We start from the raw sequence: 115343 nt of genomic DNA on the forward strand, positions 1-115343 counted from the left end.
GAAGATGCGTTGCATGATTGCACGTATGCAGCTGCGCAATGCCAATTGCTTGATTCTGGATACACCTACCAATCACCTCGACTTGGAGTCTATCCAGGCATTCAACAATAATCTAAAGACCTATAAGGGCAATATCCTTTTCTCATCCCACGACCACGAGTTCATTCAGACGGTTGCCAACCGTATCATCGAATTGACTCCGAACGGTATTATCGACAAGATGATGGAGTATGACGAATACATCACTTCAGACCACATCAAGGAGTTGCGTGCACGTATGTACGCAACAAAGTGATAACGGAAGCTAAGGACTAAATAAGCATATTTTAAATCGTTCCATCATGAGGAAAAAATCGTTCCACCATGGTGGAACGATTTTTTCACCACGGTGGAACAATATTTCTGCCATGATGGAACGATTCTTCTTTCATATCTTTTTTGTTTAATAAAGGCTTGTGCGATATTGAAAAAAAGAAGAAGGTGTGTTAGAATGATTTTTAGCTATCATTCTGACACACCTTCTTTTGCTATTAAAAGAGTCTCTTTGTTCTTATTAAGGCGGGGAATAGTCTGGGTTATTGTTTCTCCTTATATATAATTTTGCCTTGGCTTTCGCCGAAAAGGTTGTCGCCCAGCGTGGTAATCTTATTCCCCGTGGCAAGCACATAGCGCAGGTTGTCGCATCCCATAAATGCTCCGTACTCAATGGCGGTTACACTAGCAGGAAGCACCAGCGTGCCGCACAAACGACCGCAGCCACTGAATGCACGCTGTCCGATGCTTCTAAGCTCTTGCGGGAGCCGTACGTTCAGCAGATACTTCTTTTGGGTGAAAGTATAGTCGGGAATTGCAGTGGCATTACTGTTGGTCATGTCGATGGAAACCAGATTGGGCATATAGTCGCGTATCAATGTGAAGTCGGCTTCGTCCATTTTACCTTCAACGGTCAGAAAGTTAACGTCTTTGGGCTGAAATCCGGCTCTTAGCAGTTCGCTGGCAAGGCTGCCCATTTTACCAATCTGCACATTTACTGTCAGTGGTTCTCCTTCAATGAATGCAAAGGTCTCCCATTTCTTTTTGGTACGGTAGGAGTCACTGCATCCCAATGGAACAAATATGGCTGTAACGCTATCAGCCAATGCTTCGGACAACAGATTGGGAGCCGTTTTCTTCCGTATCTGGCATATCTTGAGATTTTTGCATCCCTTAAAGGCAGCATCTTCGATGTTCTTGGTCTTGTCGGAAAGGATAACCCTAGTCAGTGTCTCCTTGCCAATGAAGGTACTGTCGTCCATTTGCTTGCAGAAGGCATATGCCGGAATGCAATTGGCAGGATATACGTAAAAACGGTTTGGATAAGTTCCGTTCTTGCCTGCATACGTGCTGATAGATGCGTTCGAGATGTCCAACTGCTGCAGATTCTTGAATTCATCTCTTAGATGCCTGAAGTCTATGGCATTCAGTTTGCCCTGCAGGGTTAGTTGGGTAATTTCATTAGCTTCCGCTTCAGTCATCAGCTCCACCAAGGTACCGGGTTTGGCTACGTAGTATCTTTTGGATTTTTGTGCCGAGGCATTCAGCATTAACGCCAGTCCGGCAATGGCTAAAAGTATTTTTCTTAGTTTCATGTTTATTGATTCTAGATTGATTTTTCAAATATAGGAAGAAAACGGCAGGAATACATGAGGTTTTTTCTTTTTATTATTATTTTTGTCGGATATTAATCAATATTGAGATACAAATGGAGACAGAAGAGACGGTAAAGGAAGGGCTTGTTACAGCAAGTAAAGCAAAAAGTATTTGGTTGGCATTCGTTGATATAGTACTGTTTGCTGTACTTTCAATGATTTTTCTGTTTTTGTTTGCCATACCTTTTGCATTAGTTTTTCCGGAGTTGAAGACGGAAGTTGGTGAAACAAACATTTACTTTCAGATGCTGAATGAAGTCTTGATGCTGGTCAGTGGGCTGATTGCCGCTTGTATGGTGTTGGGCTTTAGGAAGCTTCCTTTTTCGGGTTTGGGCTTGTCTTTGAAGGGATGGGGCAGGAGCCTGCTGAGAGGAGCTTTGTTTGTCGTGTTCTTGTATGTAGTCGGTTTTGGCTTGTCTTTGCTGTTAGGGGCAGTGGAGGTGGTAGGGTTCTTGTTTTCTCCCATATCTCTGCTGGTCAGTCTTTTGCTTTATTTTTTTGTGGCGGTTACGGAAGAAGTTATCGGACGCGGTTTTATTTTAGGGCGTATGCTGGATGGAGGCATCAATAAGTTTGTGGCATTGTTTATCTCTGCGGTGTTATTTTCGTTGATGCACCTTTTCAATCCTAACTTTGCCTTTGTCCCGTTTCTGAATATCATGCTGGCAGGTTGTTTCTTGGGGGCTTCCTATATATATACGCGTAACCTCTGTTTCCCCATTGCCTTGCATTGGTTCTGGAACTGGATTCAAGGTTCCGTTTTGGGATATAAAGTCAGTGGAAATGAATTCAGCAATGAGAATCTGCTGATTCTTCACTTTCCGGAAGAAAATTTGATAAATGGAGGAACCTTCGGGTTCGAAGGCTCCATTCTGTGTTCACTACTTTTAGTGCTTGGTACAGTAATTATCTTAAGACACTATTATAAGGGATTAGAGATTAAGGATTAATACGGAAACCATTAACCATTAATCCCTAATCCTTAATCCCTAATTCTGTTCCACTCCTTTCATTGTCAGCTGTATGCGTTTCCGGTCCATATCTATGCTGAGTACCTTTACGCGTATATGCTGGTGAATGGACACTACTTCATTAGGGTCTGATATGAATCTGTCGGCGAGTTGGGAGAGGTGTACCAGTCCGTTTTCCTTGATGCCTATATCGACAAATGCGCCGAAGTTGGTGATGTTTCCTACGATGCCGGGCAGTTCCATGCCTTCGCGCAGGTCGTTGATGGTGCGCACGTTCTTATCAAATTCAAATATCTTTATCGGTCCGCGCGGGTCACGTCCGGGCTTGTCCAGCTCTTGCAGGATGTCTTTCAGTGTCGGCATGCCCACGGTGGGGGAGAGGTAGCGTTCCGGATTAATCTTCAGACGCAGCTCCCGGCTGGCTATCAGTTCGGCTACGCTGCAATCCAAGTCCTTTGCCATCTGTTCTACGATGCAATAGCTTTCCGGGTGCACGGCAGTGTTGTCCAGCGGGTTCTTTGCCTGCGGAATGCGTAGGAAGCCGGCACATTGCTCAAATGCCTTGGCGCCCATGCGCGGCACTTTCATCAATTCTTTACGGGAGGTGAAGGCACCGTTTTCGGCGCGATAGTTCACAATGTTCTGTGCCAGTTGAGGACCCAATCCCGAGATATAGGTCAGCAGGTGGCTGCTTGCGGTGTTTAGGTTGACACCTACCAGGTTTACGCAGTTCTCTACAGTTTGGTCCAGCGACTTTTTCAGTTTTGTCTGGTCCACGTCATGCTGGTATTGCCCCACACCAATAGATTTCGGGTCAATCTTTACCAACTCTGCCAGTGGGTCCATCAGTCGTCTGCCTATGGACACGGCACCACGCACGGTGACGTCGTAGTCGGGAAACTCGTCCCGTGCAATTTTAGAGGCCGAATAGATGGAAGCTCCCTGCTCGCTGACGATAAATATCTGCACATCGCGGTTGAAGCGCTGATGCTTCAAGAACTCTTCCGTCTCGCGGCTGGCAGTTCCGTTACCTATGGCTACGGCATCTATTTTATAGGACTCCATCATCATTTGCAGTTTGGCGAATGCCTCCTTCTGCTTGCTGACTGGAGGGTGGGGGTAGATGTTCTCATTATGGAGTAGATTTCCTTGTGCATCGAGGCACACAACTTTACAACCAGTACGAAATCCGGGGTCTATACCCATCACACGCTTTTGCCCCAATGGTGAGGCCAGTAGCAATTGACGAAGATTTTCCGCAAACACTTTGATGGCTTCCTCGTCGGCGCGCTCCTTGCTTTGGGTCGCGAATTCCGTTTCTATGGACGGTTTTAACAGGCGTTTGTAAGCATCCTGCACAGCTTCTGCTACTTGCTGTCCACAGGCGTTGTTGCTCCGTACGAACTGCCGTTCTAGGCGCTCCGCACACTCTTCGTCATTGGGGCTGATGCTGACTTTCAGCAAACCTTCCGCTTCAGCGCGCCGGATGGCGAGCAGACGGTGGGAACTGCATCGCCGCAAGGATTCGGAGTAGTCGAAATAGTCGCGATATTTGGCCGCTTCTTCTTCTTTGCCTTTCACCACCTTGGCGGTCAGTGTGCCTTGGCGGACAAAGGAACTCCGGACGCTGTTTCTAGCCCGTTCATCTTCACTTACATGCTCGGCTATGATGTCACGGGCACCTTTCAGTGCATCTTCCACGTTCTTCACGTCTCCTTTCACATAACCGGCGGCGCGTTCCTCCGGATGGGGCTCACGTTGCAGCATCAGCAGGGTGGCGAGGGGTTCCAGTCCTTTTTGGCGGGCTGCTTCGGCACGTGTTTTCCGTTTGGGTTTGTAGGGAAGGTAGATATCCTCCAGTAGGGTGTTCTCCCAGGTCTCCTCGATACGCTTCTGAAGTTCGGCGGTCAGTTTGCCTTGTTCTTGAATGGTGCTGAGGATGGTTTCTTTACGTTTGGCGGTTTCGCTCAGCTTTTCGTAGTGGGTCTTTATGGATTCAATCTGCACTTCGTCCAGTCCTCCCGTCACTTCCTTTCGGTAGCGGCTGATGAAAGGGATTGTCGCTCCGTTTTCCAGCAAGCCGAGGGTCTGGCTTATTTGTTTTTCTGATATGCCGAGAACGGCAGATATCATTCGATGAAAATCTTGTATCATTTTGTATCTCATTTTATAAATAGGGGGTAAAAGTACAAAAAAACAATTGTTGTTTTTTCTTTAGGTTCCAACTTTTATCTATATTTGTCAAAGCTATGGAGCAATTAAACGAATCAATCAATTGAAACACATATATCGTACAATATTACCATGCGTGGTAGCGCTTTTCTGCTGCCTTTTGCCTGTTTTCTCAATTACGGGAGAGCATCCGGTATTGATTATCAGCTCCTATAATCCGGATGCCGGTCGGACTTCCAGCAATATCTCTGACTTTATGGAGGAATTCCAACGTTTAGGAGGGACAAATACCGTTGCATTGGAAAACATGAATTGCAAAAGTTTTTCCGAAGCTCCTTTTTGGGAAAAGAGAATGGCAGGGCTATTATCCAAATACCAGAATGATAAAAGTCCGGCATTGATTGTTCTTATTGGGCAGGAAGCTTGGGCTGCCTACCTTTCTTTGGAAGACTCTGTACGCGGCAATACTCCAGTAGTGAGTGCGCTATCCAGCCGGAACGCCATATTGTTGCCGGGAGATACCATCGATTTGAAAACTTGGATGCCTGAATCCGTAGATTTTTTCACGGATTTTCCGGATTCGCCTATCAAGGCCGGTTTCGTTTATGAGTATGATGTGGAGGCGAATATTAACATGGTAAAGCAGATGTATCCTGACACCGAGAATATCGCTTTTATATCAGACAACAGTTATGGTGGTGTTGCTATGCAAGCCTATGTAGTGAAGGAAATGAAGAAATTTCCCGAATTGGATCTGATACTGCTTGACGGACGTGTCAATACAATATATACTATTTGTGATAGGTTACATGAACTGCCGGAACATACGGCAGTATTAATGGGGACGTGGCGCGTGGATATGAATGATGGTTATTTTATGCGTAATGCTACTTATGCCATGATGGAAGCTGCTCCAGCCTTGCCCACATTCTCTTTGAGTTCTGCAGGTTTGGGATACTGGGCTGTGGCAGGCATCGTTCCTGCCTACCGTGCTTTGGGCAAGGAGATGGCAAGGCAATCTTATCGTCTGCTGACTGACCCGCAGGATGGGAATACTCATATGGAAGTCATTCCGAATGAGACCATACTGGACGGCAAGCTCGTGAAGGAAAAGGAACTGAATATTGCCAACCTTCCGGAACCGGTAAAGATGCTGAATGTAACCCCTTCTTTCTATGAACAGTACAAGTATCATATCTGGTCTGTCTGTGCTGTGCTATTGGTGCTGTTGGGCGGTTTGTTCGTTTCCCTTTATTTTTATTATCATACAAAGAAGTTGAAGGATGAACTGGAGGTATCCGAAGGTGCTTTGCGAGAGGCAAAGGACCGTGCTGAAGAATCCAGCCGCCTGAAGAGTGCTTTCCTTGCCAATATGAGCCACGAAATCCGTACGCCATTGAATGCGATTGTGGGCTTCTCGGACGTGCTGTCTGCCGGAGGAGCCTCGGAAGAAGAACAGCGTGGCTATTTTGAAATTATCAGGACCAACTCTGATTTGCTGCTTCGGCTGATTAATGACATATTGGATGTGTCCCGTTTGGAGGCCGACCGCGTCATCCTTTCTTTGGAGAGCTGCAATGTAGTGCAGATATGCCAGCAGGTAGTAGCTTCCGTGGCCCAGGCACGTAGGTCGACCAATCAATTCCTATTTGAGTGTGAACGTGAGGTGGTGGAGATGCGGACGGACGTGCAGCGTTTACAGCAGGTTGTGATAAATCTGCTTTCCAATGCGGACAAGTTTACAAAGGAAGGTACGATAACCTTGAAGCTGGAACTGGATACAGCAGGGAATGTAGCAGTATTTTCGGTGACTGACACCGGTTGCGGCATTCCTTTGGACAAACAGAAACGGGTGTTCGAACGTTTCGAGAAGCTGAACGAATATGTGCAGGGAACCGGCTTGGGCTTGTCCATCTGTAAGCTGACCGTTGAGAAGTGGGGCGGTGAAATTTGGATAGATCCTGCCTATACGGATGGAGCGCGGTTTGTATTTACCCATCCCATGAATTTATAAGGACTGACAAGAAATAAGGAAATATAATGAAAAGATTTAGTTGTTTTTTTATCTGGATTTTTGTCCTGACAAGCATACTGCCTGCGCAGGAAAGAGAGGTGAAACTGAAAGTCGTACAGACCAGTGATATACACGGAAACTACTATCCCTACGACTTTATACGCCGCCGGGAGGCAACCGGCAGTCTGGCACGCGTGCATGCTTTGGTGCAAAAAGAGCGTGAGACTTATGGCGAAAACCTGATTCTCTTGGACAATGGCGACATTCTGCAGGGACAGCCCACTGCCTACTACTATAATTACATAGATACTGTTGCTCCCCATCTGACTGCAGAGATGATGAATTTCATGGGGTATGATGCCGGTAATATGGGTAACCATGATGTAGAGACCGGTCGTGCCGTTTTCGACCGTTGGGCAGGTGATTGCCGTTTTCCGATATTGGGTGCCAATATTGTGGATATTGCTACCGGAGAAACCCATTTCAAACCCTATGAGGTGCTGGAACGTGACGGAGTGAAAATTGTGGTTCTCGGTATGATAACTCCTGCCATTCCCGTATGGCTTTCAGAGAATCTGTGGAAAGGGTTGCGTTTCGACGATATGGAGGAGACTGCCCGCAAATGGATGAAGATTATCCGTGAGCAGGAAAAGCCGGATTTGGTTATCGGTATGTTCCATGCCGGTCAGGATGCCCAGTTGATGGGAGGCAAGTATCGCGAAAACGCTTCGGTGGAAGTGGCATGCAATGTGCCGGGATTCGATATTGTCCTGATGGGCCATGACCATGCTCGCGAATGCAAGAGGGTGTGCAACATAGTTGGTGACTCGGTACTGGTGATGGACCCTGCCAGCAACGGTGTCGTTGTTAGTAATGTGGATATAACCTTGAAATTGCGTGACGGTAAGGTTGTTGGCAAGAAGATAGACGGCATACTGTCCGATACGAAAGACTACGGTGTCAGCGAAGAGTTCATGCAGCGCTTTGCCCCCGAATATGCAGCTGTGCAGAATTTTGTTTCCAAGAAAATAGGTTCTTTTACCGAGACCATCTCCACACGTCCTGCCTATTTCGGCTCTTCCGCTTTTATAGACCTTATTCATGAGTTGCAGTTGGCAATCAGCGGAGCGGATATTTCTTTTGCAGCTCCTTTGTCCTATGATACGGAAATCCGTAAAGGAGACATTTTTGTGAACGATATGTTCAATCTGTATAAGTATGAAAATATGCTTTACACCATGCGTCTGACGGGAAAGGAGATACGCGATGCCTTGGAGATGTCGTATGATTTGTGGACCAATCGGATGAAGTCTCCGGACGACCATATCCTTCTCTTCCGTGAGAAGCGCCGCGAAGGTGCTACGGATAGGGCTTCATTCAAGAATTTCAGCTTCAACTTCGATTCTGCGGCGGGTATTATCTACACGGTGGATGTGACCAAGCCGGATGGCGAGAAGGTAGCCATTCTCAGTATGGCAGACGGTACTCCGTTCGATATGGATAAAATGTATAAGGTAGCGGTGAATTCTTATCGCGGAAACGGTGGCGGCGAATTGCTGACAAAGGGGGCCGGCATCTCGCAGGATGAATTGAAGGAGCGCATCATCCACTCTACGGATAAGGACTTACGCTATTATCTGATGCAGTACATTGAGCAGAAGAAGGTGATTGAACCGCGTGCGCTGAATCAGTGGAAGTTTATTCCCGAAGAGTGGGCGGCTCCGGCTTCCAAGCGTGATTATGAGTTCTTGTTTGGCAAAGTTAAAGAATAATTCACTATCTTTGCGGCTCAAAATCTATAGTATAAGTTTTTGGACGTGAAGCAGAAGAAAAAAATTATAGGTGCATTGAGCTTGCTGGTACTGTTTATCATGTACCAGGCAAGTATCACTGCGTTCACTCACGTCCATTATGTGAATGGGGTGATGATAACGCACTCGCACCCTTTTCATGGCACACACTCTCACTCTCAGACTTCCCTTCTGGTTATCGGGCATCTGTCGGTATTCCACTCTTCCGGGGTGGATGTGTATGAGGTTCAGCACCCGATGCGTCCTTTGCTGTCCATGCTCAGAGCCAAACCGGCAACGCCTACTGTAAAGGGGGAAGTTATACGTACTCTTTCCCTTCGCGCTCCTCCCGCTCTTTTTTCATAGTCATTAGGTTTAAAAACGCCTGGATTTTTTGCATGTAGATACCAGGTGTTTTAGTCTCGAATGTCCGGTATTTCAGTGAAAGAAGTGCGGTATGTCGGATTATTATCTTTTTTCAGACTTGAATTATTTTTTTATTTAGAGCGCTAATTTGATGAAACAATACATTTTGGCGTTGGTACTTGCAGTGGTAAGTGCCAGCGTAGCTTTTGCCGTAAATCCTATAAAGGAAGGCAATATGATTTCCGGCCATGTGATAGTGAAAGGTACGGAGGAAAATATACCGTATGCCACGGTTTTGATTATCGGCAGCGGTCAGGGAACGGTTTCCAATGAAGAAGGACAATTTGAGTTCCGCAAGCTTCCGGCGGGAAAATACAAGCTCCGTGTGTCTGCCGTGGGCTATAAGACCCAAGAGAAGGAAGTGACGGTGAGCAAGGACTTTACTGCCGTCATACATTTCCCGATGGAAGAGGAGAGTTTTATGACCGATGAAGTGGTGGTATCTGCCAACCGCAACGAGGTAAGCCGCAAGGCAGCTCCGGTAGTCGTGAATGTGATGAGTACCAAATTGTTCGAGATGGTCAACTCCACCGACCTTGCCAAGACACTGAACTACCAGTCGGGCTTGCGTGTGGAGAACAACTGCCAGAACTGTGGTTTCCCCCAGGTGCGCATCAATGGCTTGGAAGGTCCGTATTCGCAGATATTGATAAACAGCCGTCCCATCATCAGTGCATTGAGCGGTGTGTACGGATTGGAGCAAATCCCCGTGAACATGATTGAACGGGTAGAAGTGGTGCGTGGCGGAGGCTCTGCCTTGTTTGGAGCTAATGCTGTGGGAGGCACCATCAACATCATAACCAAAGATCCCATCAACAATTCCTTCCAGGTATCGAGTATGTTCTCCAATATGGACGGCAAGTCCTGGGAGCAATATATGGGTGGCAATGTATCGCTGGTTGCCAAAGATAACTCCTACGGCATTGCCCTTTATGAGAGTTACCGCAACCGTAACCCCTACGACCGCGATGGCGATGGCTTTTCCGAGCTGGGCAAGCTGAACATGAATACCTTCGGTTTCCGTGCCTATTACCGTCCTACGCATTTCAGCCGCATCAATCTGGAATACCATACTACTAACGAACTTCGTCGCGGAGGTAATAAATTTGATTTGCAGCCGCATGAGACGGACATTACCGAGCAGACCAAGCATATCATCAATAGCGGAGGCGTGAGCTACGATTTATTCTGGAAAGAGTACAAGCATAAGATTTCAGCTTACACCTCCATCCAGCACACCGATCGCAACAGTTACTATGGTGCCCAAAAGGACATGAATGCCTACGGCAAGACGAAAGACTTGACTTGGGTTGCCGGTGGCATGTATGTAGGCAATATGGACAACTGTTTCTTTGCTCCCGCTACCTTCACCGGCGGACTGGAATATCAGAACAACTCCCTGCATGACATTATGACCGGCTATCATCGTGACATGGAGCAGGATGTCCGCATTGCCAGTGCTTTCGTGCAGAATGAGTGGAAAATGAATGTACTGACCATGTTGGTCGGCGCCCGTCTGGACAAGCACAACCTGATTGACAAGCTTATTTTCAGTCCTCGCGTCAACCTGCTCTACAAGCCGACAGATGATTTTCAGGCACGCTTGACTTATTCTACCGGTTTCCGTGCTCCGCAGGCATACGATGAGGACTTGCACGTAACGGCAGTAGGCGGTAAGGGTGTCCAAATCAAACTGTCCGACAATCTGCGTGAAGAGCGTTCCAACAGTTACAGCGGTTCGGTAGACTGGACTGCCCATTTGGGGCACTGGCAGGCAAACATTCTGGTGGAAGGTTTCTATACAGACCTGCGCCATGTCTTTGTGCTCGAAGATATCGGCAAGAACGAAGTAGGGGATGTTATTAAGGAGCGCCGCAACGGAAACGGTGCACGTGTATATGGTGCCAATCTGGATGCGAGGATTGCCCATGGTAAGGAGGCGCAGTTCCAACTCGGATTTACGGCACAGCGCAGCCGCTATACCCATGAGGAAGCTTGGACAAAGGTGGACGGAAAAGACCTTACCACTAAGCGCATGCCCCGTACACCGGATTATTACGGGTACTTCACTTTCTCTTCCGCACCGGTAAAGAATTTTGATTTCTCTCTTTCCGGCACTTATACGGGAAAGATGATTGTTCCGCACTACGCACCGGAAGATGCTCCCGAGGGTGCCTTCTGTAATATCACTTCAGACCGCATGGAGCATACTCCCCAATTTCTGGATCTGAATGTGAAGTTGAACTATACGTTTGTGCTTCACGACCATATCAAGCTTCAGTTGAATACGGGTGTACAGAATATCTTTAACAGTTTCCAGAAAGACCTGGATAAAGGGGAATTCCGCGATGCGGGTTATTTCTACGGACCGACGCAGCCGAGAACCTTTTTTATCGGTTTCAAGATAATGAACTAAAAGTTTCCATTTAAGAATTTTTAGAGCTAAATTCCGCAAAATAGTCCTACATTTGTCGCCAAAGCACAAAAACCATGGATACTAAGAGAATACGGAATGTAGACATTTCCCAGATACATCATTTGCCGATGATTGATTTCATCGGCAATGATTTTGCTATTTTTAATGACATCAAGGATATGCCTTTGAGCTCTTATCCCACCCGTTTGAATGCTGCTTGCCTGACTGTCTGTTTGAAAGGGTGGTGCAAACTGGAACTCAACCTGCAGCAATGTGAAATGCGGGAAGGTATGTTGGGCATTATTCTTCCCGACCAGATTGTTCTGCAACGGGAACGCTCCGAAGATTTTTCCGGACTTTTCATTGCTGTTTCAAAGGACTTTATGGATATGGTGATACCTACCATGCAGCAGCTTTTCCCTATGTTCTTTATGATTAAGGAACGGCCTTTTGTCCACATCACTCCGGAGGAATCCCAATCATTTCAGGAGTATCACTCTTTTCTTTGGAGCAAGGTGAAGCTGAAAGACAACCCTTTTCGTAAGGAAATCACTCAGGGGCTGCTGTTGGCCCTTTTTTATGAGATATATAACATTTATCAAGGACATGTCGTTCAGGAACGCATTCCCAAAAGCAGGAAGGAAGACTTGTTCGAGCGCTTTATCCGTGCCGTTTCAGAGTCTTATAAAGAAGAGCGAAGTGTGTCCTATTATGCCGATAAGATGTTTCTCACCGCCAAGCACCTCTCCACCGTAGTGAAAGAAATCAGTGGAAAGACGGCAGGCGAATGGATTGATAGTCTTGTAGTTTTGGAAGCCAAAGCCTTGTTGAAGTCTTCCGAAATGAGCATTCAGGAAATTGCGGACGAGCTGCATTTTGCCAACCAGTCCTTCTTTGGTAAGTATTTCAAGCATCACACTGGCATGTCACCTAAAGAATATCGCCGGCAATAGGTTCAATGTGACGGAATAATGTTTATTTTTGCGGTAAAGATTTACCCCCAAAATAAACTATCATGGAAAAAAGAGAAATTGACCTTACTGTTTCCTGCTATGGAAAGGTGAAAGGAGTGAAGTATGACGTTGTCATCTTGCCGTGGGGAGCTACGGAGCCCCATAATCTGCATCTGCCTTATCTCACTGATTGTATTTTGCCGCATGACATTGCTGTAGACGCGGCTGCGCTGGCTTTGCAGAATTCCGGTGTACGCTGCATGGTGATGCCTCCCGTACCTTTCGGTGCACACAATCCGGGGCAGCGCGAACTTCCGTTCTGCATTCATACGCGCTACTCCACCCAGCAGGCCATTTTGGAAGACATAGTTGCCTCCCTCTATGCACAAGGCATGCGCAAGCTGATTATTCTCAGCGGTCATGGCGGCAACAACTTCAAGGGAATGATTCGTGACCTGGCGTTTGTATATCCCGATTTTCTGATTATCGCTGCCGACTGGTTCAGCATCGTCTCTCCCAAAGACTACTTTGAGGCTGCTGTCGACGACCATGCCGGCGAGTCTGAGACTTCCGTCATGATGCATTACCATCCCGAGCTGGTGAATCTGGCTGAGGCCGGTGACGGAGAATCCCACCCGTTTGCCATTCCTTCCTTGAATGAAAAGGTTGGCTGGGCTCCCCGCCATTGGGATAAGGCTACAGTCGACAGCGGGGTAGGGAACCCCAAAAAAGCTTCTGCCGAGAAAGGAGAACGTTATATGAAGCCGGTGGTGGAGAAGTTGGCGAAGCTCTTTAAGGAAGTCGGTCAGGGAAGTTTGTATTGATATACTTGGCTTCCGGCTATATATAAAAATAGGCAATAACCGTTGTGGATATTGCCTATTTTTTAAGTGCACCCTAAAAACTAATCTCTTTACTCTTACAAAAACTAATCTTTCTCTATTTCGAGTACAAAATTAGAAGGTTTTTACGGGTTATGAATTGACATAAGTCAAAAATCTCCTTTGGATATTATTTTTTCAAACGTGCCCAAAAGCCTTTCTTTTTCTGCCGGACCGGTTCACTGTTTTCGCGAAACAGTTCTTCGTAGGTCAGTCGGTCATGTATCATGCGGTAAATGCTTCCCCAGTCAGGCAGTCCGCCCAGGTTGCGGTCATCGATAAAGAGATCGGCTTTTACTTTGCGTGAAAAACCGGTGTGTGCGATGTCTTCTTCCGGATAGTCCCGGTTGACGGCATAGAATTCCACACCCCGTTCCCTGCACCATTCCACAGCTTCCTCCAGGAGCTTCCCTTCACGTACCGACCATAAAATCAGCCGGTGACGCTCGTTTATCAGCATCTTCAGCGTAGCGGTGGCAAAGGGAATTTCTTCTCCTATCCGGGGGTAGCGGTGTTCTACAATGGTACCGTCAAAATCAACGGCTATGGTCATAAATGAATAGCTTTTATTGGTTTCAGACTGTGGAGAAAATTATCCTTGACCGCCTGTGGCGCCGCCCTTCGCCGAGCAACCGGTCTTCGTATTGCTTGATGAGGTTGGGGGTAAGTTCTTCAAAGGTGATGGAACGGTTGCCGGTGAAGCGGAGAAAACTGTTCAGTGTACTGGTGTATATGCCGGAGGTGCTATAGCGTCCGGTTTGCCTTATGCTTCGTATCAGTGAACTTGTAAATGTATATATAGAAGTCATAATCTGAATTTTAAGTTTTAGAATTGCATATAAACGCTTCCGGGACTGAAAAGATTTCGTCCCGGTGGAACTTTTCTTCAGGAAGAAAAGAGGGGTTTCCGTATAAAACTCAGATATGTGGCCTTCGGGCAGACAGGAGGAGGGTTACAGTATGCCCGAACGTACCCGGCTCAGTGTTTCGGGGGTCATCAGCAGATAGGACGCAATATGCGACAAAGGAGCCCGCTTGATGACCTCGGGCTGTTGTTCCATGAGTTGGGTGTAGCGTTCGCGTGCAGTCTCAAATCGCCAGGAATCAGCCTTTATTTGTGAGACAATCAGGGAATATTCCAGAATCTTTCGGTAGAACATGTTTATTTCCCATGAAATTTCGGTGAGCGTCAACAGCTTGTTGTACGGCAACAGATATACGACGCTCGGCTCAAGCGCCTCAATCATGAGATGGGTGGGTTCCTGCTTCAGAGTACTTTCGATGCAGATGATGATGCAGCCTTCATAGGAAAAGTGCTCGGTGACGTCTTTGCCATTCTTATAATAGAATTGGCGCAGCATACCTTTTCCTACAAGTACGATATTATGGCTTACCTGCCCTTCATTGAGTAACAATGCGCCTTTCTCGACTTCCTTGCGGATGAGGATTTTCTCTATCAGCTTTCTTCCTTCGGGGGCCATACTCGGATAACGGGAATTGACAGTGGCGTCTACGGTTTCTTTCAATAATGCATCCATAAGACCATGATTTATTTGTTCGGTAAGCAAGACCGGTAAAGTTCGGTCCGCTTCTGCTTTCGGGGAGCAAAGATAGGACTTTTGGAATTAAAAACAATTTCGGATGAAGCTTTTGTTTACCCATTTCATGCCATACCAACGGCGGACGAAAATGAATCCACGGATATTCTCGTCCAATAGGAAGGCTACCCACATGCCGCAGATACCCCATCCGAGGGGGATTCCGAAAAGGTATCCCGCTCCTACAGCCACGCTCCACTGCACTACCAGGCCTACATAGAAAGGATAGTTGACGTCGCCTGCTGCACGAAGGGCGTTGGTGGCGAAAATGTTGATGGGGCGTCCAATTTCGAGGAGGATATCTATAATAAGGATGGTGGCCCCCATGCGTATGATGTCGGGATTGGACGTGAGCCAGCCAAAGATGGCATGCCCCGAAAGGGCGAGGATGCAGGACAGCATGACGGTAATCATGACGGATTTCTTCATGACGTATTTTCCCATAAGGAAGGCTGCGTGAGGTTTCTTCTCGCCTATCAGATGCCCGATACAGATGGCGCCGCCTTGTGCCATGGAGATGCTGAACAGATAAGCGAACATGATGATGTTGACACAATAGGTACGGGTGGCGAGCGCTTCCACTCCCAGCATGTTGATGAAGTAGGTGATGACGACTTGCGACGAGCTGTACGACAATTGTTCGCCGGCGGAGGGCAGGCCTACCTTCATCAGGTTCTTTAGTTCTATCCACGGAAAAGGGCGGAAGTATGCCGGTGGGAAACGGTGGATGTGCTTGCGGAACAGTATGACGAACAGTATAATCATGGAGACACCCCGGCTGAAGGCTGTGGAGATGGCGGCGCCTTCCACGCCCAGTTCCGGAAAGCCGAAGCGGCCGAAGATGAGGGAGTAGTTGCCGATGATATTGAGGATATTGACTACGACGGTGACCATCATCGGGTAGATGGCCTTGTTGGCACTGCGCAGGGAGGCGGAGAGGGTGAGGGATAGTGCCTGGAAGAAGGCGAAAGCGCCTACGATACGCATATAGTCCATGCCGTCCTGCATCAGTTCAGCGGTGAGCCCCATCAGCCGGAGGATGGGATGGGCGCAGGAGAACAGTACCAGGCTGACCGTGATACCTACCGCCAGGTTGACGAGGATGGATACGCCGACTACTTGCACTACTTTCTTGTGTAGTTTCGCACCGAGATACTGGGAACACAGAACGGACGTTCCGAGGTTGATGACTTCGAAAACGAGGAAAGTGAGCATGATAATTTGGTTGACTACCCCTACGGCGGCAACACTGTTGTCCGAGTGGCGGCTCAGCATGATGGTGTCCACCGCACCGAGCATCATGATGAGAAGTGTCTCTATAAAAATGGGGGCGGCCAGCTTGGCAAGCCGCTTTTTCAGGCTTTCTTGTTGTATCATTGTCCGTGTATGTGCACTATACTTTAAAAATCGCGCAAAGATAAGGAAAGGTTGAAAAGGACGGTTTGATATGTATCAAATTTTTTTTCTTGTTTTAGGGTTTGAGTGTTAACGTGTTATCTCAAATTGTATGAAAACGGTGAAAAAAATATGTAGGAAAGATTTGCACAGTCCAAAAGTTTGCCCTACATTTGCACCGCATTTGAAAAGAATGCTGGTTATAAAAAAGGAAGTTTGGGTGAGTGGCTGAAACCACCAGTTTGCTAAACTGACGTACGGGTAACCGTACCGGGGGTTCGAATCCCCCAGCTTCCGCCAGATGCACTCTTAGCTCAGTTGGTAGAGCAACTGACTCTTAATCAGTGGGTCCAGGGTTCGAATCCCTGAGGGTGTACAAGACAAATGCGAGGGTGGGTTCATCTAACGGTTAGGATACATGCCTCTCACGCATGGTATACGAGTTCGATTCTCGTACCCACTACAAAAACAAGAAAGCGGTTGACTGATGAAACGGTTAACCGCTTTTTGTTTTTCATTTTTCTGTTGTAATCCGAAAATAGTTTCTATATTTGCACCCGCTATGGCGAAATGTATATTCTATATCTTGTTAGGGTTGTTCCTCATATCGAAGTTCACTTCCGTTTCTGATGATATGGAGGGATGTAAGACACTCCCTACTGCGGATGTGCATTATTTCTCCGGAGCCCAGCACAGCTTGTCGGGGGCAGATGGCAGACAATGCCAGGAAAAAGGGGAGGACGCGAATTATAATTGCCTGGCAGATGCCGGTTGCATAGGAAATACCTTCTCATTACGGCATGCCTCTTGCTCGAAATTGTTGAGGCTTAATCCGGACTTCATTGCCGCCAAGGTTGCGAGAACCCTGAAAACTCTGCTCCCGGAAGAAAAGACAACTTCTTTCCCCTTTACTTTCCATCCCCATAAGATTTCATATAGATATTATGTATATACGCTGAGGCGTATTCTTATTTAGTACTTTCCCTTCCTCTCTTTCGGGAGCCAGAGAGATTGCCCGTCTCCCCATGCCGAGTTTTTCTCTATTTTTTAAGTACTGATAATCAATATATAATGGATTTTCTATTAGATTTTATTCTCCATATCGATCAGTATATGATTGATATAGTGCAGGAATATCATATGTGGGCGTATGCCATATTGTTTCTGATTATTTTCTGCGAAACGGGGCTGGTGGTCACACCTTTCCTGCCGGGCGATTCCCTGCTTTTTGTGGCGGGAGCTATTGCCGCACTGCCCGACATGCCTCTCGAGGTCAATGTGCTGGCTTTGATATTGTTTGTTGCCGCGGTATTGGGCGACTCTTGCAACTACATGATAGGGCATTTCTTCGGGCAAAGGCTCTTCAATAATCCCGATTCCAGAATATTCAAGCAAAGCCATCTCGACAAGACCCATGAGTTCTATAAGAAGTATGGAGGCAAGACAATTATCATAGCTCGTTTTGTGCCTATCGTCCGTACGTTTGCGCCATTCGTGGCGGGGATGGGTAAGATGCATTACTATTACTTCATGCTGTACAACCTGATTGGGGGCGCCTGCTGGATTGCCATCTTCTGTTATGCGGGTTATTTCTTCGGTGACCTTCCGTTTGTACAAGAGAACCTCAAACTGCTGATTGTGGCCATTATTGTGGTTTCCATACTGCCGGCCGTGGTAGAAGTGCTGCGTGCAAGACTGAAACAACGAAAACAAAAATAAATTAATATACTTAGTACATTTATCCATTATGAAGAATTCTTTTTTTAGCCGGTTCACACCGAAAGAACCGAAATTCTTTCCTTTGCTGAAGCAATTGTCTGAGATTTTATTGTCCTCGTCGGCTTTGTTGATAGAAATATTGGGCCATGACTCGCCTGAGAAGAGGGCGGAAGATTATAAACGAATCAAAGATTTGGAGCGCGAGGGCGATAAGCTGACCAATCTGATTCTGGATGAACTGGGCACTACTTTCATTACTCCTTTTGACCGGGAGGATATCCACGACCTGGCTTCGGGCATGGATGATGTGATTGATGGAATAAACAGCTGTGCCAAGCGTATCACTATCTATAATCCGCATCCTATTTCGGACAAGGGGAAAGAGCTGGGACATATGGTTCAACAAGAAGCGGCCCTCATCGGCCAGGCCATGGATGAACTGGAGGCATTCCGCAAGAGTCCGGATAAGCTGCGCGCATATTGCAACCAGATGCATGACATAGAAAACCGGGCAGATGATATTTATGAATTTTTCATCACCAGGCTTTTTGAAGAAGAGAAGGACTGCATTGAACTCATCAAAATCAAGGAGATTATGTATGAGTTGGAAAAAACGACGGACGCAGCCGAACACGTGGGCAAGATTTTGAGGAGCCTGATTGTGAAATACGCATAAACGAACGGACGCATGGAACTATTAGTGATTATCATTGTACTGGCTCTGATATTCGATTATATCAACGGTTTTCATGATGCGGCCAATTCTATTGCCACCATTGTGTCTACCAAAGTGCTTACACCGTTTCAGGCGGTGATATGGGCGGCTTTCTTCAATTTTGTGGCCTTTTTTATCGCCAAGTGTGTCATCGGCGGTTTCGGCATTGCCAACACCGTATCGAAAACGGTGATGGAGCCTTACATTACTTTGCCTATCATTCTGGCCGGCGTGATTGCGGCCATTGCCTGGAATCTGTTCACTTGGTGGAAGGGAATCCCTTCCTCTTCTTCGCACACGCTTATCGGAGGTTTTGCCGGAGCTGCCATCATGGCACACGGTTTTGAGGCCATCCAGTTGAGTATCATTCTGAAGATTGCGGCATTCATTTTTCTGGCTCCCTTGATTGGTATGGTGGTGGCATTCGGTTTTACGTTGTTGGTTTTGTATATTTGCCGCAGGGCGCATCCTCATACGGCCGAGTTGTGGTTCAAGAAACTGCAGCTGGTGTCTTCGGCTTTGTTCAGCATCGGGCACGGTCTGAATGATTCACAGAAGGTAATGGGTATCATTGCTGCGGCCATGATAGCCGGACATTCGGAAGGATTGGGAATGGGGATAAACAGTATTGATGACCTGCCGGACTGGGTGGCATTCTCTTGTTTTACGGCCATTTCACTCGGTACTATGTCCGGTGGGTGGAAGATTGTGAAGACCATGGGAACCAAAATTACGAAGGTGACGCCGCTGGAAGGGGTGGTTGCGGAAACTGCCGGTGCGTTTACGCTCTATCTGACGGAGTATCTGAAGATTCCGGTGAGTACGACACACACCATTACAGGAGCCATTATCGGGGTAGGGGCCACGAAGCGGCTTTCGGCCGTACGCTGGGGAGTTACGAAGAGTCTGATGACCGCCTGGGTGCTGACTATCCCCGTCAGTGCTTTGCTGGCAGCAGGGATTTATTGTATCGTATCTCTTTTTTAGAAGTGCTGCCGCATAAAAAATAGACGGGTTCGTTTTATTTTGCATTAGGTTTGCACTATCTTTGCAGCTTGAAACTGTAAAATAGAATGCACATTGGACTGGCTATATAGTTTATTCGTTGAACACTCCGCTTTGCAGGCGGTTGTGGTACTTTCGTTGATTTCCGCTATCGGATTGGGATTGGGAAAGATACATGTTTGCGGCATTTCATTGGGAGTGACGTTTGTATTCTTTGCCGGCATCATTGCCGGGCATTTCGGGTTGTCCATAGACCCGCAGATGCTGAATTATGCGGAAAGCTTCGGGCTGGTGATATTTGTGTATGCCTTGGGTTTGCAGGTGGGACCGGGCTTTTTCAGTTCTTTCCGTAAAGGAGGGGTACAGCTGAATATGCTCGCCACGGGTGTAGTGCTCATCGGCACCCTGCTGACTGTAGTGGGCAGCTATGGATTGGGAGTATCCCTGCCGGATATGGTGGGCATACTTTGTGGTGCCACGACAAATACACCGGCACTCGGTGCGGCACAGCAGACATTGAAACAGATGGGATTGGAGACCAGTACACCTGCTTTGGGGTGTGCGGTGGCATATCCGCTGGGGGTGGTAGGGGTCATTCTGGCCGTACTGTTCATCCGTAAGACGCTGGCGCATAAGGAAGACCTGGAATTGAAAGAGAAGGATGACGTGAACAAGCCTTATATTGTTGCGTTCCAGGTGCACAATCCTGCCATCTTCAACAAGAGTATCAAGGAAATAGGCGGGCTGAACAGCTATCCGAAGTTTGTGATTTCCCGCTTGTGGCGGGATGGGAATGTGAGTATTCCTACTTCGGAAAAGATTATAAAGGAAGGTGACCGCCTGCTGGTGATTACCTCGGAGAAAAATACACCGGCACTGACCGTGCTCTTCGGCGAGCAGGAGCATACCGACTGGAACAAGGAAGATATAGACTGGAATGCCATTGACAGCCAGCTGATTTCGCAACGTATCGTGGTGACACGTCCGGAGCTGAACGGCAAGAAGCTGGGCTCTCTCCATCTGCGTAATCATTACGGTATCAATATCAGCCGAGTTTATCGCAGTGGCGTGCAGTTGTTGGCCACAGCGGAACTGACCTTGCAATTGGGTGACCGCCTGACCGTAGTGGGCGAAGCCGCTGCCATACAAAATGTGGAGAAGGTGCTGGGCAATGCAGTGAAAAGCCTGAAGGAACCGAACCTAGTGGCGGTATTTATCGGCATTGTCATCGGTCTGGCTTTGGGAGCGATTCCTATTTCCATTCCCGGCATCAGCGCTCCCGTACGGCTCGGATTGGCAGGAGGTCCTATCATCGTAGGTATTCTTATCGGGACATTCGGTCCGAGGATGCACATGGTGACTTATACTACGCGCAGTGCGAACCTGATGCTCCGCGCATTGGGGTTGTCTCTTTATCTGGCTTGCCTGGGACTGGATGCGGGTGCCCATTTCTTCGATACGGTATTCCGGCCGGAAGGACTGTTATGGATTGCCATAGGTTTTGCGCTGACTGTGGTTCCGGTATTGATTATGGGTATCGTTACCTTCAAGTGGCTGAAGATAGATTTCGGAACAATGGCAGGTATGCTGTGCGGAAGCATGGCAAACCCCATGGCGCTGAACTACGCCAACGACACCATCCCGGGAGACAATCCGTCTGTAGCGTACGCTACGGTCTATCCGCTGTGTATGTTTCTACGGGTAATCATAGCCCAAGTGCTGCTCATGTTCTTCATTAATGGATAATGGGGAATGGAGGGCACTATTAATTATCAACTATCAATTATTCAATTAAATAACTATGGGAAATATAACTCCGGAAAGTATTGTCAATGACTTGCGTTATTTGCAATTATTATCACGCAGTTTTCCTACCATTGCTGATGCCAGTACGGAAATCATCAATCTGGAGGCTATTCTAAATCTGCCGAAAGGTACAGAGCATTTTCTGACGGATATTCATGGCGAGTATGAGGCTTTTCAGCATGTGCTGAAGAATGCATCGGGGGCAGTGAAACGTAAGGTGAACGAAATATTCGGGCATACGCTGCGCGAAAGTGAGAAGAAGGAAATCTGTACGTTAATTTATTATCCGGAAGAGAAGCTGCAACTTATCAAGGAGCAGGAAACGGACCTGGATGACTGGTATTTGATAACACTGAACCAGTTGGTAAAAGTATGCCAGAACGTTTCGTCCAAATATACCCGTTCGAAAGTACGCAAGGCACTTCCGGCAGAGTTCTCGTATATCATTCAAGAGCTGTTGCACGAATCGAGCATCGAACCCAACAAACATGCCTATATCAATGTCATAATCAGTACCATTATCTCTACGAAGCGTGCGGATGACTTTATTGTGGCGATGTGCAACCTTATCCAGCGTCTGACCATCGACTCGCTGCATATCGTGGGCGATATATACGACCGCGGACCGGGTGCGCATATTATCATGGATACTCTCTGCGATTATCATAATTTCGACATCCAATGGGGTAACCACGATATTCTGTGGATGGGTGCCGCATCGGGTAATGATGCTTGTATAGCCAACGTAATCCGTATGTCGATGCGCTATGCCAATTTAGCAACACTGGAGGATGGTTATGGCATCAATCTGTTGCCGCTTGCGACGTTTGCCATGGATACCTATGCGGATGACCCTTGCACTATCTTTGCGCCGAAAATGAACTTTGCCGATGCGGAATACAATGAGAAGACCTTGCGGCTGATTACACAGATGCACAAGGCGATTACGGTTATCCAGTTGAAACTGGAGGCGGAAATCATCAGCCGTCGTCCAGAGTTCGGTATGGAGAACCGGAAACTGCTGCATTTGGTGGATTTCGAACGTGGTGTGTTTGTATACGAAGGTAAGGAATATCCTTTGCGCGATGTGAATTTTCCCACCGTAGACCCGGCGGACCCGTATCGTCTGTCGGACGAAGAGCGTGAATTGATGCATCGGATTCATTCTTCTTTCATGAACAGCGAGAAGATGAAGAAGCACATGCGCTGTTTGTTTACGTATGGCGGCATGTATCTGGTGTGCAACAGTAACCTGCTTTATCATGCTTCCGTGCCTCTGAATGCGGACGGCAGTTTCAAACATGTCCGCATCGGCCAAAAGGAATACTGGGGACGCAAGTTGCTGAAAAAGACCGACCAGCTGATACGTACCGCTTACTTTGACGAGGACGGTTCGGACGAGAAACTGTTTGCACTGGATTATGTCTGGTACATGTGGTGCGGACCGGATGCCCCTTCCTTCGATAAAGACAAGATGGCTACCTTTGAACGCTATTTTGTGGCCGACAAAACATTGCATAAGGAGACGAAAGGACATTACTATGCCTTGCGCAACGAAGCGGCGGTGTGTGACCGCATTCTTGAAGAGTTCGGCGTGAAGCCGGGGCCACACTCGCATATCATCAACGGGCATGTACCGGTAAAGACCATTAAAGGTGAGAAGCCTATCAAAGCGGATGGTAAGCTGCTGGTGATTGACGGTGGTTTTTCAAAAGCCTATCAGCCGGAAACGGGAATTGCGGGATATACGCTGGTATATCATTCCCATGGCTTGCAACTGGTGCAGCATGAACCGTTCCAGAGCCGTCAGAAAGCCATTGAAGAAGGGCAAGACATCAAGTCGACAACCCTGGTTGTCGAATTCAATTCGCAGCGTATGATGGTGAAGGATACGGACAAAGGAAGTGAACTCGTTACGCAGATTCAGGATTTGATGAAACTGCTGGTGGCGTATAGGACGGGGCTGATTAAGGAGAAACAATAATTTATAATTTCAGTATCGTCACCCCGCCCTCTACAATGATGCCTTTGTCATAGGTTTTCCCTTGGGTGTAGTAGCGGCTGCCGCCATAACCGCCGGTGAGGAATATGCCGAAGCGGTCGGTCAGGTGGTATTCCAGATTGACACGTGCCTGGAGGGCATAGAGACGTGCCGGAATGCCGTAGTCCTTGTTCTTGAAGGTTTCTATATGTTGGTATCCCAGATCTCCGCTGATAAACAGCTGTTTGTAGAGCGGTAGTTCAAGACCGGCACGGTAGAAGAGGGAAGCGGAAAACTTGTCGCCGAAATCCAGATAATGGGTGCCGCCGCCGAGGATGGTATAGAAGAGCCGGTTCTTGAAACGGGCACCTACATTCAGCTTGGTGGCATTACCACCGAAAAACATCAGTTGAACTTTTGTTTGGGGATTGGCATTGACTAATCCCAACTGGAAACCGTCTAATTTCTCTTTGTAGTAGTTGAATAGACCTATTTGAAGCCCTTTGGCGCGTATAGCCATATTGGCAGCGCCTATTTGTAATCCCCGGGCTGTACCACCCACCACATTGCCCAGGCCGGAAACCTGAACACCGGTCATATCTCCGGCGGTGATGTTGGCAAGGGCGGACATCTGCATGCCATTCAAGTCTTCACCGATTACACTTAACAGGCTGGCCCCTGAAAATCCTTTGAAATTTCCGCCGGAAATATTGGCGAGTCCGGCAAAGTGTATGCCGGAAGCACCTTCTCCGCTGATATTCAACAAGCCGCCTATGGAAGCGCCACGATTATAGTCTCCACTGATGTTTGCCAGACCGGAAATAATGATGCCTTGCGCATGATTTCCGTTGATACCTACCAGTCCCGAAACGGATACTCCGATAAGGTTGTTACCATTGATGTTGGTAATTCCTGCTATCTGCACGCCTCGCATGCTTCCCCCCACCATATTTGACAGACCTGCCATCTGTACACCGTTCACATCCCTGCCGGTTACACTGCCAAGAATATTCATGCCGAGACCATTCAGACGGTTCATGGAGGAGAACACACCCAGATTGAAGCAGGTGCTTCCTACGGTGTCAGTCCGCTGTGTGGAGATGTTTTTCCATAAGGAGATATTGATACCTACCGGGCCATGGTCTGTTCGTGGAGAGTGTTGTTTCCGGAAAGTATTTTCGGAGGATTTCTGAATCGTGTCCGGCTGTACGCTGCCCGGATTATGTTCTTGGGCAAGAGTTGTCCCTGCAATGAGCAGGGATGTAAAGAAGAATAAAAGGAGTTGTTTCATATTGGTTGAACCCTATTGGCTTTATCCTTTGGCCTCCTGATACAAGAAGCGCTTGATAGATTTCTTCGGCGTTTTTTCAAATTCTTCAGGATAGATTTTCATTTTGAATATCTGGCTGTATGCGGGCAGTTCTGCATTCAGTGCCACACGGTTTTCCTCCATGACGCGTTCGATGTCGTCATTGTTCAGCCCATGGGCAAAGGCATCATCGAAGTCGGGATAAACCAGACCTACCAGTTTCTCGTTCTGCTGCACGATGATGCTTTCGGCTACGTACGGCATATTGTTCAGTTTGTCTTCTATCTCTTCCGGGTAGATATTCTGACCGCTCGGGCCGAGTAGCATGTTCTTGCTGCGTCCCTTGATGCTAACGTTGCCTTCGGCATCCATCAGGGCAAGGTCTCCGGTGTGCAGCCAGCCGTCTTTGTCGAGTACCTGCACGGTGGCTTCATCGTTCTTGTAGTAACCCAGCATGACATTGGGACCACGGCAGACAATCTCTCCCGGAATGTTTTCGGGATCGGATGATAGGATTTTCACCTCCATACGCGGTGCGGCCTTTCCGCAAGAACCGGGTTTGAAGCGGGTCCAATCCTCGTAACAGATGATGGGGCCGCATTCCGTCATTCCATAGCCTACCGTATAGGGGAAATCTATCATCTTTAAGAACTGCTCCACTTCCTGGTTGAAGGCAGCTCCTCCTACAATGATTTCTGTAAAGTTTCCGCCAAAGGCTTGAATCATCTGGTCGCGTACGGTCGCTTTTATCTTGTCGTTAATGATGGGTACTTTCAGCAACAGCTTCATGGCGGGAGTTTCCAGCTTGGGCAGTACACTCTTCTTTATAATCTTTTCGATAATGAGCGGAACAGCCACAATCAAGTTAGGCTTCACTTCGGTGAAAGCCTGGAAAATGATTTTGGGGCTGGGCATGCGAGTGAGGAAGAATATGTGGCAACCTACGGCGAATTCATACAGAAACTCGAATGCAAGTCCGTACATATGTGCCATTGGCAGCATGGAGACAATCTTGTCACCGGCTTTCAGCGGCAATACTTCGAAAGCAAAAGTGGTGTTTGACCAAAGGCTGCGGTAGGGCAGCATCACTCCTTTGGAGTAACTGGTGGTGCCGGATGTATAGTTGATGACCGCCAGTTCGTCGGGCTGGTCTTTGTGATAACTGACATGTTCCTTGCGGAAGTTCTTGGGGTATTTCTTACCGAACATTTCGTTGAGATGTTCGCGGGCATAGTCCAACTTTTCGCTGCGGGAGACAAGAATGTAGAAGTCTGCCATCATCATGATGCCCTCCAGCAGCGGCATGGCACTTTCGTTGAGGTTTTCCCAAACCTGGTCGCCTACGAAAAGCAGTTTGGCTTCGGAATGGTTCACGATGTTGTGTACATTGTCTGCCTTGAACTCGTGAAGGATGGGGACGATTACCGCACCGTAGGTCAATGTCGCGAGGAATGTTACGCCCCAGTGGGAACTGTTGCGGCCACAGACGGCAATCTTATCGCCTTTCTTGATGCCGCTTGCCTCGAAAATGATATGCAACTTTTCTATTTTGCGGGCTACGTCCTTATATTGTAGGGTTGCTCCCTTGTAGTCGGTCAGAGCGTCTAAATCCCAATTTTCCTTTATGCTATTCTCTATATAGGCGATAAAACTTTGTTCCATGATATTTAATTGCACATTTGATTGAAAATTGTGCAAATATAAGGGTTTATATATAGAAAGCAAACTTTTATAAGGAAAATAGTTTTTATGGCGGCTATTTGCTAAAACTCGACAGTTATACCTAAAGTAGGCAGGATAGTGCCGCTTTCCTGCTTGAGGTATTTCATTTTATAGCGCTGTTCGGCAACAGGAGCAGACGGATTTTCGATGATGCCCGTACTCATTATCACATCCGGCTGTTTCAGTTTGTTGCCGGTGATATTCTGTATGTCCAGGTAGATTCCTATCATGCAGTGATGGAAATAGAAGGACTTGTCCACACGCAAGTCTAACTGGGCAAAGTTGGGCAGCCGCCCGGTATTATAGTACGCATAGTCGTAGTAGGGCTGTCCTTTGGCATCCCATGCTTCTACGAGTGATGATTTGTCTTCATCATAGGGAGTGTAGGGGCTGCCGCCTATATAGCTTAGCTTGCCTCCTATGCTCCAGCGCCGGGGCAGGTTGTATGTACCGCTCATGTTGAGTATGAAACGGTTGTCCCAGGCAGATGGAATGAAGTCTTCATTTGAACGGTTGCGGTATTCGCTGCGGTATAAGGTGAAGGAGGATACGAGATTGAACTTGCCGGATGCCTGCCAGCGGAACATGGTTTCCAGTCCGTAGGCCCTGCCGCTGGCTGTAGGGACGAGTGCTTCGTTGCCGGTGACACCGTAATCGTTTCCTTTGCATGCCAACGGAATGTTGTCTTGGAGGGAAAGTGGCATACGGCTGTAACGCTTGAAGAAACCTTCTGCAGAAACCATGAACCGGTCTTGCAGGTGCCAGTCCAGACCGAGGCTGCTTTCAAAGACCTGCATGTACTTTAGGCCTTTGTTGAGATATTGCCCTTCATTGTCTTTATATCCCAAAGCGGTGTAGGGAGGCAATTGGTGGTAGAGGCCGGTACTTCCGCTCAGGGTCCATTGTTCCGAGAGTTTGTAGGATGCAGAGAGGCGTGGGGAGAACTGTTTCCATAGCTGCCGCATCTTTCGGTTGTAAGTGTTGCCGTCCATACGGATACCGGCGGAAAGGGCCAGACGCTTGTCGGCGGTGGTATAGTCGGAAGAGAAGAAAGCCCCCCAGCCGAAGATGTTGAGTGAGGTTTCGTAGATGGAAAGCGTACCCGAATGACTGCCGTATAGTCTTTGCCGGCTGTGGTTTGTATAGATGGAGTTGTTCAGTTCTGCTCCTTCTTTTAGGGTCCATGCTCCCAAGCGCGTCTGGTTTTCAAAACGCAGGGTGGTCTTTTGCTCTGTGGAGCGTAGGCGCAGGGTCAGGTTGTCTTCGGAAGAGTCATCGTTGTTGCGGTATTTCAGATTGCGGTTGTTCAGGTAGTTATGGCTCAGTATAAGGGATTGCACGTGTCTTCCATTGTAGTGTCTGTAAGAGGCTCCGAGAGTGAATGTTTCCTGATGGATGGTGGGGAGATAGCTGAGCAGATATTCGGCATCTTCTCCTTTTTCATCGGTATTCAGTTTCATCTTGTCAATGCCTACGAGACCAAGCAGGGTCAGCTCGCTGTGCTTGTTGAAACGGGTTTTTGTTTTGAATTGTCCGTCAATGAAATTGGGCAGGAAGGGCGGTCCCAAAGCCTTGAACAAAAGTTGCAGGTAGGACTGGCGTGCGGAGAACAGATAAGTGGTGCGCTGCCCCAGATGGCCTGCTCCGCTGAGCGAGACTTCCGATGCACCGATGGTGGCTTTGAACGCCTGCTTGTCCGGATTGCCGTCCTTGAGGCGGAAGTCGAGGACGGAACTCAAGGCTCCGGAGCGGTTGGCGGGGAAGGCGCCCGTATAAAATGTAATCTCGCGTATCAGGTCGGCATTGACAATGCTTACCGGTCCTCCGGATGCACCTTGAGTGGCAAAGTGGTTGATGTTGGGAATTTCGATGCCATCCATATAAAAGCGGTTTTCGGAAGGAGAACCGCCCCGAACAATCAAGTCGTTTCGATAGCCGATGGGAGAGAAAGAGACACCGGGATAGGAGCGTACGATGCGCGAGACATCCCGGTTGGCTCCGGGACTTTTCTCTATTTCCTGCAGGCCGATGATACGCATGCTGACCGGGCTTTCGATACTTCGCCGGAAGGGGGAAGGCATCACCACTACTGTGTTCAGCAGATTGGCATCCTCTTCCATCTCTATCTCAATGAGCGGAGTTGAGGCTGAAACGATATATTCGGGGGTGGAAACAGTCTGGTATCCTATGCAGGATGCCTCAAGGCTATAAATGCCCGGAGGCACCTGCTCTATCTTGAATGTGCCGAGTGAATCGGTGGAAGCCCCTTTCCCGGGGATACCGGCAACGAAAACGTTGGCGTAGGCCACGGGTTGTCTGGACTGTCTGTCGATGACTTTGCCGCGAACGGAATAGGTCACGGGAACCATCATGGCATGTACGGTTGGGCTGATACCTGATAAAAGTATCAGCAATATAAACAATACAGCCCCCACCTTGTGCCGCATGACATTCATGGCTAATCAGACGTCACTAATTACTTTCCCAAGTACCATCGGTACATGCGTTGCACACCTTCCTCGATATCAATCTTATGATGCCATCCCAATGCATGTAACTTGCCGGGATCGGTCAGTTTGCGCATGGTGCCGTCGGGTTTGGAAGTGTCGAAGGTCAGCCGGCCTTGATAACCTACGGTGTTGACAATCAGTTCTGCCAACTGGCGGATAGTGATTTCCTTGCCCGTACCGATATTGATGTGGCAGTTGCGGATTTCCTTGTCGTCCGGCTTGAAGGTATCTTTGAAGTCGACGTGTTCCATGACGAAGACGCTGGCATCTGCCATCTCCTCGCTCCAGAGGAATTCGCGCAAGGGGGTGCCGGTACCCCATAATCTCACTTCTTCTTCTCTGATGCCGTATTTCCGGAGGATATTCAGAATGTTCTCTTTGCTGCTGTCGCCGTTGATGCCTTCTACCGGACGCAGGTTCATGTCGTGGCGTACGGCATTCCAGTCGCCTTGTTTCAGGCAGTGGGCAAGGTGTATCTTGCGTATCATGGCGGGGAGCACGTGGCTGCGTTCCAGGTCGAAGTTGTCGTTGGGGCCGTAAAGGTTGGTGGGCATCACGGCAATGTAGTTCGTACCATATTGAAGATTGAAGCTTTCGCACATTTTCAGTCCGGCTATTTTGGCGATGGCATAGGGCTCGTTAGTGTATTCCAGCGGAGAAGTGAGGAGTGCATCTTCTTTCATCGGTTGTTCGGCATCACGGGGATAGATGCAGGTACTGCCAAGAAAGAGAAGCTTTTTCACTCCGTGGCGGAAGCTTTCGCCGATAACGTTCTGCTGTATCTGCAGGTTCTTGTAGATGAAATCGGCACGGTAGATACTGTTGGCCATAATGCCACCCACAAAAGCGGCGGCAAGGAATACATATTCAGGCTGCTCCTCGTCGAAGAAGCGGCGTACGGCAACTCCGTCGAGCAGATCGAGTTCTTTGTGGGTCTTGCCGATGAGATTGGTGTATCCTTTCTCCTGAAGATTTTTCCAGATGGCAGAACCTACCAGTCCCCGGTGGCCTGTTACATATATTTTGGCATTTTTGTCTAACATTATTGTCTGAAAGTTTAATAGTTCATTCAAAGCTCTTTGCTTCTTAAATACAGTTTCTTCACAAATTTCATGTCGTGCTCTGCCATGATGCGTACCAACTCTTCAAAACTGGTCTGCTTCGGATTCCATCCCAGCAGTGTTTTTGCTTTGGTGGGGTCGCCCAGCAATTGTTCCACTTCGGCAGGCCGGAAATATTTGGGGTCGACTTCCACGAGGACTTTTCCGGTCTGTGTGTCGATACCCTTCTCATCCACTTCCTGGCCTTCCCAGCGCAGAGTGATGCCTACCTCCCGGAATGCCAGTGTCGCAAATTCGCGTACGGTATGCATTTCTCCGGTGGCAATGACGAAGTCTTCGGGGGTGTCGTGCTGCAGGATGAGCCACATGCACTCGATGTAGTCTTTGGCATATCCCCAGTCGCGCCGGGCATCCAGATTGCCCAGATACAGCTTGTCCTGGAAGCCTTGGGCGATGCGGGCAGCCGCCAGTGTGATTTTTCTTGTTACGAAGGTTTCACCTCGGCGTTCGCTCTCGTGGTTGAAGAGTATGCCGTTTACAGCAAACATGCCATAGCTTTCGCGGTAGTTCTTTGTAATCCAAAAGCCATATTGTTTGGCTACGCCATAAGGACTGCGGGGATAGAACGGGGTTGTCTCGCTTTGCGGCACTTCCTGTACTTTTCCGAAAAGCTCGGAAGTGGAGGCCTGGTAAATGCGTGTCTTCTTTTCCATACCGAGAATGCGTACGGCTTCGAGCATGCGCAGGGTGCCTACGGCATCGGTTTCGGCGGTATATTCGGGCACGTCGAAGGACACTTTGACATGGCTTTGGGCGGCAAGGTTATATATTTCGTCCGGCTGCACACTCTGGATGATACGGATGAGAGAGCTGGAGTCTGTCATGTCTCCATAGTGCAGGTTAATGGTACGTTTCTGTTTCATGTCGCGTACCCACTCATCGAAGTAGAGGTGTTCGATGCGGCCGGTGTTGAAAGAGGAAGAGCGGCGCAGGATACCGTGCACTTCATATCCTTTCTGCAGGAGGAATTCGGCAAGGAACGAGCCGTCCTGCCCGGTAATGCCGGAGATAAGGGCTTTCTTCATAATGTATGCTTTTTGTTATTATGTCTTTTCGGACTGCAATATTCGTTATTTTCCACGAGATGGCAAAATATAAACTATTTCTTTCCCATCACTTTGTCGATAATCAGCGCAATTGCCCCGTCGCCCGTCACATTGCAGGCAGTACCGAAGCTGTCCATCGCTATGTATAGTGCGATCATCAGCGCTTGTGCCGACTCGTCGAAGCCCAGCATGGATTGCAGGATGCCCAGTGATGCCATGATGGCGCCTCCCGGTACCCCGGGAGCGGCCACCATAGTGATGCCCAGCATGAAGATGAATCCTGCAAATAGAGGGAAATCATGGGGCATGCCTTGCATTATCATCAGTGCCAGGGCGCATGCCACAATCTTCAATGTGCTGCCCGACAGATGGATGGTGGCGCAAAGTGGGATGACGAATCCGGCAATATCGGCAGAGACGCCGTTCTTCCGACTCTGCTCCAATGTTACGGGGATAGTGGCGGCACTGGATTGAGTGCCCAAAGCCGTGAAGTAGGCAGGTATCATCCGTCCCAGTAGTTTGAGAGGGTTCTTGCGGACAAACAGTGCCGCAATGCTGTATTGGAATACCAGGAGAAAGATGTGAAGCAGGAAGATTACACCGATAATCTTAATAAAGACCATCAAGATGCCGAATACTTGTCCACTGTGCGTCATGTTGAGGAAAATGCCGAAAATATAGATGGGAAGCAGCGGCAATATCACTGCACTGATTATGCGGATGACAATCTCTTGAAAATCGCGTGCCGCATTTTTCAGTACCTCACTTTTCAGATGAGCCAGACCCAGCCCCAGTGTGAAGGCAAGTACGAGTGCGGTCATAACATTCATCAAGGGCGGGATGCCCACGGAAAAATAGGGAAGAATGCCTTGAGATTCACTGACTTTTTCTAACGGTACCCCGGTTTCTATGAGGGAAGGAAATACCGCCATACCGGTGAAGTAGGAGAGAAAACCGGAGAATAGAGTAGCTCCGTAAGCAATGAATGCCGTAACGACCAGCATCCGTCCGGTTCCTTTGCCGATGTCAGCAATGGCAATCGTGACCAGTCCCACAATGATGAGGGGGATGGAGAAGTTCAGGAATTCACTGAAAATGGCATTGAATGTTACGAACAGCCGTACCAGCGAAGCCGGTAGGAAATTTCCGAAAAGTATACCTAAGATAATGGCAATGATGATGCGTGGCAATAATCCGATGTGGAAGTTCTTCATGAGCATTGGTTTTCTTTCTGGTTGAAAAATAGGCTTTCGCTGACAAAAGTACTATTTTATTTTCGTAATTCATACGAACAAATGCTGTTAGCATTTTGTTTCCATATAAAGACAAAATTTACATGAATATGAAGAATTTAAATAAAACAGACATTGGACTTATCGGTCTGGCAGTTATGGGCGAGAATTTGGCCCTCAATATGGCAGATAAGGGATGGAATGTTTCGGTATATAATCGTACGGTTCCGGGAGTGGAAGAAGGGGTGGTGGAACGTTTTGTGAACGGCCGCGCCAAAGGGAAAAAAATTGAAGGCTATACAGATATAGCCGAATTTGTAACTTCCATTGCCATACCCCGCAAAATAATGATGATGGTTCGTGCTGGCAGTGCGGTGGATGAGCTGATGGAACAGCTGTTTCCCCATTTGTCCGAAGGGGATATCCTGATTGACGGTGGCAATTCCAATTATGAGGACACCAACCGGCGTGTGGCATTGGCCGAAAAGAAAGGCTTCCGTTTTGTGGGAGCCGGAGTTTCCGGTGGAGAGGAAGGAGCACTGAACGGCGCGTCTATCATGCCCGGAGGCTCTGAAAGTGCCTGGCCTGAGGTGAAGCCTATCCTGCAGAGTATTGCGGCAAAAGCATCTGACGGTACTCCGTGCTGCCAGTGGATTGGTCCTGCCGGTTCCGGTCATTTCGTCAAGATGATACATAACGGTATCGAATATGGAGATATGCAGCTTATTGCCGAAGCTTATTGGGTGATGAAGAATCTGCTGGGTCTGGACAATGGACAGATGGCGGAAATCTTTGCTGATTGGAATGAGGGCAAGTTGCGTAGCTATCTCATTGAAATTACCGCCAACATACTGCGTCATAAGGACAAATCAGAAGGTTACCTGATAGATAAGATATTGGATACTGCCGGACAGAAAGGTACGGGCAAGTGGTCCGTTATCAATGCGATGGAGCTGGGCATGCCGCTGGGGTTGATTGCTACGGCTGTGTTCGAACGTAGTTTGTCGGCACAGAAGGGCTTGCGTGAAACGGCTTCCAAGCAATTTGTATGCCGACGCTCGCAGGCGGTGTACAACAAGTCGGAGATGGTGAAGGATATCTATTCCGCACTCTATGCTTCCAAATTGGTGTCATATGCTCAGGGATTTGCTGTGTTGCAGCGTGCATCCGACGCTTTTGCCTGGAACCTCGATTTGGCATCCATCGCCCGCATGTGGCGGGGTGGCTGCATCATCCGTAGTATTTTCCTGAACGACATAGCTACGGCTTTCGAGGCTAAAGACAAGCCCAAACATCTGCTGTTGGCACCTTATTTCAAAAATGAAATGCAGCTGCTGCTTTCCGGCTGGAAACATCTGGTGGCACAATCCATGAAAGAGGAACTTCCGGTACCTGCATTCTCGTCCGCCTTGAATTATTTCTATTCGCTGGTGTCTGCCAAGTTGCCTGCCAATATGATTCAGGCGCAACGTGACTATTTTGGTGCGCATACCTTTGAAAGGACAGACGAGTTGCGTGGACAGTTTTTCCATGAAAATTGGACGGGACACGGAGGAGATACGAAATCGGGTACGTACAATGTGTGAGAAAGGGGGAGAAGATGATGAATAAATTAGTGATTGTTATATTCGGTGCTTCGGGTGACTTGACGAAGCGCAAACTGATGCCGGCGCTCTATACTTTATATAGTGGCGGGCGGTTGCCGGAAGGATTCTCCATTCTGGGGATAGGACGCACCGAGTATACGGATGCCCGTTACCAAGAATATATAATGGGTGAATTGGGTAAGTTTGTAGCTTCCAAAGAGCAGGTGGAAGATAAAATGAAGGATTTTTGCAGCCATCTGCATTACCAGACTTTGGACCCTGCCGAGGTTGAAGGCTATCATCTGCTGGACGGACGTTTACAAGAGTTTACCGGTGAGAAGAAACCGGACAACCTGCTGTTCTATCTGGCTACTCCACCTTCCTTGTACGGTGTCATTCCCTTGCACTTGAAGGCGGCCGGTCTGAACCGTCCTGATACTCGTATCATCGTTGAAAAGCCGTTCGGTTACGATTTGGAGTCGGCCAGAAAGCTGAATAGCATTTATGCTTCCGTTTTCAAGGAGCATCAGATTTATCGCATCGACCATTTTCTGGGTAAGGAAACGGCGCAGAACATTCTCGCCTTCCGTTTTGCCAACGGAATCTTCGAACCGCTATGGAACCGTAATTATATAGACTATGTGGAGATTACAGCCGTAGAGAATCTGGGTATAGAAGGACGTGGCGGATTCTATGAAGGTGCCGGAGCCCTGCGCGATATGGTACAAAACCACCTCATACAGCTTGTGGCGCTCACTGCATTGGAACCGCCTGCCGTTTTCAATGCCGATAATTTCCGCAACGAGGTGGTGAAGGTCTATGAGTCATTGGCCCCCTTGAAAGAGGAGGATTTGGAGGAACACATTGTCCGCGGACAATATACGGCTTCGGGCTCGAAAGCCGGGTATAGGGAAGAGAAGAACGTGGCACCTGATTCGCGTACCGAAACGTATATTGCCATGAAAATCGGTATTAACAATTGGCGGTGGAAGGGTGTTCCTTTCTATATCCGTACCGGCAAACAAATGCCGACAAAGGTGACTGAGATTGTTGTACATTTCCGTGAGACGCCCCATCAGATGTTCCGTTGCGAGGGTGGACATTGTCCCCGCGCGAATAAGCTGATTCTCCGCTTGCAACCTAATGAAGGCATTGTGCTGAAATTCGGCATGAAGACTCCCGGACCGGGATTTGACGTGAAGCAGGTGATGATGGACTTCAGTTATGACCAGTTGGGCAGGTTGCCTACCGGCGATGCCTATGCCCGTCTGATAGAGGACTGCATACAAGGTGATCCTACACTCTTTACCCGCAGTGACGCGGTAGAGGCTTCATGGCGCTTTTTCGATCCCGTGTTGCGTTATTGGAAAGAGCATACGGATGCTCCTTTATATGGGTATCCCGTAGGTACGTGGGGACCTTTGGAAAGTGAAGCAATGATGCACGAACATGGTGCTGAGTGGACCAATCCGTGTAAGAATTTGACTAATACAGATGAATATTGCGAGTTATGAAAAGTTATGTTTACCATTCGGCTACAGCTACGGCGCATGCGTTGATTGAACATTTGATTGCGATGATGGAGCGTGAACCGGAAAAGACCTTTTATTTTGCATTCAGTGGGGGAAGTACTCCTTCGCTGATGTTTGACATTTGGGCTAACGAATACAAGGAGGTGACTCCTTGGATGCGGATGCGGATTTATTGGGTGGACGAACGGTGTGTGCCGGCAGAGGATTATGAGAGCAATTATGGTACCATGCGCCGTTTGCTGTTGGATGAAGTAGGCATGCCCGATGAATACGTTTACCCTATTTATGGAGTGAACCGCCCGGAGATTGAAGCAAAGAACTATTCGACGCTGGTTTGCCGCACGGTTCCGCTTTGGGGTGGCTTCCCGGCCTTCGATGTCGTTTTGCTCGGTGCTGGAGACGACGGGCATACCTCCTCTATCTTTCCGGGGCAGGAGTATCTGCTTTCTTCCTTTCATCCTTATGAGGTGAGTGTCAATCCCTATAATGGGCAGAAACGCATAGCCATGACCGGCTGCCTTTTGTTTGCTGCGAAGAATCTTATTTTCTTTGTTACTGGCAAGAATAAGGCGGATGTGGTCCGCGATATTCTTGATTCCGGGGATACCGGTCCGGCAGCTTATGTGGCCCACCATGCCGAGCGTGTGGAATTGTTCCTCGATGCTCAGGCCAATGGCGGGAAAATGTTTACTTAGATGTGCCGCTCTCCAGAATGCTTACAATGGAGAATAATGTAAAGCAGATGCCTCCCAAACCAGCCAGTACACGTGCAGGTACAAAATAGGCATTGTGCAGGTTTGCCATCTCAAACAGAAAGGAGGAGAGAAACAGACAAGCCAGGGCCGTGAAGACCGGAATCAGCGGGATGCGGTTGGCCAGCTTGAAAGTGTTCCGCCAGATGGCGGCAAGCAGGATGACTTTGCTGGAAATGCTGTAGCATACCAGCCCCAGACCTATCATAATATATCCTGTGGAGGAGAGTGCCGGATTGCTGTTGGCTAAGACCAGAAGTCCCCAGAGAATGCTGATGCTGCCCATTATCAAAACAAGGGCTGGCCACCGTTTTCGCTCAGCCTTTGTATAGTTGTTGCGTATCTGGCGGACGATGGTTGCAACCAGCGCCACCAGGCTGGAACAGATACAAGCAAGTCCTGCCATGACATGGCCTGCTACATAATATGCATTGTGCCCGCTGCTTTTTGACAATAGCCAGAAGGCCCATATCCATGCCATTACTGCCATAAGGGTGGCAACTGCTATTAGGATATATCCCTGGGAGGAATTGAATGCATCGGCAGGTTGTAGCTGGTCGGTACGTTCCGAGTTGGCGGGAATGAGGGTGAAGCGGGTGGAGGCTGTGGCTGTGGTAGCTACACAAGCTGTGATGAAACCGGCTCCGCAAATCACGTGTCCTGCTACGAAATTGCTTGCCGTGGCAGCTTCATGCATATAATTCCAACCATAGATTACTGTGAGTACGGCTGCCAGGTAACCGATAACCGGAAGTGCGTATCTGGCTATCGGATTGTAGGTATGAATAATTTGTCTAATGATTGTTGCCGCTGTGGCGAACAAGGCAATGCAAATCATCCCTAAGGAAAATACTACCGGACCGGCCACAAATTTTGCCGAGTCCACTCCTTCGTGGAGCACAAAGGCTCCGTAGCCGAAACAGAAAAGGGCCATCAACAAGGGTATGGCCCTGAAAAGAATACTGATACCGTAATTCATAACTGTTGTTTTTAGAGTTTCCCCTTCAAACAGCGTTTCTGCGGTTTTGTTCCTTCTTTTAAGATTTATTTGTGATGAGAAGTGCTTGTCTGTCCGTATTTAGGGAGCCAGCCTCTCCTTTTTCCAGCTGCCATCCGCTTGTTGGGAATAGAGGAAACGGTCGTGTAGCCTGCTTTCCCGTCCTTGCCAGAATTCAAAACGGAAAGGGGTGACGGCAAAACCTCCCCAGTTGTCGGGACGTTTGATACTTTGCCCTACCCATGTTGCCGCTTCGCGGACGAACGCGCGCATTATCTCCATACGGCTGCCAATGACGTGACTTTGGGGTGAAATCCTCGCCCCGATTTTACTTTTGTAAGGTCTGCTTGCAAAATAGGTGTCAGAATCGGCAGGAGCGCATCTTTCAGCTTTTCCTTCAATGTGTATTTGCCTTTCCAGTTTGTGCCATACGAAAGATAAGGATATATACGGATTTGCAGTCAGTTGCCGGCCTTTCCTGCTTTCGTAGTTGGTGAAGAAGATGAACCGGCCATTTTCCACCCCTTTCAGCAACACTGTGCGTGTAGAGGGATGCCCGTCTGTCGAGGCTGTAGCTACCGTCATGGCGGTGGACTCGTACTCATCACTATGGATAGCATCGTTCAGCCAATGGTCGAATTGCTCAAGGGGATTGTCGTTGAGGTTACCCGGCGTCAGTCTGCCTTTCTTATATTCTCTTCTGATGTCAAAGAGTTGTGATTTCATTATCGTGTGGTTTTATCAAGAATGATGTTTTTCTATGTAACAGTCTGAGAGGGCTGAATGTTTTTGTTTCTCTGCGGAAAGAAAATATGGAAGAAGGAAATGGTTGTGTTGATACTTAAAAAAATGGCATCCCGATTGTGGTGGCTATCGGGATGCCGGATATTGGAGATTACTTTATGGAGACAAGTGGGAGGTGGACACTGGCATGTCTGCTATTGTAATTTAAACATTACGGGAACTGTGAATTTACAACGGACCGGTTTGCCTCGTTGCTCACCGGGTTTCCATTTGGGCATGGTGGAAATCACACGGATAGCTTCTTTATCCAGGTAGGGATCTACGCCTCTTACTACTTTTACATCTACGATGCTGCCGTCTTTGTTGACAACGAATTGTACTATTACGCGCCCTTGGGTTCCGGTTTCTTGTGCAATAGTCGGGTATTTTATGCTCTTACCCAGATATTGCATCAGACTCATGCCATTATAAGAAAACTCAGGATTCTTCTCTACAACTTCAAAAATCTCGTCCTCTACCGGAATCTCTTCATCTACGGTTGGAGATATGGGTTTGATGATTACAGCTTCACCGATTTCTTCGGAAGAGGCAATGGCTGTTTCTTTCACATTGTCATTATCATCCACAATTGTCAATACCTCGGCAATTGCAGGAGCTTGAGGGGGTGGCGGAGCTGCTAATTCGGGTTGCTCCGTGATAGGAATTTCAATTTCCTGCTCAAATACGTTCTCGGTAATAGCACCGCTCATGTCAATCCTAACATCACGCTTCGACCATTCAAATGCAACGAACATGAAGACCAGCACAATTACATAACCTACAAGTAGCCAATTTGACTTCTTGTTTTCCAGGCTTGCTTTGGATGTTTTCTTGATTTCCATAATTTATAAGATTATTACTGTATAATGGTTGTCGCGAAACTAATATTATACAGATGTGATTAGTAAAATCATAAAACATGCGTGCCCACTTGTTTCTGCATTAAAGATAAGAAAATGAATGTTATGTTGTTGTTTGATATATGGTTATATATAGTTTTTTAAATTTGCTTTGATAATTTTTCCGCTTATGAATTAAATAGTGTTGAGGTGCAAAAAAGCGCTTCCAATGTTCGCTTATGGAGAAAGGCTTCACACAAAAACAAATTGTATTTATAGTATTGAAATGCGGTTATAGCTTTTGTATCAATTCTTTAGTATGTTGGTTGGAATCAGATGCTGGCAATAAATATAGATTATATATGATAGCCATTTGAATTTGACTATCTTTGTACGCTGAATTTAACCCTATTTTATAATCTTATTTTATTTATACGGAAATGATTTTGTTTTTATTGAACACGTCTGCCGCTGGAGGTAAACTTGAACAGGCATTGGAAAAATTGGTGGATTTTGGTATGGATGCCGGTAAGGATATATTAATCGCTATTTTAATCTATGTAATCGGGCGTTTCATCATCAAACAGATAAGTGCATTAGTAGCTAGGATACTTGAAAAACGGAAGATTGAAACCAGTGTACAGACCTTTTTGAAGAGTCTGATAAAGATACTGCTGAACATGATTCTTGCTTTTGCCATAATCGGCAAACTCGGTGTGGAGACCACCAGTTTTGCGGCGTTACTCGCATCTGCCGGTGTAGCTGTGGGTATGGCGCTGTCTGGTAATCTCTCAAATTTTGCCGGTGGACTGATTATACTTGTTTTCAAACCGTTTAAAGTAGGTGACTACATAGACGGTCCGGGAGTAAGTGGTACGATAAAGGAAATACAGATATTTCACACTATACTTTCCACTCTTGATAACCGCATGATTTATGTACCTAATGGAAGTCTCAGTGGTAATGCCGTCACTAATTACAGTAAGCAGGACAAGCGTCGTGTTGAATGGGTATTCGGTGTTGAATACGGTGAGGATGTAAAGAGAGTCAGAGCCGTTTTACAGCGCATAATAAATGCAGACAGCCGTATATTGGATACACCGGCTCCCCTTATTGTCTTAGGTTCATTGAGTGCAAGCAGCATCGATATTACAGTCCGTGTCTGGGTAAAAAGTGTGGACTACTGGAATGTGCTGTATGATATCAATGAAATAGTTTATACTACATTTAATGAAGAAGGAATAGGATTTCCCTTCCCACAGCTCACTCTACATCACGCAAAAGATTGAGCTTATTATCTATAACAGTTTCCATTTATCAAGAATTTGAAGCTTTATGTTTGCTCTGAAAAGTATGCTATACTGTTCATTAATTCCGAAAAAGAAATCATAAACTCCTTTTGTTTGCTTTTAAACATTATCGGTTGCTAATTTATTGAAGCTTTATATATAGATTTGCAAGTATTTCTTGATTATGATATAAAAAGATTATTTTAACTGTTTCAGCTTTTATAGCTGTTAGTGGTGTTTATGACAAAAAAGCGGTAGAAGGTTTTGACAAGAATAACAACCTAATATTTTTTTAATTTGTAATTATGATGAAAAAAAGTTTCTTGACTGTTCTATTTGCGCTGTTCTGCACGATGGGATTTGCGCAATTGTCTTTCAATGTAAAGGCCGGTCTCAATCTCAGCAGTTACATCGGTGAAAACTCTGACCATTCCAAATTTAAACCAGGAGCACGCATTGGAGTGGGAATGGAATACCAATTCAGCGACCTTGTTTCCTTACAGCCCTCGCTATTCTTCTCACAGAAAGGTGCGAAATATTCAAGTGGATATAGCGGTAGCGTCGTAGATGCGGATGCAGATGTGAAGATCAACCAGCTTTATTTGGAATTGCCCATCAATGTACAATTCCGTTTCAATATTGCAGACAATACTAACCTGGTCATTGCGACAGGGCCGTATCTTGCCTGTGGGGTAGGTGGTAAGGCCAAGTTCGATGGCAAGGCATCTGTTGGAGGTATCAATATCAATGGAGATGAGAAAGTCGATACATTCAGTGATGACGGCTTGAATTACAATAGGTTCGATGCCGGTTGGAACATCGGTCTTGGGGTAGAGTTTGGCCGAATTCTTGTGGGGGTTGACACACAGCTTGGCTTCTGCAAGATTATGGATGGGGATGCTCCGCACAATGCGAATATCGGTATTACTCTGGGGTATAAATTTTAAATAGTTCCCTTACGATCCCTTGATTGAGTATATTTTTATTAATAGTTTAACTTTTTTATTGTAGATAATCTATAAATTATTTTATCTGTTTTAAAATAAAACGGTGTAGTATGAAAAAATTATTCATTTTATTAGGAACTCTTTTTTTGTTGTCAGTAGGTGCTTATGCGCAGAAAGGGAAACAAGCCATAGGTTTCGGTCTTGGTTATGGTACAGAAATTGAAAGTATCGGATTGGGAATCAAGTATCAGTATAATATAACCAATCCTATACGTATCGAGCCCTCTCTTAATTATTTTTTTGAAAATGACAATGTAAGCATGCTGGATGTGAACGTGAATTTTCATTATCTGTGTCCGGTAGCTAGCAATGTCAAGCTTTATCCACTGTTTGGGTTGACTTTGTCCAACTGGATGTTTGATATGTATGATGTTGACTGGGATGGGGATCATGTTCATGTGGATGGCGATGGGAATCATAATGAATGTCGTTTCGGTGTAAACTTGGGAGTTGGAGCCGAATTTGCATTGAGCCGTAATTGGGCCATGAATCTTGAATTTAAGTACCAGTTGGTCAGTGATTTTGATCAGGGTGTCATCAACATCGGGGCTGCGTACAGATTTTGAAGAAAATATCGGAACAGAAATCTCATTGATATAAAAGAGGGGATAGGCATAGTTTAATGCTTATCCCCTCTTTTTTAGTGTTTCAATGCTTGGATTTCAAAGCCAAATCAATCGTCATCATCATCATCATCGTCATCATCATCGTAATATCGATAGTGCTTCTTGTGGTGTCTCTTCGGTTTTTTATATTTGTGTTTCTTATGGTGAAATTTATCATGGCGCTCACAGTATGAATTATAGTATTCATGCCAGCAGTCACTATGGTGATGGACTCTGTCATAGAAAGGGGTATAATATACACTTCCCGGATTTATGCCAATCTCCACAAGAATACGGTTCCATCCGTAACGTTGATACCGGTTGTAATAATCGCATACATCATGCATCTTTTTTCCGGAAGTTCTGGCTACCTCAAGTGCAATCCCCACATTTCCCCAGTCTTTTCCACAGCGTTTGTAGTAATCGTCCAAGGAACGGCTTGAAATGTTGTATTCCAGACATAGCCGTTTCTTATAATCAGAAAGCTCCACGGCTGCGTAGCGGTTGGCTCTGCCAATAAAGATGGAAATACCATCCTGGGCAGACAAGGTGCAGGCTAATAGGAGGAAAAGCAGTAGTAAATTAATTTTTTTCATAATGTTTCTAAGTTAAATGGGTTCTTGTCTTTTGCTTTTTCAATTTCATCTCCAGCTTCATTCAGAGCCTTCTTTACATCATCTGTCCTTTCTTCAATCTGTTTCTGTGTCTTTTCAAGGTTTTCTTCGACGGATTCCTTTACATTTTCCAGATGCTCTTTAACTTTGTCTTTAGCCTTTTTCTCTCTGCATGATGCAAAGACAAGTGTAGCTGTACATGCCAACATGACAAATAATAACTTTTTCATATCCTTATATTTAGTGATACTATATAATTGGTTAAAATTCAAATGTAGAAATAAATATTGTTTTTAGCAAATTAGGGAAAAGCTTTTGAACATAATGTTGGGGTAAAATATCTTGTTTGTTAATGCATCCTATACTGGAAGTCTTTTCAAATCATCGGATGAATTAGAGATAAACCTGACTTTGAAATGTTGTTTGTGAATATATACAAAAAAGGCTATCTATCCCAGACAGCCAATCTTAGTTTAACCTTATATCTAATACTATGAAAAACACATTGCAAATGTACGGAATTGCAAGGACTGTGCAAATTTTCAACCTTTTCATTGCCATCTTATAACAAGGTTTAGCTGGTAAATATATTCGTTAACGATTTAATAGTGCAAATGTTAAATTTAAGCTCCAGATACGTTAAGGTATTGCTTTCTCAATTGCGGCACTGTAGAGCGATTCTGCAATATTGTGGAATATTCCGCACAATTCCACACTGGAGTAAAAAATAAAATTGTTTTATGTTGTTGAAAATGAGAATAATGTCGATGCGCTGATATTTTGGCATCAATTTTGTACTATGATTTATGTCCTAAAATTTATCAGTAACTTATAGTTGTTATGGTTAGACAATAGGTATTAGTTGCATTAAGGTTTAAAGCTATTTTGTTCATATTGATTTTCATTCGGAAACTCTCTTTGTTTAGTATTGCATCCTGGTCTGTGAAGCATCGGGATGTTTTTCATTTTGGAGGATTACAGTTTTCGACTGAATGCTGCAATCTTGTATAGTTAGTCAATACTGCTTTCATTATTCTTTGGGGGAATAATGAAAGCAGGCTTAGTCTATGAGGATTGGATACACTTTATTTAAAGGCTTTATATTTCTAATGAGGCAAGATATAAAAAATCAATCTGTGTTTATCTACTCTGAGAAGTATACAGTACTGTTCATTAATTCCGAAAAAAAAATCATAAACTCTTTTTATTTGCTTTTAGACATTGTCGGCTGCTGATTTATCGATGCTTTATATGTAGATTTGCAAGTGTCTTTTTATCAAGATATGGAAAAACAAACTAGAAAAATTTTAAAAATATCCGGCATTATATCAGAAGGGCTGATTATAGCCGCCTTTATAGTAATTGCAATTGCTCTGAATTTTGTGTTTACTTCTGAAAAGTTAACTCCGGTGGTATTGAAAACTGCCAATCAGAATTTGAATGCAAAATTGGATATAAAAGATGTAGAACTTACTTTCTTTTCCACCTTTCCACGGCTCGGATTGAAACTGAAAGACGGAACATTGGTTTCAAAGGTTATTCGTGACACCATGTGGCAAAGGACTGACACATTATTGTCTTTCAAGAAAGCCGTATTGGTAATTGATGTAATGGATTATTTGCAACAGCAAAAGGTAAATATCCATCAGCTTGCCTTAGATAGTGCCAATATCTATGCATACAAGGACGGGACTGGAGCTGCAAATTGGGACATTTTGTTCCCCGACACGACAAATATAGCTTCATCATCAACAGATACGGCCAGGCATGTGAATGAACTTAATGTCGAACAGGTTGCCATAAAACATGCTACGGTAACTATGGATGACCGAGACACACATATCTTTGCCAATCTATGGGACATGAATCTGGACTTGAAAGCAAACATGAAAAAGGAACATTCTGTATTGGCTTTGGATTTCAAGAACAAGAATGTCCTTTTCTGGCAAAATGGGCAACTGATAACTAATCGTGTCGGCATTCATCTGAGGACTGACATTGAACTGGATGCCGTTCATCGCACTCTCCTTCTGCGTGACGCTCTAATCAATATAAACGGTACTAAATTAGGGGTAAAGGGAACATTGCGTCATGATGCAATAGCCCAAACCCTTGATTTAGACCTGCAATATGGGTTGCACGCTCCTTCGTTGGAAACCGTATTGCACATGATTCCAGAAAGTATTCTGCAAAAGAAAGAGGTATCTGTCAAAGGAGAGGTTGCTTTCAAAGGAGAGCTGAAAGGAACCTATGGAAAACAAAAATTACCATTGGCCACATTGGACATCAAAATTAAGGATGCCTCTGCCCGGTATGCCGGATTGCCTTATGGCATAGACAAATTAGAAGCCGATTTTTTTGCTCAAATAGATCTGATGCACGATAGCCCCTCCTATCTGAATCTGAAGGCATTCCATTTTAAAGGGGCAAATACCAGCATACAGGCTGATATGAAAGTAGAGAATCTGTTGGCTGATCCCGATATCACTTTCCATGCTGAATCAACCATAGACCTGAATGCGCTGAAGCATGCTTTTCCATTACAAGAAAGCATCAGTATGGAAGGGGAAATGGAAACCGATTTGGGAGTACGCTGCCGTATGTCCTCTATAAAGAAGCGGGATTGGGGACGTATCACGGCTGAAGGAAAACTCAAGACTGATAAATTCATGCTACGTGATACTCAGAGGAATTTTGAGTTCATAAGTAACGCATCTTTGGCCTTTGCCGGCAATGAATGGTTAGGGGGGCATGCCCAAATCAAGGATATGATTCTCCGTTCTCCTCAATTAGACTCTGATATGAAAAGTCTTGTGGCTACCGTCAGGACCATTCCTTCCAAAGACACAACCCGAATGGCTCAGGTAGAATGTAAAATGGAAATGCACAAGCTAAAAGTTGCTTTAGGGGATTCTCTTGGTTTGTTTTGCGGAAAATCCTCTGCTACATTGAAAGTACAGCCGGGGGAACATAATCCAAGCAAGCCCCAAATAGGACTTGTTATGGAGACAGACACCTTGTTTTGTCGCATGGGAGGAGTCAAAGCTGGAATGAACAAAGCAGGTATAGGAATCACCGCAGAAAAAATACGTGATTCATTGTGGATGCCCGATGGCATCGTGGGGTTTAATCATATGGCTGTCTGTATTCCGGAATGTGCACTTCCCATACATATGCAAAAAACCGCTGTAACAGTGGGAAACCGTACTGTCACCTTACGTAACGCTACCATGCGTATAGGTAGATCTGACATTACGGCAAGTGGGGTAATCCATGATTTGTATGGAGCTGCGAAACATCACAAAGTTTTACGTGCCAAGCTGAATGTTTCGTCAGAGCATTTAGACTGCAACCAGCTGATACATTCAATATCCTTTCCCTCGGATACAATTATGGCAGAAACAGATACAATTTCTACGAATCTCAAATTGTTTGTCATACCACCGAAGTTAGACTTTGAATTGCAAACCCATTTCCGACAAGTATTTTATGAAAAAGTGATCTTCAATGATGTCCACGGGGCCGTAGATATTCGTAACCAATCTGTGTACCTGAAGGAGCTTAGCATGAAGGGTATGGGTTCGGAAATGAACACTACGCTTGTTTATCAGGCAAAACGTCCGGAACAAGGATTTGCGGGTTTTGATTTCCGCTTGCATAACATTAACATAGGAAAGTTGGTCGACCTTGCACCCTCTTTGGATACAATCGTGCCCATGTTACGTTCATTCGAAGGAACTGTGGATTTCAATATGGCGGCAGCTGCGGCATTAGATTCCAACCTTAACATCAAGATACCGACCTTGCGCTCGGCCATTCATGTAAAAGGGGACAGTCTTGTACTGATGGACGGTGAGACTTTCGCTGAAATCTCAAAGAAATTCTTTTTCAAGAACAAAAAGAAGAATTTAATCGATAGTATTTCAGCAAATATTAGTATCAGAGACGGTAAAGTGACAATCTATCCTTTTGAAGTTTCGATGGACCGTTACAAAGCGGCGGTAGGGGGTACGCAAGGATTGGATATGAACTTTGACTATCATATTTCCATCTTGAAATCACCGGTACCGTTCAAATTAGGTTTGAACATATCGGGGACTTTGGACGACATGAAATTCAAGTTGGGCAAAGCCAGATACAAGGACGCTGTTACACCGGCAGAAATACATAAGGTGGATAGTGCTATAGTAAACATGGGACGACAAATTGAAATTGATTTCAAGAAAATAATGAAAAGATAACATAGACAAATTATCAAGTGGATATGGCGGTAATATCATTGATGTGGATGGCGAGGAGTTCAAGGCGGGAGTGCAACATGTTCATTCAGAAGTGGGTTTCAGAGAAGAAATGGCGATTTGTGAAACAGCTTGAACGGCTTCGTAAGGCGCAGGATGAATAATTGATGTTGAAAAAACTAATCCGGATTTAAAAATGGAGTTGGAGCTGAAACAGTGAGAGAAGAAGAAGCGTAGTGACAAAGAATCGCAAGATGGGTAATGATACGTGGAAAGGGATTGAAAAAAACACCTTCCTCTTGCGCTCAAAAGGAAGGTGGCCTTAAACGAAACATACAAAGCTTAAAAAAATGCGTTTTTTTGAAACTGCTACAGATAAAGGTGCTTTGATATGAAATTTTAGGCTAAAGTAGCTCTCTTTTTTCTTTTTCTCAAATATAGGCATAGAAAAATTGTTTTAATGTCCGTTTTATGTATCTTATTGTCTCTTTTTTGTAATTTTGTTCAGTCTTATGGAGGGAATAAGGCATAAGAAAGTTCCTTTTCCTTAGTCCAGACTTTCCCAAGTACGGACTTTATTGTTATCCAAGGTTTATGTAACTTTTAATGTCATCTCTCATTTCAGGAAATTAAAGCTATTCTACTGTGGTATTATTCCCCTTATGTGGTATTCTGTTCTACACATTTCTACACATGATAATTCCTTGCTTCTTTATTAAAACCCTATTTAATAGGTTATTATATTCTCATTTCTGTTTTGGCATTTGTTTTGTTCTATAATTACTGTAATGAAAGGCATAAAATTAATATCCATTTAAAAATTACGATTATGAAAAAAGTATTAGTAGCATTAGCAGTGGTTGTGGGATTAGGTAGTTCAGTAGCATTCGCTCACGTTACATCAGAAGTACAGTCTGTAATTCAGGCTTTGCAAGATCCCCAAGATGAATTTACAAAAATCGAAGTGAAAGATCTTCCCCAGGCTGTAGTAAACACATTGGCAAAGGACTATGAGAGGGCTACAATAAAAGAAGTGTTTGTTGCAGAGAAAGAAATCGGCAAGGTTTATAAAGTCGTATTGGTTCTTACTAAAGATGACCAGTCCGCTGAAGAGGTAACGGTTCTTCTGAACGAAAAAGGTGAATCTGTTGAATGACAATTTTCTTTTTCCCTATTGGGGAAAATTACATAATTGATGGAAATGAATGTCAATAAGTAATTGATATGAAAAATCGGTACCATTCATAAGATTGTGTAAATGATAACTCGGATATAAGATATCCGAGTTATCATTTACCTTTATAATTGAAAAAACGATGGATACTGGGTTAAAGAACACAAAGCTGTTTCTGCAGAACTATTGAGTAAAGAGTTTTAAGCCAGTTTAAGACTGAGTAGGAAGGCAGGCTATTGTCATAAATATTTGCAAGTCAGATATGTTAGAGAAGATGTTTGAGGGAAAGTTGGATGCTTATCTTGGTTACTTTCAGCCATTATTGTGTGCTTTAATTGATTGTATATATTGAAAGGACACATGCTGGACCTCAGCTTTTGTGTGGCTGAGGTTTTGTCGGAGATAAGAGAGCGTTGTTAAACGTGCGATAGTAGATATATGTTTTACTGATGATTAGTGGATATTTGTTGACTGTTTATGGAAAAGGCGACTGAATAGTCACTCTTTGGGTTTATAATTGTAATAATAGTTTGTTTCTTATTTGTCAGATATTTCTGTTATAGAGGGGTGTCTTATATAAATAATGTTTATATTTGTATTCTAATCTCTATTATGTTATGAATGACAAACAACGACTTCTAATTGATTGTATTTCCCTTCTTCCCGTTATAGGCATTCTGGTTTTGATAACTGTTGCCAATGACCAGTTTGTTACTATGGTTGCTGCCTATGTGCTTTGCGGAGAACTCTTATGTGTATTGGTTAGCAGGATATTAAATTTGTATTATATTGATGTGGCTTTTGTTTGGTTGGGTGGAGTTATGCTTTGGTTGTGGTATTGGTTCTGGTTGGAGTCAAGCCATGTAGTGATGGAAATTGTGGAAAAGACAGTTGGATGAATTGCTTCTTTTCATTGAAAAATCCCCGTAGCTTTCTGCATGTATTTGTTTATAATTTCTTTGGTTTACAGTGGGATAGAGAGTGCGGTTTTACTTTCACCGCTTTTGTTTCAAAGAAACAAATCTCATACAAGACATGCTGAGAAATAGAAAGTCAATGGCTTGTTTGAATTCTCTTGTAACCCGTCCAAGCCGTCACGGATAGAACGGGTAAAATACTTTTTGTCAATGCTGTCCGTTCATGGGGCAGACAACATAAAACCTAAACACTTAACTGGAATAATTGGCGGCATTACCCACCAAAAGCATCCGACCCTCACAGGCTGAGAATACTTTCATTATTCCAAAGAATAAAATAGTATTATATCGGCTAACTATACAAAGTTATAGTATTTAGTCGAAAACCGCAATCCTCCAAGGTAAAAACATCCCGATACTTCACAGACCGGGATGCAATACTAAACAAAGAGAGTTTCCGAATGAAAATCAATATGAACAAAATAACTTTAAACCTTAATGAAACTAATACCTATTGTCTAACCATAACAACTATAAGTTACTGATAAATTTTAGGACATAAACCATAGTACAAAATTGATGCCAAAATGGCAATGTAACAATGTTGCATTCATTTTCAGCAATATAAAGCAAACTCTTTTTTACTTCCTTGTGGAATATCGTGGCGCATTCCACAGTATTGTAGAATAACTCCACAGTTTTAAGTAAGAGCTACTGACTCCCATTCGCTCCAAGTAAACGCACGAAAGTTCTTATACCTCCGTTTCCTCCCATTGTACTCATAATTTGAGTTATCCAAGCAGGGGAATAACTGGTTGTCGCTATGAAGCTATATCCATTTGGAATTGGGCATTTAACAAGTTTATGACAAATGCGGTATTTTTTTATTGTATAGTGTGCCTCGGCTTATGTCGAGGCTTTTTGTTTCATAATGAAAGCCTTCTCTTCTTTAGATTGAGGAGGGAAGGCTTTATACAGCTAAACAAGAATCATAAGCCTCACGGCTTCATGTGTACAAATATAATGCCTGCTTTTATCTTTTTAAAGGATGAGTGTTCTGAATTTATAGTCAAGTCCTCTGTTTTTTTACTATGGAAATCACACTGATATTTTTTATATTCCGAATCTCCTTACCTTTGTGTAATTATATCTGCTTATTTCAATGAAAACTGAATTGATAGAGAATATAGCTTTTACAAAGGAAGACTATATTCAAAAGACAACGAATGAGAGCATGCCTTCCTTTGATGAGCTCTTGGATACCATAGTCGCATTTGTGGAGGAGAACGGCGGTAGTCTGGAGGATGCCGTTGATATGGCGAACGATACGTATTTTCAATTATAAATGATTAGATAAAGCAATTATGGCAGAAGAGAGTAAATATGCATACGACGAGGAATCCGTCAAGGTAATAATTGAATGGGCACAAACAGCCCAATTACCCAAAAAGGTGATGCTAAGTGAGGCGGAACATATCTTTGACACCTCTCTGTATGTTAATGCGAATATCTGCGATATTAAGCAACATTATCCGGATGCATTCTATAATCCGGCCATTGATAGATTGTGTCGGTTGAAGGAAATAATAGAAGGAGCGGCTAAATAGTCGCTCTTTTCATATCTTAAGTATAATAAAAGTCATCCTCTCTTTTCGCTAAAAGAGAGGATGACACAAACAAAACAAACATTTTTTGTGTCTTCACAGACACAAAAGAATAAAAATGTAAAATGTTCAGGAGAACATTTATATATGCAAAAGTATGACATGTTTTTTTATAAAACAGGACAAAATATATAAAAGTCTACAAATAATATTTAAGGAAGGTAGAGCTGTGCATAGATTTTATTGCTTTTGAATAAATTATACAATTTATCAGCCTGATGTGCTACATTGAGAGATGGCCATTATGGATAACTGGGAGCTGATATTGGGTAATTGATATAAAAATCCCAGGTACGCTCGAATGGTCTAATTCCACTTCTGCAAATCGCCCTCATACTTTACAAATGTTTTTGATGCAGGTCTATATAGCTTTTCTGATTTATTTTTGTTTTTGCAATTTTTCGGCAATTATTTAGTCCCAAAAGTGAAACTATTTTTAATTTGCTTGTTTTTCGTAAGTACTTGTTGCACCTAAAAAAGCACTTCCAACGTTCGCTTACGGAGGAAGTGCTTCACACAAAAACTAAACTAGACTTAACTAAACTATTCTATTGGGGGAGTTTCACAACTCCTATCTGTTCAGCGCAAAGATAAAAAAACATATTTTAATCTGCAAAAGGATTCTATAATAAATCGACGGCTTTTCCGATTTTATCGACGGATTGGTCGATTTTTTTAGCTTCTTTGGTCTAAAAATTCTTGAAAAGCTTGTTTGTAGCTGTCGCTTATCGGGATGTAATTCTTTCCGAATACGATGCGACCACGGTCTATAATACGTATTTTATCCTTTTGGACAATGTAGGAACGGTGAACGCGCATGAAACGCGAGGTGGGCAGGAGTTCCTCCATAGCCTTCATGCTCATTAAAGACAAGATGGGCTTGGGGGAATCTTCCTCGTAGATTTTAAGATAGTCTTTCAGCCCCTCTATGTACAGAATTTTACTTAGTTCGATTTGTACCAGCTTATACTCGCTCTTTACGAAAATACTCTGAATTTCTTCCTTTGGCTGTTGCAGCAGTTCGAACCATTGTACAGCCTTGTTGGCAGCCTGCAGAAAGTCGATGTAGGAGATGGGTTTCAGCAAGTAGTCCAGCGCATTGACTTTGTAACCGTCTATGGCGTATTGGTCGAAGGCGGTGGTGAAGACTATGCGGGTATTGAAATCGACCATCTTTGAAAATTCGAGTCCGTTCAGTTCGGGCATCTGGATGTCGAGGAAAAGCAGGTCGATGTGCTTTTCGGGCAACTCCTTGATGGCTTGCACGGCACTGGAGTATTTACCGGCCAACTCCAGAAACGGGGTTTTGTTGACGTAGCTTTCCAGAAGCCCCAAAGCAAGGGGCTCGTCGTCTACAATGGCACACTTCAGATTCATATCTTTATGATTAAAACAGATTTATACTTTTTCATGTTTTCGCTCACTCCTTGCTTCCAGTCATAATGACCGGGATAGGTCAGCTCCAGGCGTTTGCGCACTTGCTCCAGACCGATGCCGCTTCCGCTTTTGTCCGCCATGCTTTTGGGATGGTAACTGTTGGTTATTTCACAGTATATCTCTCCGGGGCTTTCACTGAAATGGATGCGGATAAAGCTGGGCTCGGTGGGAGAGATGCCATGTTTGAAGGCATTCTCTATGAGGGAAATAAAGATGAGCGGAGCTATTTCGGTACGGCTGTCCGGTCGGACGTCTATCTTCGTTTCCACACGGACGTTGGCGGAGAGGCGGATGCGCATCAGTTCGATGTAGTTGCGGATGAAGTCCATCTCCTTGTCTAGGGTAACGAAGTTCTGCTGATTGTCATACAGCACATGGCGTAGCAACCGGCTCAGTTCCTGCACGGCAGTCTGTGCCTTGTCAGTGTCAAAGGCGATGAGGGCGTAGATGTTGTTCAGCGTATTGAGCAGAAAATGCGGGTTGAGCTGGTTGCGCAGGTTCTTCAACTCGGCTTCCGTGCGGCTTTTCTCGGCTTCGCGGCGGGCGGCGTCCATCTGCGCCCAGCGGCGGCTCAGCTTGATGGCAGCGCTGAGGCCGGCGGTGAGAATCATGGTCGATACATCGCGCAAGATGAATATCCATTTGGGAGGACCCATGTGCTGACCGTCATCATCGCCGCGCAGATGGTTCTGGAATGTGTATTCTTGCCAAAGGTGGGCGCCGGTGGTAATGCAGATGATGAGCAGTGTGTTCAGCAGGAGGTACTGCCGGATGCGTCCTTCGAACAAGTAGCGGGGAATGAGGAGACAGTAGTTGATGTAGAATACAAGGAAGAACGAGAGGGTACTGCTGCTACCGTGGCGCAGATAGTCCGCAAGGCTGATGTTGAAGCCGCTGCGTGTCATCATCAGAAAGGGGAAACCGATGACGATACCCCAGACGATGATGTGTATCAGGGTTTCGATGCCGCGGTGGCGTGGGTTAGGGAGCTGTTGTTTCATCATAATACAAAGATACGGATTTTAGATGGATATTGGAAATATCCACCGCCTGCGAAGCAAATCTCTGTTCGCAGGTTGCGGATAAGCGTTTCCAGGTTGCGGATATGTATCCCAAGCTTGCGGATGTCTATCCCAAAGCTTGGGATAGACATTATCCTTAATTCGGCATAACTTTTCTCTTTATTGGCAGAAAGTTTTTCTTTAATACTTAGGACGTGTTTTGATAACTTCTGGCAAGAGAGAGATATGTTATTCGTAGCGTATGGCCTCTATCGGGTCGAGGTCGGCAGCTTTCTTGGCGGGATACCAACCGAAGAACACTCCGGTGACGGTACATACGGCGAAGGAGAGGAATACGCTCCACGGCTGGATGAAGATGGGCCAGTGGGCAACGCTCTTCACTATCCAGCTGGCTCCGCATCCTATGATGACGCCGATGATGCCTCCGGTGATGCTGATAAGGATGGCTTCGATAAGGAACTGGCTCAAGATGTCGACACCGCGTGCGCCTACACTCATGCGCAGACCGATTTCGCGTGTACGCTCCGTCACCGATACGTACATGATGTTCATAATGCCGATGCCGCCCACTACGAGCGATATGCCGGCGATGCAGGCAAGCAGCGTGGTCATCAGGTCGGTAGTGGAGTTCAGCATGGTGCTGAGCTCCTGCTGGCTGCGGATAGTGAAGTCGTCATCGTCACTCTCCTTCAGCTTGTGGTTGCGGCGCAGTATCTCGGTGATTTCGTCGGTGGCATTGTCCGTCATGTCCTCGGTGAGGGCGGAGGCGAAGATGCCGCTAAGGTAGGTCTGTGCCAGCAGGCGTTTCATCACGGTGCTGTAAGGGGCAAGTACGACGTCATCCTGGTCCATGCCCATGGAGTTGTAGCCTTTAGATTTCAGTACGCCCACCACGCGGAAAGGAATTTGGTTGAAACGTATGATACGTCCTACGGGGTCTTCTCCACCGGGGAAAAGGTTGTCTTGGATGGTCTTTCCGATGACACACACCTTGGCGGAGGTCTGTATGTCGGTTTCGGTAAACATCTCGCCGTTCTCCACGCTGAGCTGCCGGATTTCGAGATAGTCCGTGCCCACGCCGCTCACGGAGGAGGGGTAGTTGTTGTTGCCTGCGATGAGCTGTCCGCTGGAGGAGACATTGGGGCTGACGGCAGCCAGGAAGTTGGTTTCATTACGCAAAGCTTCATAGTCGGTCAGCTTCAGTGTCTGCATGGCGCTGGGGTCTTGGCGGACACCGCCGCGCATGTCGGCACCGGGGTGAATCATAATCATGTTGGAGCCCATCTCGGAGATTTGCGCTTGGATGCTTTTCTTCGAACCTTGTCCGATGGCAAGCATCGTGATGACGGACGCCACACCGATGATGATGCCCAGCATGGTGAGGAATGCGCGCAGCTTGTTGTTGTTCAAGGCTCGCAAGGCTATTTTGAAAAGGTTTGTTCCGTTCATATCGTTTTAATGGAAAGTTTAAAATTAATCCCTAATCCTTAATCCCTTATCCCTCATTCCTCCTCTTGTTTAGGCAATGCTGCCAGGGCTTCGGCTGCATTCTGGATTTGGGTGTTGATGGTATCGTCCTTGATTTGTCCGTCGCGCAGCACGATGTTGCGGCTGCTGTACTGGGCTATTTCGGGGTTGTGGGTGACGAAGATGATGGTGCGTCCTTCGGCATGCAGCTTTTGGAACAGTACCAGAATCTCGAAAGAGGTGCGGGTGTCCAGGTTACCCGTGGCTTCGTCTGCCAGGATAACGGCGGGATTGTTCACCAAGGCGCGGGCGATGGCTACGCGTTGCATCTGACCGCCGGACATTTGATTGGATTTATGTTCCAGCCGGTCTCCCAGCCCCACGGCTTGCAGGGCTTCGATGGCACGTCTCCGCCTTTCGGAAGCCGAGACGGAGGAGTTGTACATCAGCGGTAGCTCTACATTCTCCACGGCAGTGGTTTTAGGCAACAGGTTGTAGCTCTGGAATACGAACCCGATTTTACGGTTGCGCAATACGGCACGTTGAGGCTTGCTCATGGTGCGTACGGAGATGCCGTCCAGCAGGTACTCTCCGCTGGTGGGCGTGTCCAGGCAGCCGAGCGTATTCAGCAAGGTCGACTTCCCGGAGCCCGATGTACCCATGATGGTGACAAACTCACCTTCACGGATGGTGAACGAGACGCCGCGTAGGGCATGTACAGTTTCGTCCCCCACCTGGAAGTTGCGTTTGATATTTTGAAGTTCAATGACTGCTTTATTCATAATTCTTTTCTTTGTATTATTTTCCGTTCTTCTTCTTACTTCCCGGAGGGCCAGGCATGAACGGACTCTTCTCGCCGCCGGGAGCTTCCTGACTCATGTCCGGAGCGCCGCTGCCGGGCATGCTGCCGATGGTGGCTTCGGTCACCACTACGGTACCTTCGTTAATGCCGCTGATGATTTCCGTGTTGACTCCGTTGGAGATACCGATTTTCACCGGATGGGCGGTAAAGGTGTTGCCTTCGCGGGTCCAGAGTTTATGCTCCCCTTCGCAATCCTTCACAATATCGTTGTCTCCGATAAGCGGTTTTTCGGGGTTGAAGCGCAGGGCACGGGCAGGAGCGCACAGTACGTCTTTGCGGTCGAGGGTGAAGATGGTGACGTTAGCTGTCAGGCGTGGTTTCAGTTTCAGGTCCGGGTTGTGGGCGGAGATGACTACTTCGTAGGTCACAACCGTGCTGGTGCTGGCGCTCGACGTGCTGCTTGAGCTGGCATCTCCTAGACGGATTTGTGTGACCACTCCTTCGAACACGTCATTCGGGTAGGCGTCTACGGTAAACGTGGCGCGCTGTCCCTCTTCCACACCGCCTATGTCGGCTTCATCCACGTCGGCCACAACCTGCATCTGCGTCAGGTCGGCAGCGATGGTGAACAGTGTCGGCGTCTCGAAGCCGGAAGCTACGGTCTGTCCTGCTTCCACGTCGCGGCTGATGACCACGCCGTCGATGGGAGAGGTGATAGTGGCGTAGGAGAGGTTGCGTTCCGCCTTTGCCAAAGATGCCTGGCTGCTTTCGTAGTTGCTCTTGGCCTTCTCATAATTATAGACGGACTGCTCATAGTCCGTGGCGGCGATGAGCTGCTTTTCGTTCAGCGTCTTGTTGCGTTCGTAGAGTTTCTTCTGGTACTCGTATTCGGCCTTTGCACCGTTGTAGGCGGCGCGTTGCGAAGCGAGTTCGCTTTGCAGTGTCACGCGGTCCATCTCGGCAATGAGCTGGCCTTTGGTTACTACAGAATTGTAGTCTACATGAATCTTGTCAATGATACCGCTCACCTGGGTACCCACTTCCACTTCCGTCACCGGTTCGATGGTTCCCGTGGCGGTTACGGATTCGGAAATCTCGCCTTTATGGATGGTTGCTGTGGCGTAGGTCACCTTGTGCTTGGCCTTGGCACCACCGAAGAGCCATACGCCGCCGCCCACTATGACAACGGCAGCTATGGCAATGAGGATGATTCTTTTTTTGTTCATATATATAAGGTATTATAATTCGATTTTTTCTCCTTGATAGAATTTCAGCAGTTGCATGTTCAGTATCGCCATGTATTTGGCTTGCAGTGTCTCCTGCTGTGCGCTGAGCAGATTGCTTTTTTCCGTCAGCAGTTCTACGGTATTCTTCATGCCCAGGTTGAACTGCTCCTGAATCAGTTCATAGCTGGTTTGTGTGCTTTTCAGCTTCTCCGTGGCAGCGGCGTAGCGCTGCTGGGCGCTGTTGGCATCGAGCCAGAGGGTTTCAATGGTCTTGTACAGCGTTTTTTGGTCGTCCAGCAGGTCCAGTTCGCTGGTCTGTTTCTGAATCTTGGCTTTCTCTACGGCACTCTTGGTCTGCCGGTTGCTGAAGATGGGCACGCTTACGGTGAAGCCCAGCGAGTTGTTCCAGTTCTGTTTGACTTGCTCGCTGAAGGTGAAGTCATTACCGTTGGCATGGCTGGTTCCGATACCAGCACTGAGGCTCAGTGTGGGCAGATAGCCAGCACGGGCAATTTTGATGTCGAGGTCGGATGTCTGTATGTTCAGCTTGCCGGCTTCTATTTCCGGACGGAGCACGAGAGCGGATCGGTAAACGTCCGTTTTGGTGGGCAGGGGTGCCAGTACATTTTCCGTGCCGAGGGCGGGGATGTAGAGGTTCATCTCGGATTCGCCGTCCAGTTCCAGGAGTTGTTTCAGTTGCAGTTTGTAATCTTGTAGGGTGGCTTGCGCTGTCACCAGTTGGTACTTGTCGGTGCTTACCTGCGCTTCCAGTTGTGCCAGGTCGCTTTTGGCGATGCTTCCTGCTTCAAGAAGTTGGCGGGCACGTTCGCATTCGGCCTGGCTCACTTCCAGAGTCGATTCATTCACTTTCACGGCTTCGGAGGCATAGAGTATCTGTACGTAGGTCTGTGCGATGCTTTCCTCAATGCTGTTTTCGCTTTGGGCCACGTTGAGCTCGGCAACGCGGTTGTTCAGTTGCTGCTGTTTGATGGTGTTGAGGCGCTTTCCGCCGTTGTAGAGGGTCCAATTGGCATCGATGCCGTAGCTGCCGTTGTAGGAAGTCTTGCTCTGGCTGCTGGTGATGTTGTCGCCGTCAATGATGGTGTTTGTCTTGCTCTTCGGGCGATTTACGACACGCTGGCTCACACTGGCTGAAAGATTGGGGAAGAGGGCGGCTCGGGCGGTCTTTACATCTACCTGGGCACTTTCCGCGCTGAGGCGGTTCTTGCGGATGGTGATGTTTTGTTGCAAAGCATAGTCGATGCAGGTCTGCAAATCCCATTGGGCGGGCAGGCCGTCGGCAAGCTGCCCGGAGCTGCCGGGCGTTTGCGCGGAAGTGTCGTTTTGGGCGGCCACTCCCATGCAGCTTGCCACACATAGCGCTATCACTGTCAATCTCTTTACGTTCGTCATATCTTCGTTATTCTATGGTTTTACATTGGCAAATGTAGTGGGGGGGAGAGAGGATTGCAAAAGTGATAGACGTTGGGGGAATTTTCCTCGCCTAAAATCTTTTTTGTACCGATGAATGGGAGAAGTCTTTTTTCTGTTCAACTTTTCACCTTTTTATTTGTTCTTTATATAAAAGTATTTTATATTTGTAATCATTATAATTTTATCAGCATGAAACGAACTGCGGTAAACATTTGGCGTTTTTATTTGGAAGGTTTTCGAAGTATGACGTTAGGGCGTACTTTGTGGCTTATCATCCTTGTGAAGTTATTCATCATGTTTTTTATTCTCCGTCTTTTCTTTTTCCCACGGTTTCTGAATACTCCCGTGGTGGGTGACGACAAAGAAGGCTATGTTAGTAATGAACTTATCCACCGGAGCCTGGGTGACTAAATACGGAGACACAGAGCCGCAGAGTTTATGTCCTTGCCTTTATAAATTCTCCGTGTCTCTGTGTTCTTACTTGACAACCCAATAACTTAGTAACTCAATAACTCATAACTTATAACTCATAACTTGATTCTTATGCTTGGACACATTGACACTTCTCTGATTGACTGGTCGAGAGCCCAATTTGCCTTGACCGCCATCTATCACTGGATTTTTGTGCCGCTGACACTTGGACTGGCGGTAATTATGGGCATCATGGAAACGGCGTACTACCGTACGGGTGACGAATTTTGGAAACGTACTGCTAAATTCTGGATGAAGATTTTCGGTATCAACTTTGCCATTGGTGTAGCAACCGGTATCATTCTGGAATTTGAATTCGGTACGAACTGGAGTAATTACAGTTGGTTTGTGGGCGATATCTTTGGTGCACCGCTTGCCATCGAGGGTATTTTGGCTTTCTTTATGGAAGCAACGTTTATCGCCGTCATGTTCTTCGGCTGGGATAAGGTGAGTAAGCGTTTCCACCTGGCATCTACCTGGCTTACGGGGCTGGGCGCCACGATTTCCGCCTGGTGGATTCTGGTTGCCAATGCGTGGATGCAGAATCCCGTAGGCATGGAGTTCAATCCCGATACGGCACGCAACGAGATGGTGGACTTCTGGGCTGTGGCCACTTCGCCGATGGCTGTCAACAAGTTCTTCCACAGTGTGCTGTCCGGCTGGGTACTGGCTGCCGTGTTTGTAGTGGGGGTGAGCTGCTGGTATCTGTGGAAGAAGCGCGAGAAGAAATTTGCGCTGGCAAGTGTAAAGATTGCCGCATGGGTAGGTCTGTGTGCCGCCGTGCTGTCTGCCTGGACGGGCGATGGCTCCGGCTATCAAGTGGCGCAAAAGCAGCCGATGAAGTTGGCTGCTATGGAAGGTTATTATGAAGGGCGGCAAGGTGCCGGATTGGTAGCGTTCGGGCTGCTGAATCCTGCCAAGCAGACGCCGCAAGACGGAGTAGACCCATTCCTTTTCCGTGTGGAAATCCCTAAGATGTTGTCGTTGCTTGCCGAACGGAAGACGGATGCCTTTGTTCCCGGCATCAATGACCTGCTGAAAGGCGGATACCCGTTGAAGGACGGTACTGTGGCGCTTTCGGCAGAAGAGAAAATAGAAAAAGGGAAAACGGCCATCAGTGCGTTTGCCGCCTATCGTGCAGCCAAGGCTGCGGGCAATGAGGCAGATGCAGAGGTGGCTGCCAAAGTGTTGAAAGATAATGTAGCCTATTTCGGTTACGGTTATATCAAGGATGTGAACGAATTGGTGCCGAATGTGCCTCTTACGTTCTACATGTTCCGTGTGATGGTGATGTTGGGTGGATATTTCATCCTCTTCTTTATCGTGGTGCTGTTCCTGGCCTATAAGAAAGACTTGTCGCGGATGCCGTGGATGCATTGGGTGGCCATGCTCACCATTCCGCTGGGCTATCTGGCCGGACAAGCCGGATGGGTGGTTGCCGAATGTGGTCGCCAGCCGTGGGCCATCCAAGACATGCTGCCCACAAGTGCCGCCATTTCCAAGTTGGATGTCGGTTCCGTGCAGACCACGTTCTTTATCTTTCTGGTACTTTTCACTGTCATGCTGATTGCCGAGGTGGGAATTATGCTGAAGGCCATTCGCAAAGGCCCGGAAACAGAAACGCATAATTCATAACATAACTCATAACTTATAATTCATAATTCACAATGAATACCTATATTTTTCTTCAACACTATTGGTGGTTCGTAGTCTCCTTGCTGGGAGCACTGCTGGTATTCCTGCTGTTTGTGCAGGGAGGTAATTCGCTTCTGTTCTGTCTGGGGAAGACGGAGGAGCAAAAGAAGATGATGATTAATTCTACGGGACGGAAATGGGAGTTTACGTTTACAACGCTCGTCACGTTTGGAGGCGCGTTCTTTGCTTCGTTTCCGTTGTTCTATAGTACGAGTTTCGGAGGAGCCTATTGGTTGTGGATGATTATTCTGTTCAGCTTTGTGTTGCAGGCTGTCAGCTACGAGTTCCAGTCGAAGGCGGGAAATCTGCTGGGCAAGACAACGTATCGCACGTTCCTGGTGATAAACGGAGTGGTAGGTCCGGTATTGCTGGGTGGGGCAGTGGCCACGTTCTTCACGGGGTCCGAATTTTACATCAATAAAGGGAATATGGCAGATACGGTGATGCCGGTCATCAGTCAGTGGGCCAATGCAGGACACGGGCTGGATGCGCTGCTCAATCCGTGGAATGTGGTGCTCGGGCTGGCTGTGTTCTTCCTGGCGCGCATCTTGGGGGCGCTCTATTTTATTAATAACATCAATGAGGACGACTTGGTGAGACGCTGCCACCGGGCACTCTGGGGAAATACGGCATTGTTTCTGGTGTTCTTCCTGGCCTTCGTCATCCGTACACTGGTGGCCGACGGCTACGCTGTCCGTCCGGAAACGGGAGAGGTGTTCATGGAACCTTACAAGTATCTGATGAACTTCTTGCAGATGCCGGTAGTGCTGTTTGTATTCCTGATTGGTGTGGTGGCTGTGCTTTGGGGCATCATCCGTACGCTGTGGAAGCCGACGTTCGACAAGGGAATCTGGTTTGCCGGTGCAGGGACGGTGCTTGCGGTATTGGCATTGCTGCTTGTGGCAGGCTATAACAATACAGCCTATTATCCTTCCACCCACGACTTACAAAGCTCGCTGACGTTGGCAAACAGTTGTTCGAGCCAGTTCACACTGAAGGTTATGGCTTATGTCTCTATCCTTGTTCCTTTCGTTCTTGCCTATATCTTCTATGCATGGCGCAGCATTGATAATCGTAAGATTGATGCGAAGGAGATGGGAGAGGGAGGCCATGCGTATTAATTAAAAATTAAAGGGGATGTATCAACCCCCTTTGAACGCTTTTTTTTAGGCGCGGATTACGCAGAATAACACGGATTCAATAAACTGAATCCGTGTTATTCTGCGTAATCCGCGCCTAATTTATAACATTATGAAAGTGCTCATGTACTTTGGGCACGTCCTCTTTTTATTCTTTTGTCTGTTTCTCATTTAGCTGGAATTTGGGTATCAGTTTCATCAATCGTAGAATCTGTCCTTGCCTTTTCTTTATGTAAGGGGAGGGGTGTGCTGAGTCGAAGCGTATGGGGTTGGGTAGTGTGGCTGCTATCAGTGCACATTGTCCGGCAGAGAGTTTGGCTGCTGTAGTCTTGAACTTGTATTTGGCGGCGGCTTGTGCGCCATAGATGCCTTTCCCCATTTCGATGGAGTTGAGATAGACCTCCATGATACGTTCTTTGGACCAGAAGAATTCTATCAGTACGGTGAAGTAGGCTTCCAGTCCTTTGCGTACCCAGGAAGATTGGGGCCATAGGAATACATTCTTTGCCGTCTGCTGGCTGATAGTACTGGCGCCCCGTTTCCGTTTTCTTGTTTCATTCTCCTTTATCGCTTTCTGTATCTCAATGAAATCGAACCCGTTGTGTGTGGCAAACCGGTTGTCTTCCGAAGCAATGACGGCCATCGGCAGGTGAGGGGATATCTTGTCGGAAGATACCCAAGTATGGTGCCAACGGGGACTTTCGCCCTTGAAGACTTGCTGCACGCTGCGGATAACCATCAATGGCGTGATGTAGACGGGTACAAAACGATAAACCACTACCGCCAGGATAGTGGAAATAAAGAAGAATAATATGATGTTGCGGAGGAACCGCAAAGGTTTCGGGAGTTTCATGGAGAGAGTGCCAGTGTGATTAATGTACTAATATGTCAATGTGATTAATGTGTCAATATGCCAATTAGCACATTGGCACATTGATCACATTAGCACATTAATTATTCGCCTCCGCATTCTTAATCATCTGTTCGCTGGCATACATATATACCTCTACGCGTCGGTTCTGGTCGGCAGACAGACTTTCATCGTATTCGTTGTATCCCACGCCTTCCACTTTCTTGAACTGGGCAGGAGATACACCGCAATCCTGCAAATAGTTTTCTACAGCATAGGCGCGGTTCTTGGAAACCTTCATGTTGGCTTCGTAGGTACCCACCTTGTCGGTATGGCCGATGATGGCAATGTCCGTTGTCGGGTCTTCCTTCAGAATCTGTGCAAGTTCGCGCAGGGAGGCCTTTGCCTCGTTGCTCAGTGCTGCGGAGTTGAAGCCGAACAGAATACCTGCCGCAAAGGATACTTTGACAGCCGGCAAGCCGTTGGCATCCGTTACCTGCTCCACTTGGGCACCTTCAATCTTGGCAGCTTCGGCAGCCTTCTTGTCCATTTTGTGTCCGATGGCAACACCGGCACCTGTACCTACTGCCGCGCCTACTGCCGCGCCAATGGCTGCCCCCTTGCCTTTACCTATCAGTCCGCCGATAATGGCACCTGCCGCTGCGCCGGAACCACCACCGATTATTCCACCTTTTGCCTTGTTGTTCATGGTGCCGCAACTGCCCAGCAGCAATGCACTGCATAAAAACAATACTGTAAATTTCATTTTCTTCATAACTCTTTTTTCTTTAAAAGTTGATCTTATCTTTAATGTTGCAAATTTATGTATATATAACCATATTTCTCTTCCTAAAGTTCGTCAGTTCTGTTCTTTTTTAGAGAATTTTCCTTTTGATGGATATGAACCAGGCTGTCAGTATCAGACCTTTGGCAATGGTGGTTCCACTCACTGCCCACCAGATGGCGTCCACTCCCATACCCATATGTACCAGTAGCAATGCTACCGGAATGCGCATATAGTTGCATCCGATACTGACAATAGCAGGCGGTACCGTCCGTCCCAGTCCGTAGAACACACCTTGCATGGTGATTTCCATCATCATGAACATTTGTGAATAACCGTCGATGCGGAGAAAGTCACCTCCCACACGGTAGGCTTCGGCTTCGGGCACGAAGATAGAGAACACTTCACTGCCAAAGAAGATAAAGAGCAGTGAGCAGAGACTTCCGAATACGCCCGTCATCCATAGGGTGGTGTGCCATGCCTGCTTCACGCGCGACTTTTGCCCGGCAGCATAGTTCTGTGCAATGAATGTACTCAGTCCTGTAGAGAATCCTTGTGAAGTGTTCCAGGTGATGGCCTCGATTTGTCCTCCGGTAGTGAATGCCATCAGTCCGATGTGCCCTCCCTGCTCCGAAGCGGTGCGCGAGAGGAACATGTTGACGAAAGCAAAGAGTGTGTTCAGTGTGGCCACGGGCAGGCCGAGCTTGAAGATACGCCGGGTGTACTTCTTCTTCAGACGGACGAGGAAGGAGAATCCGCCGAGTACAGCGCTTTTCCCTCGGAGTTTGTAGACGAAGATGCCGAAGACCATGGCTTCGGACAGCCAGGTGGCAAGTGCAGCCCCTACCGTCCCCCAGCCAAAGCCGAAGATGAAAAGAGGGTCGAGGAGGATATTCATAATCAGTCCCGTCCCGCTGATGTAGAACGGAATCTTGCTACGTCCTGCCGCGTTGTAGATGCCCGTGAAGGCAGCGGAGAGAAAGACGAACGGCAGTCCCGTCGACACGATGCGCAGATAGGTCACGGCGGCGTCTGTGATATGCTGTTTCAGTTCGAAGATGTTCAGGATGGGGCGGGCGAAAAGAAACAGCAGTCCTCCCCAGCAGACGGAGATGAGCAGGGCAATTGTAATGTTGTGTGAAGCAAAACTGCGTGCATCCTCTTCGCTGCGTGCACCGATGGACTGGCCTACGCTGACTTCGGCACCTACCTTGTTCAACAAGGCGATGGAACCGGACATCCACGTCAGTATGCCTACCGCACCTACTGCAGCCACGGACTCACTGCCCAGACGTCCTACCCATGCCATGTCTGTCAGGCTGTAGGCCATTTGGATGAATGAGGTGGCCATGATGGGCATTGCCAGCGTGAATAGCTGGCGGTTGATGGGGCCTTGTGTCAAATTCTTAGTTCCTTGCACGTTGACGTTTTTTTAGATAAACAATGTATTAATCATCTCCTTTTTCGCTTTCTGCGGAGGCGGTGGCGGCGTTTCTGCTTGTACTTTCGTATCTTGGTATATACCAGCCAGATGAAGAGCAGACCGAAGACGGCGAAGATGAGCAGTACGATGCCCGTATTGAGATTGTCACCTTTCACGCGGCTCCACATTTCGAGCACCAGTTCCGTGCGGTCGCCGAAGTCGCGTATCATGGCGCAGCGCTCCACTACGCGGCGGTCGGGGTACTGGACCGGGTCTATCTGTAGGCTGTCGGCTCCGGACAAGGGACCGAAGAAGTAGCTGAGGTCGGAATGCACGTCAAGCGTGGTGTCGGTCTTCGCCTCCATGATTTCCGGTGTGGCGACGGCGCTGACGTAACCGATGGCATCCATGTTGCGCAGCGCCACGGAGGGCTGGCAGAGGTAGTTGATGAAATAGCTTGCTGCCTTCACGTTGCGGGCATAGCGGGGGATTACCCAGCCGTCATACCAGATGTTGCTGCCTTCGCGGGGGACGGTGTAGTCCAGTTCCACACCCACGGCATCGGCCTCCTCGATGGCCCAGACGGCGTCGCCGCTCCAGGTGAAGTTGATCCACGCCTTGTTCTTGGTCATCATTTCCTTGCCGAAGTCGGCTTCCCAGCCGGCGATGTTGGGTTTCATCTCCTTGAGGTATTTCTCGGCAAGGGCGATGGCCTGCGGGGAGTTGTCGTTCATCAGTTGCTCTACGGTGACGGTGCTGTCGGCAAGTTCCCGGGCATGGGCGTAAATGATGGCAGTGCCGTAGGCGTCGCGGTAGCTGTCCTTCATCAGTATCTTGCTACGGTTTTTGGGAGTCCAGAGGATATTCCACGTGCTTGCCTCTTCGGGAGTAATGAACTTCTTGTTGAAGAGGATGCCGGCGGTGCCCCACATATAGGGCACGGCATAGTCCTCGGTCTGGCGTTCAGGTTGCGAGGTCTTGTTCAGCTCGTGGCGGATGTAGGGCGACACGTTGGGGATGTAGTCCGGTGTGCGGCCGAAGTTGCGGTCGATGGGTAGCAGGAGGTCTTTGCGGAGCATACGTTCGATGATGTACTCCGAGGGGCATACGACGTCGAAGTCCTCGTGCCCGCGCTCAATTTTGGTGAGCATGATTTCGTTGATATCGAACACCTGGTAGATGATACGGAGGTCTTCGCCCGTCTGCTGCTTGTACCAGTCGGGAAATTCGGCAAGCACATCTTCATCGATGTAGTCTGCCCAGTTGTATATCTTCAGTACACGGCTGCGCTCTTCTGTAGAGTTTCCACAAGAGGAGAGGGATGCGATACAGCACAGTAGAATCAGTATGTTTATTATCCTTTTCATCATCTTGTTTTTGACAATTGATAACTTATAACTCATCACTCACATCAATCGTTTTTTGTCCGTTCGGCCCGCTTGTTGATTACAATCAGCAACACCAGCACCGTCACGAAGATGATGGTGGAGAGTGGCCGCAGTTCCGGCGTCAGTCCACCCTTGCGCGCATCGGCGTAGATGTAGGTGGAGAGCGTTTCCAGCCCCTGGTTGCCGATGGTGAAGATGGTCACGGCAAAGTCGTCGATGGAGAGCGTGAAGGCAAGGATGAAGCCGCTTATCATACCCGGAAATATCTCCGGAAGAATAACCTTGCGCAGTGCTTGGAACGGTGTGGCGCCCAGGTCGAGTGCCGCCTCGTAGACATTCTGGTTCATCTTCTTGAGCCGGGGCATTACGCTGAGCACCACGTAGGGTGTGCAGAAGGTGATGTGTGCCAGTACCACTGTGGTAAATCCTTGCGATATGCCGAAGCTGACGAACAGCAGGAACAGCGATACACCGGTGATAATGTCTGCATTCATCATCGGGATGGCATTGGCGAAGTTCATTACCTGCCGTGTGCGCGAGCGCAGGTTGAAGATGCCGATGGCTGCAATGCTGCCCAGTGCCGTGCTGGCGGTGGCGGCAAGCAGGGCAATGGCGAATGTGTTCCAGATAGCGTTCATCAACGAGTGGTGCATCCCGCCCGTGAACAGCGAGCTGTACAGCTTGGTGGAGAACCCCGTCCAGTTGCCCAGCACCTTTGCTTCGGTGAAGGAGAATATCATGATTATCAGGATAGGCGAATAGAGCAACGCCAACAGCAGCCACAAGTAGCCGCGGGTCAAGATTCGTGTCATCATATCACACCTCCGCTTTCATTCGATGCGCCGTCTTCCTCGTTGGTGAAGAGGACGGTGATGCCTATCAGCAGCAGCATGATGAGCGAGAGGGCGGCACCGTAGTTCCACATTCCATTGTAGATATTCTCTTGTACCGTGGTACCGAAAAGCTTGATGTTGTTCATCGTCAGCAGCTCGGCGATGGCGAAGGTGGACACCGTAGGCATAAACACCATTACTATACCACTCATCACACCCGGCATGGACAGCGGTAGAATCACCTTGCCGAATACGTGCGTGGGGGAGGCTCCCAAGTCTTGCGCAGCCTCAATCAAATTGTGGTCCATCTTCTGAAGGGTGTTGTAAATGGGGTATATCATGAACGGCAGGAAGTTGTAGACCATACCGAACACAAGTGCGCCTTCACCCAGCGGCAGGTTCAGGAAGTCGAACAGTGCTACTGTGGCAAGCGTACGTATCAAGATGTTCACCCACATGGGCAGGATGAACAGCACCACCATGGTGCGCGAGGTGTTGAATTGCTTCTGACTCAGGATATACGCCGCCGGATAGCCTAGCAGCAGGCAGACCAGCGTAGTGATAACGGCTATTCCGATGGAGTAGACAAACGTGTTCATCGCTTCGGGGTGCATCATGAACTTGCGGAAGTTGGCAAGCGTGAACGCTCCTCCGTCGTCCGTAAAGGCGTAGAGCACGATGAGCAGCAGCGGTACTATAACAAATACAAGCAGAAATAGCGCGTAGGGTACCGTCCAGTTGCGCCGACGCATAAAGAAAGTTATCATCTTTATTAAGGATTAAGGGATTAGGGATTAAGGATTAAGGATTAGGGATTAGGGATTAAGGGTGGAGGATAAAGAATTTATAATAGCTAACCCTTAATCCCTAATCCCTATTCTTTATTCCTTATTCTCACGTTTTCGGGTGCGATGATGATACCTACACGGTCGCCGTCGTCCCACACGTCGTTGGTGTCGACAAAGATGTCTTCGTCCCAGTCTGTAAACACGGTCAGGTGGTAATGGTTTCCTTTGTAGAGGATGAATTTCACTTCACCCGTCAGACGGCCGTCCTCTTCGTTGTCTTCGAGGATGACGTCCTGGAAGTCCACTTCCACTTGCACGCTGCTGCCCGGTTCGATGCCTTGCACGGGCAGGCATTCGAAGTTACAGCCCAGGAATTCTACGTGCGTTTTGTCCACCAGTTTTCCTTCGAAGGTGTTGCAGGTGCGTTCTTTCTTCATCACATGGATGTCGAAGGGTTTTACCAGCAGACCGACTTCGCGTCCTGCCTCGAAGGCATGGTAGTCCTGCACCATCAGCTCGTAGCCTTCGCGCGTTTGCACCAGCATTTCATAGTGTACGCCTTTGAAGATACAGCTGGTTACGGTGCCCGTCAGCTGTGCGGCGTCGGATACATCGAAGATGTAGATGTCTTCGGGGCGAATTACTACGTCCACCTGCATCTGTTCACCAAATCCCGTGTCTACGCATTCAAATTCGTGCCCGCAGAAGGTAACGGCCTTATCTTTTATCATGACTCCGTTCAAGATGTTGCTTTCGCCGATGAAGTCGGCTACAAAGGAGTTGATGGGCTCGTTGTAGATGTCGGTCGGCACACCTATCTGCTGGATGCGTCCTTCGCTCATCACAACGATGGTGTCGCTCAGGGTGAGTGCCTCTTCCTGGTCGTGGGTCACGTATACGAAGGTGATACCCAGCTTCTGGTGCATTTCCTTCAGTTCCATCTGCATGTCTTTGCGCATTTTGAGGTCCAAGGCAGCGAGAGGCTCGTCCAGCAGCAGCACTTCGGGTTCGTTGACGATAGCTCGGGCGATGGCTACGCGCTGTTGCTGTCCGCCGGAGAGGGAGTCCACGTCGCGGTCCTCATAGTCTGTCATGCCCACCATGCGCAGGGCTTGTTTCACTTTCTTCTCGATAGTGGCACCGGGCAGCTTCTTCAGCTTCAGCCCGAAGGCTATGTTGTTGAATACGTTGAGGTGGGGGAAGAGGGCGTACTTCTGGAACACGGTGTTCACCGGACGCTTGTGCGGCGGTGTCTGTGTGATGTCCTTTCCGGCAATGGTTATCACTCCTTCCGAGGCTGTCTGAAAGCCTGCAATGAGGCGTAACAGTGTTGTCTTTCCGCAGCCGGACGGTCCTAGTATTGTTACAAACTCGCCCTTACGGACAGACAAATTCACATCATTCAGCACGGCCTTGTCTCCGAAGAATTTCGATACATGTTCCACACCGATGATGCAATCGGACTTTTGCATAAGCGTCTTTTACTTTATCCAAACGAATTAAACGAATTTCGGGCTTTCAAAAAAGCGAGTGCAAAGTTACATAATTTATCGGGAATTTTCGCTTTACTCTAAAATTCATTATCCCTATGAAGTTAAAATAAACACATAGCGAAAAAGTAATTTTTGGTAAAGTGTAGATAATCAGCTGATATATCGTTTGTTACTTCCGAGCCGCAATACTCCGTATCGCTGAAAATTCTCCAATAGGGCAAGGGGCAAGCCCCTCTGCACACCCCGTCGAGGACGGTATTTCGCCGCCCTCAAAGATAGTTAGATTTATTGTTTCACAAGCCAAAAAAGGAAGGATATATGGGTTTCGTAGTTTTACACATGGAAAAGGCGCACGGCAGCGACAGCGGAACGACCGCACATATCGAGCGTTTCATCATTCCGAAGAACGCCGACCCCACATGTACCCACCTAAACCGCAGTCTCATCGAATACCCCGACGGGGTGAAAGACCCCACGGACGGGACGAGACTGGTTCTTGCCATTGACCGAAAGCCCATTGTCGAGTGGTTCAAAGAGCAATTCGACAAGCTACGGCAGAGCATACACCGACCTATACAGCCGCAAAGGAAAGGCAGGGGAATGAAGATATAACCGTTTTATCTTGCTGGAAAACAATAAAAAGTGCTGTTCATAATGCCTTATGAATGGCACTTTTTATATATTTGCACACAAAATAAGGATAGAGCAAATAAAAGTAAATACAGAATCGTAAAATTTGACAGATATGAAAACACAAAAATTAGAAATACTGATATTATTCCTCTGTATATTCGGCTTTATAGGCTGTGATAACAAAGATGAAGAGGGTGAGAAAGTGACAGACTACAAGGAATATTCTCTAACCATTGCATCAAAGAAGATACCCGGTGTTTGTTGGTCAGACGGATTTAATTATTTATCTGATGTATATGCTGTAAAGAAAGAAAATGCCCAAGAATGGGAGAGCCTTGGAGTCATTGATAAATTTGAGTTTGAGAAAGGATATGAATATAAGGTAAAAATCAGTGAAACAAATTATTTGGATTATAGCATGGAAAATCCCGCATGGACGGAATATGAACTACTTGAAATAATATCTAAAAATAGGAAAGATTCAGAAAATTTGCCTTTACATTTTATCCCTAAATCATACTACGAGAATGTACAGCTTCCTAAATACAAATATGTAGTAGATGCAGATAATAATCAAAAACTTATTGAAGAAGAATTGGAAAAAGAATCTCTTATTCCTTTGGATTTTCACTATATATTTTGGCGGAGCGAAGACAAATTCCTAAGATGTATTGCAATAAAAGACGATAATAATACACTGGGACCGTGTATTATAAAAAACGAAAACAAAGCTCCGGAAGAAATGCCAGAATCTTACAAATTACTTCCTCCAGAGGGAAATGTGTTTGGTTATGGAAAATGGACTTTTTCAGATGAACAGGGAAATGAAACGAATTATCTTTCATTTGATGTGTTTATGGGTCGTTCTGCTAAATCAAGAAACGTAGATTTAACTCCCGATGTAGCTTATCTTTATAAAGACCTTTCTGAATACTACAAAAATAAATATCCGCAAGCCGGAGTAAAAACAGTTGTGGTTTCTTATGCCGTTTCTATTAAATAACATAAAATCCTCAGCGAGCATCAATTATCCTAATTATCATTGCAACTATTATAAGAATCTATTAATATGAGAACTATAGAATTAAGCATAAAAAAACGTATGAAAAGAATGAATTTGACCGCTTTATTGTTAAGCAGTGTCTGTTTGTTATGCCAACCCCTTCAAGCCCAACAGAGCATTGATGCTTGTGACGGTCGTACTTATAAAGTAGGCGACACGCTCCGTATTGGCGAACCATTGCCTTCGGGCTATCTATTTATTAGGCAGCTAAACGCCAATAATCAATTCGACAGTCTGGATCCGAAAAACTCAACTGGACGGACTGCCGTCATTACCGACATACCTACTTACCAGCCCGAACTCTATCAACAGTTCGGCATTTACCAACAGCCGGAAACGCCCCAAATAGTCTTTGCCGAACAAGGGGATTTCAAGATCGGCGTATATCTAAACATGGCTTTAAGCAAAGGAAACATCATGTCCGGACATCATGTTTCCCTTATGAATGGAGCTGTTGACCTTACCCCAGCTATCTTGTTCGCCTACGCACATAAGCTTTACGGCAAACCTATCGACACAACATCAGTTGAAACCTATGCCTCTCTCCGTGCTCCCAAACAATATGCAGAAGCAGCCAATGACCCGTTTGTACTGGAAGAACTCCGTACAACATACCGGAAAGAACTGGAACAAGCTGTAGCAAAGGCAGATTTCAATAAAGTGTTCCGCATCAAATGTTTCTCGGAACTCCAAATGTATGACATTAATCAACAGCATTTTCCGATTTCGGGCTTAACGTGTGTCGATGTGGAAACCAAGCAGAACAGAGAATTATCCCAACAAGGTTATTGCTTATGGGGAACTTGTGCCTTTCATTTCACTAACGCTCCGTCATTTACCACCCTGCCTTGCAAAAAAAACATTGCCCAAGGCATCTATACCATGCGTAAAATGACCTCGGCGACCTTGCCACCAACAGCTACCCTATATGTATATGTGCGCATCCTCCAACAGCCAGTATCACTTCCTGATAAACGTACCATGGTGATGCGTCCCGGAACCTCATTCGATTTCGAGTGGTCAACACTCCGTAAAGCATACGGTCAAAAAGCTTTGAACATGGAAATTGTACAAACAGACGGTTATTATAATGTCTTCCCTTATAACATACAAGAAGTGACATACAATTATCTTGGTACACAAACGTTACCTGAAAAGAACAATAAATAGTAATATGAAACTAAAAAATATCATTCTGACTACATTGGTAACAATCGCCCTGACATCATGTTATACATCCAGTCGAATAAGTAAATTCAGCTCTGAAAATATAAAATTGGTATAGATAAAATCTTTTCATAAAAAGATATGGAAAGCCTTTTAATAAGGAAATATCCTATATACAGGACAATCAAGAGAAAGAAAAACTCTTCTATAAAGAAGAATTAAACAAAGGTACATGGTATATTATAACAACAGCTTTTACTTTTATTGATGATAAACTTATAAAGCAAGAGGTTGTAAAAGAAGAAAGGACTTTTCAAAAATGTGATTGTAATAAATAATAAGTAATACCTTTGCTGACAGTATTGATATAAAAAACTATTACACGATGGAAAAGAAAATTGTACTCATCACCGGAGCCTCCTCCGGAATAGGGGAAGGCTGTGCTCGCAAGTTTGCCATGAACGGTTACCGGCTTATACTCAATGGCCGTAATGTGGAGAAACTGAATGCTGTAAAGAAAGAATTGGAAGAAAAATTCGGAGCCGATGTGTATCTGCTTCCTTTTGATGTCCGCGATAGGCAGGCTGCTTGTGCCGCCCTCGAATCCCTTCCGGTGGAGTGGAAAGCGATAGACATACTGATTAACAATGCCGGACTCGTCATCGGAGTAGACAAGGAGCACGAGGGTAATCTCGACGAATGGGATGTGGTGATTGATACAGACGTGAAAGCGCTTCTCGCTATGACCCGCCTCGTAGTTCCCGGCATGGTGGAGCGCGGACGCGGTCATGTCATCAACATGGGGTCTATTGCCGGAGACTACGCTTATCCGGGCGGCAGTGTGTACTGTGCCTGCAAAGCCGCCGTCAAGGCCCTTTCCGACGGACTCCGCATCGACTTGGTGGATACTCCGGTACGCGTGACGAACGTCAAGCCCGGACTGGTGGAAACCAATTTCTCTGTCATCCGTTTCCGTGGCGACCGGGAGGCGGCTGACAATGTATATAAAGGTATACGCCCGCTAACCGGTGACGATATAGCCGAAGTGGTTTATTTTGCCGCTGCCGTCCCCGAGCATATCCAGATTGCAGAAGTGCTGGTGATGCCTGCCAACCAGGCTACCGGGACAATTGTCAGCCGGAAATAGAATTTGTATAAGAATATGATAAAATGATACTATTTTATCTTCGGGGAAACGTCTACATTTGCCCACAGCTAAATGATTATAGAATCTAAACAAGAAAAGCATGAATTTTAAGAAACGAACAAATTTCTTTTTTGGAGCACTGCTGCTGACCGGCAGTTTGTTGGCTCAAAACGTATGTGTATCCACTCCGAAAACTTCTTTGGTGCTTTCGGCTCCTGAAGGCGGTACACTGAGACACTTGTATTATGGTAACAGACTTTCTGAAACCGATTTGCTGAATATTGCCACGGCAGAAGCAGGCCACACGGCCTATCCCGAATATGGATTGAATACCCCCGTGGAGACGGCTCTCGCTGTGAAGCATGCTGACGGTAACATGACCCTCCAGCTTGAAGTGCTGAATGTGACTACCGAGAAGGAAGGAAATGCCGTGACGACTGTCGTGGCGCTGAAAGACAAAGTGTATCCCTTTTTTGTCAATGTCTGCTACCGAGCTTGGCAAGATGCCGACGTGATAGAATCCTGGACTGAAATTTCTCATCAGGAGAAGAAGCCGGTAGTGCTCAATCAGTTTGCCTCCGGCTATCTGCCCATCCGCCGCGGTGATGTGTGGCTCTCCCATCTCTCCGGTTCCTGGGCCAATGAGGGCTTTTTGACGCAGGAACCTCTCACTCCGGGCATGAAGGTTATCAAGAATAAGGACGGTGTGCGAAATTCTCATACCGACCATGCGGAAGTGATGTTCTCCCTTGACGGCCGTCCGCAGGAGAACACGGGCAACGTGATTGGCGCAGCCCTCTGTTACAGTGGTAACTACAAACTCCGCATCGAGACGCATGATGATGAATATCACCATTTCTTTGCCGGAATCAACGAAGAGAACTCTGCTTATTCCTTGAAGAAAGACGAGCTTTTCCGCACTCCCGAACTTGCCCTGACCTATAGTAACGAGGGATTGAGTGGCAGCAGCCGTAACTTCCACCGCTGGGCGCGTCTGCACAAGTTGGCGCACGGCACTACTCCCCGTAAGATTCTATTGAACAGTTGGGAAGGCGTGTATTTCGACATCAACCAGCAGGGTATGGACCAAATGATGGCGGACATCGCCTCCATGGGCGGCGAATTGTTCGTGATGGACGATGGCTGGTTTGGCGACAAATATCCCCGTAAGAACGACAGTTCATCACTCGGCGACTGGGTGGTGGACAAGAATAAGCTTCCGGACGGTGTCAAAGGGCTGTTGAGTGATGCCAAAAAGCGCGGCATCAAGTTCGGTATCTGGATTGAGCCGGAGATGGCAAACACCACTAGCGAACTTTACGAACAACATCCGGATTGGGTGCTCAAAGCTCCCGAACGCGACCTCGTACTGGGACGCGGCGGTACGCAGGTGGTGCTCGACCTTGCCAATCCTGCCGTACAGGACTTCGTGTTCGGTGTTGTTGACAATCTGATGACTTCTTATCCTGAGATAGACTATATCAAATGGGATGCCAATATGGCTGTCATGAACCACGGTTCTCAATACCTGACCAAAGAAAATCAGAGCCACATGTATATAGAGTATCATCGCGGCTTTGAGAAGGTGTGCCAGCGCATCCGTGCCAAATACCCCGACCTTACCATCCAGGCATGTGCCAGTGGCGGTGGCCGTGCCAACTACGGAGTGCTGCCTTACTTCGACGAGTTCTGGGTGAGCGACAATACCGATGCCCTGCAACGTGTCTATATGCAGTGGGGAACTTCCTATTTCTTCCCCGCCATAGCCATGGCATCGCACATCAGTGCCGCCCCTAACCATCAGACATTCCGTACCATCCCTCTGAAGTACCGCATCGATGTGGCTATGAGTGGCCGTTTGGGTATGGAAATCCAACCCAAGAACATGACGGAAGAGGAAAAGGCGCTTTGCAAGAATGCCATTGCCGAGTACAAGACCATTCGTCCCGTGGTACAATTGGGAGATATCTACCGCTTGATATCCCCTTATGACAAGCAGGGTGTGGCTTCATTAATGTACGTGGCTCCAGAGAAGGATAGGGCAGTCTTCTATTGGTGGAAGACGGAACACTTCTGTAACCAGCATCTGCCGCGTGTGAAGATGGCCGGTCTCTGTGCCGACAAGCAATACCGGGTACATGAGCTGAACCGCATAGATAATGTTCCCTTGAACTACGAAGGAAAGGTCTTCAGTGGTGCCTACCTTATGGCAAACGGGCTGGAGGTTCCATACAACCATAGGGTGGACTACCACAAGCAGAACGACTATTCGAGCCGTGTGCTTTATCTGGAAGAGGTGAAATGACGTGAACAAAGGTGAGGTTTAGTCGCGTAAAGGTGAACTTGAGCAGTGTAAAGGTGAGGTTGATGGGTACAGTTGGTACAGTGGGTACAGCGGTCCTTTTGCCTCACACACGCATGTATATAAATAATGTACGCGTTATAAAGCAATGTACATAAGCGCATGTGTGTGAAGCAGAAGAGACACTGTACCTACTGTACCAATTGTACCACTGTTTGGATGTCCAATATTTCCTTTTCGTGGTAAGATGGAAACATAAAAAAGTCCTACAATATCAACGTATTGTAGGATTTTTTTATGTTTGTAGCCTTCTGGCTTTTTTCCCTGTGAACCGCTTGGGGCTCGAACCCAAGACCCCAACATTAAAAGTGTTGTGCTCTACCTGCTGAGCTAGCGATTCAATCCTTTATTGCTGTTAAGCGGGTGCAAAGATAGATACTTTTTTGAAATTTGCAAAATAATATCATCTTTTTTCTTATCTTTGTCCCCATTAACCCTTGATATTAATCATTAATCACTGAACGTTAATCATTAAATACATGGCAACAGTAGACGATAAAAAGATTATCTTTTCTATGGTTGGGCTGAATAAAACCATTCAGCAGAACAACAAGCAGGTACTGAAGAACATTTACCTCTCGTTCTTCTACGGGGCAAAAATCGGTATCATCGGTCTGAACGGTTCGGGTAAATCGACCCTGCTGAAGATTATCGCCGGATTGGATAAGTCCTATCAGGGCGAAGTGGTGTTCTCGCCGGGATATTCTGTGGGATATCTGGCTCAGGAACCGTACCTCGACCCCACCAAGACCGTGAAGGAAATTGTTATGGAAGGTGTGCAACCCATTGTGGATGCGCTGGCAGAATACGAGGAAATCAACCAGAAGTTCGGCTTGCCCGAATATTATGAGGATCAGGACAAGATGGACAAGCTTTTCTCCCGCCAGGCCGAATTGCAGGACATCATCGACGCGACCGATGCCTGGAACCTCGACAGCAAGCTGGAGCGCGCCATGGACGCCCTTCGTTGTCCGCCCGAAGATCAGTCCGTAGAACATCTTTCCGGTGGTGAGCGTCGCCGTGTGGCCCTTTGCCGCCTATTGTTGCAGAAGCCCGACGTGCTTCTCCTCGACGAGCCCACCAATCACCTCGATGCCGAATCCATCGACTGGCTGGAACAACACTTGCAGCAGTACGAGGGTACGGTGATTGCCGTAACGCACGACCGCTACTTCCTCGACCACGTTGCCGGCTGGATTCTTGAGCTGGACCGTGGCGAAGGTATTCCCTGGAAAGGTAACTACTCCAGCTGGCTGGAACAGAAGACCAAGCGTATGGAGCAGGAGGAAAAGACTGCCAGCAAGCGCCGCAAGACGCTGGAACGTGAGTTGGAGTGGGTGCGCATGGCTCCCAAGGCCCGCCAGGCAAAGGGGAAGGCACGTCTGAACTCCTACGACAAATTGCTGAATGAGGACGTGAAGGAGAAGGAAGAGAAGCTGGAAATCTTTATCCCGAACGGTCCCCGTCTGGGTAATAAAGTGATTGAAGCCAAGCATGTGGCAAAGGCGTTTGGCGACAAACTGCTGTTTGATGATCTCAACTTCATGCTTCCGCCCAACGGAATCGTGGGTATCATCGGCCCTAACGGTGCCGGTAAGACCACGCTTTTCCGCCTTATCATGGGGCTGGAAAAGGCAGATAAAGGCGAGTTTGAGGTAGGGGAGACCGTAAAGGTGGCCTATGTGGACCAGCAGCATAAGGATATCGACCCCAACAAGAGCGTGTATCAGGTCATTTCCGGCGGAAACGATTTGATCCGCATGGGTGGACGCGACATCAATGCACGCGCCTATCTGTCCCGTTTCAACTTTTCCGGCGCCGACCAGGAGAAGCTCTGCGGAGTGCTTTCCGGTGGTGAGCGCAACCGTCTGCATCTGGCGCTCTGCCTGAAGGAAGAAGGTAATGTGCTGTTGCTGGACGAACCCACCAACGACATCGACGTGAACACGCTCCGTGCTCTCGAAGAAGGTCTGGAAGACTTTGCCGGATGTGCCGTGGTCATCAGTCACGACCGTTGGTTCCTCGACCGTATCTGTACGCATATCCTCGCTTTTGAAGGAGACTCCAATGTGTTCTTCTTTGAGGGCTCTTATTCCGAATATGAGGAAAATAAACAGAAACGTCTTGGGAAAGAAGAACCCACCCGTGTACGTTATAGAAAGCTTATGAATGACTGATTTCGGTGCGAATTTGAAAGTATATTCTTTTACTTGTTGACAATACGAAAGCTCTGCTGTAGAATGCAGGGCTTTTTTTGTTTAAAAATATCTCAAAAAAGCCTTTCTACCTTCAAAAAATGTAACATAAATATAACATTAATCTCGTTTTTATTAGTTATATTTGCGACTTAAAACATAAATTAATGTTTAATTAACACTATCTATTAACAAAAAACAGAATTATGAGAAAACATCTAATTCAATTCCTGTTGGTTGCAGTGTTGTCGGTATTTAGTGCCGCTGCATTTGCTCAGACTACAGTGAGAGGTCAGCTTGTTGATTCAGAAACAGGTGAGCCGTTAGTGGGTGCTGCCGTCATGGTGGAAGGTACTACACAAGGATCGGTGACCGACATTGATGGGTATTTCAAGCAAAGCGTTGCTTCGAATGCGACATTACTATTCAAGTACGTGGGTTATAAAGACCAGAAGAAGAAGATCACGCAGAAGGGCGCTTCTGTGGATTTGGGTGCTATCCCAATGGAACCGGATGCTGTGATGCTGAAGGACGTAGTGATTACATCGTCTATTGCTGTGGCACGCAAGACTCCGGTTGCTGTATCTACTGTCGACCCCGTATTTATTGAAGATAAGATAGGTTCTCAGGAGTTACCGCAAATCTTGAAATCTACTCCGGGTGTTTATGCTTCTAATGAGGGAGGTGGCTTTGGTGATTCCAACATAAAGATTCGTGGTTTTAAGTCAGAATATGTGGCTATGATGATTAACGGTGTACCCATGAACGGAATGGAAAACCAGAAAGTATATATGAGTAACTGGGGTGGTTTGATTGATGTGGCCAGCAGTATTCAGGTACAACGTGGACTTGGTGCCAGCAAGGTGTCAACTCCTTCAGTAGGTGGCTCACAAAACATTATAACCAAGACTACTGATGCCAAGAAAGGCGGCTTCATCTCTTACGGCATGGGTAATGACGGCTACAGTAAAGTGATGTTCAGTGTCTCTTCCGGTCTGACAAAAGATGGTTGGGCCTTTACTTTATTGGGTGCCAGAGATAAACGCGACGGTTATATTCAAGGTACGGAATCCGAGGCCTACACTTGGTTCATGAGTATTGCAAAACGTATCAATGACAACCATCAACTTTCATTTACAGCTTTTGGAGCACCTCAGTGGCATAATCAGCGTAATATGGCAAATGGCTTGAATATCAAGGAGTATCAGCGTGTAAAACAATGGATGGGTGAGGAAAGTCCCTATCGTTACAATTCTACTTTCGGTTATCGCAATGGACAAGTGATGAACTCTTCACGTAACGAATACCATAAGCCCCAGATGTCTCTTAATCATTTGTGGCAAATCAACCATAAGTCAAGCCTCAGTACAGCAGCTTATATGTCTATCGGTACTGGTGCAGGCTATAGTGGTACGGGGGTAACGGGGTACACCAGCTCTTGGTACGGTACGGCCAGTGATGGTACGGTGAACACTCAGTTCCGTTGTCCTGATGGTACTTTTGATTATGATGCTGTGGATAAGCTCAATGCAGATAACTATACTAATCCGGTGAATGTGAGTGGAATGCCCGGTTATAAAGGTTCGCTGATGATTATGAACAAAGCCTCGAACGACCATTTCTGGACAGGATTGATTTCTACTTATACCACTAAGTTTGGTGATTACTTTGATTTCTATGGTGGTATTGACTTCCGCTATTATAAAGGTTTGCACAAGAATGTCATTACCGATCTTTTTGGAGGGCAGTATTATGTAGACTCTTATAACCGTAAGAGTGTATTGGCTGAGAATAGTGTGAATGGTGGAGTCACCTCCTGGGTAAACCAGAAGTTGGGAGTAGGAGATGTGATTCGTCGTGACTACGACGGTTTTGTGATGTACGAAGGTGGTTTTGCCCAATTGGAGTATAATAAAGATAAAGTGAGTGCATTTGTTTCAGGTGGTCTTACAAATACCAGTTATTGGCGTAAAGACCGTTTCTATTATAGTGGTGACAAACAGCTGTCTTCGAAGAAGCATTATTTGGGAGGCAATGTGAAAGCTGGTTTGAATTACAACCTTGATGATTACAATAACGTATTCTTCAATACCGGATTTATCAGCCGTGCTCCTATTTTTGATAATACCTTCATCAATTCTCAGAGTTCACATGAGCGTAATCCTGATGCTAAGAATGAGAAAGTTTACTCTTTCGAATTAGGTTATGGATATCGTAGCCAGTATTTCTCAGCCAATGTAAACGCCTATTATACTATGTGGAAAGACAAGGCTTTATATGATACCGGATCCTATGAAGACGTAAACGGGGCTTCTCAGCGTTGGACAATGAACATGACCGGTGCGCAGGCTAACCACATGGGTATAGAGCTTGACTTTATTGCCAAGCCTTTCCGCTGGATGGAAGTTAACGGTATGTTCTCTTGGGGAGACTGGCGCTGGAATGGGACAGCGAAAGGCTTCATGATGAATACTGAAGGCCAAATTATGGCGAATAGCCGTGGTGAAGTGGTGACAGATATGAGTAATGTAGATCAGTACAAGTATACCATTGAAATGGATAATGTACAGGTGGGCGGTTCTGCTCAGACTACAGCTGCTTTGGGAGTGACATTCCGCCCAATGAAAGGCTTGCGTCTTAATGCAGACTGGAACTTCTTTGCACGCAATTATGCCGATTATGACATTGATGCGAGCCAAGCCACTCAAAAAGAGGCTTACGTGGTGGAAAAACCTTGGGAGATTCCTTCATGGAGCACATTTGATGTAAGTGCAGGATATACCTTTGACTTCGGTAAGATTCGTGCTACACTGAGCGGCAATGTGAACAACTTGTTCAACCAAGAGTATATAGCCGATGCACGCGACGGAAGTAACCATGACTGGGAGACGGCCACACGTGTTATCTATGGTTGGGGACGTACTTATACTGTAAGATTGAAGTTGAATTTCTAAGCGAACATATTTATGAAAAAACATATATTATTAGGAACCGCATTGGCTTCGCTGTTTGCACTCGGGGCCTGCGATTATAACGAGGATAATTTCCCCGGATTTGATGAAAAAGAAACCATCACGGATGTCAGTACCGATACCCTCGTATTGGCTGATGCCCATTATGGCAAAATAGCTTCTATGCCGAAGAACCAAGGGATAGCTCTCGCCAAGGATCCCGAGGGGCAGACTTATCTTACGGCATTGAACCAGCTGGGTAAAACCAAGATGTTTACTGATATGGTAGCTCCCGAAGACTATCTGCCTGCATTTGTCGATTCGCTCTACGCATATCTGTCAGATGGTTCCAAGGTGCTGGTACAGTACAATATCGGCAAGGAGCAACCTGAATATCTCTCGAAGATAAACGAAGCTCAGACTTTCGACCTTACTTCTGACAATTACGCTACAGTATGGGGGGAAAGCATGGTAGTGAAATATCTCACCCCTTCTACGTTGAAGAAGCTTCCTGCTTTGTTGAAGGAAGGTATCAAGAACCCGAAGACGGGAGATGTGTGCCAAGTGAATTACGCTTGGTCGGAGACCGAGCCCAGTACAGGCGGCGGTGCAGTGAAAATGGTATACCAGAAAGTAACTTCTATTGATGCCGAAGGAGGTAATTATGTCATTGTGGCTCCGACGAAGGACAATACTTGGATTCCTTTCGGTCAGTTCAAAGACCCGGATAAGACGTATGGTTATATGGAGGGTGAACCGGTAGAGATTGCGGATGGTTTCATCACCAGCGATGTGTCCAATCATATCATGACACTTACTCCTACGGAAAAAGGTTTCACTATGCAACGCCCGGATGGCAAGTTCATCTATCAGAGTGGTACGTTTAACAGCTTCAACATCGGTACTTCCATACCCGAGGGTGGGGATTGGAGCTTTGCTTACAACTATGACCGTAAGGCATTTGATGTGAAAAATGTGGAAAAGGACAAAATCATCAAGCTGAATTTCTATGAAAAAGGAAACTCTTATTCATACGGTTCTTATCCGAATGCTACGTTGGGCATTTATATGAATGAGTCGTTCAATGGAAACGAGGGCGGTTTCACTACTCAGAATGTGAAACTTACCGGCACGTTGTCCAATGTATGGAAGGTGGATGGCAAATATGGTTGGAAGGGTAGTGCCCATGTGGGAGATAGCGATTTTGAATCGGAAGCATGGGTGGTTTCTCCTATTATAGATTTAGCAAAAGCGAAGGCTCCTCTTCTTAAGGTAGATATTGCCATTAATTTCTTGAATGGTAACAATCGTGCTGATTTTATTGAACTGCTGGCTTCGGAAGATTATGTGGATGATGTGGCTGCTGCTGAATGGAAGGCTCTGAATGTACCTCAATGGCCGGAAGGCAAGAATTGGAATTATGTAAATTCCGGTGATATTGACCTGAGTGCTTACGAGGGCAAGAAGATAACCATTGCTTTCCGTTATAAGAGTACTACAGAGTGTGCGCCTACTGTAGAGTTTAAGAACATGTCACTTACAAGTACCGTATCAGGGTATTATGAGGGTGTGGATATTTATAAGGAGATTCCTGAATCAGAAGCTGAAATGCCTGCTCGTGCCGTTACCCGTGCATCAGACGTGAAGCCAAATGCTTCTGCTCTCTATCAGTATGACGGTTCGGCTTGGACTGCCTACGAAGAAAGCGCAAGTATCGGTATCCGTGTGATGCAACCTGCCGATTATGTTTCTATCGGTTCGGACTATTTGAGCGATGCTGATGCCGTATTGCCCGTTTATCTGAAGAATGCATTCCCTTACGCACAGAGCGGGGATGTCAAGGCAGTAGTTTATTTCGGAAATAAGGAGTATGATGTGATGGCCGATGAATATGGCTTCGATGGCACTGCATGGGCGAAGAAGAATACCGAAACGGAAACTGCAGAAATGGCATTCTTGAAGACTGACGGCAAATGGATGGAAGCAAAAGAGTATTATAGCAATGACTTTGCTGGTGAACTTCATAACGATGCTCAGATTGTGAATGTGAAGCTTGATGGCATGAATTATGTATGGAGTGCAGGTGCAGGTTATACCCGTATCAAGGCAAGCGGTTATTATCAGCGTAACCGAGATACGGAGGCATGGCTTGTAACCGGTGAGGTAGACCTTACCGAAGCTATTGCCCCACAGATGGTATTCACTGCTTCGGCAGACTATTTGTATGGAGGCAAGATTGAGGATGCAGTGTCTGTACATGTATCCGAAAATTATATTCCTGCAGCTTCTACTGCTACTGATGAAGAGAAGATTGCAGCATTGCAAGGAGCGGCTTGGAGTGATCCGTTGTCGTTCGAGTGGCCTACAAGCTCTAAAGAGATCGAAATGCGTACTTCCATGGCCGACTATGTGGGCAAGAAAGTATATGTGGCATTTCGTTATGCAAGTAATACTGACCCTGGATTTGCTCCTACATTCTACATGAGTAACTTTGTGGTGAAGGAATAATTCCTGAGGTTGTGCAATAGACAATGTGGTAATGGACTTTACTGTCCATTACCACATTTGCATTCTTAGTATCGTAAAATCAAATTTAGAAACATAGATGAAAAAACTGTCTTACTTATTTCTTTTGCTGGTCGGAATTTGGCTGGCTGGATGTGATGATTCTTCAGAGGCTTCGCTCATTCCCGAGATAATACCTACCGAGCAAGGTTCGGATACTTACGTGATGAAGGGCTATGAGTCGAGCGACAATGGTTTCAACGTGTATAAGCCCAAGGCTATCGGCACCCCTTTCTATATCCAGTCCAAAGCTTTTACCGGGCGTAATTACGCATTTGCTCCTGTTAATAGTGAGTCGCTGGAAGGGCTTACTGTTGTTCCGTCTGCCGATGCTTTCAGCGAAAGCGTTGAGGTGAAACCCTCTACGTGCTATTGGGTGCGTTTCAACCGCTACAATCATTATCAGATGGGCAAGCTCCGCGTGGCCTATATTCACGGTAATGAAGTGGGCATAGAGTATGTGGCTTCTGAGGATATAGATGTGAAAAATGCCAATATTGCTGATAACAATAAAGCAGACAATCTTGAAATCCCAGCTCTCAATGCAACCAATCAATATATTGAATACTATGCAGGCGTGTCTGATGAGGAAGGTGCCGGGCAGGTACTCAATTTCTCTTTGGAATACATCGCTTCCAAGAAGCATTCGGCTTGGGTGGCATTTAGTTTCGACCCGATTACTGCGCAAGACAATGTGAAGCGTGCCAACGAGTGGAATCAAGACGACCCCAATATTGACAACAGTGTGGAGGTGACTGAATCCATGCATAAGAGCGATGGGTACGACAAGGGGCATCTTTGTGCCAGCGAAGACCGTGTGTACAGTAAAAGTGCCAATAAGCAGACCTTTTACTACAGTAATATCTCGCCACAGATAGGGAGTTTCAATCAAAAGTATTGGGCGGCTCTTGAGAAGCAGGTGCAGACTTGGGGACGTTCCACCATCAATGGCACATACGACAAGCTTTATGTCGTGAAAGGTGGTACTACTGACCGTTTGCTTACCAATTTCACTGGTGTGAAGAAAGCCAACGACGGGCTTTATCCCACCACCAATGCCGACGGGCTGACACTTGGCGGACTCATTTGCCCCAGCTATTATTACATGGCTCTGTTGAGCGAGAAGGCAGGGGTTTATCATACTATCGCTTTTTTAGTCCCTCATTCTGAATTATTGCCGGAAAAACCTGGAAAAGATGAATTTATGGTTTATGCCGTTTCTATTAAAAATTTGGAGTACGAAACCGGTATCGACTTCTTCTGTAACCTGCCTAATGAGATAGAGAAGACTGTAGAAGCTACTTATAGTGCTGACGATTGGGCTTGGTAAAAGCTTCAGAAAACTATATTGTAAAAGGGGAGTCTCCCCTTTTAGTATGACGGGCATGCCATGATTTAGGTAGCTTTCTTAAAAGCTGTTTTCGTTTTGATGGAAACTGACTTCTTATCTGTATCTTTGCACATTGATTAAAAAAAGAGATATTCATGGAACTTTCGGATATACTTCATAATTTGAAGATACAGGAACTCACTCCGATGCAGGAGGCGGCTAAAGAAGCCTATCAATCAGCCAAAGATTTAGTGCTTCTTTCGCCTACCGGTTCGGGTAAGACACTGGCTTTTCTCCTTCCACTGGTACAGACCTTGAAAGCGGAGATACAAGGTGTGCAGGCCCTTATATTGGTACCTTCCCGCGAACTGGCTTTGCAGATAGAAACCGTGTTCAAGTCCATGGGGACTCCCTTCAAGGCTATGAGTTGTTATGGTGGACGTCCTGCCATGGAAGAACACCGGACAATGAAAGGCATTCATCCCGCCGTCATTATCGGTACTCCGGGACGTATGAACGACCATTTGAGGAAAGAGAATTTCAATGCCGCCACTGTTGTCACTCTGGTGATAGATGAATTCGACAAGTGTCTTGAGTTCGGCTTCCATGACGAGATGGCGGAGGTTATCGGACAGCTTCCCTCACTGAAAAAGCGTGTGCTTCTCTCGGCCACCGATGCAGAGGAAATACCGCAATTCGCCGGAGTAGGAGGTGATACCCCCTCTTCCGGCTCCCGGCTCATGAAGCTTGATTTTCTTGCTCCGGAAGCTCTTGCTCCGCGTCTGCGGCTGCACAAGGTTGTTTCTCCGGAGAAGGACAAACTGGAGACCCTCTATAACCTGCTTTGTACCCTCGGCTATCATTCCACCTTGGTATTCTGCAATTATCGTGAAAGCGTGGAGCGTGTTGCCGGGTACCTGCAAGCCAGGAAGTTCCCTTGCGACATGTTCCATGGCGGTATGGATCAGCCCGACCGCGAACGTGCGCTTTACAAGTTCCGCAATGGCAGTTGCGCCGTACTGATATCTACAGACCTTGCCGCCCGCGGACTTGACATCCCGGGTATAGACAATGTGGTGCATTACCATCTGCCCATAAACGAGGAAGCTTATACACACCGTAATGGACGTACCGCCCGCTGGGAGGCATCGGGAAATGCGTATCTTGTCCTGCATGCCGAGGAGCGGGTACCCGAGTATATCTCTGAAGACATCGCAATGTACGAGTTTCCGGAGGCGCTTCCCAAACCGGCCAAGCCCCGATGGGCTACCTTATATATAGGTAAAGGGAAAAAGGATAAGTTGAATAAGATAGATATTGTCGGCTTCTTGTATAAAAAAGGAGAGATGGCGCGTGAAGATGTCGGGCAGGTGGACGTAAAGGAACACTATGCCTTTGTAGCCGTGCGCCGCAGTAAAATGAAACAATTGTTGACGCTGGTACGCGGTGAAAAAATCAAGGGAATGAAAACTGTTATAGAGGAAGCAAAGTGATTTATCTTATAAATATTCATTTTATTTGCGTTTATTCTTTTGAATATGAAGTAATGAAACCGCCTTGCTTTTAGTTTCTCTAAAAGTATTATCCTTGATAAGTAAAGATAACAAAATGGTGTATATATCTTGTATAAACCATTAAAAAGTAAGCTAAATGCGGCTTAAAAATAGAATTTCATCAGGAAAGGTTTGTTTTGAAGAAATATTTCCGTAATTTCGCAAAGTCGAAAGACATTAATGAACGAAATTGTATAACCAAAACAAACTTCAAATGAAAAAGCATAATTTCAATGCAGGACCTTCTATCCTTCCTCGTGAGGTGATTGAGAATACGGCACAAGCTATTCTTGATTTCAATGGCTCAGGCCTCTCACTGATGGAAATCAGCCACCGTGCCAAAGACTTCCAACCCGTTGTGGACGAAGCTGTGGCATTATTCAAAGAATTGCTCAATATCCCCGAAGGATATTCGGTACTGTTCTTGGGCGGTGGTGCCAGTTTGGAATTCTGCATGGTACCCTTCAACTTCCTTGAAAAGAAAGCTGCTTACCTGAATACGGGTGTATGGGCCAAAAAAGCCATGAAAGAAGCTAAGGCATTCGGTGAAGTAGTTGAAGTCGCTTCTTCCGCTGAATCTACTTATACTTATATTCCGAAGGACTATACAGTGCCTGCTGATGCAGACTATTTCCACATCACTACCAACAATACAATCTACGGTACGGAACTGAAAGAGGATTTGGACGTAAACGTCCCGATGGTGGCGGATATGTCTTCTGATATTTTCTCCCGTCCTATCGACGTATCCAAATATATCTGTATCTATGGTGGTGCACAGAAGAATCTGGCTCCTTCCGGTGTTACATTCGTCATCGTGAAGAATGACGCGCTGGGTAAGGTATCCCGCTATATTCCGACCATGCTGAACTATCAGACGCATGTGGATAGCGGCTCTATGTTCAATACTCCTCCCGTTGTCCCCATCTATGCAGCCCTGCAGACATTGCGCTGGATTAAGGCAGAGGGTGGCGTGAAGGAAATGGAACGCCGTGCCATCGAAAAGGCCGATATGCTGTATGCTGAAATTGACCGTAACAAAATGTTTGTGGGTACGGCTGCCAAAGAAGACCGTTCACGCATGAACATCTGCTTTGTGATGGCTCCCGAATACAAGGAACTGGAAGCTGACTTCCTGAAGTTCGCTACCGAAAGAGGTATGGTAGGTATCAAGGGACACCGTTCTGTAGGCGGATTCCGTGCATCCTGCTACAATGCCATGCCAAAGGAAAGCGTGCAGGCTTTGATTGACTGCATGCAGGAATTTGAGAAACTTCATTAATAATATTGTTTTTCACCACAGATTACACAGATTTGCACAGATTGTTTTTATGATTAAACTCTGTGATAATCTGTGTCATCTGTGGTGAGTCTTTTTAATATCATGAAATTATGAAAGTATTAGTTGCAACAGACAAACCGTTTGCCAAAGTGGCAGTAGACGGTATTCGTAAAGAAATAGAAGCAGCAGGTTACGAACTCGTGCTGCTGGAGAAATATGGTGAAAAAGCCAAGCTGCTGGAGGCTGTGAAAGATGCCAACGCTATCATTATCCGCAGTGACATCATTGATGCCGAAGTGCTGGATGCCGCCAAGGAACTGAAGATTGTGGTGCGTGCCGGTGCCGGTTATGACAATGTGGACCTGGAAGCAGCTACTGCCCACAATGTATGTGTAATGAATACTCCGGGACAGAACTCCAATGCTGTGGCCGAGTTGGCTTTCGGCTTGATGGTGATGGCTGTCCGTAATATGTATAACGGTACTTCCGGTACTGAACTGATGGGCAAGAAACTGGGTATCCACGCTTATGGTAACGTGGGTCGCAACGTAGCCCGTATTGCCAAAGGTTTCGGTATGAAGATTTATGCGTTCGATGCTTTCTGTCCGAAAGAAGTAATCGAGAAGGATGGAGTGAAGGCTGTGGATTCTGCCGAAGAACTTTACTCTGCTTGCGACGTCGTTTCCCTGCATATCCCTGCAACTGCCGAAACGAAGAATTCCATCAATTATGCATTGGTGAACAAAATGCCGAAAGGTGGCCTGCTGGTGAACACAGCCCGTAAGGAAGTCATCAATGAAGCCGAGCTTATCCAGCTGATGGAAGAGCGTACCGACTTGAAATACATGACCGACATTATGCCTGCTGCCAATGAAACATTTGCAGCCAAGTTTGCCGGACGTTATTTCTCTACACCGAAAAAGATGGGGGCCCAGACTGCCGAAGCCAATATCAACGCAGGTATTGCCGCTGCCAAGCAGATTGTAGGCTTCCTGAAAGACGGTTGCGAGAAGTTCCGCGTAAACAAGAAATGAGATGAATAGTAAGACTATTCTCAATAATCCATATAAAACACACCCTTATGGCTATAATAAAACCCTTTAAGGGGATTCGTCCCCCTCAGGATTTGGTGGAACAAGTAGCGTCCCGTCCTTACGACGTATTGAATTCTGCAGAAGCACGTGCAGAAGCGGAAGGTAATGAGAAGTCCTTATATCATATCATCAAGCCAGAAATAGATTTTCCCGTCGGTACGGATGAACATGACGAACGTGTTTATCGGAAAGCTGCAGAGAACTTTCGTATGTTCCAAGAGAAAGGCTGGCTGGTGCAAGATGATAAAGAAAACTATTACGTCTATGCCCAGACCATGAACGGCAAGACACAGTACGGTCTTGTTGTTGGTGCCTATGTTCCCGATTATATGAACGGCGTTATCAAGAAACACGAGTTGACTCGTCGTGACAAAGAAGAGGACCGTATGAAACATGTTCGGGTGAACAATGCCAATATTGAACCCGTGTTCTTTGCCTATCCCGATAATGCTGCGCTGGATGCCATCATTTCCCGTTATACAGCCGGGAAACCGGTATACGACTTTATCGCTCCGGGTGACGGTTTCGGTCATACCTTCTGGATTATAGACAAGCAGGAGGACATTGATGCCATTACCCAAGAGTTTGCCCAAATGCCCGCCCTCTACATTGCCGATGGGCATCATCGCAGCGCCGCTGCCGCTTTGGTGGGTGCAGAGAAAGCCAAGCAAAACCCCAATCACCGTGGTGACGAAGAGTACAATTACTTCATGGCCGTGTGCTTCCCTGCCAACCAGTTGACTATTATTGACTATAACCGGGTGGTGAAGGACTTGAACGGCATGACTCCCGAAGAGTTCCTGGCCGCTGTGGGCAAGAATTTCATCGTGGAGGAGAAAGGTGAGGACATCTATAAGCCGTCCGGACTGCATAACTTTTCCCTCTATCTGGACGGAAAGTGGTACAGCCTTACTGCCAAACCGGGTACTTATAATGATAACGACCCCATTGGTGTACTGGATGTAACCATCTCCTCCAATCTGATACTGGATGAAGTGCTTGGCATCAAAGACCTCCGTTCCGACAAGCGTATCGACTTTGTAGGTGGCATCCGTGGTTTGGAAGAGTTGAAGAAGCGGGTGGACAGCGGTGAGATGAAAGTGGCATTGGCCCTCTATCCCGTTTCCATGAAGCAGCTGATGGACATCGCCGATACGGGCAACATCATGCCTCCCAAGACAACTTGGTTTGAGCCGAAGTTGCGTTCGGGGTTGGTGATTCATAAACTGGACTAAATGAATTGATATAAACTGAAACGGGGATGTCTTCCACTAAAAGACATCCCCTTTTTTTTCGGATTAAAACAGAATAATAAGGTTATTATGTAGAAAATGCCGACCTTTGCCGAAAAATTGAGAGTATACAATGAAGGTATTGATTCTTAACGGTAGTCCCCGCCGTCATGGCAACATGTCGAAAATGTTGGAGCTGATGAAGCAGGAACTTGAAGGTTGTGGAGCTGAGACTGTTTATATAGACGTTCCGCGGTTGCAGGTACATCCCTGCATCGGTTGCATGAAGTGTCGCAGTTCATTGAAGTGTTGTCTGCCCGAGGATGGGGCACAGAGAGTGTTGCAGTCTATGAAGGAAGTCGATGCACTGATAATCGGTGCTCCTTGCTATTGGGGAAACATGCCGGGAGAAGTGAAAGTGCTTTTCGACCGTATGGTTTACGGCATGATGGGGGAGAACTCCTGGGGAATGCCTCTTCCGCTTCATAAGGGTAAGAAAGCGATTGTGGTAAGCACTTGTACTACCCCTTATCCTTTCAATATTCTCTATAATCAGACGCACGGTGTGGTGAAAGCTTTCAGGGAGATTCTGAAATGGAGTGGTTTCAAGATTGTGAAAACCATTGAGAGGGGAGGTACTAAGAAGCATCCTGAGCTGACGGAAAAGGATATGCGGAACTGCAAGAAAGCAGTGCACAAATTATTGTAAAGTATTGAAAAAGTCAATATGAGTAGAAAAGAAGAATATAAATTGCAGAACGAACAGTTTCTGGAGCAGTTGCGTACGGCAGAAGGAATCAAGGAATTGCCTTGCGGCATACTTTATCGGGTATTGGAGGAAGGCAGAGACGGTCCGACACCACGTCTCAACAGTGTAGTATCTGTGCATTATAAAGGCACGCTTATCAATGGGCGTGAGTTCGATAATTCGTGGAAACGGAATTGTCCGGAGGCTTTTCGTCTGAATGAAGTGATTGAGGGCTGGCAGATTGCCTTGCTACGAATGCATCCCGGAAGTCGTTGGATTGTATATATCCCTTACACCATGGGATACGGTACACGTACCAGTGGACCCATTCCGGCGTATTCCACACTGATATTTGAAGTGGAATTACTAAATATCTCGTGACACTGCTGAACAATTTGCTTTTTTATCTTGTTCTCATATAAGAATTTAGAAAAACTCAATAGGTATGAATATAGATAAGAAAGCAGGGCATATTGACCCGAAAGTAGCATTGTCCCAGGCAGAACATGAAAAGGGAACAGTACCCGGACAACAGATTGGCCTTTACGGTAATGCAGACAAGAGAGATGTTCGTCAGGTCGTAAAGATTCTGAATCCTGACAAAAACAGTATGGAGAGCAGAGGTTAACCCTCTGCTTTTTTTATTACATGCCTCTTTCTTCGTCGAGTCCAGATGATTTGTTGGAGGGTTTTGTATCTTTGTACCCGGAAATGAAACTCTTAAAAACAAAAGCAGGATGCTACGGAAAGGAGACCTCACTCAGGGAGGCATAACCGGTACTTTATTACGTTTTACCCTACCCATGATGGTAGGGTCTTTTTTGCAGCAATGCTACAACATTGCAGATACGCTCATTGTAGGCCAATGCATTGGTGCAGGGGCGTTGGCGGCGGTCGGTTCGGCATACACATTGATGGTTTTCCTTATATCCGTTTTGCTGGGACTGGCGATGGGCAGTGGCACTGTGTTCTCTTTACATTATGGTGCCGGAAACCATGTAGCACTGCGTCGTAGCATATTCAGTTCGTTTGTACTGATAGGTATCGTGACACTGATACTGAATGTAGCCGTTTTTATCTGGCTCGATCCTATTCTCCGGCTGTTGCAGGTTCCGCAAGACATATACGGCATGATGCGCAGCTACTTGTGGATAATCTTCTGCGGTATAGTTTTCACTTTTATCTATAACTTCTACGCATCTCTGCTGCGTGCAGTAGGGGATTCTGTCATTCCGCTTTGGTTTCTGGCAGTTTCTGTCGTTCTGAATATAGCGCTCGACTTGTTTTTTATCCTACAACTGGATTGGGGAATTCAGGGTGCGGCTGCGGCCACTGTTCTCGCTCAAGGAGTAGCTGCTCTGGGTATCATCATTTATACTTACAGAAGGCGTCCGGAACTGCGATGGCATCATGAAGACATGTGTTTTGACCGTACTTGCTTGAAGGAAATAGCTTCCTTCTCTACACTGACTTGCATCCAACAGTCGGTGATGAATCTGGGAATCCTGATGGTACAGGGACTTGTCAACAGCTTTGGAACAGCGGTAATGGCAGCTTTTGCGGCAGCTGTGAAGATTGACTCTTTCGCCTATATGCCCGTGCAGGAATTTGGGAACGCCTTTTCCACCTTTATTGCACAGAACTTTGGGGCAGCACGTTACGACCGTATCCGCCGGGGTGTTTGCAGTGCATTTGTCACGACTGTTGTTTTTTCGCTCCTTGTGTCCGTATTGGTTTTCATCTTTGCCAAACCGTTGATGCTTATCTTTGTCCGTCCGGACGAAACGGAGATTATTGCGGTGGGAGTGGCGTACCTACGCATCGAAGGTGCTTTCTACTGTGGCATCGGCATCTTGTTTTTGCTGTACGGATACTACCGGGCCATCCGTATGCCGGGCATGTCTGTTGTGCTGACCGTGCTGTCGCTGGGCACCCGTGTCGTTCTTTCTTACTGGCTTGCTTCGATACCTGAGATTGGGGTGACGGGCATCTGGTGGTCCATTCCCATCGGCTGGCTGATTGCCGACGTGGTCGGTATCTGGTGCTATCGGTATGTTAAAGGAGTTAGAGGGAGTTAAAAGAAAATCCGGCAAATTTGCTCCACTGTCCTTCGGATATTTTCTTGAGCAAATTCAGGCTGCATGGCCTGCTCTAAAGAGATGGGAGAGGGGGTAATGGAGAATACGCCCCGGAATCCAGCTGCATTCAGTATCCCGGCATCCTCTATCGCTCCTGCCAGCAGGATGACGGGAATATGTTGCCTCTTTGCTTCCTGCAAGATGCCCGAAGGTACTTTTCCCATAAGAGTCTGCCGGTCCGATTTCCCTTCTCCGGTGATGAGGAGATCGGCATCCTTAATCTTTTCTGCAAAGTCCAGAGTTTCCAAAAGAAGCTCTATGCCGGGTTTCAACTGTGCATCCAGAAATGCGTGGAGACCGCCCCCCATACCGCCTGCCGCACCGGCACCGGGATGCAAGGATACGTCTTTGCCGGTAGTGCGGAATATGACGTCCGAAAGATGCTGCATAGCAACATCCAGTTCCTTCACCATATCCGCGTCTGCTCCTTTTTGGGGAGCAAATACGTGGGCTGCTCCATTGGGACCGAAGAAAGGATTGCGTACATCACACGCCGCCGTGAAACATGCCTTTTTCAGTGTGGGATGGGCAGAAGAGCTGTCTATGGAGCTGATTTCCGATAGAAGGGCACCGCATAGGGCGATGCCTTTTTCCATGCTTCCCACTTCGTGTCCTTCTTTATCGAAGAAACGGAATCCCAATGCTTGCAGCATTCCCAGACCGGCATCGTTCGTGGCGCTCCCTCCAAGTCCGATGACGAAACGGAGGCATCCCCGTTCCAAGGCATCGCGTATCAGTTCACCCGTTCCGAAGGTGGTGGTTTTCATCGGATTCCTTTTGTCGGCAGGAACCAGTGGCAGGCCGCTGATGGCAGCCATTTCTACGAATGCGGTATTGCCGTCTCCGGAGATGCCGTAACTGGCATCGCACGGTTGCATCAACGGGTCGTGGGCACGGACGGTAATACGTTTTCCGTTACTGGCTGCAAGCAGGACGTCGAGCATGCCTTCTCCACCGTCGGCCACGGGGAGCACCATGGTCCGACATTCGGGACATGCGGCATGTACCCCTTGGGCGGTAGCTTCTCCTGCTTCTGCCGAGGTGAGGCAGCCTTTAAAGGAATCAAGGGCAATTACTATCTTTTTCATAAATACGTTTTTTATAGTTTCGTCATGCTTCGGATGACAAGTTGTACAATTACAAAGGTATATACAAAATTTCATTTCTTTTTCATGCAAGCATGAAAGTTCTGTCTTCAGTTTGCATTATCTTTGCAGCATGAGCGAAGATACGTATAAAACCATCGTTGCCCTTTCCGAGGGCATTTACACTGAAAAGCGCAGCAAGTTCATTGCTATTGCCCTGCCGGTGCGTACAGTAGAGGAGGTGAAGGCGCATCTGGAAACTTACCAGAAGAAATACTACGACGCCCGCCACGTGTGCTATGCCTACATGCTGGGCCATGAGCGGAAGGACTTCCGTGCCAACGACAACGGGGAGCCTTCGGGCACGGCAGGCAAGCCGATTCTGGGACAAATCAATTCCAACGAACTGACGGATATTCTCGTCATCGTAGTGCGCTACTTCGGCGGTATCAAGTTGGGTACGAGTGGACTGATTGTAGCCTATAAGGCTGCTGCCGCCGAAGCCATTGCCGCTGCCACCATCATTGAAAAGACGGTAGATGAGGAGGTGACTTTCCTCTTCGAATACCCCTTCATGAACGATGTGATGCGGGTGGTGAAGGAGGAGGAGCCGGAAATTCTGGAACAGTCGTATGATATGGACTGCCGTATGACGCTCCGCATCCGTCAGTCCATGATGCCGAAGTTGCGGGCACGGTTGGAGAAAGTAGAAACATTAAGGTTTGAATAATATAACAAATGGGATAAGGGCCCCTTTTAATAGGGAAATTGTTTGTTTCCTTTAACGGAACGAGTTGTTTTGTCCTTCGGAACAGACTGTTTTCTTTGCGGAAACGGCATCACTCCTTATGAAAGGCTGACTCCCTCCTTTAAACAAAAGAAAGTTTATGGCATTTAGTGCAACAAAAAGAGAACTGGGTGAGCTCTACACCTTCTTTCGCCTGCTGGCGGATGGAGCCGTGTCATTGGGTACACCGAAAGCAGAAAAAGACGAAACCCTGCGCTGGCCCGTTGCCTTGATACAGAGGGAAGAGCATGACGGTACGCGCCGTTACTATATCGAAGCGCAGGAAGTGCGCATTGTCAGCGGAACTACCGGGAAGGACGGTTCGTTTGTTCCGGGCGAGAAGGAGGAACTGTGTTTCCCCCGCGAAGACTTTGGTGATGCGGCAGAGTTGGTTCTGCATCTGTTGAAGAACGTTTCGGGCGAGGAAGTGGAAGTGTCCGAAGGTTTGGAAGCCTTTTTGGATGCTGTCAACATCTTCGACCTGGAAGCAAAGACGGAGGACCGTACCGACTTCTCCGTTGCCTTCTGGCATCCCGAAGCACCTCTGACGGGCTTCAATGTCCGTTGTCGTCTCGCCCCGATGAATCCGTTGCTGGACGGAGGGCGCACGGCGAATCTGAAGCTGGAGCAAAGCGGTGTCAAGTTTGCCGTGCCCACGGTGAACAAGGTGAATGCCCTGCCGGAATCTCCTACGGAAGTGGCAGAACGCATGATGATGATTGAGCGACTGGGTGGCGTGCTGAAGTATGCCGACGTTGCCGACCGCGTATTCCGCTGCAACCTGCTGATGATAGACCTCCACTTCCCCCGCATGCTTGCCGAGATGGTGCGCTTGATGCACTTGGACGGCATTACCCGCATCAGCGAATTGACGGAGCGCATCAAGGAGATGAATCCGCTGAAGATAAAAGACGAGTTGATAAACAAGCACCGCTTCTACGAGTTCAAGATGAAGCAGTTCCTGCTGGCACTTGCCCTCGGCATGCGCCCTGCCAAAATTTATAACGGTACGGACTCTGCCGTCGAAGGCATCTTCCTGACGGACGGCAACGGGCAGATACTCTGCTACCACAAATCCCGTCCGCAAGTCTTTGCAGACTTCCTTTATCAGAACACGCGTTTGGAGAAAGGTGCCGTAGAGAAAGATAAATACGGCTTCTTGGAGCGCGAGAACGGCGTCTGGTACTTCAAGCTGAATGTGAAGATTGGACTGGTGAAACGATGAAACAGCCCTACTGAATACGCACCGATTTGCATTATCAATAATCAACTATCAATTCTCAATTAAACAAATGAACGAGACATTACAAACTATCAAGGCACGCCGTAGCGTCCGTGCCTATATGGAACAGCAGGTTTCCGCAGAAGATTTGAATCTTATCCTTGAGGCGGCTACTTATGCCCCCAACGGTATGCATTTGGAGACGTGGCACTTCACTGCCATTCAGAATAAGGAAGTACTGAAAGAGTTGAATGATAAAATCAAAGGCGCCTTTGCCAAGAGTGACGACCCTCATACACGGGAACGTGGACATAGCCAGACTTATTGCTGCTACTATCATGCCCCCACGCTGGTCATTGTCTCCAACGAGCCTACCCAATGGTGGGCTGCTATGGATTGCGCTTGCGCTCTGGAGAATATTTTTCTTGCCGCCAAGTCCCTCGGCATTGGTTCCTGCTGGATTAACCAATTGAGGCAGACGTGCGACGACCCCGATGTCCGCGCTTTCTTGACAAAGCTGGGTGTACCCGAAAATCATAAGGTATATGGCTGCGCAGCCCTGGGATATGCCTCTGCGGATGCTCCGGTGAAAGAGAAGAAGGTGAAGGAAGGGACGCTGACCATCATCCGCTAAGAAAAGATACCCGCAGGAGAGGTGGCGGTCAGGTAATTAATCATACATGAAGCAACATAAAGTATAATTCCGTCACTCTCCGTTGGGCTTCCTCTTCATAGAGGAAATGGGTTATCGCTGCATATTAATGATGCCGCTGTCCGTATCACTGTTGTTCAGCCCCTTGTTGCCTGCCTTGTGCTTGCGTCCGAACTCGAATGTATAGCCCATGCGCAGTACGACCATCTGTCCCGTCTCCCTGACGAATGTTTCGGAACGGAAAGGAGCCACTTCACTGATTCTTTCTTTTCCCACCTTATAGTTATTGGTGAAAGGAAACATAATACCGATTCCTGCTTGAAGGTTACGCCGGGTGTACATTGCCATGAATGCCGTCTGGTTTTCGTTCTTCTTGATGGTTTCGCCGAAGAAATTGTTCTGCACTTTCCGGAACTGCCCGAGTAGCGAGAAGTCTTTATATTGCACTTGCGCCATCACGCTGTAATAGAATTCATCGTACATATGGCTATAGTTCAAACCTTCCGACCAACTGCGCGTATATCCTCCCGAAGCATAAAGCGTCAGGAAATCTTTCAGTCCGAACAGTGTAGCGCCATTTATGCCGGCCATCAGTTCCGTATTCAGGCTTTGGAACGACCGCTGGTTTTCATCCTTCAGTATCAGTTTGCCGTCCTCCACGAAGATGCTTTCCATGATGGGATTGTCATAATACTGGTGGCGCACGCTCAGATTGGCGTTGAACTGTTTCTTCGAATAGCTGTAAGACAAGGAGTTCGTGAACTGTTGATACGTTTTCAGCAACGGGTTGCCGCGGACTATCTGTATCGTATCCATCGCCTGCTCCACATCCGTCAGCGAACCGAGTGACGGTATGGCAGGACTGATGTTGAACCGGTAGCGCAGGAATCCCGCCTTCTTCAGATTATAGCTCAACCGCACGGTGGGCGTGAAGGTATAGTAGGCATGGTCTTCCTCACTCTCCTTGAACCAGGCGCGCGTCATGCCTACGCTGCCCGCATAGCTGAAGTCCTTTACCTTGCCCTGCACCTCGAAGAAAGCGGATGTCTGCGACTGGTCCATCTTCGAAGTGGTAGGGTTGGAACCTTTATACTCATTCTCTGTCCGCATCTGATAGTGGCGGGCACCGCCGCTCAGCTTCACCTCCTTGAAGCTCTTTTCATAAATGGCTTCGCCGATGACGGAGCGCTTGTCGCCGTCCACTAATGTCTGAATATCTGCCAGCGGTACGTTCTCGTCCTTGTACTCTTTGTATTTCCGGTTGTTCTTGGTATGGATGAGCGTTCCCGTCACATTCATCTGGATGCTCTGCTGATGGGGCAGGGTATGCTGGAAGTAAAGGTCGAGCGCCGGAGAGTAGCTGGATGTGTGGTTGTTGACGTACGAATAGATGGACTCCGTGCTGCCCACTGCCCACATCTTGTTCAGTTCATTTTGGTAGGGGGCATTGCTGAGGTTGTTACGGAAGATGGCATTGAATACATATTTGTCCGCTTTCGTCAGATTGTACGTCAGATTCAGGTTGTTGATGAAGCTCAGAGAGGGCGACTCGTCTTCGATGCCTTCCTTGATGCGGTCGATGGTGCGGTCGCCCAGATAGAAGGTTTCGTGGGATTCGAGGCGGCTGTGATACTTGCCGTTCTTGTTGAAGTAGTCGATGCCCCATTCGGAGTTCTTGTAATTGAACTTCGCGCTCAGGAAATTCTCTCCCCATAGGGTGTGGGGCGAATCGGAGAGTTGGAAGTTCACAACACCGCCCGTTTCGCGGCGGCGCAGGATAATGTTGACTACGGCGCCCAGTTCATCGTCTCCGTACTGCTTGCCGGGGTCTTCGATGAACTCCACACGCAGTACGTCTTTGGCTCTGACGGCCGCTATCTCCTTGTCTGTCACTTTAATGCCGTTGATACGGGTTTGTACGGCCCCACCACCGCTGACGCTCATGCTGTTGCTCAGATTGTCCACTTGCAGACGGGCAATGCCGAGATTGTTCAGCAGGTCGTAGGCACCGAACGAGCGTTTCAGCTGGCTTTCGGAAGGCAGGATAATTTGCCGGTCTACCCGCTGCAGCACATTGCTGGCGGATACCGTCACTTCACCGAGGCTCACAGCATCTTCCTGCAACTGTACATCGCCCAGGTCGAGGCTTTTATTCAGTTTCAGCAGTATATTTTCACTTTGGAGGCCGATGAAGGAGATGGAAAGGCGGTAATCGCCTGCCTTGATTTTATGGAGGGCGAACTTGCCTTGTGCATCCGAGGTTACTCCGGTCACCAAAGTAGAGTCTATGGTCCATAATGACACATTGGCGGCTATAACTGCCTCTTGCGAGGCGTCCGTGACGCGTCCTTTGATGGAGAGGCTCTGTGCCTGCGTACGGAGTACGGAGAGGGCAAGCAATAGTAAAAAAAGTTGGTTTTTCATAATCGTTTGTATTAGTCTGTTACTGTTGGATAGGGATGCAAAAGCCACTCCTTCCGTTAAGGAAAGATGTTGAGGCTTGTATATCAGTTGTTTATACTTTCCTCGTCTGTCCGATGAAAGTTAGGAATGCATGAAGGAATAAATCTCGTACATCAGTGTCGAAACTTTGACAATCGTAAGTCCGAAGAGGAGTCCGAAGGTAATCCATAATGCAGTCTTTGCGTATCTCTTCATGAACCGTCTTTTTTAAGTTTGTTATATCGTTCTGTTATTTCTTCTATACTGATGCCGAGTAGCTCCATGCTGCGGAACATGTCGGCAAGCTGGTTGTCAAAAAACTCTTTCTTCTGTATTCGCATCACTTTCTTCACCGCATCTTTGGAGAGGTAGAACCCCATTCCCCGTTCCGGGTAGATGATGTCCTCCGTCTGGAGGTATTCATAGGCCTTCAACACGGTGCGCGAGTTCACTGCCAGTTGTGTGGAGAGCTCCCTCACGGATACCACCCGCTCTTCCGCCCGCCATTCGCGGGTGAGAATCTTGCTGAAACAGAAGTCTACAATCTGCTGGTATATCGGCTTGTTGGTCTTGAAGTCCATAGGCTACAGTTGTTTTTCTTTGAGCAGGAAGTAGCTCGATACCCATGAACCGAGCAGCACACTGATGGGAGCCGCATAATTGCAGAAAGTCACAATGGCTTGTGCACCGGCCGACAACGGATAGTTGGTGTTGGGCCATGTGGCAATGTTATCCATCCAGTATCCGTCCGCTCTGGCTTCGGGCATGAGGGAGGCCACAAAAGTTACAATTCCTATGCAGACGGCAATGGAGCCTACAAAGATGGTGAAACTTTTCAGCAGGACTTGCCGACTGAAGGCGAAGTAGCCGATGAAGGCGGAAGCATGCAGGATTACATAGGTCAGTATCTGGGTGTTGTGTATCCGGAACATCGTGATGTGCGTTGCGAAATACTGCAGGAACTCGCTGCCGCTTAAGGACAGCAGACCTTTGAGGCAGGCTATCAGCAGGCTGCAGAATAGGGGAAGCAGCAGCAGGTATTTTATCCAGATATGCAGGAACTTCTCGAATGCCGATGCCGGCAGCAGTATATCGAGAGTGGAGCTGCGTTTGCTGAATTTTGTTTCCAGCAGGCAGGGGGCCATGAGGATAAAACATAGTACGTAGCGGGAGAATTCGGTGGCAGAGGTATGTTTGCCGTAGTAACTTCCACCGCGGTTTATGTCGTAGAGAATGCACAGGATGCAGATGAACGATACGACGGCTGCCGACCAAAGCAGGTGCCTGCCGGTCTCATTCCTTTTATATTGTTCCAGTAGCAGGAAGCGTTTCAGATTAAAAGTTGCGTTCATAGTTCTGTTTGTATGATGGATTTTCATTGAAACATGCTCTTTATCTTTTCCGGTTGTTGCAGCACCGCTTTATACAGCAGATCGATGTCCGGTGTGTTCTCTTCTCCGTCCTCGTTGGGGAGAATGGAGAAATGGCCCGACAAGTCTTGTTCGCTGTAGATGCTTTCTGCCGGCAGAATGTCCGTACGGGCAAAGAGAAGCCGGTTACTGATTTCGTCCAGCGAACGGTTCAGTAATATTTCGCCTTTGCCAAGGATGACGAGATGGTCCAGCAGATTCTCGAAGTCGTGCGCCTGATGGGTGGAGATGAGCAGCGTGCTTTCATCGTCCATGCTGCGGCTGATGATACGTTTCAAGGCTTGGCGGGAAGTGATGTCCAGCCCGTTTGTCGGTTCGTCGAGCAGGATGTATGGAGTATGCAGGGCAAAGGCGTATGCCAGCATTGCCTTCTTCTGTTGTCCGTAGGAGACGGAAGAGAGTTTTTGTTTCCGGTCGATTTTCAATTCTTCCAGGTTCAGCTCGAATTCTTCTTGATTGAAATGTGGATAGAATACGGAATGGCGTGCAGCGAAGCTGGCGATACTCTCGGTTGGCATCTGCAACTCTTCGGGCAGGAAGAAGTAACGGTTCAACCCTTCGGGCTGTCTCTCCGCCGTGTTTCTTCCGTCTATACTGCACTTTCCGTTTTTGGGGAAGAGTAGTCCGCAGATGAGATGCATCAGCGTCGTTTTGCCTACACCGTTTTCCCCCAGAAGTCCATATATACCGTTTCCTATTTCCAAAGATATATTGTTGAAAATAAGTGGATTGGACTTGTAACCGTAGCTTGTGTTCTCTATCGTTATCATAACTTTATTGGTGTTGTACTGATGTACAACACTGCAAACGTAGGGTAAGTTATGGAGAAAAGCAAGGGGGAGAGATGCTTATTAACTTCTTTTAGCGGTTGTGCGCTTGCCGTTTGCTTACAGCATCTTCACCAGTATGTCCCATACAGCCACCATGTGGCAGGCTGAACCGCCCAATACAAAGAAATGGAAAACCGAATGCATGTACCGTGCCTTGCGCAAGGAGTAGAAGGCAGCTCCCGTGATGTAGCATACCCCCTCGGCAATAATCCAGTAGCAGGCTGTGGGGGAGAGGGCGAAAAGCTGCTTGAATACTACCAGTACGGACAGCCCCATCAAGATGTAGCACACTGTTTCCACGTAACTGTGCTCCTCCATCTTGCGGAAGCTGACAACAGTGCCGATAATGGCGCATAGCCAGACGAAGCCGAACAGTCCCCAGCCCCAACCGCCGTCCTCTCTCAATGCAATGAGTGTGATGGGGGAATAACTGCCTGCAATGTGCCAATAGATGGCTGCATGGTCCCAATGCCGCAAGCGTCGTTTCCACGGATTATGATGTTTCAGGGAGTGGTAGAGTGTGGAGGCAAGATAGGAGCCGCCCATACCGAACAGATAGAGCCATACACCGAATGCTGCCCAAAGATTCTGTGCTTGGTAGCATTTTATCAGGAATAGTGTACTTACAATTACTCCCATGGCAATGCCGATGCCATGGGAGATGGAATTGATGGTTTCTTCTTTTTTACTATAAAATAGTCCGTTACGCTTTCTTTTCATCAGTCGAAGCATCCATAGCATGTGGGCAACAGTTTACGGTCTCCCAACGTGTTGTCTACACGTGCCACGTTCACCCAGAACTTGTTTTCGCGCACGCTTTCTATCGGGTAGGCTGCCTTTTGGCGGGTATAGCTGTGCCCCCATGTGTCGGCTACCACTTCGTATTCGGGATGCGGGGCATTCACTAGCACGTTGTCTGTCTTGTCGGCTTCGCCGTTCTTCACCTCTTGAATCTCGTCCCAGATGGTCAGCATCACCTGCACGAAGTTATCCAGTTCGGCAAGGCTTTCGCTCTCCGTCGGTTCAATCATCAGCGTGCCGTGTACCGGGAAGGAGAGGGTGGGGGCATGATAGCCGTAGTCCATCAGACGTTTGGCGATGTCGTTTTCACTGATGCCCGTCTCTTCGTGCACCTTGCGGCATTCCAATATCATTTCGTGTCCTACGAAGCCGGTAGCACCGTGGTAAACGATGCCGTACGTATCCTTGAGGCTGGCTGCCAGGTAGTTGGCGCTGAGGATAGCTATCTTCGTGGCACGCGTCAGTCCTTCCGTTCCCATCATGCGGATGTAGCCATAAGTGATGGGCAGGATACCTGCGCTGCCGAAGGGAGCTCCGGACACCTGGTTGGCTGCATTGCCGAACAATTTGTGTCCCGGAAGGAACGGAACCAGATGCTCTGCTACGCAGATGGGGCCTACGCCCGGTCCGCCGCCGCCGTGAGGAGAGGCGAACGTTTTGTGCAGATTCAAGTGGCAGACGTCCGCACCGATAAAGCCGGGATTCGTCAAGCCTACTTGGGCATTCATATTGGCGCCGTCCATATATACCTGCGCACCGCAGGCATGTATGATGTGGCAGATTTCCACAATTTCCGTTTCAAAGATACCGTGTGTGGAAGGGTAGGTAATCATCAGGGCGGCGAGGTCATCCTTGTTTTCTTCCGCTTTGGCACGCAGGTCGGCCATATCCACATTGCCTTGTGCGTCGCAGGCGCAGGTCACGGTGGTAAAGCCTGCCTGGATGGCAGAAGCCGGGTTGGTGCCGTGTGCGGATGCCGGTATCAGCACCTTATTGCGGTGTCCTTGCCCGATGCTTTCCAGATAGGCGCGGATGACGCGGAGTCCGGCATATTCGCCTGCCGCACCGGAGTTGGGTTGCAGGCTGACGCCGGCAAAGCCGGTAATTATCTTCAGTTCTTCACTGAGGTTGCTTATCAGTTCGCGGTAACCTTCGGCCTGGTCTTCGGGCACCAGGGGATGCATGTTCATGAATTCCGGACGGCTGAGCGGAAGCATCTCTGCGGCAGCGTTCAGCTTCATGGTGCACGAGCCGAGGGAAATCATGGAGTGTGCCAGTGAGATGTCCTTGCGGTCGAGACGCTTGATGTAGCGCATCATCTCCGTTTCCGTATGGTATTTGTTGAATACTTCATGTGTCAAATAGGCGCTTTGGCGTTTCATCTCCGCGCTGATGCTGCTTGCCATGGGTACGTCGCTTGCCTTTTCCCAATCCCTTCCGGCGGCAATGGCAAAGATGGAGAGCAGTACGTTGACGGCAGTGATGTCCGTAGTCTCATCGATGCTCATACCTACGTCCCCATTCTTGAAATAACGCAGGTTCACTTCCTTGCTCAAGGCGATGGTACGTATCTGCTGTGCCGAAATGGTGTCGGGCAGTGCAAAGCGGAGCGTGTCGAAATATTGTGCATTGACCTGCTTGTACCCCAGTCTGTTGATACTTTCTTCCAGAAATACGGCAATGCTGTGGATGCGTTCTGCAATGGTGCGGATGCCTTCCGGACCATGATATACGGCATAGAAGCCTGCCATTGTAGCCAGCAGTGCCTGTGCGGTACAGATGTTGGAAGTCGCCTTTTCACGCTTGATGTGTTGCTCGCGGGTTTGCAGCGCCATGCGGTAGCACAACTTGCCGTATTTGTCTTTCGACCAGCCGATGATGCGTCCCGGCATATTGCGCTTGTACTCGTCGCGGGTGGCAAAGTAGGCTGCCGACGGCCCGCCGTAGAACATCGGTGTACCGAGCCGTTGTGTGGTTCCGAAGACGATGTCAGCCCCCCATTCTCCCGGAGGGGTGAGCAGGGCGAGGCTCAGAATGTCGGCGGCAACAGCCACTTTGCAGTTGGCTGCATGGGCTTTTTCCACGAAGGCGCGATAATCTTCCACGTTGCCGGCGGCGTTGGGATATTGCAGTACGCAGGCGAAGATGTCCGGCGTGAATTCCATTTCATGGTATTTTCCTATACGCAGCTCGATACCTTGCGGAATGGCGCGGGTAGTCATTACTGCCAGTGTCTGCGGGAAGACGGCTTCGTCTACAAATACCACGTTGGCGCCCGATTTCTGTATGTCGCGCGGACGCAGGGCATACATCATCGTCACGGCTTCGGCTGCGGCAGTCGCTTCGTCCAGCAGGGAGCAGTTGGCAAGGGGCATGCCGGTGAGGTCGCATACGGCAGTCTGGAAGTTCATCAAGGCTTCCAGGCGTCCTTGTGAGACTTCGGTCTGATAGGGGGTATAGGAAGTGTACCAAACGGGGTTCTCGAATACATTCCGTTGGATAACGGCAGGAGTGATGGTGTTGTACCATCCCATACCGATATAGGTTGTGTAAAGTTTGTTTTTGGCAGCCAGCCCTGCAATATGTTGTCCGAATTCGTACTCTGTCATTGTCTTGGGCAGAGCCAGCGGTTCTTTCAAGCGGATGTTGGCAGGAATGGTTTTATCAATCAGCTCGTCCAGGCTTTTCACTCCTATTTTTTGGAGCATCTTCTCCTCGTCTTTTTCGCTGATGCCGATGTGGCGGTAGGCCAATAGGTCGTTTTTCATGGCTGTAATGATTTAAAAGTTTGCTGTATATTTACCGGAAGAACGGATTCTCCGCTTTCTCTATTCCTATGGTAGTCGGCGCTCCGTGTCCGGGATAGACAATCGTGTCGTTGGGCAGGATGAACAGACGGCTGCAAATATGTTCTATCAGTTCGTCGAAGTTGCCACCGGTGAGGTCGGCACGGCCGATGCTGCCTTGAAACAACACATCCCCCGAGAACATGCAGTGGTCTGCCGCGCAATAATACACCAGACTGCCCGGCGAGTGTCCCGGTACATGGATGGCTTCCAGTTTCGTATTGCCGAAGGTGATGATGTCTCCGTCGTGCAGATAAGTGCCCAGGGGCACGGGGGCTTCCTGCAGCTGGAAGCCGAACATGCGGCTTTGTTTCGGCGCTTCGTCAATCCAGAACTCATCGGCCTGGTTGGCTTCGGCCTTCAGACCGAACTCTTTCAGCATGAAAGGATTGCCGAAGATATGGTCCAGATGCAGATGGGTATTCAGCAGATGTTTCACATTCAGCCCATTCTTGGTAATGAAGTTTTTCAAGGCCTGCTTTTCTTCCTCATAAAAGCAGCCCGGGTCAATGACGACCGCTTCATTGGTTTCGTCCCAAAGCACATAACAGTTCTCCGGGAACATATTAAATTCGAATCTCTTTATTTTCATATTATGTATTTAGATTTCTAAACCTCAACTATCTCTCAACACCCTACGTACACTACTTTTTTTGTCTCGAAGAACTCCTCTTCAAAGAACTCCTTCAGGTCCCACAACGTGGTCTTGTTCTTGACGGGCATGGTTTCGTTCCCCAATTCGCCCCCCTTAAGGCAAATCAGTCCGTTGGGCAATGCATTCTGCTGTTTTGGGGAGATGTTCTTACGGATAATCTTCAGCAGGTCTGTCAGCGGCATCACGGCACGGCTCACCACAAAGTCGAACTTCCCTTTTTCCTCTTCTGCACGGGCATGACGGAAGGTGGCGTTTTTCAGCCCGATGCTGTTGGCTATTTCGGAGGCTACGCGTACTTTCTTTCCGATGCTGTCCACCAGATGGAACTGTACTTCGGGGAAAAGGATGGCAAGCGGGATTCCCGGAAAGCCTCCTCCCGTGCCGAGGTCCATAATCTGTGTCCCCGGTCTGAAGCGGATTACCTTGGCTATGCCCAGAGAATGCAGCACATGGTGTTCGTACAAGTTCTCTATATCTTTGCGTGAAATGACATTAATCTTAGAGTTCCAGTCCATGTAGAGGTCGTAGAGGGCGGCAAACTGCCGTTTCTGTTCTTCCGTCAGGTCCGGGAAATATTTGAGTATTAAATCCATTGTGAGTTTTATGTTGATAGACAATTGATTACGGTTCCTATTGGTCGCCTGCTTTTATCGTATTGCTCAAGGTGACGAATTCGCTGTTCATCAGATGGGTTATGTCCTCATAAGACAACGTGATTTTGGTTGCTCCCATTACGTATGGGGCAATTTCATATACATTATAATAGAAGGTGATTCCCGTTGGGTCCAGATAGAAATTCTCGATAGGCTCCAGGTCACCGGTGGTGGCGTAGCCCATGTCCTCCAGCTCTTGGCGGGTGCTGACGTTGTTGTCTGCCATCAGCTGTTTCCAAAGCAAGTCGGTCAGCGCTTCCTTATAGTCGCCTTCAAAGAGGTCGCCTAGGTGGATGGGGCTTAGGGTCTTTAGGTCGAGGTTGAGGAAGGTGGACATATAGATGCCGTGTGCGCCGCCGGTATATTCGTTGTAATCTATACGGTAGGTCAGTATTAAGGTATTGCACAACTGCATATGGCTTTCGATTCCTTTATAATAGGAATACCAGGCTCCTATGCTCTGCTCGTCCTGTTTGTCCTCCTCGTCTTTCTTGTACATAGGCTCCAGGTCATTGCGGTAGTCGCCGACATATTTCTCCGTATATTTCTTGACAGCTTCTTCGGGTGGCATCGCCATGTACTTGTCGCCGAAGCAGGCAGATAGGAAGAAGGTGTTCAGACTGTCTTTCAGTCTTACGTCGGATGACTGGCTGGCGTAGGCAACGTTGAGGATGAGGTTGCAGGCCGGCTTGGCTGTGTCTCCGAAGAGATGTACGGTTTCGTTTACTTGTATACTGTCGAACTCCAACGCGTATGCGTTTTTGTTCACGGTGTTACCGCAGGAAAAGAAAAAGCCGCTTGCCGCAAGCAGAAGGACAAGTAGGCTGACAGTTTGCTTTTTCATATTGAGTTTCGTTTATAAATCAACATATCAATCAAAAAACTTTATCGACAAATATAGAACTTATTAACGAACTGCAGGCATAAAAAAGGAAAAATTAATTCCGGCAAACGGTTAAAACTTTCTATCTTTGCAGCGCTTATGAAGGAACTCCGTTACATACTGGCTGTACTCTTTTCCTCTCTTATCATTATAAGCGGAGTGGGGATTTCTGTAGTTCAGTATTGCTGTGCCGGATGCGAGACGACACAAAGTTGCTGCACCTCCGGCTGTTCCAAATGCCATCATGCACATCGTGGTTCACAAAAAACGTGCAAGGATACCGGTTGTACAGCCGTCTACTACAAGGTGGATTTCGTGAAACATGCACACGAGTCTGCTTCGTTCGTGCCATCCCTTACACTGTTTTGTGAGCAACTGCCGCTGTTTGATTACTCCTTGCCGCAAGTGGCCTGCACTCCGGAAGTGCATTTCGGGGCACCGCCATATGTCGTCGGCTCGCGTCATTATCTGGCGCTCTATTCCACGCTTCTCATTTAGTGTTGTTTTATACGGGGCAATGACATGAATTGTCCGGAGGGAACTGTTTGTTTTTTAATCACTTCTTTAAGTATAAAACAGAAATGAAATATAGCTTGATAGCCATCCTTCTGTTCTCTTTCATCGCCTTGCAGGCGCAGGTAAAGGGAACGGTAAAGGATAATTTGGGCGCCCCGATTGTGGGTGCCAACCTCTTCTGGCAGGGAACCACTCAAGGAACCACCACTTCGGCGGACGGTACCTTCTCCTTGTCCAAACCCAATGACAAGCATATGCTTGTAGTCAGCTTTATCGGTTTTGAGAATGATACGATACACGTCAGTAACCGCAATGATACGCTCGACATTGTCTTGCGCGAAGGGGTGGAACTGAGCGAGGTGAATGTGGTCAGCCGTAAGTTGGGCACCATGAAGCTGCGCAACAGTGTGATGAATGAAGATATGATAAGTAGCGCCGAGTTGAGCCGTGCCGCTTGCTGTAATTTGGGAGAGAGTTTTGTGACTAATCCCTCGGTGGACGTCACCTACTCTGACGCCGCCACCGGTGCTAAGCAAATCAAGCTTCTCGGCTTGTCCGGTACGTATGTGCAAATGATGACGGAGAATATCCCCAACTACCGCGGCTCTGCCGCCCCCTACGGACTGGGTTATGTACCCGGGCCATGGATGCAGAGTATTCAGGTGAGCAAGGGCAGTTCGTCCGTGAAGAACGGCTATGAGGCCATCACGGGACAAATCAATGTGGAATTCAAGAAACCCCAGTTGCCCGAGGCCGACTGGTTCTCCGCCAACCTCTTTGCCAGCAGCACCAACCGCTACGAAGCCAATGCCGATGCCACGGTGAAACTCTCCAAACGCTGGAGCACCTCTTTGCTGGCACATTACGAGAATGAGACCAAAGCTCACGACAGCAACGACGACGGCTTTGCCGACATCCCCCGCGTGGAGCAGTACAACCTCTGGAACCGCTGGGCATACATGGGCGACCGCTACGTTTTCCAAGCAGGCATCAAAGTGCTTACGGAAGACCGCAACAGCGGACAAGTCGGTCATGGCAAAATGCCTCTGACAGACCCTTATAAGATAAGTATAGGCACCGACCGCTACGAAGCTTTCACCAAGAACGCCTATATATTCAACAAGGAGAAGAACACTAACCTGGCATTGATCCTCTCCGGCTCCCTGCATAAGCAGGATGCCTTGTACGGACGGAAAATCTACGACGTAGACCAGCACAATGCTTATGCCTCCTTGTTGTTCGAGACGGAACTGACCAAGCGTCAAAGCCTTTCTGCCGGACTGAGCTTCAACTATGACTCCTATGACCAGCGCTACCGCCTGGACAATGACGCCGCACAGCCTTTGACGAAGAAATTCACCAAAGAAGCCGTCCCCGGCGCCTACGTGCAGTACACCTACAACTGGGACGATAAACTGGTGCTGATGGGTGGCATCCGCGGCGACCATAGCAACGAGTACGGCTATTTCGTCACCCCGCGTTTCCATGTGAAGTACAATCCCAACGAGTATGTACATTTCCGTCTTTCGGCAGGAAAAGGATACCGCACGAACCATGTGCTGGCCGAGAATAACTACCTGCTGGCAAGTAGCCGCCGGATAGACATCGCCAAACGTCTTGACCAGGATGAGGCCTGGAACTATGGCGCAAGCACTTCCGCCTATATTCCCTTGTTCGGCAAAACCTTGAACCTGAATGCGGAATACTATTACACGGATTTCAGCAAGCAGGTGGTGGTAGACATGGATACGGACCCGCATGCCGTTCTGTTTTACAACCTTCACGGCCGTTCCTATTCGCAGGTAGTGCAGGTGGAGGCAAGCTATCCGTTCTTCCCGGGTTTCACCTTTACCGCGGCTTACCGTTGGACGGATGCCAAGACGAATTACAACGGAGAGCTGATGGAGAAACCCCTTACCAGCAAATATAAAGATTTGCTGACGGCTTCTTATCAGACACCTTTGGGATTGTGGCAGTTTGATGTAACTTTGCAACTGAACGGTGGCGGGCGCATGCCGGCTCCATACGAACTGACAGACGGCAATTGGTCGTGGGAAAGGCGCTATGGCGGCTTCGAGCAGTTGAGCGCACAGGTGACGCGCTATTTCCGTCGCTGGTCTATATACATCGGTGGCGAGAATCTGACAAACTTCAAACAGAAGAATCCTATCATCGATGCCTCCGATCCCTGGGGAAGCAACTTTGATGCTACGATGGTGTGGGGACCGATGCATGGAGCAAAAGCCTATGTAGGTGTCCGTTTTAACTTGCCGAGAATATAATATTATTTATTAAATCAATAGCGAAACAATGAAAACAAGAAGATTTTTAATGACTTTGGCAGTTGTACTCTTCTGGGCATCTGCCGCAATGGCAAAAGACATCCGTACAGCCATGTTCAAGGTGGCACAGATGAAGTGTGAGAACTGTGTAAGGAAGATAAACAATAACATCCGTTTTGAGAAGGGACTGAAGGACTTCCACACAGACTTGAAGACAAAGACGGTAACCATCACGTATGATGCCGACAAGACCAATGTGGAAAAGTTGAAAAAAGGTTTCCAAAAGTTCCATTATGAAGCGGAGTTTGTCAAGGAAACCAAGCAGGACGATAAGAAGTAATTGAACAAACTGCTCATTCCGGTTGTTGCTTTATTAAAGCGGAACAACAATCATCTAAAAAATAAATCGAATGAGCAATATAATTACTAAGGCGCATCCCGTGCTGGATATGCACAGCACGGAATTGCGTGTCGTCGGCGCATGGCTTTTTGCCATCGTGCTGATACTGTTTTCTACAGTCTTTGTGCATATACCCTATACCCGTGAAATACAGATGGTACTGGCAATTCCGGTACTGCTGTTTTTCGGCTTTCCTTTTTATTCCGGTGCCTGGAAGGGAACCCGGTCGGGCCGCAACAATATAGACCGTCTGGTGGCACTTACCACCTCTGTGGCTTTTCTGTTCAGTGTGTTCAATACTTTCTTTCCGGATTATTGGCTGGGCATCGGGCTGGAACCGCATGTCTATTATGGGGTTGCCGCCGTCATCATCGCCTTTTCCCTGACTGGCGAGTTTATGGAGGAACGTGCCCGGAGAACTGTGTCGGCGGCTATCCGCCGGTTGGGAGGCTGGCAGCATAACGCAGCCCGCGTACTGCCGGAGAAGCAACGCATTGACGGCCGCGTCGCTGGTTTTTTTGTCCCGGTCATTCTCATCGTTTCCTTGCTGACCTTTTTTATATGGGTGTTCTTCGGAGGCATAGGTGTAGTGTCACACGGTCTATTTGCCGCTTTGTCCGTGTTGGTGGTGGCTTGTCCGTGTGTGATAGGGCTGGCCACTCCCGTAGCTTTGGCGGCTGGCCTCAATAAAGCCGCCCGCAATCATATCCTGATCAGGGATACTTCCGCTTTAGAGCAGATGCGCAATGTGGATGTGGTGGTATTCGATAAGACCGGGACCTTGACAGAAGGGCATCCTACGGTAATAGGCTGGCTGTGGGCGCAAGGGCAGGAGGATCATTATAAAGATGTACTGCTTGCTGCCGAGTCTACTTCGGACCATCCTCTGGCGGAAGCTATCGTTACGGCCCTGGAAGGGGAAGAGCAGGTTATCCCTGCCCATCTGGACGGTTTCGAAAGCATTGCCGGAAAAGGTGTCAGAGTGGCCTATCAAGGTGCGGAATATTGGGTAGGAAGCCATAAACTGCTGAAAGATTATCAGGCCAATTTGTCGGATATTCTGGCCGATATGCTGACGCAATATGAATCGGACGGAAACAGCATAGTCTACTTTGGGCGTGAGAACGATTTACTTGCCGTTATTGCCATCAAGGACCAGTTGCGGGTGACTTCTATGGAAGCTATCCGGGAACTGCGTACCCAGGACATCGAGATATGCATGCTTACGGGAGACGGTGAGCGTACAGCTTCTTCTGTGGCCGGCAGTTTGGGTATCATGCGTTTTGTGGCCGATGCCATGCCCGATGACAAAGAGGATTTCATCCATAAGCTGCAGCTTCAGGGTAAAACGGTCGCCATGGTAGGTGATGGCGTGAACGATGCGCAAGCCTTGAGCTGTGCTGATGTAAGCATTGCCATGGGAAAGGGGACTGATACGTTGATGGACACCGCCATGATTACTCTCAGGACTTCAGACCTGCTGCTGTTGCCCAAAGTTTTCCGGTTGTCTCACCAGACTGTGGGCCTCATGTACCGGAATCTGTTTTGGGCTTTCATCTATAATACAGTGGGTATCTTTGTCGCAGCCGGAGTACTCTATCCCGTCTATGACATCCTGCTGAGCCCTGCGCTGGCAGGTGCTGCCATGGCTCTTTCCTGTGTATCCGTGGCTTTGAGCAGCCTTCGTCTGAGTTCCAGGTTCTGATGTTCTCAGCTGTTCCTATACTCCAGCGGACTCATGCCCATGTGCCTCTTGAAGTATTTTCCAAAGAAGGAAGCACTGGGGAAATTCAGGGAATAGGCAATTTCCTGAATGGTCATATTGGTTGATTTCAGTTTGGCTTTCACGTCTACGATGACGACGTGGGCGATGATGTCCAATACATTTCTGCCGGTCACCTGCCTCACGGTGGTGCTGAGGTGTTGCAGGGAGATGCCCAGTTTGTCGGCATAGAATTGCGCGCGGCGTTCGCGGGTATAGTTTTCGATGACGAGCTGCACCAGTTCGTGGCATATTTCCTCTTTCCGGCTCTTGTTCCCTTTTTGCATTTGCGGACGGTGGCAATACATCTTGTCCACCCCACTGAGGAGCATGCTTAGAGCGCTCTGTGCCATTTTGGTGTCAGGAGGGTAGGGGCCGGTCGTGATGCGTGCCCATAAGGCAAAATAGTCCTTGAAATAGGAGGCGACGGTAGGGTTGACAGCCAGTACCGGATACTCCAGTATGTTGGAGAAAGAGCTCAATGTAGACTGGATGAGGTTGACCCCATTGAGGCAATGCGAGGAAAACCCCACGAATCCCAGGCATACTTTTTCCTTTTGTTCGTAAAACTGTATGATGGTTCCGGGAAGCAGGGTAATGAAGTCCCCTTGCTTGATTTCTGTATCCATCAGGTTGATGGATACGGTGATGGAACCTTCTATGCATAGTGCAAAAATGCACGCTTTCAGACGGCACGACTGTTTGTATATGTTTAGAATGTCTTCCGTTACTTCAGTCCATGCAATCATGTCTACTGGCAGGTCGACTTGGGAAAATTCCATACGCTTTGTCGTTTAGAGTTCGCACAAAGGTAATTCTTTTCCGGGAAAAAAGTAACGGAAGACATTCTGTTTTTAAAATGAAATGTTCTTTTTAGAATTCAAAAAAGTACTATATTTGCTTGCATGAAACTGGAAATATCAGATTGGAACATGATTCCTTATGCCGGAGCATGGAGCCGGCAGACGGAATGGTTTGACGCACTTGTACATGCCAAGCAGACAGGAGAGTGCTATGTCAATCATATTGTGCTCTGCGAGCATCCCCATGTCTATACATTGGGGCGTAGCGGAAAAGAAAGGAATATGCTGCTGGGAGAAGAACAACTGCGCAGGATAGGGGCTACGCTCTATCATATTGACCGTGGCGGAGACATTACGTATCATGGTCCGGGACAGTTGGTCTGCTATCCTATTCTGAACCTTGACGACTTTTCTTTGGGGTTGAAGGAATATGTGCATCTGCTGGAAGAGGCGGTAATCCGTGTTTGTGCTTCGTTTGGCATCGCGGCCGGACGCCTGGAGAAGGCAACGGGCGTATGGCTGGAGGGCGATACTCCCCGTGCCCGTAAGATTTGTGCCATCGGCGTGCGCAGCAGCCATTTTGTCACCATGCATGGATTGGCACTGAATGTGAATACCGATTTACGTTATTTCAGCTATATCAATCCCTGCGGATTCATAGACAAGGGTGTCACTTCTTTGCAGAAAGAGCTGGGACACGAGGTGCCGATGGAGGAGGTGAAGGAGCGTCTTTGCAAGGAGCTGGTAAATCTTTTGTCATGAACTATCTGGCACATATATTCCTTTCCGGTTCGAACAGAAAAGTACAGTTGGGCAATTTTGTAGGCGATGCCGTAAAGGGAAGCTCCTATAAGAATTATCCGCCGGATATAGCCAAGGGTATTCAGCTTCACCGCGCTATTGACGACTATACCGACCGTCATCCGGCTGTCTGCGAGGTGGTGCATAGGCTTCAACCAGAATTCGGACGGTATTCGGGGGTATTGCTGGATATTTATTTCGATTATTTGCTGGCTTCCCGTTTCGAGTCGTTCTCCGGGGTTTCCTTGAGGAGGTATACCCGGACTTTCTATCTTTCCCTCCTCATCAATTACCGCTATCTTCCGGTACGGTTCAAACGTTTCATCTGGCATTTTATCCTGACCGACCGTTTGCGGAAATACGCCACTCTGAACGGAATAAGAGAGTCTTTGAACATCATGGTGGAATATCATCATATTGATATATCCGTAGACAAGGCTATTCGTTACCTTGAAGAGCACGATGAGGAACTGTTTGCTGTGTTCCAGCCATTTTTTATTGAATTGCAGAGGTTTTGTGCTGAATACCGGCATGATTATAAGGTATAGTTTTAAGGACGAAGAAGAAATTCATATCGTGTCGGCAAGGAATTAATTTCCTGCCGGCACGATATTTGTTTTTTGTATCACACGTTATTGATTTCCTGCATGACATGTTATTGATAGCTTGTGCCCTGTGGAATCAGCTTCCCGTACTCCGCTTCTCTCTTGCCAGTACCGAGATGATGTACCCTCCCTTGCTGTTCACCTTGCTCCAGTTCGTCCCATTGAATATTTTCCAGACGTAGTTTCCCAGCCTGCCGTAGTCCGATAACTTCAGAATCTTCCTGATTTCCTCCTGGTCGGTGATGTAGAGCTTTTCCAGATTCAGCATGAGGCATTCCAGGTTGTGCGTATTCCTGTTGTAGGCATATCCGGGAATGTCCAGATCAGGATTCCCCTGCGCTCCTCCGCTTTCCCCCGGGGGAGTAAGAGGGGGAAGTGCTTTACTTTCTTTTGCTTTGCTTTCTTCTACTTTGCTTTGTTTGGAATTGCATGCATTTTCGGGGAAAATGTCCGCATCCTGCGTACAATTTTCCCGTTTTTGCGTACAAGTCTTGTCCTTGTCCGGTTTATCTTCCTCCGTCTCTACCTGCAGATAGGGTAGGGTGGTGAGGTCCCTTTTTCTTCTTTTGGTGGCTTCCAGCCATATTTTCTGTATCTCGGTAGAGGTCAGTACCCCTTGCTCCTTATAGGTTTTGGGGTCGAAAAAGGCTTTCTCCACCAGGATGTCCACGATTCCCTGCATCTCCTGCTCGTTGATGTCCTTTCCCGCCTTGTTTGTGAACAGTGTGCATTGCTCCGCGTTCCATTTCAGGTAATATCCGTTTTCCTTGTGTATCTTGCACAGCAGTTTCATTACCGCCGCTGTGCCTTTCAGTCCGAACCTGGCTTCCACCAGTTCCACTGCTATCTCTTCGAATAGATTTACTTTGAGGGGGAAGTATAGCATTCCCCCGTACATCATGGCCATTGTTTTTAGTGTTTAATGATTAGTGATTAATGGTTAATGATTAGCATATGGGGCTCCATTCGAGGAAGTTCTCCAGCTGGAAAGTTTTCCATGCCTGCAGTTCCACGTCCCAGAAGGCTATGGTGCTTGTCACTCTTGTGATGTCATAATCTCTTCTGAAGTCAGCCTTGTAGGGCAGTAAGGTGGCTTTCGCCAGCCTGAATGTCCCGTCCTGCTTGTGGTAGGCTATGAGTGCGTGTCCGTATTGCATGTGGTCTATCAGGCTTTCTATTCGTCGGGCCATCCATGTGGCGCATGTTTCCGTGTAGTTCTTTTCCAGCATGATACGTATTTTCCATAGGTTTCTCAGTGCTTCGTGAAGTGAAGCGTTCTTTGTCGACTTTCTCATCTTGTTGTCTTTAAAATTAATAATTGTATTAGTTTGGCAGGAGGTACGCTTGTATATAAAAAAAGATGCCGCATTCATTGAGAAAGCGGCATCTGTAGGTGGTGTGGCTTCATCCTTACCAAAGTGGCGGCAAAGATAAGTGGTTTATTCCTTAAGTTGTTTATATTTAATTATTGTCAATAAGTTTCGTGGTTTCTGCCCTTTTTTGTTTTATTCCCTATATCTCTCCTGCTACCTTCATTTCCCGCCACACTTCACCGAACTCTTGTATTATAGTGTTTTCTGACAGTCTTTTATAGTCTGGCGTTCTGAAGTCGAAATGTGAGTATGCCCATTGTGCCAATGCCTTGTTGCTTGTCGGCTTTTCTTCTATAAAGTATCTTGATTTTTTCCATAGGATGATGTCTTTAATGA

97 protein-coding genes, 4 tRNA genes and 1 pseudogene (1 of these 102 running past the window's edge) are annotated in these 115343 nt (G+C 47.4%); 58 read left to right on the forward strand and 44 right to left on the reverse strand.

The genetic code is table 11. The annotated features are described in order from the left end of the window. Nucleotides 1-295: the 3' portion of an ABC-F family ATP-binding cassette domain-containing protein gene (locus tag ITJ87_RS10530; RefSeq protein ID WP_005827934.1), read on the forward strand. The gene continues 1325 nt to the left of window position 1, outside the view; 295 of the gene's 1620 nt are visible here — the last part of the coding sequence; the start codon falls outside the window, past its left edge; the stop codon is at nt 293-295. A 280-nt stretch (nt 296-575) separates the two neighbouring features. Here the strand turns inward: ITJ87_RS10530 and ITJ87_RS10535 are convergent, their stop codons facing one another. Further along, entirely contained in the window at nt 576-1628 is a 1053-nt protein-coding gene (locus ITJ87_RS10535; protein WP_117601473.1) for a leucine-rich repeat domain-containing protein, read from the reverse strand. Between the two features lie 113 nt (nt 1629-1741). Between ITJ87_RS10535 and ITJ87_RS10540 the strand changes: the two genes are divergently transcribed. Next, on the forward strand, nt 1742-2638 hold the full coding sequence (locus ITJ87_RS10540; RefSeq protein WP_117601474.1) for a CPBP family intramembrane glutamic endopeptidase: 897 nt from the start codon (nt 1742-1744) through the stop codon (nt 2636-2638). A gap of 39 nt (nt 2639-2677) precedes the next feature. Here the strand turns inward: ITJ87_RS10540 and ITJ87_RS10545 are convergent, their stop codons facing one another. Next, nucleotides 2678-4813, reverse strand: a complete 2136-nt coding sequence (locus tag ITJ87_RS10545; RefSeq protein WP_117966607.1) for a Tex family protein — start codon at nt 4811-4813, stop codon at nt 2678-2680. A 121-nt stretch (nt 4814-4934) separates the two neighbouring features. On the opposite strand from ITJ87_RS10545, the gene ITJ87_RS10550 reads away from it, so the two are divergent. The 6 genes from ITJ87_RS10550 to ITJ87_RS10575 all read left to right on the forward strand — a co-directional run bounded on the left by ITJ87_RS10550 (nt 4935) and on the right by ITJ87_RS10575 (nt 13254). Next, entirely contained in the window at nt 4935-6845 is a 1911-nt protein-coding gene (locus tag ITJ87_RS10550; RefSeq protein WP_117601476.1) for a HAMP domain-containing sensor histidine kinase, read from the forward strand. Between the two features lie 26 nt (nt 6846-6871). Beyond that, the gene (locus tag ITJ87_RS10555; RefSeq protein ID WP_117966604.1) at nt 6872-8617 is read left to right on the forward strand and encodes a bifunctional UDP-sugar hydrolase/5'-nucleotidase; all 1746 of its coding nucleotides are present in this window, start codon (nt 6872-6874) and stop codon (nt 8615-8617) included. Between the two features lie 45 nt (nt 8618-8662). Next, complete coding sequence (locus tag ITJ87_RS10560; RefSeq protein ID WP_034525598.1) at nt 8663-9001, forward strand: hypothetical protein; 339 nt, start codon at nt 8663-8665, stop codon at nt 8999-9001. Between the two features lie 151 nt (nt 9002-9152). Further along, nucleotides 9153-11477 carry a TonB-dependent receptor gene (locus ITJ87_RS10565; protein ID WP_057258986.1) on the forward strand — a complete coding sequence of 775 codons (2325 nt, stop codon included), beginning with the start codon at nt 9153-9155 and terminating at the stop codon, nt 11475-11477. 74 nt (nt 11478-11551) lie between these two features. After that, on the forward strand, nt 11552-12430 hold the full coding sequence (locus ITJ87_RS10570) for an AraC family transcriptional regulator (RefSeq protein WP_005827957.1): 879 nt from the start codon (nt 11552-11554) through the stop codon (nt 12428-12430). Nucleotides 12431-12492: 62 nt separating this feature from the next. Further along, nucleotides 12493-13254 (forward strand): creatininase family protein, encoded by a 762-nt coding sequence (locus ITJ87_RS10575; protein ID WP_117966601.1) that lies wholly within the window; start codon nt 12493-12495, stop codon nt 13252-13254. Nucleotides 13255-13441: 187 nt separating this feature from the next. Here the strand turns inward: ITJ87_RS10575 and ITJ87_RS10580 are convergent, their stop codons facing one another. The 4 genes from ITJ87_RS10580 to ITJ87_RS10595 form a co-directional block, all read right to left on the reverse strand. Continuing rightward, nucleotides 13442-13864: a BT0820 family HAD-type phosphatase gene (locus ITJ87_RS10580; protein WP_117601479.1), complete on the reverse strand. Its 423-nt coding sequence runs from the start codon at nt 13862-13864 to the stop codon at nt 13442-13444. Between the two features lie 22 nt (nt 13865-13886). Further along, entirely contained in the window at nt 13887-14120 is a 234-nt protein-coding gene (locus ITJ87_RS10585) for a phage integrase SAM-like domain-containing protein (protein WP_117601480.1), read from the reverse strand. A 144-nt stretch (nt 14121-14264) separates the two neighbouring features. Further along, complete coding sequence (locus ITJ87_RS10590; RefSeq protein ID WP_117966598.1) at nt 14265-14849, reverse strand: Crp/Fnr family transcriptional regulator; 585 nt, start codon at nt 14847-14849, stop codon at nt 14265-14267. Between the two features lie 87 nt (nt 14850-14936). After that, the gene (locus ITJ87_RS10595; protein ID WP_117966595.1) at nt 14937-16286 is read right to left on the reverse strand and encodes an MATE family efflux transporter; all 1350 of its coding nucleotides are present in this window, start codon (nt 16284-16286) and stop codon (nt 14937-14939) included. Nucleotides 16287-16514: 228 nt separating this feature from the next. On the opposite strand from ITJ87_RS10595, the gene ITJ87_RS10600 reads away from it, so the two are divergent. The 9 genes from ITJ87_RS10600 to ITJ87_RS10640 all read left to right on the forward strand — a co-directional run bounded on the left by ITJ87_RS10600 (nt 16515) and on the right by ITJ87_RS10640 (nt 23533). After that, a tRNA-Ser gene (locus ITJ87_RS10600) sits at nt 16515-16604 on the forward strand. A 3-nt stretch (nt 16605-16607) separates the two neighbouring features. After that, nucleotides 16608-16680: transfer RNA gene (locus ITJ87_RS10605), tRNA-Lys, on the forward strand. A gap of 15 nt (nt 16681-16695) precedes the next feature. Then, nucleotides 16696-16767 (forward strand) — tRNA-Glu (locus ITJ87_RS10610). A 99-nt stretch (nt 16768-16866) separates the two neighbouring features. Beyond that, a complete protein-coding gene (locus ITJ87_RS10615; RefSeq protein ID WP_005828038.1) occupies nt 16867-17280 on the forward strand; it encodes a hypothetical protein in 414 nt (137 codons plus the stop codon). 95 nt (nt 17281-17375) lie between these two features. Continuing rightward, nucleotides 17376-18023 carry a DedA family protein gene (locus tag ITJ87_RS10620; RefSeq protein WP_005828039.1) on the forward strand — a complete coding sequence of 216 codons (648 nt, stop codon included), beginning with the start codon at nt 17376-17378 and terminating at the stop codon, nt 18021-18023. Between the two features lie 28 nt (nt 18024-18051). Beyond that, nucleotides 18052-18699: a DUF47 domain-containing protein gene (locus tag ITJ87_RS10625; protein WP_057088281.1), complete on the forward strand. Its 648-nt coding sequence runs from the start codon at nt 18052-18054 to the stop codon at nt 18697-18699. Between the two features lie 12 nt (nt 18700-18711). Further along, nucleotides 18712-19725, forward strand: a complete 1014-nt coding sequence (locus tag ITJ87_RS10630) for an inorganic phosphate transporter (RefSeq protein ID WP_117601485.1) — start codon at nt 18712-18714, stop codon at nt 19723-19725. 93 nt (nt 19726-19818) lie between these two features. Then, nucleotides 19819-21489: a putative transporter gene (locus ITJ87_RS10635; RefSeq protein ID WP_117966592.1), complete on the forward strand. Its 1671-nt coding sequence runs from the start codon at nt 19819-19821 to the stop codon at nt 21487-21489. Between the two features lie 55 nt (nt 21490-21544). Next, nucleotides 21545-23533 (forward strand): fructose-1,6-bisphosphatase, encoded by a 1989-nt coding sequence (locus tag ITJ87_RS10640; protein ID WP_117966589.1) that lies wholly within the window; start codon nt 21545-21547, stop codon nt 23531-23533. Nucleotide 23534: 1 nt separating this feature from the next. Here the strand turns inward: ITJ87_RS10640 and ITJ87_RS10645 are convergent, their stop codons facing one another. The 6 genes from ITJ87_RS10645 to ITJ87_RS10670 form a co-directional block, all read right to left on the reverse strand. Beyond that, nucleotides 23535-24821 (reverse strand): LA_2272 family surface repeat-containing protein, encoded by a 1287-nt coding sequence (locus ITJ87_RS10645; protein ID WP_117966586.1) that lies wholly within the window; start codon nt 24819-24821, stop codon nt 23535-23537. A gap of 21 nt (nt 24822-24842) precedes the next feature. Then, the gene (locus ITJ87_RS10650) at nt 24843-26501 is read right to left on the reverse strand and encodes a long-chain fatty acid--CoA ligase (protein WP_117601488.1); all 1659 of its coding nucleotides are present in this window, start codon (nt 26499-26501) and stop codon (nt 24843-24845) included. A gap of 101 nt (nt 26502-26602) precedes the next feature. Continuing rightward, a complete protein-coding gene (locus ITJ87_RS10655) occupies nt 26603-29017 on the reverse strand; it encodes a TonB-dependent receptor (RefSeq protein ID WP_117966583.1) in 2415 nt (804 codons plus the stop codon). Between the two features lie 20 nt (nt 29018-29037). Beyond that, nucleotides 29038-30114, reverse strand: coding sequence for a GDP-L-fucose synthase (locus ITJ87_RS10660; protein WP_117966580.1), 1077 nt, complete (start codon nt 30112-30114; stop codon nt 29038-29040). Between the two features lie 26 nt (nt 30115-30140). Beyond that, nucleotides 30141-31217 (reverse strand): GDP-mannose 4,6-dehydratase, encoded by a 1077-nt coding sequence (gmd, locus tag ITJ87_RS10665; protein WP_117966577.1) that lies wholly within the window; start codon nt 31215-31217, stop codon nt 30141-30143. Nucleotides 31218-31291: 74 nt separating this feature from the next. After that, nucleotides 31292-32452: a dicarboxylate/amino acid:cation symporter gene (locus ITJ87_RS10670; RefSeq protein WP_117966635.1), complete on the reverse strand. Its 1161-nt coding sequence runs from the start codon at nt 32450-32452 to the stop codon at nt 31292-31294. Nucleotides 32453-32580: 128 nt separating this feature from the next. Here ITJ87_RS10670 and gnd point away from each other — a divergent pair, with 128 nt between their 5' ends. The 3 genes from gnd to pgl are packed head-to-tail and all read left to right on the forward strand — an operon-like array spanning nt 32581 to nt 36283. Then, complete coding sequence (gene gnd / locus ITJ87_RS10675) at nt 32581-34056, forward strand: decarboxylating NADP(+)-dependent phosphogluconate dehydrogenase (RefSeq protein ID WP_117966632.1); 1476 nt, start codon at nt 32581-32583, stop codon at nt 34054-34056. 17 nt (nt 34057-34073) lie between these two features. Then, entirely contained in the window at nt 34074-35570 is a 1497-nt protein-coding gene (gene zwf, locus ITJ87_RS10680; RefSeq protein ID WP_117966629.1) for a glucose-6-phosphate dehydrogenase, read from the forward strand. Next, entirely contained in the window at nt 35567-36283 is a 717-nt protein-coding gene (pgl, locus tag ITJ87_RS10685; protein ID WP_117966574.1) for a 6-phosphogluconolactonase, read from the forward strand. Before zwf ends, pgl begins: the two co-directional genes overlap by 4 nt. Here the strand turns inward: pgl and ITJ87_RS10690 are convergent. The 3 genes from ITJ87_RS10690 to ITJ87_RS10700 all read right to left on the reverse strand — a co-directional run bounded on the left by ITJ87_RS10690 (nt 36276) and on the right by ITJ87_RS10700 (nt 38962). After that, a complete protein-coding gene (locus ITJ87_RS10690; protein WP_117966571.1) occupies nt 36276-37319 on the reverse strand; it encodes a DUF2776 family protein in 1044 nt (347 codons plus the stop codon). The two genes, pgl and ITJ87_RS10690, sit on opposite strands and share 8 nt — an antisense overlap. Before the next feature lie 99 nt (nt 37320-37418). Beyond that, complete coding sequence (gene pdxH, locus ITJ87_RS10695) at nt 37419-38063, reverse strand: pyridoxamine 5'-phosphate oxidase (RefSeq protein WP_117966568.1); 645 nt, start codon at nt 38061-38063, stop codon at nt 37419-37421. Nucleotides 38064-38275: 212 nt separating this feature from the next. Then, nucleotides 38276-38962 carry an energy transducer TonB gene (locus ITJ87_RS10700; protein ID WP_117966565.1) on the reverse strand — a complete coding sequence of 229 codons (687 nt, stop codon included), beginning with the start codon at nt 38960-38962 and terminating at the stop codon, nt 38276-38278. Nucleotides 38963-39399: 437 nt separating this feature from the next. On the opposite strand from ITJ87_RS10700, the gene ITJ87_RS10705 reads away from it, so the two are divergent. The 3 genes from ITJ87_RS10705 (at nt 39400) to ITJ87_RS10715 (ending at nt 41821) form a co-directional block, all read left to right on the forward strand. Further along, complete coding sequence (locus tag ITJ87_RS10705) at nt 39400-40248, forward strand: mechanosensitive ion channel family protein (RefSeq protein ID WP_117966562.1); 849 nt, start codon at nt 39400-39402, stop codon at nt 40246-40248. A 308-nt stretch (nt 40249-40556) separates the two neighbouring features. Beyond that, the gene (locus ITJ87_RS10710; protein WP_117601499.1) at nt 40557-41195 is read left to right on the forward strand and encodes a porin family protein; all 639 of its coding nucleotides are present in this window, start codon (nt 40557-40559) and stop codon (nt 41193-41195) included. A 110-nt stretch (nt 41196-41305) separates the two neighbouring features. Continuing rightward, the gene (locus tag ITJ87_RS10715; protein ID WP_117589281.1) at nt 41306-41821 is read left to right on the forward strand and encodes a porin family protein; all 516 of its coding nucleotides are present in this window, start codon (nt 41306-41308) and stop codon (nt 41819-41821) included. A 107-nt stretch (nt 41822-41928) separates the two neighbouring features. Here ITJ87_RS10715 and ITJ87_RS10720 read toward each other — a convergent pair whose 3' ends face one another. Both ITJ87_RS10720 and ITJ87_RS10725 read right to left on the reverse strand, forming a co-directional pair. Beyond that, the gene (locus tag ITJ87_RS10720) at nt 41929-42456 is read right to left on the reverse strand and encodes a hypothetical protein (RefSeq protein WP_117601496.1); all 528 of its coding nucleotides are present in this window, start codon (nt 42454-42456) and stop codon (nt 41929-41931) included. Next, complete coding sequence (locus ITJ87_RS10725) at nt 42453-42704, reverse strand: YtxH domain-containing protein (protein ID WP_117601500.1); 252 nt, start codon at nt 42702-42704, stop codon at nt 42453-42455. Before ITJ87_RS10725 ends, ITJ87_RS10720 begins: the two co-directional genes overlap by 4 nt. Before the next feature lie 1053 nt (nt 42705-43757). Between ITJ87_RS10725 and ITJ87_RS10730 the strand changes: the two genes are divergently transcribed. The 6 genes from ITJ87_RS10730 to ITJ87_RS10755 all read left to right on the forward strand — a co-directional run bounded on the left by ITJ87_RS10730 (nt 43758) and on the right by ITJ87_RS10755 (nt 50410). After that, nucleotides 43758-46715 (forward strand): AsmA-like C-terminal region-containing protein, encoded by a 2958-nt coding sequence (locus ITJ87_RS10730; protein WP_117966559.1) that lies wholly within the window; start codon nt 43758-43760, stop codon nt 46713-46715. Between the two features lie 23 nt (nt 46716-46738). Continuing rightward, a complete protein-coding gene (locus ITJ87_RS10735; RefSeq protein ID WP_158562861.1) occupies nt 46739-46876 on the forward strand; it encodes a hypothetical protein in 138 nt (45 codons plus the stop codon). 665 nt (nt 46877-47541) lie between these two features. Next, nucleotides 47542-47868: a hypothetical protein gene (locus tag ITJ87_RS10740; protein ID WP_117600670.1), complete on the forward strand. Its 327-nt coding sequence runs from the start codon at nt 47542-47544 to the stop codon at nt 47866-47868. A 635-nt stretch (nt 47869-48503) separates the two neighbouring features. Then, nucleotides 48504-48785 (forward strand): hypothetical protein, encoded by a 282-nt coding sequence (locus tag ITJ87_RS10745; RefSeq protein WP_117966556.1) that lies wholly within the window; start codon nt 48504-48506, stop codon nt 48783-48785. Nucleotides 48786-49965: 1180 nt separating this feature from the next. Next, complete coding sequence (locus ITJ87_RS10750; protein ID WP_117600658.1) at nt 49966-50148, forward strand: hypothetical protein; 183 nt, start codon at nt 49966-49968, stop codon at nt 50146-50148. Between the two features lie 19 nt (nt 50149-50167). Then, complete coding sequence (locus ITJ87_RS10755) at nt 50168-50410, forward strand: hypothetical protein (RefSeq protein ID WP_117600657.1); 243 nt, start codon at nt 50168-50170, stop codon at nt 50408-50410. Nucleotides 50411-51142: 732 nt separating this feature from the next. Here the strand turns inward: ITJ87_RS10755 and ITJ87_RS10760 are convergent. The 6 genes from ITJ87_RS10760 to ITJ87_RS10785 all read right to left on the reverse strand — a co-directional run bounded on the left by ITJ87_RS10760 (nt 51143) and on the right by ITJ87_RS10785 (nt 57834). Next, entirely contained in the window at nt 51143-51844 is a 702-nt protein-coding gene (locus tag ITJ87_RS10760; protein ID WP_117600602.1) for a LytTR family DNA-binding domain-containing protein, read from the reverse strand. Then, nucleotides 51841-52908: a sensor histidine kinase gene (locus tag ITJ87_RS10765; RefSeq protein WP_117966553.1), complete on the reverse strand. Its 1068-nt coding sequence runs from the start codon at nt 52906-52908 to the stop codon at nt 51841-51843. Before ITJ87_RS10765 ends, ITJ87_RS10760 begins: the two co-directional genes overlap by 4 nt. Nucleotides 52909-53154: 246 nt before the next feature. Beyond that, complete coding sequence (locus ITJ87_RS10770) at nt 53155-54375, reverse strand: ABC transporter permease (protein WP_117966550.1); 1221 nt, start codon at nt 54373-54375, stop codon at nt 53155-53157. Between the two features lie 53 nt (nt 54376-54428). Continuing rightward, entirely contained in the window at nt 54429-55175 is a 747-nt protein-coding gene (locus ITJ87_RS10775; RefSeq protein ID WP_005828066.1) for an ABC transporter ATP-binding protein, read from the reverse strand. A 16-nt stretch (nt 55176-55191) separates the two neighbouring features. Further along, nucleotides 55192-56421 (reverse strand): efflux RND transporter periplasmic adaptor subunit, encoded by a 1230-nt coding sequence (locus tag ITJ87_RS10780; RefSeq protein WP_117966547.1) that lies wholly within the window; start codon nt 56419-56421, stop codon nt 55192-55194. Between the two features lie 12 nt (nt 56422-56433). Further along, nucleotides 56434-57834, reverse strand: a complete 1401-nt coding sequence (locus tag ITJ87_RS10785) for a TolC family protein (protein ID WP_117966544.1) — start codon at nt 57832-57834, stop codon at nt 56434-56436. A gap of 210 nt (nt 57835-58044) precedes the next feature. On the opposite strand from ITJ87_RS10785, the gene ITJ87_RS10790 reads away from it, so the two are divergent. The 3 genes from ITJ87_RS10790 (at nt 58045) to ITJ87_RS10800 (ending at nt 61142) form a co-directional block, all read left to right on the forward strand. Beyond that, nucleotides 58045-58266, forward strand: a complete 222-nt coding sequence (locus tag ITJ87_RS10790; protein ID WP_117600597.1) for a DUF4492 domain-containing protein — start codon at nt 58045-58047, stop codon at nt 58264-58266. 132 nt (nt 58267-58398) lie between these two features. Next, a complete protein-coding gene (locus ITJ87_RS10795; RefSeq protein ID WP_035449218.1) occupies nt 58399-59961 on the forward strand; it encodes a cytochrome ubiquinol oxidase subunit I in 1563 nt (520 codons plus the stop codon). 32 nt (nt 59962-59993) lie between these two features. Next, the gene (locus ITJ87_RS10800) at nt 59994-61142 is read left to right on the forward strand and encodes a cytochrome d ubiquinol oxidase subunit II (protein WP_117966541.1); all 1149 of its coding nucleotides are present in this window, start codon (nt 59994-59996) and stop codon (nt 61140-61142) included. Between the two features lie 166 nt (nt 61143-61308). Here ITJ87_RS10800 and mtgA read toward each other — a convergent pair whose 3' ends face one another. The 7 genes from mtgA to ITJ87_RS10835 form a co-directional block, all read right to left on the reverse strand. Continuing rightward, nucleotides 61309-62013, reverse strand: coding sequence for a monofunctional biosynthetic peptidoglycan transglycosylase (mtgA, locus tag ITJ87_RS10805; protein WP_117600595.1), 705 nt, complete (start codon nt 62011-62013; stop codon nt 61309-61311). 97 nt (nt 62014-62110) lie between these two features. Next, nucleotides 62111-62785: an OmpA family protein gene (locus ITJ87_RS10810; protein WP_117600594.1), complete on the reverse strand. Its 675-nt coding sequence runs from the start codon at nt 62783-62785 to the stop codon at nt 62111-62113. Nucleotides 62786-62885: 100 nt separating this feature from the next. Then, on the reverse strand, nt 62886-64214 hold the full coding sequence (locus ITJ87_RS10815) for an MATE family efflux transporter (protein WP_117964495.1): 1329 nt from the start codon (nt 64212-64214) through the stop codon (nt 62886-62888). Nucleotides 64215-64246: 32 nt separating this feature from the next. Continuing rightward, nucleotides 64247-65584 carry an ABC transporter substrate-binding protein gene (locus ITJ87_RS10820; protein ID WP_181980952.1) on the reverse strand — a complete coding sequence of 446 codons (1338 nt, stop codon included), beginning with the start codon at nt 65582-65584 and terminating at the stop codon, nt 64247-64249. Nucleotides 65585-65628: 44 nt separating this feature from the next. After that, a complete protein-coding gene (locus ITJ87_RS10825) occupies nt 65629-66420 on the reverse strand; it encodes an ABC transporter permease (protein WP_005828082.1) in 792 nt (263 codons plus the stop codon). Continuing rightward, nucleotides 66417-67190: an ABC transporter permease gene (locus ITJ87_RS10830; RefSeq protein ID WP_117964504.1), complete on the reverse strand. Its 774-nt coding sequence runs from the start codon at nt 67188-67190 to the stop codon at nt 66417-66419. The genes ITJ87_RS10825 and ITJ87_RS10830 overlap by 4 nt, the downstream gene beginning before the upstream one ends. 122 nt (nt 67191-67312) lie before the next feature. Continuing rightward, nucleotides 67313-68698, reverse strand: a complete 1386-nt coding sequence (locus ITJ87_RS10835; protein WP_117600589.1) for an ABC transporter ATP-binding protein — start codon at nt 68696-68698, stop codon at nt 67313-67315. A gap of 339 nt (nt 68699-69037) precedes the next feature. On the opposite strand from ITJ87_RS10835, the pseudogene ITJ87_RS18695 reads away from it, so the two are divergent. The 5 genes and pseudogenes from ITJ87_RS18695 to ITJ87_RS10860 all read left to right on the forward strand — a co-directional run. Next, nucleotides 69038-69190 (forward strand): annotated as a pseudogene (locus ITJ87_RS18695) (mobilization protein); the annotation flags it as partial. Between the two features lie 274 nt (nt 69191-69464). Next, complete coding sequence (locus ITJ87_RS10845) at nt 69465-70355, forward strand: DUF4377 domain-containing protein (protein WP_117600587.1); 891 nt, start codon at nt 69465-69467, stop codon at nt 70353-70355. Nucleotides 70356-70454: 99 nt separating this feature from the next. Further along, a complete protein-coding gene (locus ITJ87_RS10850; protein WP_229135093.1) occupies nt 70455-71585 on the forward strand; it encodes a DUF4852 domain-containing protein in 1131 nt (376 codons plus the stop codon). Between the two features lie 382 nt (nt 71586-71967). After that, on the forward strand, nt 71968-72729 hold the full coding sequence (locus ITJ87_RS10855) for an SDR family oxidoreductase (RefSeq protein WP_117600585.1): 762 nt from the start codon (nt 71968-71970) through the stop codon (nt 72727-72729). A 100-nt stretch (nt 72730-72829) separates the two neighbouring features. Further along, nucleotides 72830-75034 carry an alpha-galactosidase gene (locus tag ITJ87_RS10860; protein WP_117964493.1) on the forward strand — a complete coding sequence of 735 codons (2205 nt, stop codon included), beginning with the start codon at nt 72830-72832 and terminating at the stop codon, nt 75032-75034. 324 nt (nt 75035-75358) lie between these two features. Here ITJ87_RS10860 and ITJ87_RS10865 read toward each other — a convergent pair. After that, nucleotides 75359-75431 (reverse strand) — tRNA-Lys (locus ITJ87_RS10865). 139 nt (nt 75432-75570) lie between these two features. On the opposite strand from ITJ87_RS10865, the gene ettA reads away from it, so the two are divergent. The 12 genes from ettA to ITJ87_RS10925 all read left to right on the forward strand — a co-directional run bounded on the left by ettA (nt 75571) and on the right by ITJ87_RS10925 (nt 92119). After that, nucleotides 75571-77268, forward strand: a complete 1698-nt coding sequence (gene ettA / locus ITJ87_RS10870) for an energy-dependent translational throttle protein EttA (protein WP_005828098.1) — start codon at nt 75571-75573, stop codon at nt 77266-77268. Between the two features lie 224 nt (nt 77269-77492). Beyond that, nucleotides 77493-80240 (forward strand): TonB-dependent receptor, encoded by a 2748-nt coding sequence (locus ITJ87_RS10875; protein WP_005828100.1) that lies wholly within the window; start codon nt 77493-77495, stop codon nt 80238-80240. Nucleotides 80241-80252: 12 nt separating this feature from the next. Continuing rightward, nucleotides 80253-82745 (forward strand): choice-of-anchor J domain-containing protein, encoded by a 2493-nt coding sequence (locus tag ITJ87_RS10880; RefSeq protein WP_227203620.1) that lies wholly within the window; start codon nt 80253-80255, stop codon nt 82743-82745. 97 nt (nt 82746-82842) lie between these two features. Further along, nucleotides 82843-84132, forward strand: coding sequence for a DNA/RNA non-specific endonuclease (locus ITJ87_RS10885; protein ID WP_005828102.1), 1290 nt, complete (start codon nt 82843-82845; stop codon nt 84130-84132). A 155-nt stretch (nt 84133-84287) separates the two neighbouring features. After that, nucleotides 84288-85625, forward strand: coding sequence for a DEAD/DEAH box helicase (locus tag ITJ87_RS10890; protein WP_117964490.1), 1338 nt, complete (start codon nt 84288-84290; stop codon nt 85623-85625). 274 nt (nt 85626-85899) lie between these two features. Next, nucleotides 85900-86967, forward strand: coding sequence for a 3-phosphoserine/phosphohydroxythreonine transaminase (gene serC / locus ITJ87_RS10895; protein WP_005828105.1), 1068 nt, complete (start codon nt 85900-85902; stop codon nt 86965-86967). A gap of 110 nt (nt 86968-87077) precedes the next feature. Further along, nucleotides 87078-88001, forward strand: coding sequence for an NAD(P)-dependent oxidoreductase (locus tag ITJ87_RS10900; protein ID WP_117964489.1), 924 nt, complete (start codon nt 87078-87080; stop codon nt 87999-88001). A gap of 47 nt (nt 88002-88048) precedes the next feature. After that, on the forward strand, nt 88049-89296 hold the full coding sequence (locus ITJ87_RS10905; protein WP_009036888.1) for a DUF1015 domain-containing protein: 1248 nt from the start codon (nt 88049-88051) through the stop codon (nt 89294-89296). A 130-nt stretch (nt 89297-89426) separates the two neighbouring features. Further along, the gene (locus ITJ87_RS10910) at nt 89427-90002 is read left to right on the forward strand and encodes a flavodoxin family protein (protein WP_117964488.1); all 576 of its coding nucleotides are present in this window, start codon (nt 89427-89429) and stop codon (nt 90000-90002) included. Nucleotides 90003-90020: 18 nt separating this feature from the next. Further along, on the forward strand, nt 90021-90422 hold the full coding sequence (locus ITJ87_RS10915; protein WP_008663162.1) for an FKBP-type peptidyl-prolyl cis-trans isomerase: 402 nt from the start codon (nt 90021-90023) through the stop codon (nt 90420-90422). 64 nt (nt 90423-90486) lie between these two features. Further along, the gene (locus tag ITJ87_RS10920) at nt 90487-90669 is read left to right on the forward strand and encodes a hypothetical protein (RefSeq protein WP_005828120.1); all 183 of its coding nucleotides are present in this window, start codon (nt 90487-90489) and stop codon (nt 90667-90669) included. A gap of 109 nt (nt 90670-90778) precedes the next feature. Then, on the forward strand, nt 90779-92119 hold the full coding sequence (locus tag ITJ87_RS10925) for an MATE family efflux transporter (RefSeq protein ID WP_117964487.1): 1341 nt from the start codon (nt 90779-90781) through the stop codon (nt 92117-92119). Here the strand turns inward: ITJ87_RS10925 and ITJ87_RS10930 are convergent. Then, complete coding sequence (locus ITJ87_RS10930; RefSeq protein ID WP_117964486.1) at nt 92116-93267, reverse strand: glycerate kinase; 1152 nt, start codon at nt 93265-93267, stop codon at nt 92116-92118. The genes ITJ87_RS10925 and ITJ87_RS10930 overlap by 4 nt on opposite strands. A gap of 130 nt (nt 93268-93397) precedes the next feature. Here ITJ87_RS10930 and ITJ87_RS10935 point away from each other — a divergent pair, with 130 nt between their 5' ends. The 3 genes from ITJ87_RS10935 (at nt 93398) to ITJ87_RS10945 (ending at nt 95907) form a co-directional block, all read left to right on the forward strand. Further along, on the forward strand, nt 93398-93994 hold the full coding sequence (locus ITJ87_RS10935; RefSeq protein WP_117964485.1) for a YigZ family protein: 597 nt from the start codon (nt 93398-93400) through the stop codon (nt 93992-93994). Nucleotides 93995-94151: 157 nt separating this feature from the next. Further along, on the forward strand, nt 94152-95276 hold the full coding sequence (locus ITJ87_RS10940; RefSeq protein ID WP_117964484.1) for an HpaII family restriction endonuclease: 1125 nt from the start codon (nt 94152-94154) through the stop codon (nt 95274-95276). 67 nt (nt 95277-95343) lie between these two features. Then, a complete protein-coding gene (locus ITJ87_RS10945; protein WP_117964483.1) occupies nt 95344-95907 on the forward strand; it encodes a nitroreductase in 564 nt (187 codons plus the stop codon). 111 nt (nt 95908-96018) lie between these two features. Here the strand turns inward: ITJ87_RS10945 and ITJ87_RS10950 are convergent, their stop codons facing one another. The 9 genes from ITJ87_RS10950 to ITJ87_RS10990 form a co-directional block, all read right to left on the reverse strand. Further along, entirely contained in the window at nt 96019-98349 is a 2331-nt protein-coding gene (locus tag ITJ87_RS10950; RefSeq protein ID WP_117600577.1) for a TonB-dependent receptor, read from the reverse strand. 230 nt (nt 98350-98579) lie between these two features. Further along, complete coding sequence (locus ITJ87_RS10955; RefSeq protein WP_009036896.1) at nt 98580-98948, reverse strand: GntR family transcriptional regulator; 369 nt, start codon at nt 98946-98948, stop codon at nt 98580-98582. 3 nt (nt 98949-98951) lie between these two features. Then, entirely contained in the window at nt 98952-99746 is a 795-nt protein-coding gene (locus ITJ87_RS10960) for a hypothetical protein (protein WP_117964482.1), read from the reverse strand. Next, entirely contained in the window at nt 99743-100567 is an 825-nt protein-coding gene (locus tag ITJ87_RS10965) for an ABC transporter ATP-binding protein (protein WP_117964481.1), read from the reverse strand. Before ITJ87_RS10965 ends, ITJ87_RS10960 begins: the two co-directional genes overlap by 4 nt. A gap of 117 nt (nt 100568-100684) precedes the next feature. Further along, nucleotides 100685-101347 (reverse strand): hemolysin III family protein, encoded by a 663-nt coding sequence (locus ITJ87_RS10970; RefSeq protein WP_226791145.1) that lies wholly within the window; start codon nt 101345-101347, stop codon nt 100685-100687. Beyond that, entirely contained in the window at nt 101347-104196 is a 2850-nt protein-coding gene (gene gcvP, locus ITJ87_RS10975; protein WP_117964480.1) for an aminomethyl-transferring glycine dehydrogenase, read from the reverse strand. The genes ITJ87_RS10970 and gcvP overlap by 1 nt, the downstream gene beginning before the upstream one ends. 31 nt (nt 104197-104227) lie before the next feature. After that, complete coding sequence (locus ITJ87_RS10980; protein WP_117600573.1) at nt 104228-104866, reverse strand: MBL fold metallo-hydrolase; 639 nt, start codon at nt 104864-104866, stop codon at nt 104228-104230. Between the two features lie 35 nt (nt 104867-104901). Continuing rightward, entirely contained in the window at nt 104902-105522 is a 621-nt protein-coding gene (gene rsmG / locus ITJ87_RS10985) for a 16S rRNA (guanine(527)-N(7))-methyltransferase RsmG (RefSeq protein ID WP_117600572.1), read from the reverse strand. A gap of 37 nt (nt 105523-105559) precedes the next feature. Next, nucleotides 105560-106426: a DUF3298 and DUF4163 domain-containing protein gene (locus ITJ87_RS10990; RefSeq protein ID WP_117964479.1), complete on the reverse strand. Its 867-nt coding sequence runs from the start codon at nt 106424-106426 to the stop codon at nt 105560-105562. 138 nt (nt 106427-106564) lie between these two features. Here ITJ87_RS10990 and ITJ87_RS10995 point away from each other — a divergent pair, with 138 nt between their 5' ends. The 4 genes from ITJ87_RS10995 to ITJ87_RS11010 all read left to right on the forward strand — a co-directional run bounded on the left by ITJ87_RS10995 (nt 106565) and on the right by ITJ87_RS11010 (nt 111368). Then, entirely contained in the window at nt 106565-106963 is a 399-nt protein-coding gene (locus tag ITJ87_RS10995; protein ID WP_057253292.1) for a hypothetical protein, read from the forward strand. Between the two features lie 83 nt (nt 106964-107046). After that, on the forward strand, nt 107047-109263 hold the full coding sequence (locus ITJ87_RS11000) for a TonB-dependent receptor domain-containing protein (RefSeq protein ID WP_117964478.1): 2217 nt from the start codon (nt 107047-107049) through the stop codon (nt 109261-109263). Between the two features lie 28 nt (nt 109264-109291). After that, entirely contained in the window at nt 109292-109603 is a 312-nt protein-coding gene (locus tag ITJ87_RS11005; protein WP_117951913.1) for a heavy-metal-associated domain-containing protein, read from the forward strand. 70 nt (nt 109604-109673) lie between these two features. Continuing rightward, a complete protein-coding gene (locus ITJ87_RS11010) occupies nt 109674-111368 on the forward strand; it encodes a heavy metal translocating P-type ATPase (protein WP_117964477.1) in 1695 nt (564 codons plus the stop codon). Between the two features lie 5 nt (nt 111369-111373). Here ITJ87_RS11010 and ITJ87_RS11015 read toward each other — a convergent pair whose 3' ends face one another. After that, on the reverse strand, nt 111374-112207 hold the full coding sequence (locus ITJ87_RS11015; protein ID WP_195690927.1) for an AraC family transcriptional regulator: 834 nt from the start codon (nt 112205-112207) through the stop codon (nt 111374-111376). Nucleotides 112208-112318: 111 nt separating this feature from the next. Here ITJ87_RS11015 and lipB point away from each other — a divergent pair, with 111 nt between their 5' ends. Together lipB and ITJ87_RS11025 are read left to right on the forward strand one after the other, a co-directional pair. Next, nucleotides 112319-112990, forward strand: coding sequence for a lipoyl(octanoyl) transferase LipB (gene lipB / locus ITJ87_RS11020; protein ID WP_227204327.1), 672 nt, complete (start codon nt 112319-112321; stop codon nt 112988-112990). Next, nucleotides 112987-113577 (forward strand): ACP phosphodiesterase, encoded by a 591-nt coding sequence (locus ITJ87_RS11025; RefSeq protein WP_117964475.1) that lies wholly within the window; start codon nt 112987-112989, stop codon nt 113575-113577. The genes lipB and ITJ87_RS11025 overlap by 4 nt, the downstream gene beginning before the upstream one ends. A gap of 133 nt (nt 113578-113710) precedes the next feature. Here the strand turns inward: ITJ87_RS11025 and ITJ87_RS11030 are convergent, their stop codons facing one another. Then, the gene (locus tag ITJ87_RS11030; RefSeq protein ID WP_117964474.1) at nt 113711-114541 is read right to left on the reverse strand and encodes a DUF4373 domain-containing protein; all 831 of its coding nucleotides are present in this window, start codon (nt 114539-114541) and stop codon (nt 113711-113713) included. Between the two features lie 40 nt (nt 114542-114581). Further along, nucleotides 114582-114929: an SH3 beta-barrel fold-containing protein gene (locus ITJ87_RS11035; RefSeq protein WP_022401485.1), complete on the reverse strand. Its 348-nt coding sequence runs from the start codon at nt 114927-114929 to the stop codon at nt 114582-114584. Nucleotides 114930-115343: the final 414 nt, after the last annotated feature.

It is taken from the genome of Bacteroides sp. HF-162, assembly GCF_015679285.1.
Lineage (GTDB): Bacteria > Bacteroidota > Bacteroidia > Bacteroidales > Bacteroidaceae > Bacteroides > Bacteroides uniformis.

Bases quoted from the DNA above. Each gene is read 5' to 3' on its own strand.
- ITJ87_RS10535 (WP_117601473.1), bottom strand. From the start codon at position 1,628: ATGAAACTAAGAAAAATACTTTTAGCCATTGCCGGACTGGCGTTAATG.
- ITJ87_RS10540 (WP_117601474.1), top strand. From the start codon at position 1,742: ATGGAGACAGAAGAGACGGTAAAGGAAGGGCTTGTTACAGCAAGTAAA.
- ITJ87_RS10545 (WP_117966607.1), bottom strand. From the start codon at position 4,813: ATGATACAAGATTTTCATCGAATGATATCTGCCGTTCTCGGCATATCA.
- ITJ87_RS10555 (WP_117966604.1), top strand. From the start codon at position 6,872: ATGAAAAGATTTAGTTGTTTTTTTATCTGGATTTTTGTCCTGACAAGC.
- ITJ87_RS10565 (WP_057258986.1), top strand. From the start codon at position 9,153: ATGAAACAATACATTTTGGCGTTGGTACTTGCAGTGGTAAGTGCCAGC.
- ITJ87_RS10570 (WP_005827957.1), top strand. From the start codon at position 11,552: ATGGATACTAAGAGAATACGGAATGTAGACATTTCCCAGATACATCAT.
- ITJ87_RS10575 (WP_117966601.1), top strand. From the start codon at position 12,493: ATGGAAAAAAGAGAAATTGACCTTACTGTTTCCTGCTATGGAAAGGTG.
- ITJ87_RS10580 (WP_117601479.1), bottom strand. From the start codon at position 13,864: ATGACCATAGCCGTTGATTTTGACGGTACCATTGTAGAACACCGCTAC.
- ITJ87_RS10585 (WP_117601480.1), bottom strand. From the start codon at position 14,120: ATGACTTCTATATATACATTTACAAGTTCACTGATACGAAGCATAAGG.
- ITJ87_RS10590 (WP_117966598.1), bottom strand. From the start codon at position 14,849: ATGGATGCATTATTGAAAGAAACCGTAGACGCCACTGTCAATTCCCGT.
- ITJ87_RS10595 (WP_117966595.1), bottom strand. From the start codon at position 16,286: ATGATACAACAAGAAAGCCTGAAAAAGCGGCTTGCCAAGCTGGCCGCC.
- ITJ87_RS10615 (WP_005828038.1), top strand. From the start codon at position 16,867: ATGGCGAAATGTATATTCTATATCTTGTTAGGGTTGTTCCTCATATCG.
- ITJ87_RS10620 (WP_005828039.1), top strand. From the start codon at position 17,376: ATGGATTTTCTATTAGATTTTATTCTCCATATCGATCAGTATATGATT.
- ITJ87_RS10625 (WP_057088281.1), top strand. From the start codon at position 18,052: ATGAAGAATTCTTTTTTTAGCCGGTTCACACCGAAAGAACCGAAATTC.
- ITJ87_RS10630 (WP_117601485.1), top strand. From the start codon at position 18,712: ATGGAACTATTAGTGATTATCATTGTACTGGCTCTGATATTCGATTAT.
- ITJ87_RS10640 (WP_117966589.1), top strand. From the start codon at position 21,545: ATGGGAAATATAACTCCGGAAAGTATTGTCAATGACTTGCGTTATTTG.
- ITJ87_RS10645 (WP_117966586.1), bottom strand. From the start codon at position 24,821: ATGAAACAACTCCTTTTATTCTTCTTTACATCCCTGCTCATTGCAGGG.
- ITJ87_RS10650 (WP_117601488.1), bottom strand. From the start codon at position 26,501: ATGGAACAAAGTTTTATCGCCTATATAGAGAATAGCATAAAGGAAAAT.
- ITJ87_RS10655 (WP_117966583.1), bottom strand. From the start codon at position 29,017: ATGAATGTCATGCGGCACAAGGTGGGGGCTGTATTGTTTATATTGCTG.
- ITJ87_RS10660 (WP_117966580.1), bottom strand. From the start codon at position 30,114: ATGTTAGACAAAAATGCCAAAATATATGTAACAGGCCACCGGGGACTG.
- gmd (WP_117966577.1), bottom strand. From the start codon at position 31,217: ATGAAGAAAGCCCTTATCTCCGGCATTACCGGGCAGGACGGCTCGTTC.
- ITJ87_RS10670 (WP_117966635.1), bottom strand. From the start codon at position 32,452: ATGAAGAACTTCCACATCGGATTATTGCCACGCATCATCATTGCCATT.
- gnd (WP_117966632.1), top strand. From the start codon at position 32,581: ATGAAGAATTTAAATAAAACAGACATTGGACTTATCGGTCTGGCAGTT.
- zwf (WP_117966629.1), top strand. From the start codon at position 34,074: ATGAATAAATTAGTGATTGTTATATTCGGTGCTTCGGGTGACTTGACG.
- pgl (WP_117966574.1), top strand. From the start codon at position 35,567: ATGAAAAGTTATGTTTACCATTCGGCTACAGCTACGGCGCATGCGTTG.
- ITJ87_RS10690 (WP_117966571.1), bottom strand. From the start codon at position 37,319: ATGAATTACGGTATCAGTATTCTTTTCAGGGCCATACCCTTGTTGATG.
- pdxH (WP_117966568.1), bottom strand. From the start codon at position 38,063: ATGAAATCACAACTCTTTGACATCAGAAGAGAATATAAGAAAGGCAGA.
- ITJ87_RS10700 (WP_117966565.1), bottom strand. From the start codon at position 38,962: ATGGAAATCAAGAAAACATCCAAAGCAAGCCTGGAAAACAAGAAGTCA.
- ITJ87_RS10705 (WP_117966562.1), top strand. From the start codon at position 39,400: ATGATTTTGTTTTTATTGAACACGTCTGCCGCTGGAGGTAAACTTGAA.
- ITJ87_RS10710 (WP_117601499.1), top strand. From the start codon at position 40,557: ATGAAAAAAAGTTTCTTGACTGTTCTATTTGCGCTGTTCTGCACGATG.
- ITJ87_RS10715 (WP_117589281.1), top strand. From the start codon at position 41,306: ATGAAAAAATTATTCATTTTATTAGGAACTCTTTTTTTGTTGTCAGTA.
- ITJ87_RS10720 (WP_117601496.1), bottom strand. From the start codon at position 42,456: ATGAAAAAAATTAATTTACTACTGCTTTTCCTCCTATTAGCCTGCACC.
- ITJ87_RS10725 (WP_117601500.1), bottom strand. From the start codon at position 42,704: ATGAAAAAGTTATTATTTGTCATGTTGGCATGTACAGCTACACTTGTC.
- ITJ87_RS10730 (WP_117966559.1), top strand. From the start codon at position 43,758: ATGGAAAAACAAACTAGAAAAATTTTAAAAATATCCGGCATTATATCA.
- ITJ87_RS10735 (WP_158562861.1), top strand. From the start codon at position 46,739: ATGGCGGTAATATCATTGATGTGGATGGCGAGGAGTTCAAGGCGGGAG.
- ITJ87_RS10740 (WP_117600670.1), top strand. From the start codon at position 47,542: ATGAAAAAAGTATTAGTAGCATTAGCAGTGGTTGTGGGATTAGGTAGT.
- ITJ87_RS10745 (WP_117966556.1), top strand. From the start codon at position 48,504: ATGAATGACAAACAACGACTTCTAATTGATTGTATTTCCCTTCTTCCC.
- ITJ87_RS10750 (WP_117600658.1), top strand. From the start codon at position 49,966: ATGAAAACTGAATTGATAGAGAATATAGCTTTTACAAAGGAAGACTAT.
- ITJ87_RS10755 (WP_117600657.1), top strand. From the start codon at position 50,168: ATGGCAGAAGAGAGTAAATATGCATACGACGAGGAATCCGTCAAGGTA.
- ITJ87_RS10760 (WP_117600602.1), bottom strand. From the start codon at position 51,844: ATGAATCTGAAGTGTGCCATTGTAGACGACGAGCCCCTTGCTTTGGGG.
- ITJ87_RS10765 (WP_117966553.1), bottom strand. From the start codon at position 52,908: ATGATGAAACAACAGCTCCCTAACCCACGCCACCGCGGCATCGAAACC.
- ITJ87_RS10770 (WP_117966550.1), bottom strand. From the start codon at position 54,375: ATGAACGGAACAAACCTTTTCAAAATAGCCTTGCGAGCCTTGAACAAC.
- ITJ87_RS10775 (WP_005828066.1), bottom strand. From the start codon at position 55,175: ATGAATAAAGCAGTCATTGAACTTCAAAATATCAAACGCAACTTCCAG.
- ITJ87_RS10780 (WP_117966547.1), bottom strand. From the start codon at position 56,421: ATGAACAAAAAAAGAATCATCCTCATTGCCATAGCTGCCGTTGTCATA.
- ITJ87_RS10785 (WP_117966544.1), bottom strand. From the start codon at position 57,834: ATGACGAACGTAAAGAGATTGACAGTGATAGCGCTATGTGTGGCAAGC.
- ITJ87_RS10790 (WP_117600597.1), top strand. From the start codon at position 58,045: ATGAAACGAACTGCGGTAAACATTTGGCGTTTTTATTTGGAAGGTTTT.
- ITJ87_RS10795 (WP_035449218.1), top strand. From the start codon at position 58,399: ATGCTTGGACACATTGACACTTCTCTGATTGACTGGTCGAGAGCCCAA.
- ITJ87_RS10800 (WP_117966541.1), top strand. From the start codon at position 59,994: ATGAATACCTATATTTTTCTTCAACACTATTGGTGGTTCGTAGTCTCC.
- mtgA (WP_117600595.1), bottom strand. From the start codon at position 62,013: ATGAAACTCCCGAAACCTTTGCGGTTCCTCCGCAACATCATATTATTC.
- ITJ87_RS10810 (WP_117600594.1), bottom strand. From the start codon at position 62,785: ATGAAGAAAATGAAATTTACAGTATTGTTTTTATGCAGTGCATTGCTG.
- ITJ87_RS10820 (WP_181980952.1), bottom strand. From the start codon at position 65,584: ATGAAAAGGATAATAAACATACTGATTCTACTGTGCTGTATCGCATCC.
- ITJ87_RS10825 (WP_005828082.1), bottom strand. From the start codon at position 66,420: ATGATGACACGAATCTTGACCCGCGGCTACTTGTGGCTGCTGTTGGCG.
- ITJ87_RS10830 (WP_117964504.1), bottom strand. From the start codon at position 67,190: ATGCGTCGGCGCAACTGGACGGTACCCTACGCGCTATTTCTGCTTGTA.
- ITJ87_RS10835 (WP_117600589.1), bottom strand. From the start codon at position 68,698: ATGCAAAAGTCCGATTGCATCATCGGTGTGGAACATGTATCGAAATTC.
- ITJ87_RS10845 (WP_117600587.1), top strand. From the start codon at position 69,465: ATGAAAACACAAAAATTAGAAATACTGATATTATTCCTCTGTATATTC.
- ITJ87_RS10850 (WP_229135093.1), top strand. From the start codon at position 70,455: ATGAAAAGAATGAATTTGACCGCTTTATTGTTAAGCAGTGTCTGTTTG.
- ITJ87_RS10855 (WP_117600585.1), top strand. From the start codon at position 71,968: ATGGAAAAGAAAATTGTACTCATCACCGGAGCCTCCTCCGGAATAGGG.
- ITJ87_RS10860 (WP_117964493.1), top strand. From the start codon at position 72,830: ATGAATTTTAAGAAACGAACAAATTTCTTTTTTGGAGCACTGCTGCTG.
- ettA (WP_005828098.1), top strand. From the start codon at position 75,571: ATGGCAACAGTAGACGATAAAAAGATTATCTTTTCTATGGTTGGGCTG.
- ITJ87_RS10875 (WP_005828100.1), top strand. From the start codon at position 77,493: ATGAGAAAACATCTAATTCAATTCCTGTTGGTTGCAGTGTTGTCGGTA.
- ITJ87_RS10880 (WP_227203620.1), top strand. From the start codon at position 80,253: ATGAAAAAACATATATTATTAGGAACCGCATTGGCTTCGCTGTTTGCA.
- ITJ87_RS10885 (WP_005828102.1), top strand. From the start codon at position 82,843: ATGAAAAAACTGTCTTACTTATTTCTTTTGCTGGTCGGAATTTGGCTG.
- ITJ87_RS10890 (WP_117964490.1), top strand. From the start codon at position 84,288: ATGGAACTTTCGGATATACTTCATAATTTGAAGATACAGGAACTCACT.
- serC (WP_005828105.1), top strand. From the start codon at position 85,900: ATGAAAAAGCATAATTTCAATGCAGGACCTTCTATCCTTCCTCGTGAG.
- ITJ87_RS10900 (WP_117964489.1), top strand. From the start codon at position 87,078: ATGAAAGTATTAGTTGCAACAGACAAACCGTTTGCCAAAGTGGCAGTA.
- ITJ87_RS10905 (WP_009036888.1), top strand. From the start codon at position 88,049: ATGGCTATAATAAAACCCTTTAAGGGGATTCGTCCCCCTCAGGATTTG.
- ITJ87_RS10910 (WP_117964488.1), top strand. From the start codon at position 89,427: ATGAAGGTATTGATTCTTAACGGTAGTCCCCGCCGTCATGGCAACATG.
- ITJ87_RS10915 (WP_008663162.1), top strand. From the start codon at position 90,021: ATGAGTAGAAAAGAAGAATATAAATTGCAGAACGAACAGTTTCTGGAG.
- ITJ87_RS10920 (WP_005828120.1), top strand. From the start codon at position 90,487: ATGAATATAGATAAGAAAGCAGGGCATATTGACCCGAAAGTAGCATTG.
- ITJ87_RS10925 (WP_117964487.1), top strand. From the start codon at position 90,779: ATGCTACGGAAAGGAGACCTCACTCAGGGAGGCATAACCGGTACTTTA.
- ITJ87_RS10930 (WP_117964486.1), bottom strand. From the start codon at position 93,267: ATGAAAAAGATAGTAATTGCCCTTGATTCCTTTAAAGGCTGCCTCACC.
- ITJ87_RS10935 (WP_117964485.1), top strand. From the start codon at position 93,398: ATGAGCGAAGATACGTATAAAACCATCGTTGCCCTTTCCGAGGGCATT.
- ITJ87_RS10940 (WP_117964484.1), top strand. From the start codon at position 94,152: ATGGCATTTAGTGCAACAAAAAGAGAACTGGGTGAGCTCTACACCTTC.
- ITJ87_RS10945 (WP_117964483.1), top strand. From the start codon at position 95,344: ATGAACGAGACATTACAAACTATCAAGGCACGCCGTAGCGTCCGTGCC.
- ITJ87_RS10950 (WP_117600577.1), bottom strand. From the start codon at position 98,349: ATGAAAAACCAACTTTTTTTACTATTGCTTGCCCTCTCCGTACTCCGT.
- ITJ87_RS10955 (WP_009036896.1), bottom strand. From the start codon at position 98,948: ATGGACTTCAAGACCAACAAGCCGATATACCAGCAGATTGTAGACTTC.
- ITJ87_RS10960 (WP_117964482.1), bottom strand. From the start codon at position 99,746: ATGAAAATCCATCATACAAACAGAACTATGAACGCAACTTTTAATCTG.
- ITJ87_RS10965 (WP_117964481.1), bottom strand. From the start codon at position 100,567: ATGATAACGATAGAGAACACAAGCTACGGTTACAAGTCCAATCCACTT.
- ITJ87_RS10970 (WP_226791145.1), bottom strand. From the start codon at position 101,347: ATGAAAAGAAAGCGTAACGGACTATTTTATAGTAAAAAAGAAGAAACC.
- gcvP (WP_117964480.1), bottom strand. From the start codon at position 104,196: ATGAAAAACGACCTATTGGCCTACCGCCACATCGGCATCAGCGAAAAA.
- ITJ87_RS10980 (WP_117600573.1), bottom strand. From the start codon at position 104,866: ATGAAAATAAAGAGATTCGAATTTAATATGTTCCCGGAGAACTGTTAT.
- rsmG (WP_117600572.1), bottom strand. From the start codon at position 105,522: ATGGATTTAATACTCAAATATTTCCCGGACCTGACGGAAGAACAGAAA.
- ITJ87_RS10990 (WP_117964479.1), bottom strand. From the start codon at position 106,426: ATGAAAAAGCAAACTGTCAGCCTACTTGTCCTTCTGCTTGCGGCAAGC.
- ITJ87_RS10995 (WP_057253292.1), top strand. From the start codon at position 106,565: ATGAAGGAACTCCGTTACATACTGGCTGTACTCTTTTCCTCTCTTATC.
- ITJ87_RS11000 (WP_117964478.1), top strand. From the start codon at position 107,047: ATGAAATATAGCTTGATAGCCATCCTTCTGTTCTCTTTCATCGCCTTG.
- ITJ87_RS11005 (WP_117951913.1), top strand. From the start codon at position 109,292: ATGAAAACAAGAAGATTTTTAATGACTTTGGCAGTTGTACTCTTCTGG.
- ITJ87_RS11010 (WP_117964477.1), top strand. From the start codon at position 109,674: ATGAGCAATATAATTACTAAGGCGCATCCCGTGCTGGATATGCACAGC.
- ITJ87_RS11015 (WP_195690927.1), bottom strand. From the start codon at position 112,207: ATGGAATTTTCCCAAGTCGACCTGCCAGTAGACATGATTGCATGGACT.
- ITJ87_RS11025 (WP_117964475.1), top strand. From the start codon at position 112,987: ATGAACTATCTGGCACATATATTCCTTTCCGGTTCGAACAGAAAAGTA.
- ITJ87_RS11030 (WP_117964474.1), bottom strand. From the start codon at position 114,541: ATGGCCATGATGTACGGGGGAATGCTATACTTCCCCCTCAAAGTAAAT.
- ITJ87_RS11035 (WP_022401485.1), bottom strand. From the start codon at position 114,929: ATGAGAAAGTCGACAAAGAACGCTTCACTTCACGAAGCACTGAGAAAC.